General features: G+C 65.8%; 116 protein-coding genes, 2 tRNA genes and 1 pseudogene (2 of these 119 only partly in view). 64 read left to right on the forward strand and 55 right to left on the reverse strand.

What is annotated here, in order from left to right; translation table 11 throughout:
• Positions 1 to 1,334, reverse strand: partial view of a tRNA pseudouridine(54/55) synthase Pus10 gene (locus FGF80_RS13590; protein WP_138655539.1) — the 5' portion only. The gene continues 16 nt to the left of window position 1, outside the view; 1,334 of the gene's 1,350 nt are visible here — the first part of the coding sequence; the start codon lies at positions 1,332 to 1,334; its stop codon lies off the left edge, out of view.
• Between FGF80_RS13590 and FGF80_RS13595 the strand changes: the two are divergent.
• The 4 genes and pseudogenes from FGF80_RS13595 to FGF80_RS19270 form a co-directional block, all read left to right on the forward strand.
• Positions 1,272 to 2,147 (forward strand): annotated as a pseudogene (locus FGF80_RS13595) (S1C family serine protease); the annotation flags it as partial. The gene FGF80_RS13590 and the pseudogene FGF80_RS13595 sit on opposite strands and share 63 nt — an antisense overlap.
• 292 nt (positions 2,148 to 2,439) lie before the next feature.
• Complete coding sequence (locus FGF80_RS13605) at positions 2,440 to 2,631, forward strand: DUF7511 domain-containing protein (protein WP_006187139.1); 192 nt, start codon at positions 2,440 to 2,442, stop codon at positions 2,629 to 2,631.
• Between the two features lie 7 nt (positions 2,632 to 2,638).
• Positions 2,639 to 2,827: a hypothetical protein gene (locus tag FGF80_RS13610; RefSeq protein WP_006187138.1), complete on the forward strand. Its 189-nt coding sequence runs from the start codon at positions 2,639 to 2,641 to the stop codon at positions 2,825 to 2,827.
• A gap of 134 nt (positions 2,828 to 2,961) precedes the next feature.
• On the forward strand, positions 2,962 to 3,120 hold the full coding sequence (locus tag FGF80_RS19270; RefSeq protein WP_161605728.1) for a hypothetical protein: 159 nt from the start codon (positions 2,962 to 2,964) through the stop codon (positions 3,118 to 3,120).
• Positions 3,121 to 3,192: 72 nt separating this feature from the next.
• Here FGF80_RS19270 and FGF80_RS13615 read toward each other — a convergent pair whose 3' ends face one another.
• Positions 3,193 to 3,378, reverse strand: coding sequence for an HVO_A0556 family zinc finger protein (locus tag FGF80_RS13615; protein ID WP_138654611.1), 186 nt, complete (start codon positions 3,376 to 3,378; stop codon positions 3,193 to 3,195).
• Positions 3,379 to 3,487: 109 nt separating this feature from the next.
• Here FGF80_RS13615 and FGF80_RS13620 point away from each other — a divergent pair, with 109 nt between their 5' ends.
• A complete protein-coding gene (locus FGF80_RS13620; RefSeq protein WP_138654613.1) occupies positions 3,488 to 4,039 on the forward strand; it encodes a metal-dependent hydrolase in 552 nt (183 codons plus the stop codon).
• Positions 4,040 to 4,070: 31 nt separating this feature from the next.
• Here FGF80_RS13620 and FGF80_RS13625 read toward each other — a convergent pair whose 3' ends face one another.
• A complete protein-coding gene (locus FGF80_RS13625; protein WP_006187135.1) occupies positions 4,071 to 4,388 on the reverse strand; it encodes a HalOD1 output domain-containing protein in 318 nt (105 codons plus the stop codon).
• Between the two features lie 127 nt (positions 4,389 to 4,515).
• Between FGF80_RS13625 and trmY the strand changes: the two genes are divergently transcribed.
• The 4 genes from trmY (at position 4,516) to FGF80_RS13645 (ending at position 7,387) form a co-directional block, all read left to right on the forward strand.
• Positions 4,516 to 5,118 carry a tRNA (pseudouridine(54)-N(1))-methyltransferase TrmY gene (trmY, locus tag FGF80_RS13630; protein ID WP_006187134.1) on the forward strand — a complete coding sequence of 201 codons (603 nt, stop codon included), beginning with the start codon at positions 4,516 to 4,518 and terminating at the stop codon, positions 5,116 to 5,118.
• 103 nt (positions 5,119 to 5,221) lie between these two features.
• Positions 5,222 to 5,294: transfer RNA gene (locus FGF80_RS13635), tRNA-Pro, on the forward strand.
• 342 nt (positions 5,295 to 5,636) lie between these two features.
• Positions 5,637 to 6,884: a cysteine peptidase family C39 domain-containing protein gene (locus FGF80_RS13640; protein ID WP_138654615.1), complete on the forward strand. Its 1,248-nt coding sequence runs from the start codon at positions 5,637 to 5,639 to the stop codon at positions 6,882 to 6,884.
• 113 nt (positions 6,885 to 6,997) lie between these two features.
• Complete coding sequence (locus FGF80_RS13645) at positions 6,998 to 7,387, forward strand: hypothetical protein (RefSeq protein ID WP_238705296.1); 390 nt, start codon at positions 6,998 to 7,000, stop codon at positions 7,385 to 7,387.
• Between the two features lie 153 nt (positions 7,388 to 7,540).
• On the opposite strand, the gene FGF80_RS13650 is transcribed toward FGF80_RS13645, so the two are convergent.
• From FGF80_RS13650 to FGF80_RS13660, 3 genes are all read right to left on the reverse strand, one after another.
• On the reverse strand, positions 7,541 to 7,765 hold the full coding sequence (locus FGF80_RS13650) for a hypothetical protein (protein WP_006187131.1): 225 nt from the start codon (positions 7,763 to 7,765) through the stop codon (positions 7,541 to 7,543).
• Between the two features lie 142 nt (positions 7,766 to 7,907).
• Entirely contained in the window at positions 7,908 to 10,031 is a 2,124-nt protein-coding gene (locus FGF80_RS13655; protein WP_138654619.1) for a hypothetical protein, read from the reverse strand.
• A 474-nt stretch (positions 10,032 to 10,505) separates the two neighbouring features.
• Positions 10,506 to 10,895: a PPOX class F420-dependent oxidoreductase gene (locus tag FGF80_RS13660; RefSeq protein ID WP_138654621.1), complete on the reverse strand. Its 390-nt coding sequence runs from the start codon at positions 10,893 to 10,895 to the stop codon at positions 10,506 to 10,508.
• A gap of 178 nt (positions 10,896 to 11,073) precedes the next feature.
• On the opposite strand from FGF80_RS13660, the gene FGF80_RS13665 reads away from it, so the two are divergent.
• The 3 genes from FGF80_RS13665 to FGF80_RS13675 all read left to right on the forward strand — a co-directional run bounded on the left by FGF80_RS13665 (position 11,074) and on the right by FGF80_RS13675 (position 12,594).
• Complete coding sequence (locus FGF80_RS13665) at positions 11,074 to 11,379, forward strand: hypothetical protein (protein WP_138654623.1); 306 nt, start codon at positions 11,074 to 11,076, stop codon at positions 11,377 to 11,379.
• A gap of 71 nt (positions 11,380 to 11,450) precedes the next feature.
• A complete protein-coding gene (locus tag FGF80_RS13670; RefSeq protein WP_138654625.1) occupies positions 11,451 to 12,179 on the forward strand; it encodes a hypothetical protein in 729 nt (242 codons plus the stop codon).
• Between the two features lie 160 nt (positions 12,180 to 12,339).
• The gene (locus FGF80_RS13675; protein WP_007107924.1) at positions 12,340 to 12,594 is read left to right on the forward strand and encodes a DUF7511 domain-containing protein; all 255 of its coding nucleotides are present in this window, start codon (positions 12,340 to 12,342) and stop codon (positions 12,592 to 12,594) included.
• A gap of 75 nt (positions 12,595 to 12,669) precedes the next feature.
• On the opposite strand, the gene FGF80_RS13680 is transcribed toward FGF80_RS13675, so the two are convergent.
• Complete coding sequence (locus FGF80_RS13680) at positions 12,670 to 12,945, reverse strand: PadR family transcriptional regulator (RefSeq protein ID WP_006187123.1); 276 nt, start codon at positions 12,943 to 12,945, stop codon at positions 12,670 to 12,672.
• Positions 12,946 to 13,142: 197 nt separating this feature from the next.
• On the opposite strand from FGF80_RS13680, the gene FGF80_RS13685 reads away from it, so the two are divergent.
• Positions 13,143 to 13,706 (forward strand): NUDIX hydrolase, encoded by a 564-nt coding sequence (locus tag FGF80_RS13685; RefSeq protein ID WP_138654627.1) that lies wholly within the window; start codon positions 13,143 to 13,145, stop codon positions 13,704 to 13,706.
• 63 nt (positions 13,707 to 13,769) lie between these two features.
• Here the strand turns inward: FGF80_RS13685 and FGF80_RS13690 are convergent, their stop codons facing one another.
• Positions 13,770 to 15,002, reverse strand: a complete 1,233-nt coding sequence (locus tag FGF80_RS13690; protein WP_138654629.1) for a hypothetical protein — start codon at positions 15,000 to 15,002, stop codon at positions 13,770 to 13,772.
• Positions 15,003 to 15,370: 368 nt separating this feature from the next.
• Positions 15,371 to 15,562 (reverse strand): HVO_0649 family zinc finger protein, encoded by a 192-nt coding sequence (locus FGF80_RS13695; RefSeq protein WP_006187120.1) that lies wholly within the window; start codon positions 15,560 to 15,562, stop codon positions 15,371 to 15,373.
• A gap of 104 nt (positions 15,563 to 15,666) precedes the next feature.
• On the opposite strand from FGF80_RS13695, the gene FGF80_RS13700 reads away from it, so the two are divergent.
• The 4 genes from FGF80_RS13700 (at position 15,667) to FGF80_RS13715 (ending at position 20,783) form a co-directional block, all read left to right on the forward strand.
• Entirely contained in the window at positions 15,667 to 17,559 is a 1,893-nt protein-coding gene (locus tag FGF80_RS13700) for a bacterio-opsin activator domain-containing protein (RefSeq protein ID WP_138654631.1), read from the forward strand.
• Between the two features lie 111 nt (positions 17,560 to 17,670).
• Positions 17,671 to 17,859 (forward strand): DUF1328 family protein, encoded by a 189-nt coding sequence (locus FGF80_RS13705; RefSeq protein ID WP_006187118.1) that lies wholly within the window; start codon positions 17,671 to 17,673, stop codon positions 17,857 to 17,859.
• A gap of 154 nt (positions 17,860 to 18,013) precedes the next feature.
• Positions 18,014 to 19,939 (forward strand): aldehyde ferredoxin oxidoreductase family protein, encoded by a 1,926-nt coding sequence (locus FGF80_RS13710; RefSeq protein ID WP_138654633.1) that lies wholly within the window; start codon positions 18,014 to 18,016, stop codon positions 19,937 to 19,939.
• Positions 19,940 to 20,186: 247 nt separating this feature from the next.
• Positions 20,187 to 20,783 carry a YIP1 family protein gene (locus FGF80_RS13715; RefSeq protein WP_006187116.1) on the forward strand — a complete coding sequence of 199 codons (597 nt, stop codon included), beginning with the start codon at positions 20,187 to 20,189 and terminating at the stop codon, positions 20,781 to 20,783.
• 147 nt (positions 20,784 to 20,930) lie between these two features.
• Here FGF80_RS13715 and FGF80_RS13720 read toward each other — a convergent pair whose 3' ends face one another.
• On the reverse strand, positions 20,931 to 21,317 hold the full coding sequence (locus FGF80_RS13720; RefSeq protein ID WP_006187115.1) for a winged helix-turn-helix domain-containing protein: 387 nt from the start codon (positions 21,315 to 21,317) through the stop codon (positions 20,931 to 20,933).
• Positions 21,318 to 21,564: 247 nt separating this feature from the next.
• Between FGF80_RS13720 and FGF80_RS13725 the strand changes: the two genes are divergently transcribed.
• A complete protein-coding gene (locus FGF80_RS13725; RefSeq protein WP_006187114.1) occupies positions 21,565 to 22,224 on the forward strand; it encodes a helix-turn-helix domain-containing protein in 660 nt (219 codons plus the stop codon).
• Between the two features lie 174 nt (positions 22,225 to 22,398).
• The gene (locus tag FGF80_RS13730) at positions 22,399 to 22,548 is read left to right on the forward strand and encodes a DUF7560 family zinc ribbon protein (RefSeq protein WP_006187113.1); all 150 of its coding nucleotides are present in this window, start codon (positions 22,399 to 22,401) and stop codon (positions 22,546 to 22,548) included.
• Between the two features lie 48 nt (positions 22,549 to 22,596).
• Here FGF80_RS13730 and FGF80_RS13735 read toward each other — a convergent pair whose 3' ends face one another.
• From FGF80_RS13735 to FGF80_RS13780, 10 genes are all read right to left on the reverse strand, one after another.
• Entirely contained in the window at positions 22,597 to 23,049 is a 453-nt protein-coding gene (locus tag FGF80_RS13735) for a pyridoxamine 5'-phosphate oxidase family protein (RefSeq protein ID WP_006187112.1), read from the reverse strand.
• A 109-nt stretch (positions 23,050 to 23,158) separates the two neighbouring features.
• On the reverse strand, positions 23,159 to 23,557 hold the full coding sequence (locus FGF80_RS13740) for a hypothetical protein (RefSeq protein ID WP_006187111.1): 399 nt from the start codon (positions 23,555 to 23,557) through the stop codon (positions 23,159 to 23,161).
• Positions 23,558 to 23,818: a hypothetical protein gene (locus tag FGF80_RS13745; RefSeq protein ID WP_138654635.1), complete on the reverse strand. Its 261-nt coding sequence runs from the start codon at positions 23,816 to 23,818 to the stop codon at positions 23,558 to 23,560. It abuts the gene before it with no gap.
• Between the two features lie 61 nt (positions 23,819 to 23,879).
• Complete coding sequence (locus FGF80_RS13750) at positions 23,880 to 24,200, reverse strand: AzlD family protein (RefSeq protein ID WP_394348241.1); 321 nt, start codon at positions 24,198 to 24,200, stop codon at positions 23,880 to 23,882.
• Entirely contained in the window at positions 24,190 to 24,978 is a 789-nt protein-coding gene (locus FGF80_RS13755; protein WP_394348242.1) for an AzlC family ABC transporter permease, read from the reverse strand. Before FGF80_RS13755 ends, FGF80_RS13750 begins: the two co-directional genes overlap by 11 nt.
• A 73-nt stretch (positions 24,979 to 25,051) precedes the next feature.
• The gene (locus FGF80_RS13760; RefSeq protein WP_138654639.1) at positions 25,052 to 25,261 is read right to left on the reverse strand and encodes a hypothetical protein; all 210 of its coding nucleotides are present in this window, start codon (positions 25,259 to 25,261) and stop codon (positions 25,052 to 25,054) included.
• Positions 25,262 to 25,328: 67 nt separating this feature from the next.
• On the reverse strand, positions 25,329 to 25,607 hold the full coding sequence (locus tag FGF80_RS13765) for a ubiquitin-like small modifier protein 1 (protein ID WP_006187106.1): 279 nt from the start codon (positions 25,605 to 25,607) through the stop codon (positions 25,329 to 25,331).
• Positions 25,608 to 25,694: 87 nt separating this feature from the next.
• Positions 25,695 to 26,045 (reverse strand): hypothetical protein, encoded by a 351-nt coding sequence (locus FGF80_RS13770; protein ID WP_138654641.1) that lies wholly within the window; start codon positions 26,043 to 26,045, stop codon positions 25,695 to 25,697.
• A gap of 79 nt (positions 26,046 to 26,124) precedes the next feature.
• Entirely contained in the window at positions 26,125 to 26,511 is a 387-nt protein-coding gene (locus FGF80_RS13775; protein WP_006187104.1) for a hypothetical protein, read from the reverse strand.
• A 217-nt stretch (positions 26,512 to 26,728) separates the two neighbouring features.
• Positions 26,729 to 27,574, reverse strand: coding sequence for a GNAT family N-acetyltransferase (locus FGF80_RS13780; protein ID WP_006187102.1), 846 nt, complete (start codon positions 27,572 to 27,574; stop codon positions 26,729 to 26,731).
• Between the two features lie 1,031 nt (positions 27,575 to 28,605).
• Here FGF80_RS13780 and FGF80_RS13785 point away from each other — a divergent pair.
• From FGF80_RS13785 to FGF80_RS13800, 3 genes are all read left to right on the forward strand, one after another.
• Complete coding sequence (locus FGF80_RS13785; RefSeq protein ID WP_138654643.1) at positions 28,606 to 29,469, forward strand: VOC family protein; 864 nt, start codon at positions 28,606 to 28,608, stop codon at positions 29,467 to 29,469.
• A 541-nt stretch (positions 29,470 to 30,010) separates the two neighbouring features.
• Complete coding sequence (locus FGF80_RS13795; protein WP_006187099.1) at positions 30,011 to 30,472, forward strand: response regulator; 462 nt, start codon at positions 30,011 to 30,013, stop codon at positions 30,470 to 30,472.
• Positions 30,472 to 32,163, forward strand: a complete 1,692-nt coding sequence (locus FGF80_RS13800; protein WP_006187098.1) for a bacterio-opsin activator domain-containing protein — start codon at positions 30,472 to 30,474, stop codon at positions 32,161 to 32,163. Before FGF80_RS13795 ends, FGF80_RS13800 begins: the two co-directional genes overlap by 1 nt.
• A gap of 11 nt (positions 32,164 to 32,174) precedes the next feature.
• Here FGF80_RS13800 and FGF80_RS13805 read toward each other — a convergent pair whose 3' ends face one another.
• Positions 32,175 to 33,194 (reverse strand): LLM class flavin-dependent oxidoreductase, encoded by a 1,020-nt coding sequence (locus tag FGF80_RS13805; protein WP_138654647.1) that lies wholly within the window; start codon positions 33,192 to 33,194, stop codon positions 32,175 to 32,177.
• A 145-nt stretch (positions 33,195 to 33,339) separates the two neighbouring features.
• Between FGF80_RS13805 and dpsA the strand changes: the two genes are divergently transcribed.
• Positions 33,340 to 33,885 carry a DNA starvation/stationary phase protection protein DpsA gene (dpsA, locus tag FGF80_RS13810; protein WP_006187096.1) on the forward strand — a complete coding sequence of 182 codons (546 nt, stop codon included), beginning with the start codon at positions 33,340 to 33,342 and terminating at the stop codon, positions 33,883 to 33,885.
• Positions 33,886 to 33,924: 39 nt separating this feature from the next.
• On the opposite strand, the gene FGF80_RS13815 is transcribed toward dpsA, so the two are convergent.
• Together FGF80_RS13815 and FGF80_RS13820 are read right to left on the reverse strand one after the other, a co-directional pair.
• The gene (locus tag FGF80_RS13815; RefSeq protein ID WP_138654649.1) at positions 33,925 to 34,302 is read right to left on the reverse strand and encodes a metal-dependent transcriptional regulator; all 378 of its coding nucleotides are present in this window, start codon (positions 34,300 to 34,302) and stop codon (positions 33,925 to 33,927) included.
• Positions 34,303 to 34,690: 388 nt separating this feature from the next.
• Positions 34,691 to 35,641: a formyltetrahydrofolate deformylase gene (locus tag FGF80_RS13820; protein WP_138654651.1), complete on the reverse strand. Its 951-nt coding sequence runs from the start codon at positions 35,639 to 35,641 to the stop codon at positions 34,691 to 34,693.
• Between the two features lie 304 nt (positions 35,642 to 35,945).
• Here FGF80_RS13820 and purS point away from each other — a divergent pair, with 304 nt between their 5' ends.
• The 3 genes from purS to FGF80_RS13835 all read left to right on the forward strand — a co-directional run bounded on the left by purS (position 35,946) and on the right by FGF80_RS13835 (position 40,198).
• The gene (gene purS / locus FGF80_RS13825; protein WP_130171622.1) at positions 35,946 to 36,197 is read left to right on the forward strand and encodes a phosphoribosylformylglycinamidine synthase subunit PurS; all 252 of its coding nucleotides are present in this window, start codon (positions 35,946 to 35,948) and stop codon (positions 36,195 to 36,197) included.
• Positions 36,198 to 36,875: a phosphoribosylformylglycinamidine synthase I gene (gene purQ, locus FGF80_RS13830; protein ID WP_138654653.1), complete on the forward strand. Its 678-nt coding sequence runs from the start codon at positions 36,198 to 36,200 to the stop codon at positions 36,873 to 36,875.
• Between the two features lie 131 nt (positions 36,876 to 37,006).
• Positions 37,007 to 40,198 carry a PAS domain S-box protein gene (locus tag FGF80_RS13835; RefSeq protein ID WP_138654655.1) on the forward strand — a complete coding sequence of 1,064 codons (3,192 nt, stop codon included), beginning with the start codon at positions 37,007 to 37,009 and terminating at the stop codon, positions 40,196 to 40,198.
• A 230-nt stretch (positions 40,199 to 40,428) separates the two neighbouring features.
• Here the strand turns inward: FGF80_RS13835 and FGF80_RS13840 are convergent, their stop codons facing one another.
• Positions 40,429 to 41,529 (reverse strand): archaeosine biosynthesis radical SAM protein RaSEA, encoded by a 1,101-nt coding sequence (locus FGF80_RS13840; protein WP_138654657.1) that lies wholly within the window; start codon positions 41,527 to 41,529, stop codon positions 40,429 to 40,431.
• A 192-nt stretch (positions 41,530 to 41,721) separates the two neighbouring features.
• Between FGF80_RS13840 and tgtA the strand changes: the two genes are divergently transcribed.
• Positions 41,722 to 43,197: a tRNA guanosine(15) transglycosylase TgtA gene (gene tgtA / locus FGF80_RS13845; protein WP_006185496.1), complete on the forward strand. Its 1,476-nt coding sequence runs from the start codon at positions 41,722 to 41,724 to the stop codon at positions 43,195 to 43,197.
• Positions 43,198 to 43,367: 170 nt separating this feature from the next.
• Positions 43,368 to 43,724, forward strand: a complete 357-nt coding sequence (locus FGF80_RS13850) for a TRAM domain-containing protein (RefSeq protein ID WP_049908060.1) — start codon at positions 43,368 to 43,370, stop codon at positions 43,722 to 43,724.
• Positions 43,725 to 43,921: 197 nt separating this feature from the next.
• Here the strand turns inward: FGF80_RS13850 and FGF80_RS13855 are convergent, their stop codons facing one another.
• Complete coding sequence (locus FGF80_RS13855; protein ID WP_006185494.1) at positions 43,922 to 45,892, reverse strand: hypothetical protein; 1,971 nt, start codon at positions 45,890 to 45,892, stop codon at positions 43,922 to 43,924.
• A 213-nt stretch (positions 45,893 to 46,105) separates the two neighbouring features.
• Here FGF80_RS13855 and arcS point away from each other — a divergent pair, with 213 nt between their 5' ends.
• Both arcS and FGF80_RS13865 read left to right on the forward strand, forming a co-directional pair.
• Positions 46,106 to 47,857, forward strand: a complete 1,752-nt coding sequence (gene arcS / locus FGF80_RS13860; RefSeq protein WP_138654659.1) for an archaeosine synthase subunit alpha — start codon at positions 46,106 to 46,108, stop codon at positions 47,855 to 47,857.
• A 261-nt stretch (positions 47,858 to 48,118) separates the two neighbouring features.
• On the forward strand, positions 48,119 to 48,715 hold the full coding sequence (locus tag FGF80_RS13865) for an HdeD family acid-resistance protein (RefSeq protein ID WP_049908059.1): 597 nt from the start codon (positions 48,119 to 48,121) through the stop codon (positions 48,713 to 48,715).
• A 214-nt stretch (positions 48,716 to 48,929) separates the two neighbouring features.
• On the opposite strand, the gene FGF80_RS19275 is transcribed toward FGF80_RS13865, so the two are convergent.
• From FGF80_RS19275 to FGF80_RS13880, 4 genes are all read right to left on the reverse strand, one after another.
• On the reverse strand, positions 48,930 to 49,100 hold the full coding sequence (locus tag FGF80_RS19275; protein WP_006185491.1) for a DUF7576 family protein: 171 nt from the start codon (positions 49,098 to 49,100) through the stop codon (positions 48,930 to 48,932).
• 451 nt (positions 49,101 to 49,551) lie between these two features.
• A complete protein-coding gene (locus FGF80_RS13870; RefSeq protein WP_006185490.1) occupies positions 49,552 to 49,758 on the reverse strand; it encodes a hypothetical protein in 207 nt (68 codons plus the stop codon).
• 130 nt (positions 49,759 to 49,888) lie between these two features.
• Complete coding sequence (locus tag FGF80_RS13875) at positions 49,889 to 50,908, reverse strand: phosphoribosylaminoimidazolesuccinocarboxamide synthase (protein ID WP_138654661.1); 1,020 nt, start codon at positions 50,906 to 50,908, stop codon at positions 49,889 to 49,891.
• A gap of 55 nt (positions 50,909 to 50,963) precedes the next feature.
• On the reverse strand, positions 50,964 to 51,227 hold the full coding sequence (locus FGF80_RS13880; protein ID WP_138654663.1) for a hypothetical protein: 264 nt from the start codon (positions 51,225 to 51,227) through the stop codon (positions 50,964 to 50,966).
• A 35-nt stretch (positions 51,228 to 51,262) separates the two neighbouring features.
• Between FGF80_RS13880 and cofH the strand changes: the two genes are divergently transcribed.
• Positions 51,263 to 52,642, forward strand: coding sequence for a 7,8-didemethyl-8-hydroxy-5-deazariboflavin synthase subunit CofH (cofH, locus tag FGF80_RS13885; RefSeq protein WP_138654665.1), 1,380 nt, complete (start codon positions 51,263 to 51,265; stop codon positions 52,640 to 52,642).
• A gap of 89 nt (positions 52,643 to 52,731) precedes the next feature.
• Here cofH and FGF80_RS13890 read toward each other — a convergent pair whose 3' ends face one another.
• Positions 52,732 to 53,640: a cupredoxin domain-containing protein gene (locus FGF80_RS13890; RefSeq protein WP_138654667.1), complete on the reverse strand. Its 909-nt coding sequence runs from the start codon at positions 53,638 to 53,640 to the stop codon at positions 52,732 to 52,734.
• 159 nt (positions 53,641 to 53,799) lie between these two features.
• On the reverse strand, positions 53,800 to 54,483 hold the full coding sequence (locus FGF80_RS13895) for a cyclase family protein (protein WP_138654668.1): 684 nt from the start codon (positions 54,481 to 54,483) through the stop codon (positions 53,800 to 53,802).
• A gap of 245 nt (positions 54,484 to 54,728) precedes the next feature.
• Here FGF80_RS13895 and FGF80_RS13900 point away from each other — a divergent pair, with 245 nt between their 5' ends.
• From FGF80_RS13900 to FGF80_RS13910, 3 genes are all read left to right on the forward strand, one after another.
• Complete coding sequence (locus FGF80_RS13900; RefSeq protein ID WP_138654670.1) at positions 54,729 to 55,064, forward strand: hypothetical protein; 336 nt, start codon at positions 54,729 to 54,731, stop codon at positions 55,062 to 55,064.
• Between the two features lie 170 nt (positions 55,065 to 55,234).
• The gene (locus FGF80_RS13905; protein ID WP_049908053.1) at positions 55,235 to 55,693 is read left to right on the forward strand and encodes a nucleoside deaminase; all 459 of its coding nucleotides are present in this window, start codon (positions 55,235 to 55,237) and stop codon (positions 55,691 to 55,693) included.
• Positions 55,694 to 56,156: 463 nt separating this feature from the next.
• Positions 56,157 to 56,423: a hypothetical protein gene (locus FGF80_RS13910; RefSeq protein WP_238705297.1), complete on the forward strand. Its 267-nt coding sequence runs from the start codon at positions 56,157 to 56,159 to the stop codon at positions 56,421 to 56,423.
• A gap of 792 nt (positions 56,424 to 57,215) precedes the next feature.
• Here FGF80_RS13910 and cofG read toward each other — a convergent pair.
• The 4 genes from cofG to FGF80_RS13930 all read right to left on the reverse strand — a co-directional run bounded on the left by cofG (position 57,216) and on the right by FGF80_RS13930 (position 61,661).
• Complete coding sequence (gene cofG, locus FGF80_RS13915; protein ID WP_049908057.1) at positions 57,216 to 58,394, reverse strand: 7,8-didemethyl-8-hydroxy-5-deazariboflavin synthase subunit CofG; 1,179 nt, start codon at positions 58,392 to 58,394, stop codon at positions 57,216 to 57,218.
• A gap of 68 nt (positions 58,395 to 58,462) precedes the next feature.
• Complete coding sequence (gene cofC / locus FGF80_RS13920; RefSeq protein ID WP_138654672.1) at positions 58,463 to 59,173, reverse strand: 2-phospho-L-lactate guanylyltransferase; 711 nt, start codon at positions 59,171 to 59,173, stop codon at positions 58,463 to 58,465.
• A 154-nt stretch (positions 59,174 to 59,327) separates the two neighbouring features.
• Positions 59,328 to 60,509: a tubulin/FtsZ family protein gene (locus tag FGF80_RS13925; protein ID WP_006185479.1), complete on the reverse strand. Its 1,182-nt coding sequence runs from the start codon at positions 60,507 to 60,509 to the stop codon at positions 59,328 to 59,330.
• A gap of 231 nt (positions 60,510 to 60,740) precedes the next feature.
• Positions 60,741 to 61,661: a complex I NDUFA9 subunit family protein gene (locus tag FGF80_RS13930; protein WP_138654674.1), complete on the reverse strand. Its 921-nt coding sequence runs from the start codon at positions 61,659 to 61,661 to the stop codon at positions 60,741 to 60,743.
• 111 nt (positions 61,662 to 61,772) lie between these two features.
• Here FGF80_RS13930 and tmk point away from each other — a divergent pair, with 111 nt between their 5' ends.
• From tmk to FGF80_RS13950, 4 genes are all read left to right on the forward strand, one after another.
• Positions 61,773 to 62,378 (forward strand): dTMP kinase, encoded by a 606-nt coding sequence (gene tmk, locus FGF80_RS13935; protein WP_138654676.1) that lies wholly within the window; start codon positions 61,773 to 61,775, stop codon positions 62,376 to 62,378.
• Between the two features lie 107 nt (positions 62,379 to 62,485).
• Complete coding sequence (locus FGF80_RS13940; protein ID WP_138654678.1) at positions 62,486 to 62,716, forward strand: Lrp/AsnC family transcriptional regulator; 231 nt, start codon at positions 62,486 to 62,488, stop codon at positions 62,714 to 62,716.
• Positions 62,717 to 62,880: 164 nt separating this feature from the next.
• Entirely contained in the window at positions 62,881 to 63,654 is a 774-nt protein-coding gene (locus FGF80_RS13945; RefSeq protein ID WP_138654680.1) for a potassium channel family protein, read from the forward strand.
• On the forward strand, positions 63,654 to 63,884 hold the full coding sequence (locus FGF80_RS13950; RefSeq protein ID WP_138654682.1) for an Lrp/AsnC family transcriptional regulator: 231 nt from the start codon (positions 63,654 to 63,656) through the stop codon (positions 63,882 to 63,884). The genes FGF80_RS13945 and FGF80_RS13950 overlap by 1 nt, the downstream gene beginning before the upstream one ends.
• Before the next feature lie 295 nt (positions 63,885 to 64,179).
• Here the strand turns inward: FGF80_RS13950 and FGF80_RS13955 are convergent, their stop codons facing one another.
• Positions 64,180 to 64,710, reverse strand: a complete 531-nt coding sequence (locus tag FGF80_RS13955; RefSeq protein ID WP_138654684.1) for a DUF5813 family protein — start codon at positions 64,708 to 64,710, stop codon at positions 64,180 to 64,182.
• 188 nt (positions 64,711 to 64,898) lie between these two features.
• On the opposite strand from FGF80_RS13955, the gene FGF80_RS13960 reads away from it, so the two are divergent.
• A complete protein-coding gene (locus FGF80_RS13960; protein ID WP_138654687.1) occupies positions 64,899 to 65,078 on the forward strand; it encodes a hypothetical protein in 180 nt (59 codons plus the stop codon).
• Here the strand turns inward: FGF80_RS13960 and FGF80_RS13965 are convergent.
• The 10 genes from FGF80_RS13965 to FGF80_RS14010 all read right to left on the reverse strand — a co-directional run bounded on the left by FGF80_RS13965 (position 65,056) and on the right by FGF80_RS14010 (position 77,637).
• Positions 65,056 to 65,445 (reverse strand): DUF7522 family protein, encoded by a 390-nt coding sequence (locus FGF80_RS13965; RefSeq protein WP_130171645.1) that lies wholly within the window; start codon positions 65,443 to 65,445, stop codon positions 65,056 to 65,058. The genes FGF80_RS13960 and FGF80_RS13965 overlap by 23 nt on opposite strands.
• 82 nt (positions 65,446 to 65,527) lie before the next feature.
• A complete protein-coding gene (locus tag FGF80_RS13970) occupies positions 65,528 to 66,820 on the reverse strand; it encodes an O-acetylhomoserine aminocarboxypropyltransferase/cysteine synthase family protein (RefSeq protein WP_138654689.1) in 1,293 nt (430 codons plus the stop codon).
• Between the two features lie 114 nt (positions 66,821 to 66,934).
• On the reverse strand, positions 66,935 to 67,942 hold the full coding sequence (locus FGF80_RS13975; protein ID WP_138654691.1) for a sodium:calcium antiporter: 1,008 nt from the start codon (positions 67,940 to 67,942) through the stop codon (positions 66,935 to 66,937).
• Between the two features lie 88 nt (positions 67,943 to 68,030).
• Complete coding sequence (locus tag FGF80_RS13980; protein WP_138654693.1) at positions 68,031 to 69,659, reverse strand: fibronectin type III domain-containing protein; 1,629 nt, start codon at positions 69,657 to 69,659, stop codon at positions 68,031 to 68,033.
• 102 nt (positions 69,660 to 69,761) lie between these two features.
• Positions 69,762 to 70,526, reverse strand: a complete 765-nt coding sequence (locus FGF80_RS13985; RefSeq protein WP_138654695.1) for a hypothetical protein — start codon at positions 70,524 to 70,526, stop codon at positions 69,762 to 69,764.
• A 3-nt stretch (positions 70,527 to 70,529) separates the two neighbouring features.
• Positions 70,530 to 73,148, reverse strand: a complete 2,619-nt coding sequence (locus FGF80_RS13990; RefSeq protein WP_138654697.1) for an alkaline phosphatase PhoX — start codon at positions 73,146 to 73,148, stop codon at positions 70,530 to 70,532.
• Between the two features lie 255 nt (positions 73,149 to 73,403).
• Positions 73,404 to 73,826: a hypothetical protein gene (locus FGF80_RS13995; protein ID WP_138655542.1), complete on the reverse strand. Its 423-nt coding sequence runs from the start codon at positions 73,824 to 73,826 to the stop codon at positions 73,404 to 73,406.
• Positions 73,827 to 73,956: 130 nt separating this feature from the next.
• The gene (gpmI, locus tag FGF80_RS14000) at positions 73,957 to 75,477 is read right to left on the reverse strand and encodes a 2,3-bisphosphoglycerate-independent phosphoglycerate mutase (RefSeq protein WP_138654699.1); all 1,521 of its coding nucleotides are present in this window, start codon (positions 75,475 to 75,477) and stop codon (positions 73,957 to 73,959) included.
• A gap of 116 nt (positions 75,478 to 75,593) precedes the next feature.
• Positions 75,594 to 77,147 carry an HTTM domain-containing protein gene (locus FGF80_RS14005; protein ID WP_138654701.1) on the reverse strand — a complete coding sequence of 518 codons (1,554 nt, stop codon included), beginning with the start codon at positions 77,145 to 77,147 and terminating at the stop codon, positions 75,594 to 75,596.
• A 211-nt stretch (positions 77,148 to 77,358) separates the two neighbouring features.
• On the reverse strand, positions 77,359 to 77,637 hold the full coding sequence (locus FGF80_RS14010; protein ID WP_049908145.1) for a hypothetical protein: 279 nt from the start codon (positions 77,635 to 77,637) through the stop codon (positions 77,359 to 77,361).
• A gap of 125 nt (positions 77,638 to 77,762) precedes the next feature.
• Between FGF80_RS14010 and FGF80_RS14015 the strand changes: the two genes are divergently transcribed.
• The gene (locus FGF80_RS14015; protein ID WP_138654703.1) at positions 77,763 to 79,040 is read left to right on the forward strand and encodes a DNA double-strand break repair nuclease NurA; all 1,278 of its coding nucleotides are present in this window, start codon (positions 77,763 to 77,765) and stop codon (positions 79,038 to 79,040) included.
• A gap of 76 nt (positions 79,041 to 79,116) precedes the next feature.
• Here FGF80_RS14015 and FGF80_RS14020 read toward each other — a convergent pair whose 3' ends face one another.
• A complete protein-coding gene (locus tag FGF80_RS14020) occupies positions 79,117 to 79,461 on the reverse strand; it encodes a DUF7113 family protein (protein WP_049908141.1) in 345 nt (114 codons plus the stop codon).
• 421 nt (positions 79,462 to 79,882) lie between these two features.
• On the opposite strand from FGF80_RS14020, the gene FGF80_RS14025 reads away from it, so the two are divergent.
• The 3 genes from FGF80_RS14025 to FGF80_RS14040 all read left to right on the forward strand — a co-directional run bounded on the left by FGF80_RS14025 (position 79,883) and on the right by FGF80_RS14040 (position 83,414).
• Entirely contained in the window at positions 79,883 to 80,503 is a 621-nt protein-coding gene (locus FGF80_RS14025) for a DUF7344 domain-containing protein (protein WP_049908142.1), read from the forward strand.
• A gap of 167 nt (positions 80,504 to 80,670) precedes the next feature.
• On the forward strand, positions 80,671 to 81,465 hold the full coding sequence (locus FGF80_RS14035; RefSeq protein ID WP_138654705.1) for a cohesin domain-containing protein: 795 nt from the start codon (positions 80,671 to 80,673) through the stop codon (positions 81,463 to 81,465).
• 56 nt (positions 81,466 to 81,521) lie between these two features.
• A complete protein-coding gene (locus FGF80_RS14040) occupies positions 81,522 to 83,414 on the forward strand; it encodes an ATP-binding protein (RefSeq protein ID WP_138654707.1) in 1,893 nt (630 codons plus the stop codon).
• Between the two features lie 112 nt (positions 83,415 to 83,526).
• Here the strand turns inward: FGF80_RS14040 and FGF80_RS14045 are convergent, their stop codons facing one another.
• Together FGF80_RS14045 and FGF80_RS14050 are read right to left on the reverse strand one after the other, a co-directional pair.
• Positions 83,527 to 84,141 carry an alpha/beta hydrolase gene (locus FGF80_RS14045; RefSeq protein WP_138654709.1) on the reverse strand — a complete coding sequence of 205 codons (615 nt, stop codon included), beginning with the start codon at positions 84,139 to 84,141 and terminating at the stop codon, positions 83,527 to 83,529.
• Positions 84,142 to 84,293: 152 nt separating this feature from the next.
• The gene (locus FGF80_RS14050; RefSeq protein ID WP_138654711.1) at positions 84,294 to 85,814 is read right to left on the reverse strand and encodes a hypothetical protein; all 1,521 of its coding nucleotides are present in this window, start codon (positions 85,812 to 85,814) and stop codon (positions 84,294 to 84,296) included.
• A 237-nt stretch (positions 85,815 to 86,051) separates the two neighbouring features.
• On the opposite strand from FGF80_RS14050, the gene FGF80_RS14055 reads away from it, so the two are divergent.
• From FGF80_RS14055 to FGF80_RS14070, 4 genes are all read left to right on the forward strand, one after another.
• Positions 86,052 to 86,717 carry a hypothetical protein gene (locus FGF80_RS14055; protein WP_138654713.1) on the forward strand — a complete coding sequence of 222 codons (666 nt, stop codon included), beginning with the start codon at positions 86,052 to 86,054 and terminating at the stop codon, positions 86,715 to 86,717.
• A 101-nt stretch (positions 86,718 to 86,818) separates the two neighbouring features.
• Complete coding sequence (locus tag FGF80_RS14060) at positions 86,819 to 87,364, forward strand: helix-turn-helix transcriptional regulator (RefSeq protein ID WP_006186245.1); 546 nt, start codon at positions 86,819 to 86,821, stop codon at positions 87,362 to 87,364.
• A 67-nt stretch (positions 87,365 to 87,431) separates the two neighbouring features.
• Entirely contained in the window at positions 87,432 to 88,268 is an 837-nt protein-coding gene (locus FGF80_RS14065) for a PspA/IM30 family protein (RefSeq protein ID WP_006186246.1), read from the forward strand.
• A 147-nt stretch (positions 88,269 to 88,415) separates the two neighbouring features.
• Positions 88,416 to 88,763, forward strand: a complete 348-nt coding sequence (locus FGF80_RS14070; RefSeq protein WP_006186247.1) for a CBS domain-containing protein — start codon at positions 88,416 to 88,418, stop codon at positions 88,761 to 88,763.
• Between the two features lie 60 nt (positions 88,764 to 88,823).
• On the opposite strand, the gene FGF80_RS14075 is transcribed toward FGF80_RS14070, so the two are convergent.
• A complete protein-coding gene (locus FGF80_RS14075) occupies positions 88,824 to 89,324 on the reverse strand; it encodes an FxLYD domain-containing protein (RefSeq protein ID WP_138654715.1) in 501 nt (166 codons plus the stop codon).
• Between the two features lie 216 nt (positions 89,325 to 89,540).
• Here FGF80_RS14075 and FGF80_RS14080 point away from each other — a divergent pair, with 216 nt between their 5' ends.
• The 4 genes from FGF80_RS14080 to FGF80_RS19280 all read left to right on the forward strand — a co-directional run bounded on the left by FGF80_RS14080 (position 89,541) and on the right by FGF80_RS19280 (position 92,809).
• A complete protein-coding gene (locus FGF80_RS14080) occupies positions 89,541 to 90,590 on the forward strand; it encodes a hypothetical protein (protein WP_138654717.1) in 1,050 nt (349 codons plus the stop codon).
• An 89-nt stretch (positions 90,591 to 90,679) separates the two neighbouring features.
• Positions 90,680 to 91,708, forward strand: coding sequence for a hypothetical protein (locus FGF80_RS14085; RefSeq protein WP_006186250.1), 1,029 nt, complete (start codon positions 90,680 to 90,682; stop codon positions 91,706 to 91,708).
• Between the two features lie 302 nt (positions 91,709 to 92,010).
• Positions 92,011 to 92,325 (forward strand): DUF7344 domain-containing protein, encoded by a 315-nt coding sequence (locus FGF80_RS20005; protein WP_449406435.1) that lies wholly within the window; start codon positions 92,011 to 92,013, stop codon positions 92,323 to 92,325.
• Positions 92,326 to 92,641: 316 nt separating this feature from the next.
• A complete protein-coding gene (locus FGF80_RS19280; RefSeq protein ID WP_006186252.1) occupies positions 92,642 to 92,809 on the forward strand; it encodes a hypothetical protein in 168 nt (55 codons plus the stop codon).
• A gap of 303 nt (positions 92,810 to 93,112) precedes the next feature.
• On the opposite strand, the gene FGF80_RS14095 is transcribed toward FGF80_RS19280, so the two are convergent.
• The 3 genes from FGF80_RS14095 to FGF80_RS14105 form a co-directional block, all read right to left on the reverse strand.
• The gene (locus FGF80_RS14095; RefSeq protein ID WP_138654719.1) at positions 93,113 to 93,991 is read right to left on the reverse strand and encodes a hypothetical protein; all 879 of its coding nucleotides are present in this window, start codon (positions 93,989 to 93,991) and stop codon (positions 93,113 to 93,115) included.
• A gap of 107 nt (positions 93,992 to 94,098) precedes the next feature.
• Positions 94,099 to 95,151 (reverse strand): dipeptide epimerase, encoded by a 1,053-nt coding sequence (locus FGF80_RS14100; RefSeq protein WP_006186254.1) that lies wholly within the window; start codon positions 95,149 to 95,151, stop codon positions 94,099 to 94,101.
• A gap of 1 nt (position 95,152) precedes the next feature.
• Complete coding sequence (locus FGF80_RS14105; protein ID WP_006186255.1) at positions 95,153 to 96,172, reverse strand: DUF1611 domain-containing protein; 1,020 nt, start codon at positions 96,170 to 96,172, stop codon at positions 95,153 to 95,155.
• Positions 96,173 to 96,654: 482 nt separating this feature from the next.
• Between FGF80_RS14105 and FGF80_RS14110 the strand changes: the two genes are divergently transcribed.
• The 13 genes from FGF80_RS14110 to FGF80_RS14170 all read left to right on the forward strand — a co-directional run bounded on the left by FGF80_RS14110 (position 96,655) and on the right by FGF80_RS14170 (position 110,298).
• Complete coding sequence (locus FGF80_RS14110; RefSeq protein WP_138654721.1) at positions 96,655 to 98,091, forward strand: sulfatase; 1,437 nt, start codon at positions 96,655 to 96,657, stop codon at positions 98,089 to 98,091.
• Between the two features lies 1 nt (position 98,092).
• The gene (locus FGF80_RS14115) at positions 98,093 to 98,518 is read left to right on the forward strand and encodes a GtrA family protein (RefSeq protein WP_006186258.1); all 426 of its coding nucleotides are present in this window, start codon (positions 98,093 to 98,095) and stop codon (positions 98,516 to 98,518) included.
• Between the two features lie 93 nt (positions 98,519 to 98,611).
• The gene (locus tag FGF80_RS14120; RefSeq protein WP_006186259.1) at positions 98,612 to 99,181 is read left to right on the forward strand and encodes a YqaA family protein; all 570 of its coding nucleotides are present in this window, start codon (positions 98,612 to 98,614) and stop codon (positions 99,179 to 99,181) included.
• 114 nt (positions 99,182 to 99,295) lie between these two features.
• Complete coding sequence (locus FGF80_RS14125) at positions 99,296 to 100,675, forward strand: MFS transporter (protein ID WP_394348254.1); 1,380 nt, start codon at positions 99,296 to 99,298, stop codon at positions 100,673 to 100,675.
• A 56-nt stretch (positions 100,676 to 100,731) separates the two neighbouring features.
• Positions 100,732 to 101,904 carry a bifunctional phosphopantothenoylcysteine decarboxylase/phosphopantothenate--cysteine ligase CoaBC gene (coaBC, locus tag FGF80_RS14130; RefSeq protein ID WP_138654725.1) on the forward strand — a complete coding sequence of 391 codons (1,173 nt, stop codon included), beginning with the start codon at positions 100,732 to 100,734 and terminating at the stop codon, positions 101,902 to 101,904.
• 115 nt (positions 101,905 to 102,019) lie between these two features.
• A complete protein-coding gene (locus FGF80_RS14135) occupies positions 102,020 to 102,658 on the forward strand; it encodes a DUF7344 domain-containing protein (protein ID WP_138654727.1) in 639 nt (212 codons plus the stop codon).
• A 167-nt stretch (positions 102,659 to 102,825) separates the two neighbouring features.
• Positions 102,826 to 103,395 (forward strand): hypoxanthine/guanine phosphoribosyltransferase, encoded by a 570-nt coding sequence (hpt, locus tag FGF80_RS14140; protein WP_006186263.1) that lies wholly within the window; start codon positions 102,826 to 102,828, stop codon positions 103,393 to 103,395.
• A 106-nt stretch (positions 103,396 to 103,501) separates the two neighbouring features.
• Entirely contained in the window at positions 103,502 to 105,148 is a 1,647-nt protein-coding gene (locus FGF80_RS14145) for an ABC transporter substrate-binding protein (protein WP_238705299.1), read from the forward strand.
• A gap of 11 nt (positions 105,149 to 105,159) precedes the next feature.
• Positions 105,160 to 106,107 carry an ABC transporter permease gene (locus FGF80_RS14150; protein WP_138654729.1) on the forward strand — a complete coding sequence of 316 codons (948 nt, stop codon included), beginning with the start codon at positions 105,160 to 105,162 and terminating at the stop codon, positions 106,105 to 106,107.
• Positions 106,108 to 106,109: 2 nt separating this feature from the next.
• Positions 106,110 to 107,258 carry an ABC transporter permease gene (locus FGF80_RS14155; protein ID WP_138654731.1) on the forward strand — a complete coding sequence of 383 codons (1,149 nt, stop codon included), beginning with the start codon at positions 106,110 to 106,112 and terminating at the stop codon, positions 107,256 to 107,258.
• Positions 107,258 to 108,361 carry an ABC transporter ATP-binding protein gene (locus FGF80_RS14160; protein ID WP_138654733.1) on the forward strand — a complete coding sequence of 368 codons (1,104 nt, stop codon included), beginning with the start codon at positions 107,258 to 107,260 and terminating at the stop codon, positions 108,359 to 108,361. Before FGF80_RS14155 ends, FGF80_RS14160 begins: the two co-directional genes overlap by 1 nt.
• Positions 108,358 to 109,698: an ABC transporter ATP-binding protein gene (locus FGF80_RS14165; RefSeq protein ID WP_138654735.1), complete on the forward strand. Its 1,341-nt coding sequence runs from the start codon at positions 108,358 to 108,360 to the stop codon at positions 109,696 to 109,698. Before FGF80_RS14160 ends, FGF80_RS14165 begins: the two co-directional genes overlap by 4 nt.
• A gap of 72 nt (positions 109,699 to 109,770) precedes the next feature.
• Positions 109,771 to 110,298, forward strand: coding sequence for a hypothetical protein (locus FGF80_RS14170; protein WP_138654737.1), 528 nt, complete (start codon positions 109,771 to 109,773; stop codon positions 110,296 to 110,298).
• 190 nt (positions 110,299 to 110,488) lie between these two features.
• Here the strand turns inward: FGF80_RS14170 and FGF80_RS14175 are convergent.
• A tRNA-Met gene (locus FGF80_RS14175) sits at positions 110,489 to 110,563 on the reverse strand.
• Positions 110,564 to 110,629: 66 nt separating this feature from the next.
• Positions 110,630 to 110,785 carry the 3' portion of a GtrA family protein gene (locus FGF80_RS14180; RefSeq protein WP_006186270.1) on the reverse strand. It continues 291 nt past the right edge of the window, so 156 of the gene's 447 nt are visible here — the last part of the coding sequence; its start codon lies beyond the right edge, outside the window; the stop codon is at positions 110,630 to 110,632.

Raw genomic sequence — 110,785 nt, forward strand, 5'->3', positions numbered from 1 at the left:
TCGTCTCGGAAGTACGCATCCAGTTCGAACGGCTCGTCCTCTCCCTCGACGCCGGTCACGTCGAGCGCGGTCACTTCGGCCTCGGTCTCGAGGAGCCCCGCCAGACTGGGCTCGGTCCGGCCGTTGTCGCTGCTGATGAGTTCCTTCACGTAGAGGCCCCCTTCGCCGTGGAGTCGCACCTCGGCCTCGGTCGGCGATCGCAGGTCGCCGTCGATCCCGTAGACGGTACGTTCGCGTGTCAGGCCCGCGCGCCGGTGATCGACCCGTTCGGGCGTGTACTGCTCGACAGTGATCCCCTCGAGTTCGTCGAGCGCGGTCTCGAAAGCAGCCTCGTCGACGGCGTCCCCGAACTCGACGGCGGCCCGGTAGTGCTTGCTCGCATCGTGTTCCTTGACGCGCTCGACCATCTCGTAGGTCGCCAGTCGAAGCCCGTCGACCTCGACCGCGCCCTCGGCGGCGTCGTTGATCTCGCGCTCGAGCGCCTCGGGATCGGGATCGCGAAACCGGGGGCGTTTCACTTCGAGGACGAACGGCCGCCCGCCCTCGAGCATGCGGGCGTCGACGTCCTCCCGGCCCGCCCCGTGGAACGTGCCCTCGTCGCCGTCCATGGCGTCGACGACATGGGGACGGACGACCTGCTCGACACTGGTATCGTACATGTAGCCCGAGCCGCCGCAGTAGTCACAGGGCTCTTCGCCGTCGTCGCCGAGCTGGCTTCCACTGCCGCCACACTCCCGGCAGGGCCACTCCGTCTGGGGAATGTCCCGCTCGAGTTTGCGGTAGCGGCCGTAGACGAACGCGGGATTGATCTGGACGTCGACCGCGTGACCCGTGACGGATTCCGATCCGAGAGCCTCGAGCGGGTCGAACCCCGCGAGATCGACGACGGCGAGGACGTCGGGCCGGTCGAAGTCGACCTCGGTATCGGTCGTCGCGCCGACGCGCCGGCCGACTTCGCGGTTGAGTTCGCGTTTCATCGACTCGCCGACGTCGGGCTCGAGGCCGGCATCCTCCCGAAGCAGGCGTTCGTTCTCCTCGACCAGCGGCGGGACGCGGGTACCGACCTGGTAGGTGGCGAACGCGGTCCCCTCGAGCGCGTCGACGATCGTCTCGGCGACGGCGTCGAACGTGCCGCAGTACCCCTCACAGACCCAGCAGTCCGCGGGCTCGGTGGATTCGAAGTCATCGTCGTCGGCGAGTGCGACTGTCGTCCGTAGCGCCCGGCCCCGCTCGGCGTTGGTCAGCCCGAAACTCCGCTCGGCGAAGGGCCGCCCCAGACAGGAGTCACAGACGGCTCCGGTCGCCAGCAACGCGCGGGCGTCTTCCGTGATCATGTCTCGAGCATCGGGGGGCCGCGGGTAACACGTTTTCCCTTCACCGGGAGCGCGAGGGACCGGCGCGTCGGCCGCGACTACCACAGCGATCTGGCCGTCCTCGAGGTCGATCACGTTCCGAGCGAAGTACCACCGCTGTCCCTGAGCGAGCACCACCCCGTCGTCGGCCAACAGGTCGCTGCGGTCGGCAACCCCTACGGGCTCGAGGGATCGCTGTCCGCAGGCGTCGTCAGTGGCGTCGACCGAACGCTCCAGTTCCCCGACCGGTCGTTCTCGTTCCCGAGTGTCGTTCAGACCGATGCCGCGGTCAATCCCGGCAACAGCGGCGGGCCGCTCGTCGATCTCGAGGGGGACGTTATCGGCGTGATTAACGCCGGTGGCGGAGAGAATATCGGCTTCGCCGTCTCGGCACGGCTCGCGGAGCGCGTCGTCCCCGCGCTCATCGAGTCCGGGTCGTACGATCATTCGTATCTGGGGACCGAGCTCAGGACCGTCGACCGACTCGTCGCCGAGGCGAACGACCTCCCCGAGGCGACCGGCGCTCTCGTCACCGCCATCGTCGACGGCTCGGCCGCCGAGGGTATCCTCGAGCCGTCACGGCGCACCGTCGAGCGACGCGGCGAATCGATCCCCGTCGGTGGCGACGTCATCCTTGCGATGGACGGCGAACCGATCCCCGATCGCCACGCGCTCTCGACGCACCTCGCGCTCGAGACCAGCCCCGGCGACACGCTCTCGGTTCGGTTCCGGCGGGACGACGAGACGATCACCAGAACCCTCACGCTCGGCGCTCGTCCGTCGGTCTCGCGGTAGCGGGTGCGCGGGTTTCGGCCGGCGCTCGAGCCGGCTGCGATCGTTCGAAACGTGTCGTTACGTCGTCCGAAAGAGTGTAGTACGTCGGCTGGGATCCGTCGAGCGACCCGGTTCGCGCCGTAGCGAACCCGTACACGTCAGCGCCCGTCGAGTTCTTCTTCGAGCGATCGAACCGGTTGAATCGAATGGATCGCGAATGCTCTCGTCCGAATGCACGCCGTTAGCATCTCGATAACAATAGGACCGACTCCGGTAGCACCCGTCGGCGCGAGTATCAGTCGCCCGAGACACCATGACCGATGCCGACTTCCACACGCTAGACGGCGAAGAACCGACTGCCGAGTTCGATCACGTTATCGTCGAGAACGACGACGCTCCCGACGAGTGTGCACTCTTCCCCCATGAGGCCAGCGAGGAGGAACTGACGACCGCCTGGATCGCGGCGTACGACGACTCGTTCGTCGCCCTCGAGTCGATGCAGTAGGCGGACGATGCACCTGAGCCATACCGTCACGGCCGCGGCCTTCTGGCTCGGTACCCTGTTGCCCCTCGTCTATCTCCCCGTCATCGTCGCCGGGATCGACTCGGTGATTCACCTCTCCCTGTTCGTTGGCCTCGTATCGATCCACGCGCTCGCCCTCGTCGTCGGCCACGACTATTCGGGGTCGCGATCCCGGTGAGCCCCCGGGCGCGTGTCCCTCGATTCTCGACCCGTCATACGCCGAGACCACTCGAGTCGGCAGTCCCTCCCGATTCGGGACGGGTCACTGACGCATAACAAAGGGCTAAATAGTGTGTAGTGGTACCATTGCACATGAAAACCCGGTGTCCGCTCTGCCGCCGATCGGTTCCCGGCGACACACAGCACTGGTGTCGCTGCGGCAAAGCAATGGACCCGCGGTGTTACGACGCACACCGTGACTGGTGTGCGGTCCGCGGCGACGATCGCTGGATCGGCGCGCTCGAGCGGTAGCGTCGGTTCCGTCCCGACGAGCGGCGGGAGCCGTACGACGGGTCTCGGCGTCGGCCGACTGACCGCGGGCACTCAGTCGAGCGAGGGAGACCAGACCTGTACCCGCGGCGCTCCGCAGCTATCACAGACTATCGCCCTGTTGTCCTTGTACCGACCTCGCTCGAGTTCGCCGTCGGAACAGTGGTGACAGGCTCGTCCCTCGAGGAGCGCGAGCAGCCGCTGCCGGCCGCCGGCGTCCGCGGACTCTGATTTCGCCATACAGCGACTACACACCGGATATCGGGGAAACGGTTGGCCATGCCTATGCAGCGTCGCGAGACGAGACGAGTCGAAGCGTCTATGTCGATCACCGGTGTACGGCCGCGGGATGTGGCCTTGGGGACACCTCGCCGTCGCCTACCTGTTGTACACCGTCGGTAGCCACCGTCGATTCGGGCGGCCGCCGCGTGCCGTCCCAGCGATCGCTCTCGCCGTCGGCTCGCAGACGCCGGACCTGATCGACAAACCGCTCGCGTGGAACTTCGGCATCCTGCCCGGCGGCCGGACCCTCGCACACTCGCTGTTCGTCGTCGCCCTCCTCGTTCCGGCCGTCCTCCTCGTCACGGATCGACTCGAGGGTCGCGCGGTCGGCGTCGCGTTCCTCGTCGGCTACGGCTCGCACCTCCTGGCGGACGTTCCGCCGGCGGCCCTCTCGGGGGAGTTCGCCCACGCCGCCTACCTCCTGTGGCCGGTCCTCGAACAGCCCCCCGAAGCGCCGGTCGCCGGTATCCTCGACGCCATTCTCCACTACTACGCGCTGGGACCCTACGAGTGGGTCCAGTTCGGCCTCTTCGCTATCGCCGTCCTCGTCTGGTATCACGACGGGTTGCCCGGTCTCCGACTGCTCGGCGGGCGACCCGGGCGACGGTCGAGCGCGTAATGCTTCTCGTCCCGCCGTCGGCTGGCACGTCCTACTCGAGCGACCGCTCGAGACCTGGCGAGCCTCGATAGACCGAAATGGTCCCCTCGCTCGTGATAACGACCGTATGCTCGTCGATCGCGAACTCGAGAACGATGTCGCGCTCGGTCGCCGCGGCGTGTTCGAACAGGGCAACCATCGCCTCGGGCTCGACCCGGTCGAAGAGTGTCGGCCGGTCGTCCATCGACCGGTCGTCGACGGCGGCGATCGCGTCCACCACCGTCGGAATGATCGCCGCCGGCTCGTCGTACGTCACGCTGACTCGGGGGCCGCCGTCCGCGAGCACCGTCTCGCCGTTCGAGCAGGTCATAAAATGCAACTTATTCTCACACGAGGATAGATATTGCCGATATTTTCACAACCCCATATCTCCGAATCTATCGGGGGCGATCGAGGCGAACCGTGGCAGCTATTCCCCCCGTGGGCCTTGGGCCCCTATGCGACAGTTCGTACTCATCGGTCACGACATCCCCACGGAGCCCGACTTCTCGCTGGACGACCTCGCGGGCGGAGCCGGTCGTCTCGACGCGCTCTGCCGGTCGATCACCGCCGCGTTCGTCACCTCTCACGGCATCCGTGAGGCCGTCCGCGTTCACCTGGTCGCACAGGACGAACTCACCGTTACCTTCGACGGGAGCGATCTCCGGCGGCTCAACCCCGACGAGCGCAGCACCGCCGCGCTGGTCCGGACGGCCCTCGAGCACCGCGACGAGGCCATCGGCGCACTCCCCGCGGAGCCCAGTCCGGGGATCGAGGTCTACCGCCGCGGCTTCGAGGGCACGCTCGAGGAAATCGCCGCCGACGGCCCGGTCGTCCACCTTCACGAGGACGGCGAGGCGGTCGTGGACGTAGGTGCGGACGCGCTCGAGGACGGGATTTTCGTGCTGTCGGATCATCACGACTTTACCGCCGAGGAAGCGGGGCTGCTCGAGACCGTTGCCGATCGCCGGCTTCGACTGGGCCCCGAACTCCTGCACGCCGATCAGGCGATCACCGTCGCACACCACTTCCTGGATACGGACGGGTACGAGCGGTTTTGAGGTCGATTTCGGCGAGGACCCGCTCGAGGGACCGGAGCCCCGTCGGGCGGTTCGAGGACCGATCCGGAAGCGTTAAACGATCGGACGCGTACTCTCAGAATGCGGGCCGGTGGGGTAGCTTGGTATCCTTCGGCCTTCGGGTGGCCGTAACCGCGATTCGAATTCGCGCCGGCCCACTTTTCCCCACGTTCGTTCCACCAGCCCACGGCTTCGGGATGTCGGGTCGGACCCGCGTTCCCGTGGGCGACCCGAACGAGAACACGCGAGAGTCGCTTCGCTCGTCTCGCGTATTCGTAATTCACGCCGGCACGCGTTCGCTCCGCTGGCGGCGACGATGTCGAGCAGGACCCGGTCCGACCGTTCAGCCGTGATCCGTGCGGGTCGTCCGGATACCCGCGATACGGACGACGGGTGCTGCTCGCCGTCGCTGTCAGCGCGACGGTGTCCCATTGGATTCCGGTGACTTGTTATTTTAGTGTAAAGACTTAAATTCCAATTCGTGGGGCGTTGTTGATGCAATGTCGAACAAAGAAACGACACTCTCGAGCAGGGACCGACGGTCAGTTCTGAAAGGACTCGGTGCGGTAGGCGCGACTTCGGTCGCGGCAGTCACGCTGTCGGGCACCACTACGGCGGAGTCGACCCAACGGGGCGAGTCCGAAGCGATCCCCGAGCGCCTCGCACGAGCGGTCGCGAAGGCGAGAGTCGAATACAAGAGCCGACAGGAACACTTCGAGGAGTTCGATCCGAACGGCCTTGCACAACCGGAACTGTTCTCCGCCGCCGTCACTCGTAACGGAGCCCGAGAGTATGTTCCGGCCGCGTGGGTGTTCCCGATCGAGACCGACGGGACGGCGGTCGGCCACATCGCGATCGGTGCGCAACCGTGGCTTCCACCGGTGATTCGCTGTGGGACCGGAACGGCTCCACAGCATCGCGCGGCCGAGATGACCATCGCCGGGGATGGTGCCAGGCGCTCGGACGCCGACGCGTCCCGATTCGTCTACAGGCACCCCATGATGTTCGGCCTCGAACTGCAGTCGGACCGTCAACGCCAACCGGTATTCGTCGATCTGTACAGCGGCGTTGCCACTACTGTCGATGACGTTCCAACCTACGAGCCCTCGAAGATGGAGACGACGCAGGCCGAGGCACAGTGGCAGGGTATTCGCCAGTCCCGGCAACGCAACGAGACGCTCTCGTACAGCGCCTCCTCGAGCGGACGTATCAGCGGCGTCCCGAACTGGGACGGAGACGTGTGTAGTACCGACTGGATCGGCTGCTCGCCCGTCGCCGGGTCGATGGTCATCGGGTATCACGAAAACGCCACCGGAATCGAGTGTGATCTCATGGATGAGTTGGCCGATGAGATGGACACCGATGACGAAGGACGGACCAAGCCGTGGAACATTCCTGACGGCATCGAGAACTACGATTCGTCGTACACTGCGCACAACACGTACCACGGCCGACGATCGGAGATCATGGACGAGATCGACTCGGAACGACCGTGTATCGTGAGTTACTGGGGCAACAAAGCGTCGACGGCGTCGGCGGAATCGGGGAACGTCGATGTGCCGGACTGGATCCCGGAGCTCGTCGGTCACTCGGAGACCGCCGTCGGGTACGAGCAAGACGAAAATTCGTGGTGGGACCCGACCGAGCCGTCGTTGCATGTGACAACGTACGACACCTACGGTGAGGTCAACGAACTCACGTTCTCGTCGTCTTCGTTGTCGTTTTTCATCACATCCATCGAGGCGTAACTGCTAGTCTAACTTCCCAAACGATAAAATCGGTCCGTAAAGAGATTCCGGTCAACATGGGCTCGTCAATCGTCACTACTACCACCGTTCGCCGTGCGGAATTAGCACTGGCAGTGTTCGTACTCGGGTCCGCAGGTATCATTCTGGTTTCCAACGGGGCTCCCGGCGTTCTGACCCGGAACGAAACGATACGGGACGCGCTGATCTGGTCCCTGTTCTTCCTCGTTCCGCTCGCTCTCGCGGGTACGACGCTGCTGGCGGTTGTGGCCGACACGGTCGGCATCGGTTCCGTGGTAGCCGGCGGCGTCGCAGTCGTGACTCTCGGGACCGTTCTGTTGGCCATCTATACACTCCTCGTCCCATCCGAAGGCGGGGTCTATGTTGGCCATTTCTTCTCGTACGGCGCGGCCCTGGTGCTCTCCGTCGTGGTGTTGGTTCGCCCCATCATAGATCGACTGTCCGCGAATGTGTGGTTCCGTCCGGGGCTGATTGACCTCTCATAAGCCCGCCGATCACGGCCGTCCATGGACGGCCGTCTTCACCGGTCGCCTCCCTCGCGACTTCCGCAGTAGCATTCCCCTTGCCACGGCCCCGAACAGGTCGCCGCCCCGGTCTTCTCTCGTGGGTCCTGATGAGCGATCCGCTCGTCGACCCGATCACACGTCCGAGTACTTCTCCTCGTTCGCTCCGGCGGCCTCGTCATCGTCGTCGAAGACCTCGTTTCCCTTGACGACCCGATACGACGGGTCGTCGCACGAACAGGCGTTGTGGGGACTAACCGGCCGTACCGTTCCGTCCTGACACGCCCACACTGTAAAGAGTTCGCTGCAGGAGTCACAGATACCGGCCGTCTTCGTCTTGTCTCCGTCCGATCGTGTCACAGCGATGGCCCCACTCGCACTACTATGTTAACAGTACCCAGGCTAAAAGCCTCTCGGGTCGGACGTACCGACGGCCGGCCTCACTCCCGAAGCGGTCCGTTCCTCGCGTCTCGAGCGCGACCGTACTCGAGGGCCATTCGCGTCACTGACCGCCGGAGAGTTTCTCGGCCCGCCGCGCCTGCTCGGTGCGTCGACTGGCCTGCTCGAGTCGCTTCCCCGCCGCGTTCGAGAGCGAGGCCGGAACGTCCGTCCGTGCCTCGGCGAGTCGTTCCTCCGCCCGTTGGAGGCGTTCGAGGACGGTCTCGAGTTGCCTATCGGTGGTTCCGCGTTCGTTGGCGCGCGCCCGCTCGGCGGCTCGCCGAGCGGCGTCGCCGACGGCCGCGAGGGAGCGCTCGAGCCCGGTGATGGCGTTCGATGCGCCGCTTCCCTCGTGTTCCGTCCCATCATCGTCGGCATCGCCATCGCTGTCGTCATCGTCGCCGACGGCCGCGATTTCGGCTCTCGTCTCCTCGGCGACTTCGGCGACGAACGCCGCGAGGGACGCTTTGCCGGTCTCCGGACGCTCGATGCGGACCGCCGATTCGGCGTCGGGGTCCGGGTTGACCCGGTAGGCACCGACTGCGTCGTCCGCGTCCCGCACCTCGGTCGTATAGGCCCCACCGCGGTCGACGTAAACGGCGTCGCGTCCGTCGACGGACGACTCGTAGAGCCGCCCGGCGAAGTCGTCCTCGACGGCCACCCGCGAGAGATCGCTCGTTCCGCTCTCGTCGCCGACTACCAACTTCGTCGCCCGATCGCGGGTCACCATCGGAATCTCGCCGTCGACGCCCGCCGCCGTCGGAGCCCCGTCGTCCGAAACGGTGACGCGCTCGCTGTGTGGTGCCCGTCCCGCACCGTTGACGGTCAACCGGTGGTCGCCAGCGGGGACATCCCGCGCGACGGCGATGCCATCGAACGTCGGGACCGCTTCGGGCTCGCTCTCGAGCAGGACGACCGCCTCGAGATCGATCTCGGTCGTGGTCAGCCCCTCGTTCGCCGGCGCGTCGTCGCTCGCGATCACGTCGGTGACGCGGCTGACGACGGTGTTGATCGGCGCTGCTTCGCCGATCGCGTCGTAGCGCTCGGCCAGCGCCGTTCGATGGTTCGGGACGGAGATGTCCGCCGCTGGGTTGTCGTACCGGGGCTGGCTCCACGGCGTTCCCGTCGCCGTGAGGTGGCCGGCGACGGCGTCCTCGACCGCTGCCGGGACGCGAAACTCGAAACTCAGCTGTGGGCCGGTGAAGTCCGCGATGTGCTCGAGATCGCCACTCGGGACGAGGTCGTACTCGATGTCGGCATCGGCCGCATCCGTCCGCTCGCGGTGGCCGAAGACGAGCCCCGTTTCCCGCGACGGGAGCTCCGTCGGCGGCGATGTCAACGCATCGAACGACCGTACTGTCAGTTCGTCGTCGATCAGCGACTCGCGCGTGACCGACGGCAGTCGTTCGTGGTCGTATATCGGCTCGCCCTCGTACTCCGGGACGAGATAGGGGAGTCGCGAGCCCTCGTCGCGGGGCAGACCGTACGCCAGTGGCACGTCGGCGAGGTCTTCGATGCCTTCGATGGCCGCGTTCGTGATGTCCGCGAGCAGGTCGCCGACGGCGACCCGCTGGAAGCGATCGGCCGCCTCGTTGACCGAGAGTGCGCTCGAGTGCGAGCCGAGTTCCGAGAGAATGCGCGGGACCATGTCGGGGTCCGGGTCCAGGTACTCGTTGTTCGGCACCGTCCGCGAGTGGGAGCTGGCCACGTACAGCTGGGGTTCGTCTGTCTCCGTGTCGACGAAGACGTGCAACACTTCCCAGTCGTGCCAGTGGAAGTTGGTCGTGAACTGGTCGAACGCCGAGTAACACCAGAACTGGACGACGGCCAGCGGCGACGACTCGTACTCGACGGCGTGATAGAAGACGGTCGGGTTCGGCGGGCTCCCGTCGCCGTCGCGTTCGTGATAGCCGTCGACGGCGTCGAAGCCGCTGACGACCGTCTCGCCGTCCCGTTCGCTGGTGTACGGCCGCGGATCAGTCGGAAACCACGGTTCGCGGCTGTCGAAGTATAGCGTCGGCGCGAACCGCGTCGCCAGCGCCCGCGCCGTCTCGTCATCGACCGGACGCGTCCGGCCGTCGGCCTCCCGTTCGAACGCCGAACAGCCGGCGAGTGCAGCCCCGCCGGCACTGGCGAGCGCGCCTAGGATGGTTCGTCGATCGACGTCGGACCCCGTTCCGTCGGTCACTCTCCATCACGATCCGTCGCCGAATCGACGCCTGCGACCCGCGCGACCGCACCTGCCTCGGACATACCACCCCATGAGTAGCTCCGCTCAAGAATCCTTCCGTCCGTCCCCGAACCAAGCCGTGGTCTGGCGCGCGAGCGGAACTCGATCAGCGCGCGCATTCGTCGGAGACGTTCGCAAACGCCAACGCAGTCTCGATCCACGTGTCAGGGCGAGAAGCGACGCTCTCGGCGACCGTTACGAGACCCGGTATCGTCGGTTCGGTTCCGGGGTGTGCGCCGCGGTGTGCCTCCTGTTTCTCCGAGAGCAACTCGTACTCCTCGAGTCGGTTTCGTATCGCGTATTTTGATTTATGGACGTGGGACTGACTGCTACTGCGGTTCGAGATGACGACCCCGGATCGTTCGGTCGTCGGTCGCTCCCGGACGGGGACTCTCAGGAACTGTCGGCTGACACTGATTCCCTCGGGACGCGTTATAGAACCCGATCCGGCCGGATTCGAAGAATCACGCGCTCGGTTTGGATCGTGGGCTGATACTCGTCGACGCCCTGATAACGACGGGCGAGTTCGTCGATATGGTCGCGAGCGCCGTCGGTGGTGACGGCTTCAACTTCGCCGATCACCGAGAGGAAGCGATAGGGATCGTCCGGGTCGGTCATGCTGACGCCGACACCGGGGTTGTTCCGGACGTTGCGCTCCTTCTGCCGGCCCCGCTCGGTGTTGATCAGCAGTCGGTCGTCGGCCTCGTCGTAGTCGATCCATACCGGCGTGACGTGCGGGAGTCCCTCCGCCGTCAACGTCGCGACGTGTGCGAACGTCTTCTTCTCGAACAAATCGTGGCAATCATCGGGTATCGAGGCCATATCCACCGTGTCACTTTGCCACCCCTGGTCTTGTGTTTGCTGCCGACACCCACCGACCCTGATCGGTCTCGAGGTCACTGGGTCGATCGCGCGGACGAGGGTGGGTGCGGCTGCGGCCGACAGAGACCACGCAAGTGTCGGCTGACGGCTTATGCACCTCGATGCTGACTCCCTCCGTATGACTGATCGTCAGCCGTCGACCCGTCGACGAGTGCTGAAACTAACGGGCGCAGCCGCCTCGACCGCGCTCATCGCCGGCTGTGGCGGACCAGGAGACGGCGGAGACGAAAACGAGACGAACGAAACCAATGAGACGGGGATGAACGAGTCTAACGAGACCGGCATGAACGAAACCAATGAGACGGAGATGAACGAGTCTAACGAGACCGGCATGAACGAAACCAATGAAACGGGGATGAACGAGACGAACGAGTCCAACGAGACGGCGATGAACGAGTCTAACGAAAGCAACGAAAGCGAATAACGTCCGCGCTCGGGTTCGGTTCGTCGAGACGGGACGTAACCGTTACCGGTCCTCGCTGCCTTCCTCGAGTAATGACCGAGGGACTCGAGGCGGATGTCGAGGAGACGGACGCGATCGCCGAACGGCGGGACGAACTAGCGGCCCGTGTTCGGACACACGCCGGCGAGATCGCGCGGGAGCTCGCCGTCTTACAGGGCGGGGACTACGGCCAGGAAACGTTCACCACCGACGCCGGCAGTTGGACGCTCAAGTACGAGGCCGGCGATGTCCAGTACCTCCGCTTCGACCCGCAATCCGGCGCGGATATCTACGTCGTCTCGAGCAAGCACCCGCCCGAACCCGAGCCCCTCGAGCGGGCGATGGCCGACTACAGCGCGTTCGTCGAAGCTTACAACGAGTACGTTCGCTCGTTTGACGGGCTACTGACGGATGTCGCCGACGAGTTCCCCGCCGTCGAATCGACGGCGGAGCTGGTGGCCGAGCGGGACCGGATCGTCGACCGGGTTCGCGACGTTTGCGACGCGATGGCGAGCCAACTGCACCGATACGACGGTACGTACGGGACCTATGCGACGACGATATCGGGCACCCGCTGGGAACTGAAGTGGGAGGAAGACCGCGCGTCCTATCTTCGTGTCGGCGGCTCCGACGGCGTCTACCTGCTCTCGCAGTACGGCCCGCCGGCGGCTCCGGAAGTGCGCCGACTGGCCGACGACGTTTCCGCCTTCGTCGCCGACTTCAACGATCACGTCGCCGCTCTCGAGGCGGATCTCGAGGGCGTCAGCTTCGCGGATGTCTAACCGCCACGGCGTGATGAACCGTTTAGACTCCCGTGTCGATATCACTCCGATCGGCATCGGTCCCGACGATCGCGGCCGCGTTTCGCAGGGATACCGAGCGGACCCGAGCGCTCTATACCGAAACTAGTAGCCGTTTTGTACCGTCTGGACCTATTGGACGGTGGCGACGACGGTCGCCTGGATTATCATGGATGGCCCGACCCACGCCGATGAGGGAACTGCCCACGAGTACGCGGCCGAGACCGACGAAACCGATCCCGCGGGGCCGATGCTGTTCGACGCGATCGTCGTCCGCTATCAGTCCGGAAACGATCGCTGTACGCTCGTTCCCCGTAACGGCTCCACCGACGAGAAATTGAATGCCTGGCTCACTGCGGATCTGGAGACGGTCGTCGATCTCGACGACGCTCGCTGATGGCGACTGAGTCCGCCACCCTGTCGCGAAGCGAGGCGCTGTGAGGTCTCGCCATCGAAAGAACACGGTCAGGAGCTACACGTCGACGTATTGGTCGACCCACTCCTGACGGCGCTGCAACGCGCGTCTGCCTTTCGGCGTCAGCGCGTAGTAGTTCGTCCGCCGGTCGAGTTCGCCTTTTTCGACGAGATCCGTTTCGACGAGCGTATCGAGGTTCGGATACAGCCGGCCGTGCGTGACCGGCTGCTCGATGTAGCTATTGATGTCGTCGAGAATCTCCTGCCCCGACGGTCGGTCTTTCCCTGCGATCACGTACAACAAATCACGCTGGAAGCCAGTTAGCTGGTCCATGGATCACCCTCTGAATGACGACGGTCACGGCTCCGTGGCTTTGTTATAGAGCTGGTACGTGCCGCTCGCCACTCGGAACGCACCGCGTAGGATCCCGCTGGGCCAGCGACTCGAGGGGGGAGTCGGATCGTCGTCGCTCCCGTCGAGTCCGCCCGCGTGACGCGGCGTTTTTGACGGGCACCGCCGTACTGGCGGATATGCCAACCGATCCACTCGCCTGGGAGACGCGCGAGCGACGGGTAGCCTACTCCTGTCCGGGGTTCGATGTCGTTAACGAGTCCGTTCGGTATCCCGACGGTGCCGACGGCGAGTTCGACTACCTCTCGGAGCCGGCTAGCGTCTGCATCTTGCCGTTTACCCCCGACGGCGACGTCGTCTGCATCGACGAGTGGCGACAGGCCGTCTCACGGATCAGCCACGGACTCCCCGTCGGCGGCACCGAACCGGATGACGACGATCTCGAGGCGGCAGCGCGCCGGGAACTCGCCGAGGAAACCGGCCACGAGGCCGAGACGCTGGAACCGCTCGTCACCGTCGAACCGGCCAACGGGATCGCGGACGCCGTCTTGCACGTCTTCGTGGCTCACGGCTGCCGACCGACCGCCGACCAGCGACTCGACCACAACGAGAGCATTCGCGTGCGGACGCGGTCGTTCGCTGCCCTGACCGATGCGGTGGCCAACGGCGAGATCCGTGACGGCCGGACGGTGCTTGCCCTCTCGTACTATCGGCTGTTCGACGACGGAGACGGGACGGCATAGCGAACGGAGTCCGGCGTTCGACACCGCCGACCGCCACTGGGTCGCGCGATCGACCCGGTTCGATCAGCCGAGCATGCTGTCGTCGCTTTCGTTGCCCGTTTCGTTCATGCTTTCATTGCCCGTTTCGTTTACCGACGCGTTGTCGTCGCCTTGCTGCTCGAGTGCCGCTTGGAGGCCCTCGGTTTCACCGACCGAAACCGTACTCGCGCTGCTGTTTTCGACCGTCATCGAACTCGCGGAGAGCGACGAAATCGTCTCGCCCTCGGTCATGTCGGTATCGTCTACAGCAGTCTCGGTCGTCTCGTTGTCGGCCGTCTCGTTGTCGGTCGTCTCGTTGTCGGCCGTCTCGTTGAATATTCCGTCCGTTTGGTTACCGTCCTCTGACTCGTTGTCGTCCGTCTGGTTGAATATTCCGCCCAGCTGGTTACTCGCGTCTGACTCGTTGTCGGCCGTCTCGTTCGCTTCTTGGGCCGTCCCCCCGTCGTCGACCTGCTCGAGCGTGCCGATGGTCATCGATTCGAACGTGATCTCACCGACGTCGAACTCCTCGACGGTCAGCGACTCGACCATCTCGGTGCTTGCGTTCTCGTCGGCGGTGCTTTCGTTCTCGCTGGCAGTGCTTTCGTTCTCGCTGGCGGTGCTTTCGTTCTCGCCACCGTCATCGCCGTCACCGCCGAACAGGCCGCCGATGAAATCGGAGATGCCCGAGAGAAGTCCCCCGTTGCCGTCCTCGACGGTGAGGTCCTCGATCGTCAACTGATCGGCGTTCATCGACTCGATCGTCATGTTCTGGATCGCCACGGTATCGGCGTCTTCGCTGAGCATCTGTTCGATGCCGTCCGCGGATTCGTTGCCGGCCGCGGCAGCGCTTTCGTTGTCGCCCTCGCTCTCGTTGGCACCGCCGATGTCACCGTCCGTCTCGAGGTCGTCGATCGAGACGTTCTCGAGCGCGAGCGAATCGAGGGAGACGTTCGAGATCGTGACGCCGGTGGGTGCGGACTCGTTGGCCGCGGACTGATTGCCGGCCGACTCGTTTAATTCCTCGAGTTGCTCGCTGTCCTGGATGTCCAGCTGTTGGACGCTGAGTTCTTCGATCGTTGCGTTTTCGACGGTTATGTTTTCGAGTTCGAGCGTGCTGACCTGTACGTTCTCGAGCGTTGCGCTCGTGTCGCTCATGTCTCCGGCGTCGGTCGCGGCTGTGTCCGTGGTCGCTCCACCGACGAGGGCGGGACCCCCCGAGAGCAGAACCAGCAGCGCGACGAACGCGACGCCGATGTGCTGCGATCGTGAAACCATGCGCGCCGGGGTAGGATCGTCGCGGGGCTAAAACGGGCAGACTGTTACGGAATTACCGACGGGAAAACCGATGTTTCGCGCACGGGACCGAGCGGTGACGGCCGACCCCGTCGACCCCCGTTCGCCTGTCACGCCCGCCGGGAACCGCACGGGACCGTCCGTCGGTATCGCGCCGTCTCCTGTCGTACGGCCGACCGGACACGGGATGGGCATCGGTCGATTCCGCATCGATCCGTTACCGTCCCCTCGAGATGCAAAGTGTCGATTTTCGTGATGAAACGGCATCGACCGTCGCGCCCTGCGCTCGTCGGGGCGGGTCCGGACGAGACTGGACGCTCGTCGCCGTCGACCGGTCCCCGGCACGTCCGTTACCCGAGTCGGAGCTCTCGCGTCTCGACGGCGTCGCAGGTGGGACAGACGAACTGATAGCGGACCCGTCCGCCCGAGGTGGTGACGCGCCACCCACCCTCCGTGTCGACGTAGCCGCAGGCCGGACAGCGGAGTTCCGACTCGTCGAACTTCTCGCGGAGCCGCTCGAACGGTGACCGGTGCACTGACATGTGTTATTGTATGGCGTGGTGCCATATAACACTGTTCCGTCGGGTTCCCGGCTCGACCGCCGACCGATCACAACGGTTCTTAGGCAGCCATCCGTAGGGAGCATATGGACGATGTCGACACGGAGCGCGGTAGCCCCGTCGACGACGCCGCGGCGGCGGCCCGCGCCCTCGAGCACGTGGTCGATCCGGTCATCGCAGTTACCGAGGGAACGATCACGTACGCGAACGAGGCCGCTCGCGACGCGTTCGAACTCGGCGACGCCGACCGCGAAGCGGCGACCGCGCTCGGCACGCGTTGGACCCACCTCGCAACGGTGATCGACGAGACGACCGTCGGTACCGCTCGGCAAGTCGACCTGGCGGACCATCGAGAGCGCGTCCGTATCCACCGCGGGACGAGCGGCGCGACGCTTACGTTCGAGCGCGACGGGACGGGTGCCGACGCCACTGCCGAGAGCGTGGGTGACTCCCGCTCGGGCGCGAGCGATCGACTGGTGAAAGACCGCGCGCTCGAGGAGGCCCCCGTCGGGATCACGATCTCCGACCCGGACCGCGAGGACAACCCGCTGGTGTACGTCAACGAGGCCTACGAGGAGATGACCGGCTACGAATTCGACGAGGTCGTCGGCCGGAACTGTCGGTTCCTCCAGGGCGAGGACTCAGACGAGGCGGCGATCGCCGACATGGCGGCGGCCATCGACGAGGATCGGCCCGTCACCGTCGAACTCAAGAACTACCGCAAGGACGGTACCGAGTTCTGGAACGAGGTCACGATCGCCCCCGTTCGGGACGAGGACGGCCGCGTGACCAACTACGTCGGCTTCCAGAACGATATTACCGCGCGCAAGGAGGCCGAACTCGCGCTCGAGCGACAGACCGAGGAACTCCAGTACATCCTCGATCGCGTCGAGGGGCTCATTCAGGACGTCACCGCCGTCGTCGCGGGCTCGACCGACCGCTCGGAACTCGAGCGCGAGGTCTGTGCGCGGATCGCCGCGGAGGACGCCTACGATGGGGTCTGGATCGGCGAGCGCAACCCCGCGACCGGGACGATCGAAGTCCGCTCGAGCGTCGGCGACGGACCCGACGGCGGGACCGTCGCAACCGATACCGGCCACCCCGCCGCCGAGGCGCTCGCGACGACCGACCCGGCCGTCGAGACCGTCGACGGACTGACGCGCGCCGCGTTTCCGCTGTCGTACAACGGGATCGAGTACGGCGTAGTGACGATACGGACGCCGCGAGCGATCGACGACCGCGAAACGGTGATCCTCTCCGCGCTCGCCCGCGCAGTCGCCAGCGGCGTCAACGCCCGCGAGACGAGCCGCGTGCTCGCGACCGATGCCGTCGTCGCCGTCGAACTCGAGGTGACCGATCGCACCCTCGCGCCGGTCGCCCTCTCAGCGGCGGCGGACTGCCGGCTCGAGTACAGCCGGTCGGTGCACCGAACGGACGACGAGACGGCATCGTTGTTTACCGTTACCGGTGCGAGTGCCGACGAGATCACCGCCGCTGCCGACGAACTGGCCGACGCCGACTGTCGCATCGTCGTCGAGCGCGACGAGGAGTGTCTCGTGGAGGTGACCGGCGGAGAAGACCTCGTCGGCTGGCTCTCCGAGCGCGGCGTCCGCACGAAGGCCATCGAAGCCGAGGCCGGTCGCGCACGCGTCACGCTCGAGATTCCGCGCTCGTCGAACGTGCGTTCGGTCGTCGAGGCCGTCGAGGACCGCTACGACGGCACCGACGTTCGCTCGTTCCAGCAGCGCGAACCCGACGGCGAGACCCGCCAGGAGTTCGCCGCCCGTCTCGAGGAGGCGCTGACCGATCGTCAGTTCGGTGCGCTCCAGCGGGCGTATCTCGGCGGCTACTTCGAGTGGCCTCGGCCGACGACCGGCGAGGAACTGGCCCAGTCGATGGGCGTCTCTCGGCCGACCTTCCACGAACACCTGCGGACGGCCGAGGCGAAACTGTGTCGAGCCTTCTTCGGGGACGCGTAGCCGTCCCCCACAGTGACTGTCACGGCTCGAGACCTGTAACCGCGCCGTAGCATCGAAAACGCTCGGGGACGGTCGCCGAGGTTTATATGGCTCGTCGTGGGAGGCGGTGGTATGTTCGCGTTCGCAACTCCGCTGCAGATGGGGGGCGGTGGGTTCCTGTACTGGGCGATCATCTTCTTCGTCCTCGCAATCGTCGCCGCCGCCGTCGGTGCCCGCGGCGTTGCCGGGATCTCGATGGAGATCGCGCGCATCTTCGTGCTGATCTTCATCATCCTTGCGGTGGTCGCACTGTTGTTGTAATCGTTTCAGCGCCGAGCGAAACCGAGACCCGGCCGTCGGTTCCGTCGAGCGATGAGCACCGCGACACCGCCATCGATCACGTAACCGGTTCCGGTTACAGATGGCTGGGAACGACTAACACGATGGCGACCGTATACAAGAACGAACGGTTACTATGACAGAACTCGGCGGATTTCAGGACAGGGTCGCCCGCATCGATCTCTCGGACGAGGAGATCGCGTGCGAGTCGATCGACGACGAGGACGCAGCGAAGTATATCGGTGCGCGGGGGCTCGGGGTAAAGTACGTCTTCGACCAGGGACCGGCGGTCGATCCGCTCGGCCCCGACAACCTGTTGGCCTTTATGAACGGACCGCTGTCGGGCACGCAGGTGACGATGAGCGGTCGGATCGCCGTCTGCACGAAGTCACCGCTGACCGGGACCGTCACCGACAGTCACCACGGCGGCTGGTCGGGGGCCCGGCTCAAGTGGGCCGGCTTCGACGGGCTGTGCTTCGAGGGCGAGGCCGACGAACCGGTCTACGCCTACGTCGAGGACGGGACGGTCGAACTGCGGGACGCTTCCCATCTCTGGGGTGCGGGTGTCCACGAGACGCGGGACCGACTCGAGGAGGAACTCGAAGGGTCGTACGGCAAGAACCTCTCGCTGATGGCGATCGGACCCGCCGGCGAGAACGGCGTCAAGTACGCCTGTATCATGAACGAGGACGACCGGGCCTCTGGACGGGGCGGCACCGGCTGCGTGATGGGGTCGAAGAACCTCAAGGCGGTCGTCGTCAAATCGACCACGAAGATGCCCAAGCCGGCCGATCCGGAGACGTTCAAAGAGGGTCACCAGCAGGCGATGCAGGCGATCCAGGAGTCGGAGGTGACCGCGCCCAACGAGGGCGGCCTCTCGATGTACGGGACGAACGTCCTGATGAACATCGGCGAGGAGATGGACGGCCTCCCGACGAAGAACGGCCAGTATACCTCGACCGAAAGCATGCGCGATGCGGAGGGCGTCGACATCGACGCCGAACGCGTCTCCGGCGAGAACGTCCGCGAGAACATCCTCGTCGACGAGCCGACCTGTCACTCCTGTCCGGTCGCTTGCAAGAAGGAAGTCGAGGTGACCGCGATGCACAAAGGCGAGGAGATGAACGTCCGGACCGAGTCCTACGAGTACGAGTCGGCGTACGCGCTCGGCCCGAACTCCGGTCACACCGACCGCGACAAGATCGCGCTCATGCTCGAGCGCTGTAACGACATGGGCGTCGACACCATCGATGCGGGGAACATGATGGCGATGGCCATGGAAATGACCGACGAGGGGAAACTCGAGGGCGTCGGCGAGTTAGAGTGGGGCGACACCGAGACCATGATCGACATGATCGAGCGGATCGCCCGCCGCGAGGACGAGTTCGCGGACCTGCTGGCCGAGGGCCCCCGCCGGGTTGCCGACCGCAAGGACGCCCACGAGAATTCGCTGGCAGTCAAGGGCCAGACCATCGCCGCCTACGACCCGCGCTGTATGAAGGGGATGGGAATCGGCTACGCCACCTCGAACCGCGGGGCCTGCCACCTGCGGGGCTACACGCCCGCCGCCGAAATCCTCGGCGTTCCCGAGAAGGTCGACCCCTACGAGTACGAGGGGAAAGGGGAGCTCACCGCCCAGTTCCAGGACCTCCACGCCATCAGCGACTCGTTCGACATCTGCAAGTTCAACGCCTTCGCCGAAGGCATCGAGGAGTACGTCCTGCAGTACAACGGCATGACCGGCCGCGATGTCACCGAGGACGAACTGCTCGAGGCCGGCGAACGGATCTACAACTTAGAGCGGTACTACAACAACCTGAACGGCTTCGACGGGAGCGACGACTCGCTGCCAGCGCGCTTCCTCGAGGACGGTATCCGTGGCCAGGGTGCCAGCGAGGGCGAGTACTGCGAACTCGACGAGATGAAAGACGAGTATTACGACCACCGTGGCTGGGTCGACGGCGTCGTTCCCGATGAGAAACTCGATGAGCTCGGGATCGAGCTCGGGCCGGGGACGGGCGTCAGCAGCGAAGGCGGTGCGGCCGCGCCGAGCGACGACTGACTCGAGCCCGGCGGCGTTCGGATTTCGGCGTCCGTCTCGATTGACGGATCTCGGACTGGAGACTGCCGATCGAACCACTCGAAGCGACCGCCCGGGACGGACCTATCGCCCTCGTAGCGAACACAGTTCTCGTATTAGTTATTTCTATCAGAAATACATTCTCTTCACAATATGTCGGTTAGAGGGCTGATAATCTCCGAATAGCTGGTTTCGATACTCTATTATAATCCGACTCATACCTGCTTGTATGAGTCTCCTGAAAGAATGGACGGGAGTGAACGGCTACATGATCAAGGACCCGGGAACGTTCTTCTCGGCGTACAACGAAAACCACGGGATCGCCTACCCGATCGCGTTCATGCTGCTCTCGTATCTCGCCGTCATGCTGCCGATCGGAGTGCTCGCTGCGGCGGTGAACATCACGTCACCGACCGATGCGGCGATCGGTCTGGTGCTCTTTCTCGGACTCGGCGTCGTGTACTGGATTCAGGGGCTCATCGAGGCGTTGCTCGCCCACGGGTGTGCGTACCTCTTCGGTGCACGCGGCGTCTCGAAAACGCTCGAAGCGTACGCGTTCCCGACCGTCGTTCGGTACTGTTTGTGGTGGGTTCCCCTGGTGAACCTCGCGCTCGGACTGTACGGCCTCTACCTGCAGATCAAAGCCCTGTCGGCGTTTCACGACATTTCGACCGGCAAGGCCGCGATCGCCGCGCTTTTCCTACCAGTGCTGTTCATGCTTCTGGTTACCGTCGTTATCGCAGCTATCATTGCCACGTTCGTCCTCGAGTTAGGCTCACAGCCCGGTCCACGGCCGGCCATGTCCCTGCTCGAGATCGCCGCGTAGGGCCGCCGGCTGCCGCTCGAGCCTCACCGAACGCGGCTGCTGACGCGGGGACGGGGCTCGAATAGGTCGAGCAGTCTGTCCGTCTCCAGTCCGTGCCGCTCCGAACGGCCCAGTGCTGACGACGAGAGTGGACGGCGAGACGGAGAATCAGTCGTCGGCAACGGCGTAGGTCGAGCCGATGTCGGCTTCGGCGTCGGGCTTGGTCAGTTCGATTGCGACGCTACCGTCGTCGATCGAGACGAGCACGTCGTCGAAGCTCTTGGAATACTCGGTCGCGTGCTTGCCGGAGGTGTTGATCCGAACCTTCTCGTCGACCAGGTCGGCCTCGGTCAGCATCTCGACCTTTCGGTAGGCCGTCGACATCGGGATGTCACACTCCTCGGAAACCTCCGTGGCCGTCAGGGGCTTCTCGGTCGTCGCCTCGAGGATGGCTCGACAGGCGTCGTCGTCCAGTGCGGCGAGGACTGCCTTCGGATCGGTTGATTCGTCGGTTTGCCATCCGTGTTTCCGGGCGTCGGGGTTCGTAGCGGACATCTGTTGTATCTTCTAGTATCGACCCGACCCCCTCGTAATGACTCCCAATAAATACAGGGTCCTTTATATGAGGTCGCGTGTGTTGGATCAGGGCGGCCCTGCGTGTTTCCTCGACGGAAGAGCGGGCCCGACGGCCGGCCGCGGGACTCGCGGTGTGGCACCCCGCTCGCGTACCGGTCGTCGTGATCGATCCACTCACGGGTCGCGGGCACAGGGTTTAGGGGGCCGGCCTTCCCAGCAGTGAGTAATGGTTTCGGGGATTCGTGCGGAAGTGAAAATCGACGACCCGTTCGACTGCGTCGTCGCGCAGGCCTCCGCCGAGACGAACGGCCGAGTCAACTCGGTCTCGCGCAGTACCAATCCGTCCGCGCCCGACCGCATGACCGAGGAGTTCATGCTCGAGGCCGACAGCTATCCCGACGAGTTCGATGTCGACGCGGCGCTATCACCGATCTTCTCCTATGGCTCGAGCGCGGTCTACCGATACGAGCGCGATCTCGGCCAGGGTTGCCCCTGCGAGTGTATCGAGGCACACGACTGCCCGGTGGTCGACATCCGCACGCAGGGGGCGGCGCTGTACCTGACCTTTCACGCGCCGGATATGCACGCGCTCCAGGCCATCATCGGCGACCTGCGCGAGCGCTACGCGACCCTCGACGTCCAGCGACTGCTACAGTCCCAGCAGGACCACGACGACCGCAACCTCGTCTTCGTCGACCGGAGCACGCTGACCGACCGCCAAACCGAAGTCCTCGAGACGGCCCACCGAATGGGCTACTTCGATCACCCCAAGCGGGCCAACGCCGGCGAAGTCGCCGACGAACTCGGCATTACCGGGACGACGTTCACCGAACATCTCGCGGCGGCCCAGACGAAACTGCTCGACGCGATTCTCGATCACGAGTAGCGGTGAGCCCCCTCCTTCGACTCGCGTCGCCGATCCCGAACCCGGGGCGAGATGGCTCGAGCCCTATGAACGTACCGGGACCTATAGGGAACCGGAATCGAACCGCAACCCTATATATACTGGACACACAGCTATACGGTATACAGGCGAAGTTTCACGCGGCTCACCCCTGACATGAGTAGATACGAGTTCACGTGCCCGGAGTGCGGGCAGGAAATCGAGGTCAACGAATCGATGCGTGAGGCCACGCTGTCACACGGCTGCCCGGTCTGTGGGGCGTCGGTCACGCCGGCGGCGTTCGTCGCGGAGCAGCAGACGAACTGATCCCGCTCCCATCGCGATCGATCCCGTTTGCGTCTCGGTCTCCGCGTCTCACTCCTCGCGGTTGATTTCCGTCCGCCGTCCGTTGAGCGTCGCCGGGGTGAGGCGGTAGAGTTCGATGTCCAGCGCGTCCTTTCCGTCGGCCCAGATTTCGAACAGCGGCCGTTTTGCATCACCGTACTGGGCAATCTCGTCGGGCGTCAGCGCCGACGGCTCGATGCTCTGGAGGGCTCCGGTCGCGATGATGCTCCGGTATGCCGAGTCGGCCTCGTCGTAGACGACGAGTCGCGCGTCGGGTTCGGACTCGAGGAACTGGCGCTTCTCGCTCTCCGGCGTCGATACCATCCGCATGTAGAACGCTCGATCGTCGTCGTCGTAGCCGTACGAGATCGGAATCGCATAGGGTTCGTCCGTGCGTGCGAGCGACAACACCCCCGTCTCGTGACGACTGAGGAAGTCGTCGATCTCCGCGTCGGTCATCTCGGTTTCCTGGTCGATAGCCATCGTCTGGGTGGTTCCCCAAAGGTGAAACACGATCTTTATAGTTGTCATCGACCGCGAGGACCGTCGTTGCGGTTCCATCACGCGCCGCGTCGAGCCGCCGTCGTCTCGGTCACTCGAGGTCGGGTCCGTGGTCGCCGCGTGCCTCGGTTCCGCTCGTCCCGATTACGACCGCGTCCCGTATCTCGAGGGCCGTCTCGAACTCGCCTTCCCGGTCCGTTCGTCGGCCGATCCGCAGCAGCTGCTCTTCGTGTGCGCGCCGAATCGCTGAGAGTTCGCGGTCGCGTTCCCCAATCGCCGCGCCGATCTCCGCCCAGTGACCCCGGTCGACGAGGAACACGTCCCGGTCGGCGGTCGCGTGGAGGCGTTCGTACTCCCGGCGGTACCGGTCGAGCTTCGGCGCGAGAACCGTCTGTGCGCGCTCGAGCAGGTCGGGCAACCGGGCCGGCGGGACGCTCGCTTTCGCGGCCGTGAGCGCGAGCACCTGCCCCTCGATCGGCTGGCCCGCCATCTATCCACCTGCACGCATCGCTTTCTGTGCGAACTGCTCGACGAGCGGCTCGAGGGTATCCTCGTCGCCCTCGAAGACGATCGTCACCTCGGTCAGCGTCAGCGAGGGACCGATGGCGACCGACTCGGAGGAGAACGTCGCCGTCCAGCCGTCGCCCGCGACGGTGTCCTCGGCGGCACGTTCACCGCCCAGATTCGTGAGATAGCGAACGACGAGCCGTTCGGAGATGCCCCGAAAGGAGCGCTCGATACGGGTTCCCATACCGGTCGTTGGGAACCCGAACGGATAAATTCGCGTTCGCCGGTACCGGCACGCGGTGGTACTACAGGATCGCCCGGAACAGGACCACGGTCCCGACGCCGCTACATAGCGACAGCGGGATGCTCTCCGTCCGCCACATGACCAGCAAGACGACGCCCGCAGCGCCCCACTCCGCGGGGCCGCCGGCCGCCAGCTCCGGTCCGAGGATCGCGATCACGATCGCACCCGGCAGCACGGATAATGCCGCCTCGAGACGCTCGCTCACCTCGAGTCGGCGCAGGAGCCAGAGTCCGCCGACTTTCGTCAGTGCCGTCACGAGCGCCATCGCGAGGACGACACCGACGACCAGCGGATCGAGCGCAAGGGCACCCTCACCCATCATGGCGAACCACCTCGACGGCGGCGGCCGCGAAGCCGCCGAGCAGGATGTACCACTGGCCGGGGACCAGTGCTGCGGCGACAACGGCGGTTGCGAGCGCGACGAGCCACGGGACGAGCGTCGACCGGCCCTCCCAGAGTTCGGTGGCGAGCGCGACGAAGACCGCAGCGAGGACGAAGTCGATGCCGTAGCTGGCCGGATCGCCGATCATGCCGCCGGCGGCCGCCCCGATAATCGTCGACGTGACCCAGAAGACCCACATCGCGATGCCGGTTCCCAGCAGGAACGCGCCCCGGCCGCTGCCGGACTGGAATTCGCGCATCGTCAACGCCCAGTTCTCGTCGGCCATCACCAGGAGGCTGCCGTAACTCCGCAGCGGCGAGAGGCGGCCGAGCCAGGGACCCAGCGCCGCGCCCATCAGCGAGTAGCGCAGATTGATCGCGAGCGTCGCGATGATGATCGCCGCGACCGGGATCGGCTCCGCCCAGAGCTCCACGGCGATGATCTGAGCGGCACCGGCGAGTACCGTGGCGCTCATCAGCGCCGCCTCGGCGACGCTCAGCCCCGCCCGACGTGCGAGCATTCCGAATGCGATCCCGTAACCGCCGACGCCGAGCGCGATCGGGAGACAGGTCAGAAAGCCGGCCCGAATCCCCGATCGGTCGAAGGTGATCGCCTCGGTCCCGTCGCTCGTCGAGGCCTCGCCGACCGACGCGTTCTCTGGGTGAGCGGTAGCGCCGCCGGAATCGTACTCCGCATCGTCCCCGTCGGTTTTCGTCACGTTCGTGTCGAGTTGAACGAGGCCTAAAGCGTTCTCGAAATCGACGCCGCCCCCTATCCCGATCGGCCGCCGGTCACAGGCCGATGTAGAACAGTCCGAGCGCGACGAGTCCAACCGCGATGCCGTACGCCGGCCCGTTGACGACGGCGACGGCGACCGCCATCAACCCGACGACGAGCCCCAGGAACAGACAGAACTGCTGGGTCAGCGTCCGGCGGTCGTTGCGCCCGAGGAGCCAGTCGAATCCCAACTCGGCTATCAGTTCGACGACCGCATCGAGCATATCTGATATCCGTCTTACGTTGCTAAAAATAGCTGGGACGTGAGCGGCGCGCGCCGCGTCCCCGGCGTTACCCGCCGGCGACCGGTGGAAACACCGACACGACGTCGCCCGCCTCGAGCGGCGTGTCGACACCCGTCATGTGGACCACGTTGCGACCGTTTTTCAACACGCTCAACTGCGGTCTGATCGCCCCGTCCTCGAGCAACTGCCCCTCGAGGCCGTCGTACTCGCGTTCGAGGGCAGCGAGGACGTCGCCGACGGTCGCGTCGTCGGCGACCGTGCGCGGTCGCTCCTTCTCCCCGACGGCGTCCCGAAACGTAGCGAAGAACCGGAGATCGATTTCCATACTCGATACTCGTGTCCGGACGACATAAGTTCGAGCGATGGAGCGGTCGAGTTCCGTGAGTCGAGCCGACGACCGGGCCGACTCGGTTCAGACCGCCGACGCCGTCGGCGACGACGCGTACGAGACGACGTCAACGTCGGCGTCGGTGAGCGCTGCGTCGATCGCGCTCGCACCGCTCTCGACCGCGTCGTCGGCGTCGGCGGCCACCACGGTTACCGTCACCGAAAACTCGAGTGCGATCGTGTACGGATCGAACGGACCCGTCGGGTGCTCGTAAACCTCCGTGTCCCCGAGTTCCCAGTCGGCGATCGCCCCCTCGGCGGCGAGGGTCTCGAACGTGTCCGCGAGCGTCGCCATCGCCTCGTCACTGGCGGTCGTCTCCGAGCCGCCGTGGAGCGTGACCAGCGTCGTTCCCGTCCGGGACACAGCGAAGTCCATACCTCCGCTAGTCCGGCCCGGTAGTTCAACGCTTGGCTCGAGGACCGGTCGGCCGGGGCCGGGGCGGGGTCGGGGACGCTTACAGGTCCTGCAATCGAATCCCGTCCTCGACCAGCCGCGCGTTCCGCTCCCGATCGAGGTGCTCGCCCAGATCGTCGTGATCGTAGAGTTGTGCGATCACGTCGGCGTACAGCGTCCGCCACGCGATGGCGTAGATCGGCGACTGTCCCCACGCCCGCAGTTCCGGGACGAACGCGTCGTAGGTCTCGTACCGCTCCTCGAACCGATCGATCGCCTCGAGCAGGTTCCCGGCGGCCTCGCGTTCGTCGTCGGCCTCCTCGAGGAGTCGATTGCACTGCGTCTCCCAGCCCGCGACCGCTTTTTGCATGTCCGCTGCGACGGTCTCGTCGTCGGCCGGCAGTCGGTCGAGTATCGGTTCCGGAACGCCGAGGGAAATCTCCTCCATACGCTTCGGTATGGGCCAGGCCGGCAAAAAATGATCCCGGTCCGGATTCGATCGATCCGCTGCCGAGACACCACTCGGAGTCGTATCAGCCGCTTCGGGACTATCGTGATGGCAACCCGAACCGTTTCGCGTCCCGCTCGGGCCAAGACGGTATGCGGCGGCACACGCCGTGGCGGGACGGGTTGACGGGGGACCAGTTTTTCCTCGGGCTCCGGAGTCAGGGCCACGTCGCCAGCATGATCTCGTCGACGAACTCGCCGTCGAGACAGTACTGCCCCTCGTGTTCGCCCTCGCGGTCCCAGCCGTTCTCCTCGAGGAACTCGATCGCCGCCTCGTTGGTCGCGGGGACGTTCTGGTAGAGCTTCCGGTAGCCGGCCTCCGCGGCCCACTCGAGGCCGTACTCGAGCAGTTCGGAGCCGATTCCCTGTCGCCGGGCGGCGGGATCGACGCCGACGGTCACCTCCGCGGTGTGGCGAAGCGACGGGTGTTCGGGCGCGTCGACGTGCAACCACCCGACCACGTCGCCGTCGTCCGGGGCCGCCGGCTCGCTCGCTGTCGACTCCTCGTCTGCCGGCCGCTCCCCACGGACCGCGACGAAGAAGACCCGCGACCGCTCCTCGTTGGCCCGAACGAGTGCGGACTCGCGCTCGAGTTCCGTCGCGACGTTCTCGGCGACGACGTACGCCCCGTCGTCGGCGACCGTCCGCATCGTCTCGACGACGCCCTCCCGGTCCTCCTCGCGGGCCGACCGGATGGTGACGACGCCGTCCTCGCAGTCCACGTCGGTCGTCGTCGCGTCGAGCGCGAGCCGGTATTTCCCGTCGACTTCGGCCAGATAGCCGTCGGCTTGCAGCGCCTCGAGACACGATCGGAGTTCGTTCGGTTCCGGCGCGATCGTATCGGTGTAGGTCCCCGATCGGGCGGGCTTCGAGTGTGCGCGGCCGCCGTCGATCTCGATCGAGCGGGCCAGCTCGGCCGGCGTGACGGCTCCGTTACGCTCGACGTACTCGTAGACGCGCCGCTGGATGTCGTCCTCGAACGAGTCCGTCGGATACATGCTCATACGACTCCGCCACCGACTGCCGATATTAGTATGCGATTCGTATCGAGCGCCGCTCGCGACCCGCCACACCGAAGCGACCGATTGCTCGTCGCTCGCGAACCGTTTCGAACTCCATTCGTGCCCGTCGCGCCCGGGCAATCTCCGATTAGGTCGCTTCGTCGATCCGTCGTGTGCTCGAGTCCGAACACGGACCGTATTGCTCCAGACGTTTAGTAACGGCGAGAAATGGGAGTGCTCCCGTCTCGAACAGAGGGGCTCGGATACCGGGACAACACGCGGTCAATCGCCCCAGTTCAGTTTCGGGAAAACGCTCGCTCTCGTCCTGTCACACGCACCGCCGATCCATTCGACCGGATCGAGGCGAAGTCCGATTTCGACGATCTCCGTGGTTGCTCGTCGTCTATGGCCTTCTCCGTCCACAGTCGTGTGTGACTGACGCCAGTTCCGGACCCTGGCAGTACGCCGCTTCCCGCCACAAACCCCGGCAGTGAGCCGTCGGACTGCAGCCGTTCGGTTCTCGGTCCGATCCGGTAGGCAGTTCCACGGAGCGCCGATTAGCGGACAGGTCTCGATCGCTTTCCCGACGGGCGACTCGACACGGGTTCGACTCACCGACGCCGGCGGCAACTCGAGTCGAGTCCGACGACTCCCCGGAGCCGTTCCTCCGTCTCACGGCCCGTCAGGAGTCCGGCCCGGTTTCGATAGCGTTCGGCCGTTGGCCCGCTTCGCGATCCGGTTTCTGGCGACCGCACCACCGTACCTGGGGACGGAGGCTCTGGCGAGTGGATAAACGATATACTGCGATACCAAATCGAGAACATTCTTTCGGAACTATCGGAACTGGCCCGGCGTCGTTTATTAACACCGAGGCCGAACCGGTCCGGTATGATCGAGGCCGTCGGCAAGCGTCGAGGCGGACCGCTCGCCTCGTCGGCGGGTTCGGCGAGGAGGGTGACGAGCGATAACGACACCATCATCCAGGGATCGTCCGGGGCCGAAAGGGCCACTTACGGGGCTCCCGTGGGGAACGTATGAGCCGATCCCCGTCGCTGCCGGACGACACCCACCTCGGGCGGACTGCACTCTCCGTCGCCGATCTGGCGGCGATGATCGAATTCTACCGCGATGTCGTCGGGCTTCGCGTCCAGCACCGAGACGGGACGGGAACAACGCTCGGCGTCGCCGAGACGCCGCTGCTCGTCCTGTACGAGGACCCCGACGCCGAGCCACGCGGCGAGCGAGAAACCGGGCTCTATCACAACGCGTTCAGGGTCCCCTCGCGCGAGGCGCTGGGGAGCGCCGTAGCGCGGCTTCGCGACCGCTGGACGCTCGCGGGAGCCACCGACCACGGCGTTAGCGAAGCGCTGTACTGTACCGATCCCGAGGGCAACGGCGTCGAGATCTACCGCGACCGGCTGCAGGACGCGTGGCCGCGGACCGAGGACGGTTCGATCCGGGCGACCAGCGATCCACTCGATATCGCCGCCCTCGCTGCTGCGGCCGACGACGCGACGGAGTCGGTCGGATCACAACTGGTCCCCGACGGGACGACCCTCGGCCACGTCCATCTCGAGGTGTCGTCGCTCGAGGACGCGCGAGCGTTCTACGCGGCGACGCTGGGGTTCGACGTCTCGATGGCGTTCGGACAGGGGGCGTGCTTTCTCGCGGCGGGCGGCTATCACCATCACGTCGGGCTGAACACGTGGAACCGCCGGTCGACGCCGAACGGCGGACTGGGTCTCGAGTGGGTCGAACTCCTCGTGCCGGACGCGGGTGCCGTCGACACGGTTCGGGCGCGACTGGTCGGCAACGGCGTGTCGGTCACTGCAGTCGACGACGGTATCGAGTTCACCGACCCCGACGGGATCGCGATTCGACTGCGAGCGGTCGACTGACCCCGGCGTTTTCGTTCGGCTCGAGCGAGCGATGGGTCGTCGGTCACGACTGTTATCGCGACGTGAGTGTTCGTTTCGACCGGATTCGGCGCTAGGTTTACACCGCCTGATCGCCTTTCGAGTCGTACTATGGCCGCCACCGATCCTTCGTCAGACCACTCCCGTTCTCGGAGCCGGTGCCAGGAGGCCGTCGACCGCGAGACCGACCTCGATTGGCCCCACAGGCGACCGACCCCCAACATCCGCGGTCGCGGAGAACGGTGGGGAAACATGGCTGCGTTCAGTGCGCGATCGAGGGACCGAGATCGAGCCGGGTGGGCACGATCGCGCCTGCCGGATGATCGAGCGGCCCCACGGCCACGTGGCGTCTGCCGGTACCGGAATCACGCTCCGTCAGACAGCATCGAGCGCGACGACGGCACGAGTTTCCACGACGCCGCTCCCAGCGAAGGGGCGACGGTCGCGGTCGAACTGCCCGCCGTCCCGGAGGTGACGACGCCTTTCGGAGCGACCGACGCGATCGACGCGGATTTCCAGAATCATGAGTGACGCGGACCGCTTTCGGGCCGAGCCGGCACAGATCCTGCTGGTCGAGGACAATCCCGGCGACGTTCGCCTGACCAAGGAAGCGTTCAAGCAGGGCCGGATCGAGAACGACCTGCACGTCGTCTCCGACGGGACCGAGGCGTTGGACTTTCTCGGACGGCAGGGGCCGTACACCGACGTACCGCACCCGGATCTCGTCCTCCTGGACCTCAATCTGCCCGGGAAAGACGGCGAAGAGGTCCTGGAGGAACTCAAAGCGGACCCGGCACTGCGATCGATTCCGGTGATCGTCTTGACGAGTTCGCGGGCGGAAGAAGACGTCGTCAAATCCTACGAACTCCACGCGAACGCCTACCTCACGAAGCCCGTCGATCCCGACGAGTTCATCGAGACGGTCCGAGCCTTCGAGAAGTTCTGGTTTTCGGTCGTTCGGCTTCCGCCGGAGGGTGATTCGTGATGAGCGAGACGAACGCCCGGACCGAGACCGAACGGGACGGGGAGACCGCCGACACGCTCCGCGTCCTCCTCATCGAGGACAATCCCGGCGACGCCCGGCTGATCGAGGAGATGCTCCGGGATACCGAAGAGCTCGCCCAGCGAGTCAGTCCCATCGAATCGACCGGGCAGACGCCGGAAATGTCGCGGGAAACGCACCTCGAGGACGGCCTCGAGATGGTCGACGCCGAGCCGACGGACATCGTGTTGCTCGATCTGAACCTGCCCGACAGCGAGGGGCTGGCGACCCTCGAACGGGTTCACGAGGAGACGGACGAGACGCCGATCGTCGTCCTGACGGGCGTCCGCGACCAGCAGGTCGGCGTCGAGGCGATCCAACGCGGCGCGCAGGACTTCCTCGTCAAAGACGAGGTGACGAGCGAACTGCTGGTACGGACGATCCACCACGCGATCGAACGCGCCCGTCAGGAGCGGGAACGCCGCCAGCAGCGCGAACATCTCGAGGCACTCAACCGGTTCAACCGGATCGGGCACGACATCACCCACGCGGTGATCACGACCGAGACGCGGGCGGAACTCGAACAGGAGGTTTGCGATCGGCTCGCCGAGTCCGACGCCTATCGGTTCGCCTGGATCGGGGGCGTCAATCCCGGAAGCGACCGCGTCGTCCCGAAGGCGGCGGCCGGCGTCGAAGACGGATACCTCGACGAAATAGACGTCTCCGTCGCCGAGGACGACGAGAGCGGACGCGGGCCGGCCGGAACGGCCATTCGGACCGGACAGGTGCAGGTCATGAACGACGCCCGGACGGACCCCGAGTTCGGACCGTGGCGAGAGCAGGCGCGTGCCCGTGATTATCGGTCATCGGCAGCGATTCCGCTCATCCACGAAGACCTCGTCTACGGCGTGTTGAGCGTGTACTCGTCGTCGCCGCGGGCGTTCGAGGGGCTGGAGACCGGGGTGTTCGCTCGGATCGGCGACATCATCGCCCACGCGATCACCGCGATCGAACGCAGGGACGCACTGGTCAGCGATGCCGTGGTCGAACTCGAGTTCCGCGTCGAGGCGATGGCCGAACCGCTGGTCGAACTCTCGGCGACCGAGTCGTGTACGATCGCGTTCGAACAGTTGGTTGGCGGCGACGAGGCGCTGCTGGCCTACGGCTCAGCACACGGCATCTCTCAGGAGGCGTTCAGCGACGCCGTCGACGACACCGATGGGATCGGCGACGTTCGGTTCCTCTCCGTCAGGCGCGACGACTTCGAGTTCGAACTGGTCGCGCCCGCGGCCGTCTCGCTGTTCGAGACGATCGCGACCCACGGCGGTCGCGTCGCCTCGGCGACGATCGCCGACGGGGAGTTTCGCTTCGTCGTCGAACTCCCGCGAGGTCGGGACACCCGTCGGATGATCGAACTCATCAGAAACCAGCGCGACGACATCACCTATCTCGCCCAGCGGACCACCGAACGCAGCGAGCGCACCGACTCCGGCTCGGCGTCGGTCCTCGAGGAGGACCTGACCGAGAAACAGCGGGCGGCGCTCGAGACGGCCTACTTCGCGGGCTATTTCGACTGGCCGCGGGGCAGCACCGGCGAGGAGATCGCCGACCGGCTCGGGATCGCGCCGGCGACGTTCAACCAGCACCTCCGGACGGCAGAACGGAAGTTCTTCAATTCCGTCTTCGGCGAGTAGCGGGGCCCGTTTCAGAGCCCGATGCCGTCCGCCAGGAGTTCGTGCGAGCGCAACACGTCGTCGTGGTCGGCGATGATATTCTGCACGATCACGTCCTCGACCCCGACACGGTCGGTCAGTTGCTCGAGCAGGTCGCGCACGGTTTCCGGACTCCCCGAGATCGAACGCGGCCAGTCGCCGTCGGGAAGCGGGTTCGGCGTCGGCTCCGGGACGCCGCCGAGTTCGTCGATCGCGGCCTCGACTGACGGGGGCGAGCCGACGACGCCGCGTCGCAGCCGCTTGTACGACGCTTCGGCGGTCGCGCGCAGTCTAGCCGCTTCGTCGTCGGTGTCCGCACAGGCGACGTTCATCGCCAGCATCCCTTCGGGTTCGTCGGGTCCCGCGCCGAGCGGTGAGGGGTCGAAATGCTCCCGGTAGGTTTCGAACGCGCGCTCGGCGAGGGTCGGCCGGATGAACCCCGCGAAACAGTAGCGGAGGCCGAGCTTCCCGGCGATTTCGGCGCTCGAGGGGCTCGACCCGAGGACCCACGGTTCGGGGACGCTATCGGCCGAGCGAGGGAGGGTCAAGTCGCCGTACGCGTGCTCGTCCGGAAACCCGTCGTGGAGGTGGGTAACGGTCGATTCGATTTTTTCGGCGTGGTCCGCGTCGGGGTCCCCGCTCTGGCGGTCGGTTCCCAGCGCCCGGTCGGCGGCGGGGATGCCGGTCGCCCGGCCGAGTCCGAGGTCGATGCGGCCCGGAGCCAGCGCATCGAGGGACGCGAACGTTTCGGCTACCTTGAACGGCTGGTAGTGGTTGAGCAGAACCGTGCCGGAACCGACACGGATCTCGTCGGTGTCGGCTGCGAGACGCGCGATCAGGACTTCCGGGGTTGTACTCGCGATCGAGTCGGCCATGCCGTGGTGCTCGGCCATCCAGAACCGCGAGTAGCCGAGGTTCTCGGCCAGTTGCGCGAGTTCGATGGTGTTCTCGTAGGCATCAGTCGCGGTGCCGTCCTCCGGGACCGGCGCGAGATCCACGATCGAGAGATCCATACCGATCGCTCCGAATCGAACGCGGAATAGCCGTTCGATCTCCCACGCGAGGCGGGTGCCGGCGGCGAACCGATTTTAGGTCGCACGAAAAAATATTATTGAATTGAAAAGTTATATGTGTACGAGACTCCAAGGACTAGCTGTGATGAATACGCAGAAGACCGTCCAACAGGAAGCCGGTACCGTCGAGGAGAACGCGCTCAGGCTCGAGCCCGAGAAGGCAGAGCAGATCGTCGAGGCGCTGAACCGTGACCTCGCGGACGCGTACGTCCTCTACCACCAGCTCCACAAGCACCACTGGAACGTCGAAGGCGCGGAGTTCCTCGACGTTCACGTCTTCCTACAGGAGGTCTACGAGGACGTCGAAGTGGCGGCCGACGACCTCGCCGAACGCCTCCAGGCGCTCGGCGGCGTTCCGCACGCGAGCATGACGACCCTCGCGGAGAACGCCACCGTCGAGCCCGAGGACGAGGACGTTTACGACATCCGGACGTCGCTCGCGAACGACCTCGAGATGATGGGCGATATCATCGAGAGCTACCGCGAACACATCGAGCTCACGGCGGGGCTGGGCGACCACGCCACCGCACAGATGCTCCGCGAGCAACTCGAGACCATCGAGGAACACACCCACCACATCGAACACTACCTCGAAGACGACACGCTCGTCCTCGAGTCGGCGACGAACTAACGGCCGCGGTCTCTCTCCTGCAGTTTTCGACGACGGTGATCAGGCGGAGACGTCGATGTCGTCGTCCTCGAGCAGCGTTTCGGCGACCCGTTCGGTGACGAGTGAGCTAACGCTTCCCGTGAGCGCCATCGCCTCCCGGTCGGGCTCCGCGAGGTCGAGCACGTCGCGGAAGAACGCCGAGAGGACGACGTAGGTTTCGTACAGGTCGGCGGCCGTCTCCCGTCCCTGGGCGGTGAGCGTCGCCCCCTCGTACGGCTCGTAGGTGAGATACCCCTGCGTCTCGAGTCGCTGGAGCGTTTCCGTTGCGACCGCCGGCGACCGATCGAGTTCGTCCGCGACGTGTCCCGGTGCGACCGGTTCCCCGCCGTCTCGAGCGGCGAGATAACAGACGAGCAAGTACTGAGACGCGTCCGTCATGCGCGCCGAGTGGGGTGATCGCGGCCGGGTCGCTGGCGGTCCTCGTGAGACGCGTCGAGACGGGAGACGAGCGACGAAGCGACGGGTGACCACGTTGGCCTGCGATCCCCTGGCAGATCGTCGTCCATGGTTTTAGGCTTGCCTAAAACAATAAAATAGTTGCGGCTAGTCGGTTCCCCGACGGTCTCACGGTCGTCGGAACCGCTGCCCGTTGCTGTACACATGATCGTCCGAGGACCGTCCGATCGGTGTAAAAAACGGGGCAGTGGTTACTGCGGCGTCGTGAGTCGGCGGCGAGGCGGCGTCGGCCGACGGTCACACCGAGCGGGCTCCGAGGCAGTCACCGACCGTGCCGCCGACCGATTCACGATGGCCCCCTCCAGGAGTATTACGAATCGTCGGCGACCGCGCTGCCGATCCCGTCGACCGGCCGATCCGGCGTGAACTCGTCGATCTCGTCGGGGAGCCCGAGCTGGTACTGGGTGCCGTTCTCCCGGACCGATGTCCGACCGCGATGGACCGAAACGTCGCCGTTCAGGTGCAACTGGACGGCCTCGAGCAGCGCGCTGGCCTCGAGCGGCTGGCCGCGGCGTTTCATCTCCGCAACGTCGGCGTCGTCGGGGACGTCGAACGCGCGTTGCGTGATAATCGGCCCTTGATCGAGGTCGGTCGTGACGTAGTGAGCCGTGACGCCCGCGACCCGAACGCCCTCCTCGACGGCCTGCCGATAGGCCTCCGCGCCGGGGAACGCCGGGAGCAGGGAAGGATGGACGTTGATGATGCGGTCTTCGTAGCGGAAGACGACGTTAGGGCTGAGGATGCGCATGTACCGCGCGAGGACGATCAGATCGACATCGTACTCCCCGAGGAGTTCGAGCAGTTCGTCCTCGTTTTGCTGTCCGCCCTCGTCGCCGATGTCGTGGAAGGGAACGTCGTAGTGTTCGGCCAGCGGTTGCAGGTCGTCGTGGTTGCCGATGACGACGCCGATGTCCGCGCCGAGTTCGTCGTTGGCCCAGGCCTCGAACAGGGCCTCGAGGCAGTGGCTCTCCTTCGTGACGAGGACGGCGATCTGCTGGGTCTCGCGGTCGGCGGGGAAGCGGACCTGCACGTCGAGTCCGAGGTCGTCGCCGACATCGTGGAGGTCCTCCCGAAGCGTTGCCTCGGTACAGACCATTTCGGAGGTGTCGACGGCGAGATACATCCGGAACACGCCGTCGCGGACCGCCTGATCGAGGTCCTCGATGTTGACTCCGCGCTCGAACAGGAGGCTGGTCACGTTCGCGACTAATCCGGTGTCGTCGTCCCCGATAACCGTAATTTCGGTTACGTCGGTCGTCAACGCTGCCACCTCCGCTCGAGCGAATTGCGATTCATCACGACGGACTGCAGTCTACGGGCGGCTAAAAGTCCTGCTTTCCGGAGAGGCGCGTGCGAATCCCCCGCATTCTGTTCGTCCGCCGCCATGGCTGTCGGAGGGGTTACACGTCGCCCGCAATGAAGGTAGTGGTCAGTTCAGGTCGGCGGACTGTCCGTTCGGACCGACCGAGCCGTACTCGACGCCGCGTGGCCCACCAGTATCCACGAACGTGCATTACGGAGTCAAGGCGAAAGCGTTTTTGAGCACGGTTACGGGGTAACAGGTAATGACCGCCTATACCGCGACGGTGACCGTTCGACTCAAACAGGGCGTGCTGGATCCCGAGGCCGAGACCACGAAGCAAGCCCTCGAGCGATTGGGCTTCGAACTCGAGGCCCTGCGGTCGGCCGACCGGTTCGAGGTCGACCTCGAGGCCGACGGCGCGGCCGCTGCGCGCGAGCGCGCCGACGAGATGGCGGAACGGCTGCTGGCGAACCCGACCATCCACGACTACGACGTGGAGGTCACCGAGCGGTAGATGACCGTTGCAATCATTCGGTTCGGCGGTTCGAACTGCGATCGCGACGCCGAGCGCGCGCTGGCACACCTCGGGATCGACACCGAGATCGTCTGGCACGAGGACGGCCTCCCCGCGGACGTGACCGGCGTCGTCCTCCCCGGCGGCTTCTCCTACGGCGATTACCTCCGTGCGGGCGCGATGGCGGCTCGCTCGCCGATCATGACCGAGGTTCGAGCGGCCGCGGCCGACGGCGTTCCCGTCCTCGGCGTCTGTAACGGGGCTCAGGTCGGCTGTGAGTCCGGGCTCACCGAGGGCGCGTTCACGACCAACGAGAGCGCGCGCTTTCAGTGTGAACACGTTTCCCTGCGCGTCGAGCGCGCGGACACGCCCTGGACCGCCGCCTACGACGCGGGCGAAGTCATCGAGATTCCGATCGCGCACGGCGAGGGTCGCTACGAGATCGACGACGACCGATTGACCGAACTGGAAGACGAGGGACGCATCCTCTTCCGATACTGCGACGAGAACGGCGACCCGACCCCTGAAGCGAACCCGAACGGGTCCAAGCACGCCGTCGCCGGCATCCTCGGTGACCGCGATTCCGTCGCGGTGTTGATGCCCCACCCCGAGCGCGCGACGCTGCCCGATGTCGGCCCGACCGACGGGCAGGGCATCCTGCGCGGCTTTGAACGGTAATTCAACCGTGTGAGGCCTCAGGGAAGATTTTTCTCCGAATTCGTGAACGATAACAACGGCGACTCAGTTCGTGAACTGAGTGGAACAGTCATATGGGACGGGTTCGTTGAAGCCGACCGGAATACAGGGGCATGGGCACCACCACTGGACCAACCACTCGAGTCGTCGTCGTCGGCGACGATGCCGCGGACGTGGCGCGCGCTCTCGAAGAGCACGGCGTGTCGACCGAGTCGGTTCGGACGGTCGATGCGTGCCTCGAGCGGCTCCCGAACGTCGACGGCGTCGTGATCGCGGCGAGCGCACGTTCGGACGCCGACCCCGTCGATTGCTGTCGGATGATTCGAGACCGCCGGTCCGCGGTCCCGATCGCCGTCTTTCCCCGCGACGGAAGCGAACGGCTCGCGGGTGCAGTCGTCGCGGCGGGAGCGGACGGCTACGTCCCCCGCTCGCAGGGGGTCGAGACGCTCGTCGATCGGCTGGACGCGTTACTCGAGGAACCGGTGCCCGACGCCTGCCCCGCGCCCGCGAACACCCTTGCCATCGACGCCGCATCGTCGGGGGACGCCGACTCGGACCGACTCGAGTCGCTCATCGAACAGTCGCCGCTCGCGGTCATCGAGTGGACGCTCGAGTACGAAGTCCGCACCTGGAATCCGGCCGCGGCCGATCTGTTCGGGTACACGGCCGAGGAGGCGATCGGCGAATCCGCCGTCGACCTGCTCGTTCCGGACGCCGACCGCGACACAGTCCTGAAGTTGCGCGAGCGGATCGCCGACAACGAACCCGATAACGGGTCGTTCTGTCGGATCGACTCGAACGTCCGCAAGGACGGGACGGCGATCACCTGCGAGTGGTTGAACACGCCGCTGGTCGACGACGATGGAGAGATCGGCAGCGTGCTGTCGTTCGTCCGGGACGTGACCGCCGAGCGCAAGCGTACGAACGCGCTCGAGGCACTCCAGGACACGACCCGAGAGCTACTGCGGGCCGAGTCGACCGACGAAATCGCCGACATCGTGATGACGGCGGCGGAAGACGTGATCGACCGACCGCTCGGTGCGATCAGGTTCTACGACGATGACAGCGAGACCCTCGAACTCGCCGGGACGACGTCGTTACTCGACATCAACACTGCCGAGATTCCGCCGATCGGGCCGGACAGCGCCACCCTCTGGGACGCCTACACCGACAGCGAACCGACCGTCGTCGAGAACGTCTCGAGCGACCGACTGCCGTACGAGATCGAGATCGAGGTAGGGAACTCGCTCCTCCAGCCGCTCGGCGATCACGGCATGTTATCGGTCGCCTCGGTCGGATCGAACGAACTCAGCGATGCCGAATTCCACCTGATCCACGTTCTCGCGACGACCGCCGAGGCCGCGCTCGATCGAGCGGCACACGACCGCGAACTCGAGCGGACGAAGACGGTCGTCGAGACGGTCGGGGACTGTGTCTACCAACTCGATCGCGACGGCCGGTTCGTCGAGGTCAACGACGGGATGAAAGACAAGACCGGATACGAACGGGACGAACTCCTCGGCGAGCACGTCTCGCGGATACTCACCGACGAGAGCGCCGAACGCGGACGGCAACGCGTCCGGGAGCTCATGGCCGACGGCGAGCAGCGTACCGCGACGTGCGAAGTCACGCTGACCGGGGCCGACGGCGAACGGATTCCCGCCGAAGTCAGTATGGCGCTGTTGCGGTCCGACGGCGATATGGAAGGCACCGTCGGTATCGCCCGCGACATCAGCGATCGCAAGCGAATGGAGCGGGAACTGGTCGATCGAAAGGCGAAAATCGAGGGCCTCCACACCGTCGCCTCTCGGCTCGAAGACTGCGAGAGCCGGGAGGCGATCTACGACGTGGCCGTCGAGGCGGCCGAAGACGTCCTCGGCTTCGATCGCTGTTTCGTCGACAGGATTTGTGGCAGGTCTATCGTGACGGAAGCCGCGTCATCCGGTCTCGAGATCGAGCACGGGGAGCAACGCCCGTTCGACGAGGGAATCGCCGGCCGGACGTATCGATCGCGACGAGCCTCCCGTGTCGACGAGACCGAGTCGGACGACGGGATCACGGCCCGCATCGACGACTGCCGGTCGGTGCTGAGCGTTTCGATCGGCGATCACGGCGTGTTTCAGGCCGTTTCCTCCGAGCCCGACGCGTTTACGGCGGCCGACGAGGAACTGACGGAGCTGTTACTATCACACGTCACCGATGCGCTCGACCGGATCGCGTTCGAGGAACGACTCCGAGCCGAACGCGACCGGTTCGCGGCGCTGTTCGAAAACGTCCCCGACGCCGTCGTCAGCGTCAGCCGACTCGAGGACGGCCCGATCGTCGAGGACGTCAACCCGGCGTTCGAACGGGTTTTCGGCTACGACGAGGCGGATCTCGTCGGAACGTCGCTCGACGAGGTCATCGTGCCGCCCGATCGGCGGGCCGAGTCCGATACCCTCAATCGCCGGGGTAACCGCGGTGAGATCGGCGAGGCGGAGGTCAAACGCCAAACCGCGGACGGCCTGCGCGATTTCCGGCTGCGGGTCGTTCCGATGGAGATGGACGGATCGTCGGACCGCGGCTTCGGGCTCTATACCGATATCACCGCTCAGAAACAGCGCCAGAAGCGCCTCCAGATACTCAATCGCGTCCTCCGCCACGACCTGCGCAACGGCATGAACATCATCAACGGCTGTGCGGAGATGCTCGTGGACGCGGTCGACGACGCCGACAGCGAGTACGTCGAGACCATTCAGAACCGAACGAGCGAACTCATCGGACTCGCGGAGAAGACCCGGACCGTCGAACGCGTCCTCGACCGTGAGACGGTCGCGGCCGGCCCCGTCGACCTCACCGAGGCCGTCGAAGGGGCGGTCGCCCGCCTCGAGAACACCCATCCCGATGTCGAGGTCACCTGTTCGCTGCCGGACGGAGCCTTCGCTCGCGCCGACGAGTACCTCCGAGCGGCGGTCTTTCAGGTGCTCGAGAACGCCGTCGAACACAACGACCGAGCGCGGCCGTCCGTCGACGTGACGGTGTGTGACCGGCCGGACAAGGATGAACTAACGTTGACAGTCGCCGACGACGGTCCCGGTATCCCACCCGAGGAGCGAGAACTCCTCGAGGGCGACCGCGAGATCACGCAACTCCGCCACGCGAGCGGGCTCGGTCTCTGGCTCGTCAACTGGGTCGTTACCCAGGCCGGCGGCCGACTCACCTTCCATGACAACGAGCCGCGAGGGACCGTCGTGACGCTCGCGATTCCGCGCGCCGACGCGGAATCGGTCCGGTCGGCGTCGGACGAACCGGCGACCGGCGATTAACCCGTTTTACTCCCCGCTCGTAGAAGCCCGAGCTACCGCCAAGGGGTACGAGCCCGCACCCAGCGCGGCGATCGCGGGTTCCGGAACGGCGACCACCGGGAAGCCGACGCGATCGAGACGGCTGGCTCGAGGTCGTTCCAACACCACGCTCTCGACGGGCGTGCCGTGAGGATCAGCGTCGGCTCGTAGTCACGTCCGTCGCCCCGCGTGATCGTCGGCGAGGGGCCGGATTACCGGGTCAGCGGCTGGTTGAAGCTTCGCTCGCGCTCGATGACCGTCTCCCAGGTCAGTTCGCAGTCACAGGAGACCTGCTCGAAGACCGTCGGGTCCTGGCGCAGGTCGAAGTCCTTGATCGCCTTCTGGACGAGGTCATCACACTCCTGACAGTTGTGCGGACCGCGGTCGGAGCCGTGCCCGACGGGGTCCGAGACGACGATGGCGTCGGCGTCGGCCGTTTCCGCCAAGACGTGGGCGACCGACCAGAGCCACGGCGGCCGGTAGCCGTCCTCGAAGTAGAGATCGTCGACCATCGTGTACCGCTGGACGTTACACGGGTTCATCGAGACGGTATGACAACCCTCGACATCGGCACAGCGCTCGACCGAGGAGATCATGTCGTCGACGGCCTCCGCTTCCGTGAGGAAGGGCGGCTTCATGAGGAGATAGGCCTTGATACCGGCCTTCGTGTCGCTGCCCGCGTCCGTGTCTGCAGCGGCGGCTTCCGCGCAGGCGTCCTCGAAGTCGGCGAAGTCGAAGTACTTGTTCACGCAGTCGTGGCGCACGCGGTCGGTCGCCGTCTCGAGGCCGATCGCGACGTCGGTGTCGAGTCCGTGCTGGGTGAAGTCGGCGATCTTCTCGCGGTCGACGAAGTCGGGGAGCGACTCGACGACCATGCGGTCGCGGTCGGCGAAGGTGTCGGCGATCGCTCGGCGACTCTCGGCGCTGACCTCGCGCTCGTCGAGGAACGATCCGGAGGTGTAGATCTTGATGAGTGCGGCGGGCTCGTCGGCGTTCTCGTCCTCGTGGGCGAGACAGACGTCGATCTGGTCCATCAGTGCCTCGTGGGAGACGGAGCCGCCGTCGACGCTTTCGGCGACGTAGCCACACATCGTACAGCCGCCGGCGCGGGCCCACCGACAGCCGCCGGTGTTGAGGATGATCGTCAGACTCGTCTTGACCCCGTCGGGAGTGTTGTCCTCGTCGAGCCAGACGCGGGTCGGTTCGTGAGGGTCGTAGCTGGCCTCCTTGCGGGAGCGGATCTCCCGCATCGCCTGATTGTGGGCGTCCATGCCCTTGCCCTGCTCGTAGACGTCGGGCGTGGGTTTACTCATTAGGGGACGAAAGCGGCCCGGAGCGTAAAGCGCCTTCGTCTCCCCCCGTGTGGACGGTTCGGGAACTGCGGCCCCACTTTCACCTCGCCGTCTCGAGGAGGGCTCCGGCCGGTCCAGCGCCGTGACGGGGCGTCGGCGATCGGGCGGACGAAAACCGTCACGTCTTACGTCCGACGGTCCAACGGAGGGGCAATGCGCGAGTCCTTCGAAGTCCGGGACACCGACGCCGGCGGCCGCATCGGGGAACTCACCGTTCCGCGTGCCGGTACGACCGTCGAAACCCCGGCCTTGCTACCAGTTATCAATCCGAATCTGGATACGATCAGCCCTCGCCGACTCGCCGACGAGTTCGGCGCGGAAATCCTCATCACGAACTCCTACATCATCCACGGCGACGATACGCTCCGCGAACGCGCTCTCGAGGAGGGGCTCCATGACCTGCTCGATTTCCCGGGCGCGATCATGACTGACTCCGGCTCGTTCCAGCTTTCGGAGTACGGCGAGATCGACGTAACGACGGCAGAGATCCTCGCCTTCCAGCGCGAGATCGGCTCCGATATCGCTACGCCGGTCGACATCCCGACCCCGCCGGACGTCTCCCGCGAGCGCGCCGCGGCGGATCTCGAGACCACGCAGGACCGACTCGAGGTCGCCGAGGCCGCCGACACGGGCGAGATGCTCGTCAGCGCGCCCGTGCAGGGGTCGACCTATCCGGATCTCCGCGAGCGGGCCGGTCGCCACGCCGACGGCACCGATCTCGATGTCTTCCCGGTCGGCGCGGTCGTGCCGCTGATGAACGACTACCGGTACGACGATATGATCGATGTCGTCGCCGCTGCCAAGCGCGGCCTGGGAGCCGACGCACCCGTCCACCTCTTCGGTGCCGGCCACCCCATGATGTTCGCCCTCGCCGTCGCGATGGGCTGTGACCTGTTCGACTCGGCTGCCTACGCGTTGTACGCCCGCGACGACCGCTATCTCACGGTTCGCGGCACCCGTGCGCTCGACGACCTCGAGTACCTCCCCTGTTCCTGTGCCGTCTGTACCGCCCACTCGCCGGACGAACTTCGCGCCCTGCCCGACGCCGAGCGCGAATCCGAACTCGCCGCCCACAACCTCCACGTCACCTTCGCCGAGATCCGCCGGATCAAGCAGGCCATCCGGACGGGCGATCTGCTCGAACTCGTCGAACAGCGCGCCCGCGCCCACCCGACGATGCTCGACGGCTACCGCACACTGCTCGATCACGCCGCCCAACTCGAGCGGAGCGATCCCGTCTCGAAGGGCTCGTTCTTCTACACCTCCCACGAGAGCGCTCGTCGCCCCGAAGTCGTCCGACACCATCAGCGCCTCGAGCGGCTGTCCGTCCCGGACAGCCTGCTTCTCACGGAGGGGACCGCGCCACGGAGCGACGAGTTCGACGACTCCTGGCGCGTCGAACCGCCGTTCGGACCCTTCCCGCGTGCGCTGTCGAAGAGCTACCCGCTCACCGCGGAGGTCCCCGCCCGAACCGATCGGGCCGCCCTCGAAGCCGCGGCTGACGGCGTCGCCAGCCTCGTCGCGACGAACCCGGAGACGACGGTCACCCTCGCCCACGAGGGATGGCCGGCCGCCGTCCTCGAGCGCGTTCCCGACGCCGTCGCGCTGGTGGACCTCACCGCGAACTGATCGGGGCCGTCGTCGGTACACTCGAGTCGACCGCTGCGGGGACCGTTCCGCCTCGAGCCCTCCTGCAGACGGTCTCCTCCCTCTCGTCGGCCGTCTCACGCTCGCGGGGCGTCGCCGGCGACCTCGCCCGGATCGGAACATCGAAGACCCAGGCGCTGTCCGGTTGCGATATGCTCGGCCCAGCAGTAGTCGGCGGTGGCGTCCTCGTTGTGCTCGTACTCGTCTCGTGGCTGTTCAAACGCGTTCGCGGCGGCTCCGCGGACGAACGGCAGTCTCGGTCCCGCCACAGAGATGCCCAGGAACGCGATCCGCCGGTCGACATCGGCGACGTCGAGGAAGTCGCAATCCGCGAATTCAGTGATCATCACTCCGGTGAGCGGCGGGCAGTCGGCAAGGTCGAAGGGTTCGTCGTCTTCGTCGAAGACGTCCCCGACGCCTGCGAGGTGACCGACGTGATCCGGATCAAGATCCTCTCGTTCAATCGCGGCCACACGTCGGCGACGGCGACCCACCTCGAGACCGTGTAGCTGACCCGTTGCGGTCGGTCTCCCTCGGCCGCCGTCAGCAACGCACCGCGTTTCGTTCGGCGGTCAGCACTCACGATTGCTGCGGACACTCGGAACACGGGCAGGGTGGCTTAGCGATTCGCTGCCGACTGTCGTCTCGATAGCGTCAAAAAACGAGCCGGAACGGGGTCGACTGCGCTCAGCCGGATTTCGGTGCGTTACTCGCGTCGTCGAAGGACGAGCGTCGTGAGCAGTCCGGCGACTGCAGCGAGACCGACGCCGAGCCCGAAGCCGGGCACGCTATCGGAGTCGTCCTCGCCTTCCGCTTGTTCGCTGTTCTCCGCGTTGAGACCGAGATAGCTGCGCATGCCGTCAGTGTCGACGTCGGGGAACTCCTTGTCCCAGTCGCCTGCCTGATGGACGGTCGTCTCGGAATCGACCACGCCGAGGTGTTCGATGTCGGACTTGGTCGCCGAGGCGGTATCGACGTCACCCATGTCGTCGACGTAGACGTACATGGACGTGGTGTTCCCATCGGATTCGGTTGCAACGCCGCTAATCGAGACGGTGTCGCTGAACGTCTCGGTGACTTTGCTCATGTTGTCGAACTTGGCGCCCGCTTCGACTCGCACCGAGTCACCGGTGATACTGCCGTCGATACGGGCGACCTGGAGTTCGGATTCGGAGAGCGCGGTCATGAACTGGTCGCTCTGCGCGTTCGACGAGCCGGTGGGGCCGCTCTGGGCGGACTCGGCCATCGCGTTGATCGCATTCCCGGCGAGGTCCTTGCTCTCGACCTCGAACTGTCCGTCGACCGAGAGCTTGTCGCCGTCGGTTTCGGCCGTCAGATCGAACTTGACGTCGTTCGGCGTCTCGATATCGTTCGCCTTGAGCTCGGCGATGTAGTCCTTCCAGTTTTCGGTTTCGCTCGTGAGTTCGGCGTCGAGCGTGAGTTCATTACCGGAGGTTTGCTCGACCGACGCGTCCCACTGCATCTCCCACGTCAGATCGGCCTTCTGCTGTGCGTCGATCGCAGCGCGGGCATTATCGATGTCTTCCTGCGGCATCGTACCGTTCATGTCCGTCGATTCGGCCAGATCGAGCATCGCGATCGTGAGCTTGTCGTAGTTCGCGAGCGCGATCTCCCATTCGACATCGAACGTCCCGTCGCTCTGGTTCATCGTGAACTCGAAGGTCTCGATCTCGAGTTCGGTGATGTTGGCCGCGATCGTCTCGGCTTCCGATTGGCTCAGGTCGGACGAGTCATCGTTCGCCAGAGCGGTCGCAAGCTGTTCCTCGATACCCGCGTCGATGCCGGTGTACTCGACCGTAAAGTCGAGCGTGAGCCGGTTGTCATCGGTGGTTCGCTCCTCGTACTCGTACTCGTTGATCTGGATGTCGCTCGTACCACCCATCTGCGTCGCGATCGCACCGTACTGCTCTTGGAGGGTCTGCTTGGCCGCCTCTCGAGTTTCCCACTGTTCGGCGCTGAAGTCGTAAATACTCCGCTCCTGAGCCACGTCGATGGTATATCCGTCGCTCGTGTCCTCGAGGGACACGCTCATCGACGTGTCGTCACCGGCGGCCATCGTCCCGGATTCGGCGGAGATGGTGCCTGCCGTCTCGAATCTGTCGGCGGTGGCAGTCATGTGTCCGCTGGTGGTGGCCTCGCCAGTGGTCGTGGAGTTGCTTTCGAACGTTCCGGCCGCGGTCGCGTCGAACTGATTCCGCTCGTCGGAGATCTCACCGGAAACGTCGACGGAGAGGTCCGTGACCTCGTCCGGCTGCTGCATGACGAGGGAGCCGTTCCCGGCGAATCCTTGCTGGTCGAGGATCGCCGAGAAGTCCGCCGACTCGAACTCCTCGTTTTGCATCTCGTCGTCGAGGTCGTCCGCGACCAGCATGTGGACCAGCCCTTCACTGGCGTCCATGCCCAGATCGACCTGGTTGACGTCCGATTCGTTGTCGTCGTAGCGGAGGACGGCGCTGCCGTCGTCGCGGAGGTACACCTCGTCGGCCGGATCGAGGTCCGATTCGGCCTGCGAGACCGTTTCGTACGATTCGACGGGTGATTCCGTCGCTTCGGCAGTCGTCGTCGAACCGCCGTAGATTGCCGGCAATCCGATCGTCGCGATACCGACGGCTGCAACGAGAAGAACGACGAGGAACGCTCGCCCGCCGCTCTTCAATCGCCGTCTCGAGTCTGGTCTTCGGTCCGATGACATAGTCGTACTTCCAACTACTCCCGTATAAAGATTAATTTTCCAAAATATCCGCCAATGGATGCTCTCGCGGGACGAGAGGAATACAGCCGCCGACAGTCACGATTCTGGAACGGTGTTGAGTCGATTGCGATCACTCGCTATCGACAACCTCTTTCGCTCGCCCCGGTCATATCGAGTATGACCGACTATTTCGAAGTACACGAGCGCGACGGGGCCGCGCGCGTGGGCGACCTTCGCCTCTCCTCGCCACTGACGACGCCCGCACTCGTCGACGACGTCCTCGAGGACGCGGGTTCGCTCTGGAGCGGGGACCGGGACCGTCCCGCGGGCGACGACTCGCAACTCACCGTCCTCCCCCATCGGGCGTTCCCCGGCGGTACGCCCGCGGAGGTACAGGAATCGTTCGCCGTCGACGCTCCCGATGTCGACTACCCAAGTGTCGCGGTCGTCTCGAGTGAGACCGTCGCCCCCCAAGAGACGGACGCGTACGCCCTCTCGAACGTCCAGTCCGTGATGGGACACGGTGCGGCGCTCGTCGAGGCCGTCGTCGATGTCCGCGAGGCGATTCCGACCGACACCGCCCTGCTGTTCTCCGGAGTCGCGACGCCGCGGAACGTCGCCCTGTTGGCCTACGCCGGCGTCGACCTCTTCGACGGGACCGCGGCCGCGATAAAAGGGACCGAAGGTCGCTATCTCACGACCGACGAGGCGTACTTCCTCGAGGATCTCGACGAACTCCCCTGCTCGTGTCCGGCCTGCCAGCAACCTCGCGAGGAGTTTACGCGCGCCGATTGTGCCGAGCACAACGTCGCCGCCCTCGAGTCCGAACTGGCGATCGTCCGCCGCCGGATTCGGGACGGGCGGCTCCGGGATTACGTCGAAGGGCAGGCCCGCTACGACCAGTGGCTCACCGCCGCGATGCGCGAACTCGACGACCAGTGGGGATATCTCGAGGAACGGACGCCGATTCTGCGGGACGCCCGGATCGACGCCGCGACCGCGGACACCATCCGTCGGGTGGAGATCCAGCGCTTCGCCGATCGGGTGACCACGCGGTACCGGAATCGGTTCCGAAACCCGCTCGTACTCGTCCCCTGTTCGGCCGCCAAGCCGTACAGCGAGTCCCAGAGCCACCGCCAGTTCCACGACGCCATTCAGTGGCGTGCCCACCTCGTTTCGATGACCAGCCCGATCGGCGTCGTCCCGCAGGAACTCGAGACGACCTATCCCGCCCAACACTACGACACCGTGGTCACGGGTCGGTGGTCCGAGGACGAAAAGCAGTTCGTGAGCGATGTCCTGCAGCGGTACCTCGAGCGCAACGAGTATCCGGAAATCATCGCCCACGTCCCCGACGAGGGCTACCGCGACATCGTCGAGCGCGTCGAGGAACGACTCGCCCTCGACGTTACCTACACGGTCGCCGACCACCCGACCGACGACGAATCGCTCGCGAACCTCTCGAGCGCCCTGTCCGGCGAACTGAAATATTCCAAGCGCGAGCGCGAGCACAACACCGTCCGCGCGATCGCGGACTACCTGCTCGGCGATGGGGCCGGTGACGACCTCTTCGCGGACATTCAGACGACCAGTCGCTATCCCAAGATCCAGGTCCGCGACCCCGACGATACGCAACTCGCGACGATGGTTCCGCAGTACGGGACGCTCTCGTTCACGCTCGCGGGCGCACGCCGCTGGCTCGAGAGCGACGCACCGACGAAGCGCGTCGAGATCGACGGCTTCGTTCCCCACGGCAGCGTGCTCGCCCCGGGCGTCGTCGACGCCGACGAGGACATCCGCGTCGGCGACGAAGTCGTCGTCGAGGGACCGAAGGCCTTCGCCGTCGGCCGCGCCGAGATGTTCGGCCGCGAAATGGCCGAGAGCACGCGCGGCATCGCTTGCGAGATCCGCCACGTCGAGGAGACGTAGCACCGACTCCCTCGGACACTCCGTGAGCAGATGCTTGCGGTACGTCGCTGCGGGAACGCGTTGGCCACAGCGTTCACACTCGCGCCGATCGCGGTTTCGACCGTCGGTGCTAGCGGTCGGTTGTGCTTCCCCCGAGTGAGCCGCGTGCCGCGCTCGAGACGCAGTCTGACCGATCGCTGACCCGTCTGGCATCGATACAGACTGTCAAATCGTATAGTAGTTATATATACTCACATGTCGTACAGTGAATCGGAGATTCCAATGACCACAACCAACCACAGCACCGAATCGGACGGCTACTCCCTCGAGAACGACTGGCGAACGCTCGCGATCGCGGGCGGGATCATCGGCCTGATCGGGTTGTTCGCGATGGCTGTACCGGCGGTTACCGGCCTCTCGATCTCGCTCGCGCTCGGCGTTCTCCTCGTCGCGGGCGGCGTCGTCCACGGCGTCCACGCGTTCGCCGCGCGGGGCTGGCATCGGTCGAGTTGGCAGGTCGTGCTCGCGCTCGTCTCGGTGCTCGCCGGACTGGCCGTGCTCGCGGCACCCGTCGTCGCGCTCGTCACCCTGACCCTGGCACTCGTGGCGTATCTGGCCGTCCACGGCTTCGCCGAACTTGCGACGGCGATGCGGATGCCCCAGTCCACCGGGCGGACCTCCGTTGCCATCAGCGGCGGCATCGCGATCGTCCTGGCCGGATTCCTCTGGGTCGGCTTTCCGGCGACCGCGGCCTGGGCGATCGGCCTCCTGGTAGGCGCGAACCTCCTCGTGTCCGGTCTCTCGATGATGACCGTCGCCGTGGCTGCCCGACCGACCGACGACGTGTCCCCCTCCGCGACTAACCCTCGCGGTGCGTGAGTCCTTTTTTGCGACGCCGTTCGAACCCGTCTCCCGTCGGTAGCCGTCACCGTCCCCGATACTGCTCGGCCCCGTCGACCACGCCGATCGACAGGTGACCCGGCTGGCACCACGGACGGCCACGTCGATCGTCGTTTTTCGGATCGGGAGCACGGTCGTTCCGAACGGTCGACTCGAGAACCGAGTTACCGACGGCACAGTGTGTGAGTGCCGATCAGGCGGCGTTCGACGACTCCCACTGTTCGCGGCAGTCGTCGCTACAAAAGTGGCGGTGGACGGCTGTTCCCTCTTCGACCGTCGTCACGACGCGCTGTTCGGAAGACGACCCCACGGGGCTCCCGCACTGTCGACACTCGGGCGAATCCTCGTCCGGCGAATCAGTCATCGGATGACAGGTCGTCCGAGACCCACTTGAACGAATTCATTGCGGCGGATTCGGCCACGGCCACCCGAACCGGTTCGGCCACCCGTGCATGTCAGCGTCATCGTGGTGGCGCGCGCCGTAGCGCGGTTCACCGCTGCGGCGAACCGCGCCACGAACTGCGCGAGGGATGAGTGAGCGCCGCGAGGCGCGAGCGAATCGGCTGGGGAGGGCGTGGTACCTCCGTGTTGCCACGGCCGTGGCGACGCCGTTTCCCGGTCCGTTCGCGACGACAGTCGTTCCCGTCTTGGAACGATCCACGTTCCTCGAGACGGCGGGCATCCTCCCGGTCGCGTTCCGGAGCGAGACGAACGCCGTGACTCCCGCTTCGACGGTCGCTCGGCGGTGCGAGTGGAAACGGGTCCGTATCGTCTCCGATCGCGATGAACGGGGGGCGCGGGCGGAGGCGGTAGGGTCAGTCGTCGCTCGACGTACTGCGGGACGCGCCGGCTGCCGTCACGTCCTGTTGGCCGATCCACGTCGACGAGAACAGCGGCGCGACGGCAAACAGGACGACTACGAGCACGAACAGCGACAGCATGACGCTCGCGACGGCTGCGATTCCGGAGGTGAGGTTGAACAGGACGATTCCCGCTGTAACTCCGCTGGTGGCGAGGCTCATTTGCGGTCGGCCGAACGTAACGAGGCCCCCAATATGAGGGTTACTTTGTCCGATTGGGGTTGCGAAACGATACCAGACAACAGATCACCGTCCGGATTCGAGCCCATCCGTGCCCGGTTCGATCCGGCCGCTACAGCCGCTGCACCGCACCGATCGCGCTCGAGAGCGGCGGCGCGTCGAACAGTTCCCGGCCGGTGTAGGCGTTGGCCCCGGCACAGTACAGTTCGCTGGCGGTCTCGAGGACCGACTCCGACAGCGGCTCCGGCTCCTCGTCGCAAAGGGACTTCCAGTCGGCGACGTTCGCCTGTTTCGCTTCGGCCTTGGCAGCGTTGACGGCCCGGACCCAGTCGGGCTGCGTGCGCTTGTGGTACTGGCGCAGCACCTCCTTCGAGAGTTGCGTCCCCTCGTAGCTGAAGCGGTTTTCGTCGAAGGTACCGACGACATCGGCGACGCGGAGTTCGCCACGATAGTAACAACACTCGATCTTGCCGTCCTGGTGGACCAGTCCGGCAGAATCCGCCTGCTCGGTTACGATCCGGTTGACCTCGCGGGCCAGCGACTCGAGGTCCTCGATCGCCGCCGTCCCGGCGATCGAATCGGCTTCCTCGCGGGTGAGATAGCGGTCGCCCTCTTCGTACTTCGTAGAGAACTCGACGATCGGCTCGTCGAGGTCGACGGCCTCTTCGGGCCAACTCCCGAACGCGAGGCCGTGATCGGCCGGCTCGGTCCGCCGACGCAGACTCGAGCCGACGGGAACCCGGTTACGGAAGACGATCTCGAGGGGGATCAGGTAGTTCTCGCCGGCCGCCTCGTGATAGCTGTCGTAATCGTATTCGCGGCCCTCGTGTGGGAGGTCGGGCACCTGCGTGAGGTCGATGGCCATCTCCCAGGGGGGGTGGGATGTGTCCGCGAGGGCGACGACGTCGCCGTTTTCCACGACGCCGCGGTAGTGGGTCGGGACGCCCTCGCTCTCGAGCAGTTCGAAGTTGAACGCGCCCATCGTACAGAGGCTCGCCCCCTTTTGCGGAATCTGGTCGGGCATCTTCCCCCAGTCGAACACCGAGTAGTCGTCCGTGAAGACGAACGCGCCGCGGCCCAGTTCCTCGGCGGTCGCTTCCGCCTCGATGCGGAACTCCTTGACGCTGGTCATCGTCCCCACCTCGCGTGGAGTCCGTGGCGTTCGAACGGCTTCGCTGTGCGTAGCGTCACGCGAGACACCTCAGGACGTGTTCGCCCCCGTCGCTCATACTGCAGTTGCCGTGGCCGGAGCGTAAGAAGGTTTCAATATCCGGTCGGCGGTCGGCGGCCCCGACCGTCCCCGCGGGCCGAAGCGAGGCGACGATCGACGCCGTCGGGCCGGATCGGTTCGGGTCGAGCCGATGGTGGCTGGCGACCCCGCCCTGCATCGCGTCATCGGTAGCGGCAAGTCTCGACGCGGCCGATTCGGACGGGGTTGGGTCCGGATCCATCACCCTTTTCTCGCTGTACGGGCATCGTTACGTCGATGGAGCGACCGGTGACCGAGGCCGACCTCACGTTCGATCACGTTCCCGAGACCGACCAGTCCTTCGAGAACGCACTGGCAAAGGCGCGCGACGGCGATCGACTCACCGTCGACGACGCCATCGAGTTATTCACGACGGGGACGGACGGTGAGGGCATCGACCGGAAACGTAAGGACCGCGTGCTCGAGGCGGCCGATCACCGCCGCGCCGAGCAGGTCGGCGAGGAGGTCACTTTCGTCGCAAACCTGAACAACAACGTCACGACGGCGTGTAACGTCGGCTGTCTCTTCTGTAACTTCAAGGACGCCGCCCATACCTTCGAGAGCGAAGCGGAGATCGAAACGGCCGGGTTCACGAAGACGCCCGCCGAATCCCGCGAGATCGTCGCCGACGCCGTCGATCGGGGCATCTACGAGGTTACCTCAGTGTCGGGCCTGCACCCCGCGTTCGCGCTCGACGACGAGCACCGGGACATCCTCGACGACCACCCGAACCCGAAGGCGGTCAACTACAAGCCGCCCGAACGCTACGATACCAGCCCCGGCACCTACACGGAGCAGGTGTCGGCGATGAGCGTCGACGGGGTCCACGTCCACTCGATGACGCCGGAAGAAGCCTACCACGCCCGGCGAGGGACCGACTGGTCCTACGAGGAGGTCTACCGGCGGCTGCAAGATGCGGGACTCGACACCGTTCCCGGCACCGCAGCCGAAATCCTCGTCGAGGAGGTCCGCGAGGTGATCTGTCCCGGCAAGATCAGCACGGACGGCTGGCTCGAGGCCATGGAGGCCGCCGCGAACGTCGGCCTCGGGATGACGGCGACGATCATGTACGGCCACGTCGAGAACGAGGCTCACCGCGCGATGCATCTGCAGCGAATTCGGGACTTGCAGGACCGGACCGGCAATATCACCGAGTTCGTACCGCTTTCCTTCATCCACCAGAACACGCCGTTGTTCGAGCACGACGTCGTCTCGGGCGGTGCGAGCAGGCACGAGGACGAACTGATGATCGCCGTCTCGAGGCTGTTCCTCGATAATATCGATCACATTCAGGCCTCGTGGGTCAAGTACGGTGACGAGCAGGGGTTGAAGATGCTCTCGTGTGGGGCCGACGATTATATGGGGACGATCCTCTCCGAGGAGATCACCAAGCGCGCTGGCGGCGGCTACGGCGAGTTCCGCTCGTTCGCGGACTACGTCGAGATGATTTCGTCGATCGGCCGTGTGCCCGTCGAGCGCTCGACCGACTACGAGACACGCCGGGTCATCGATCCCGACGAGCCGCCGTTCGGTCCCCGGCTCGGGCCGAAGGCCGACGGGACGCCGCTTTTGACCACCGAGGAGCGCGACGCGCGCGTCACCCCGGCTGACGATTGACCGGTCGGCCTTCGCACGGTGGAGCGGTCACCTTCGCTCTTGGGTGTCCGATTCGCCCGACCGCTGTGCGATCGGGCGTGCGGTAACGGTCAGCGGCTACTATCGACGGCTGATCCCTCGTCATCGGAGTCGTCGTGGAGTGGCCCCGCCTCAGCGAAGCGATCGATATCGGCGAGTACGTCCACGAACGACACTGATCCCCGCTGCTGAATCCGCGTCGGGTCGAGGGCTGGGGTGTCGAGAACCTCCTGTGGTGTCAGCCAGTGCCAGTCACAGCCCTCGTTGGCATCGCTGAGCGTGTTGAGTTCGCGCTCGAGGAACGCCGGACTGAACGGGGGGAGGAGGGGCGGGTCGTCGCTGCCCTCGAACGTCGCCTCGTAGTCCGGAACGTGCTCGGCCGCGAGATCGTCGACGACGAGGCGCATACTCATCCCGAACACGTGATGCGAGCCACAGTAGACGTCGTAGACGCCCCGGTTGGAGAACTCGTAGAGCCAGGCCCCGCCGACGTTGAGTACCGGCGACGAAAACGGCGGTACCCCGTCGGGAACCCGGCGCTGGAATCCTTGAGCAGGGTGATAGGCCGTGATCGTATGGTCTGGTGCCGTGGCCGTGAACTGGACGACATCGCCAGGATCGACGTGCATGCCACTGGGTTCGAAATGGAAGAACGGCGGGCGGTCAGGATTCGCCGGATCTGCGGGCATGTCGGTGTGGAGTTCGACGATATGATCGGGGGTGAGGTCCTCGGGAACGGTGCCGGCGTCCGGCGTCGCGAAGCCGTACTGCGGATCGAGCGCTGCCGCGTCCGACCCGGTATCGCCGACCCCGCTCGAGTCGGCTGCAGCATCGCTCCGAGCGGCTGCAACACCACTGCCAACGGCGACAGTCACTCCCGCACCTAGCGCTTTCAGCAGCGGTCGCCGCTCGGCGTCGAGCAGGCCGTCCCTCGGTTCGTCGAGCGATTCCTCCGGTCTCTCCTCATCGGGTGGCGTCATCGTAGTACACCTCGAGTGTGTCGACTGCATCGCCCCCCTCACTCGAGGACGGCATATAACGCCGCGATCGTTTCGTTCCACTCCGAGGACAGATCCGGCACATCGTGGCGTGAACGGCATCGAATTGAGGTCTGCCGTTCAGCGTACGGTACTGACAGCCTATTTCGGCGGAGCCGTGAAACCCGCGCCGGAGCGACGGCGCGACTCCGATTCGTCGACCGCGACGGCCCGAACCGGTGCGCCGTCGGTTCCGAGGGCCAGCGGATAGGCCCGGAGTTCGAACCGGTCTCCCGCCGCGCCGAGGCCTGTCAGGTTCTCGAGAATCAACTGCTCGTTGCCGAGCAGCGCGTGGTGTGCCTGGAACCCCGCGGGCTCGTCCGCCGTGGCGCTGTCCGTCGGCGTCGGATCGGGATTGAGCGTGTCGACGGCCACGTCGAACTCGCGGTCGACGCAGGTCACGGCTGCCGCCGGCGAGAGGAAGGGGTGCTCGAGGTACCGCTCGGTCCCCCAATGGGCATCCCACCCGGTCCAGAACACCGCGAGGTCAGCGTCGACGGCCGGTACTCGAGCAGCGGGAATCGGTTCGCGGGCCGCGAGATCGCGGCAATCGACCCGGACGGCGTCGAAGACGAACCGCTCGACCGGGTACGCGTCGAGGGGTGTCCCGTCCGGGTCGACGTGGATGGGTGCGTCGACGTGGGTGCCGGTGTGACTGCCGCACTCGAGGGCGTCGACGCGGACGCCGTGGTCGTCGTGGGTCGCGTGTCGCCGGACGGTGACCGCGGGATCGTCGGGATACGTCTGCATCCCGGTCTCGATCGGATGGCTCAGATCGACGTGCATACGCGGTATCCGTCGCTTGAGGCGGATAACGGTGTGTGCTCTCGAAGCGCTGCCCGCGCTCGATTGCTGTACCGGTCGTTGCGGCCGACGGCTGACTGCGGCCACGAACCGGTTGTGGACTTCCATCGCCGTGCCAACGAGCGAGCGATTCCACGCCACAAGTGTGAGAGTCGTCCCATCGATGCCTAGTTCACTATACAATTAGTGTACAATTTTATTACTCGAGTTATTGGATTATTGAACGCATGGCAGACGACCAACAATCCATATCCCGTCGCAAAGCGCTGAAAGCAACTGCCGGTGCTGCTGCAGCGACCGTCGCGATGACCGGGACTGTGGCGGCCGATCGGGCCTCGCCCGCGGACGTGTCGGTCGGTGACTGTCTGCGACTGCCGAGTCGAGTCGCCGTTTATGAGTCCTGTACCAGTGACTCGGGGTTCATCGTCCCCGCGAGTACGGCCGGGACGATCGAGGCGCTCTGTCTCGACGAGGGTCGCGTCCTGGTCGATTGGAGGGACCCCTCTCTCAAGGACGGCTACGTCGACGTTCGCGATGTTATTTCGGGCATCGAGCCCTGCTGAGGAACCGGAACTCGCGGAGCGGACCCCACCTGGCCCACCTGTTGATTTATTTTCGCCGGCGTATCGATACGGGAGACGCCGCGCCGTTCGCCGGAGAGCCGGAGAGGACGGAGCGGGATCGCGCTCGAGCGAGGGGAAGCGTTTCGGTGCCGGCGACGGAAGCGGTCGGTATGGCGACCGACGACGCCTATGTTCGACGCGCGATCGACCTCGCCGAATCGGCGGTCGACGGCGGCAACACGCCCTTCGGCTCCCTGCTCGTCGTCGACGACGAGATCGTCCGGACGGCCGAGAACACTACGCTCACCGACGACGACATCTCGGCGCATCCGGAGTTCAAACTGGCTCGGTGGGCCGCGAGCGACCTCGAGCCAAGCGAGCGCGCGGCGTGTACGATGTACACCAGCACTGAGCCGTGTCCCATGTGCGCGAGCGCGATCGTCTACGCGGGGCTCGGTCGGGTCGTCTACAGCGTGTCCGTGGATTCGCTCGCGGCCCACCGGGACGACGACGTGATCGACATTCCCTGCGAGGCGGTCGTCGACCGGGCCGGCGGCGAGACGACGGTCGAGGGTCCGGTGCTCGAGGACGAAGGGCTCGCGGTTCACGAGGCGTATTTTTCGCCGTAACGGGGAGACGGATCGGGTCGGCAACACTGTCCCGCCCTCATCGACTACCTGTGGCATCGCGCGCGCAACACCGCGGTGATCGTGGCCGAATCGGGACACGGTTCGAGGTCCTCGGGCGGGTGGTTGCGTGTTATCGGAAGAGCGGCGGTCCCGCGAGTGACGACGGCTCGGTTGGCGACAAGTCCCCGTTGCCGGCACGGACAGGGCGCTCGTCGCCGTCAGGAGCGGGGTAGAACCCGCTCATACGTGAGGGGGTACGAATAGTTCACGGCACACTCCAATAGGTATAAGTCATATCGGTCAAATTTTCAAGTAGAAGCTAGTCTCCGAACACAGAAGCGATAGGGGGCGTGGATCGAAATGCCCCGGGTGTCACAGCACCCGAGACTCGCTTCCAATCCCGAGAGGGAGTTGAAAGCATGACTGCGTACATTCTATCGGGATATAAACGTCCCGCACGACGATGGAATCAACGCCACCAACCAGCGACAGCGCCCGATGCTCGGGACCGGCCACGGGGGTCGCGATGACGGGTCACGACGAGCGGGTCGATCCGGCCAGTACGAGGACGGAGCCGGCCGACGAGGCGGCTGACGCGACCGACTGGTCGCTTCCCGACTGTCCCGTCTGCGGCCGTCCCGTCTGGGTCGTGACCGTCAACGGCCCCAGCGACGCCATCGCATCCCCCTGTGGCTGTTCCGTCCCACCCGGCAGCCTCGAGCGCAGGTAGCTGACTCGAGGCGAGTCGATCGTTTGCGGTCGCACGCGACTCGGCTGCCCGAGCGGTGACGGGGATGCGACCCGACTGCGGGTCGGTCCTCACCGACTCGAGTCCGGCCATCGACGCCTGTTGTTGCGACTCGGCCGCGATAGTCAGTCTACTGTGCAGAACCGTACGCAGACCGAACGTGCCCGGGAAAGACCGAGCGACCGCCGCGTAGTAGGCACTCTCTCCACTGGTGGCTGCCGGTACAGTGATCGATTCGAGCGCCATCCGACCGCTTTTATACTGTTAGTGTGATTACTAATATAATGACGGACGCTAGGGTACTACGCCGTCTCAACGTCATCATCGGACTACTGATCTGTATTCTCGCACTACTGTTACTAGCCGCTTTCCCGCCGCAGTTGCTTTCGCTCGGTATCATTGCGGTTATCCTCATCCCACCGGTAGTCATTCCGATCCTCCTTCTACTCTACAACTGAGTTCCGCAGCGATATGCGGGCTCGGCCGGCCCAGACTCGCAGCACAGTAGCGAACTAGAATACTTGTAGCACAGGTGGCGCTCGACCGCACTGACGGAGATACCGACACGTGAAACCGGGACCAGGTCAGTGAAGCACGCCTTGACAGCGATCAGTGACGTCGAGTTCTGCTTCGGTACTACGTGACCGATCCGTCTCGTGCGTTCCGTGCCCACCGCCGAATCACGAAACCGTAGTACCGGAGACCGATGCTGTCGCCCCCTCGAGAACGGTCCGATCGGTACTCAACCGGGAGCGTACTGCTGCTGCTGCTCGCTCAGTGTGTAGCCGTCGTCGTCTCGTCCCGAAGCACTGCCCGATAGCGCTCGCCCGCCGAATCGTCGGCCGCGAGCGCGTCCCGGATCGTCGGCGAAATCCAGTCGCGACTCCCGTCCGATCCGCCGCTCCCCGCACCGTCGGCGACCCGCCCGTCGAAGCCGCCCGTGCGCAACGCGGGCGGCAGGAACCGTTCGTAGACCGGGAGCCGTTCCTCGAGCGGGAGCGCCGCCGACGCGGCGATCTCCTCGAGTTCCCTGAGCGCGGGCCACGTGTAGTCGGGGTTGATGTGGTCGTCGGTGACCGGCGAGACGCCGCCCAGGTCGTCGACACCGCAGTCGATCAACTCCTTCGCGGGGGTGAGGTTCGGCGGCACCTGTACTGAAACCTCCGCCGGCAGGGCGGCGCGGGCCATCGCCGTCACCTGTCGCATCGTCGCGAGATCGGGCGAGCCGTCGGCCCAGCGTTCGTTCTCCACGACGGGCTGGATGATCACCTCCTGGATATGGTCGTGGCGCTCGTGGAGTTCGCGAATCGCCAGCAGGCTCTCGGCGCGGTCGCGCCAGTTCTCGCCGATCCCTACCAGAATTCCGGTCGTGAAAGCCACGTCCAGTTCGCCCGCGTTTTGCAGCGTCCGTAGCCGCTGCCCGGGAATCTTCTGCCGCGGCCCGGCGTGGGCACCGACCTCGGCGGTCGTCTCGAGCATCACGCCCATGCTGGCGTTGATGTCCGCGACGGCGGCCATCTGCTCGCGGGTCTGGTCACCCGGATTCGCGTGGGGGAGCAGCCCCTCTTCCAACGCGACCTCGCAGGCCTCGCGCAGATAGCCATGGATCGAGTCGTGGCCCCACTCGGCGAGTTGGGCGTGGATCTCGGTGTAGCGCTCGTCAGGGTCGTCACCGAAGGTGAACAGCGCCTCCGTACAGCCCGCGTCGGCCCCGCGCCGACAGATCTCGCGGACCTCCTCGAGCGAGAGCAGGGAGGCCTCTCCCGGCGGGTCGAAGTAGGTACAGTAGGTGCAGGTGTAACGACAGGCCGTGGTGAGCGGAATGAACACGTTACGCGAAAACGTCAGCGCCGACGGTGCGTCGACGTCGTTCGGGCTGACCTCCAGGAGATCCTCGACGGCCGCGTCGTCGACTGCGATATCGACGCCGTACTCGCTCGCCCCGGGAAACATTACCTCCCAGTGTCGTCGCTCGGCACATAAGGCCTTCACTTCGCGGCGGCCGTCGACCCGAACGGTCGTCACTCCGACGCGAGATCGCCCTCACGAGCGACGCCGACCCGCCCGCCCCGATCGTCGAGGACGAATCCGAACTCGTGGAGGCGGGCGAGCGCGCGGTCGCCAGCGCGCCCGTGAACGAGCACTTCGACCAGATCCGCCGGCTCGTCGATGTCGGTTCCCAGCCGGAACGAGTCGACCGTCTCGAGGTCGGCTCCGACCGACTGGGCGATCTCGCAGTGGTCGAGGTAGGAGGTGCCGTGGTAGTCCGCGCGGAACGCGGGGTGGCGAACGACGAGCGCGTTCGTCCCGCCGCCACGTCCCGGTGCGATCGCGACGTCGGCCGCCGTCGTCAGGACCCCCTCGAGTGCGCCGGGGGTCGCCAGCGCGAGGTCGGCCATCACGACGGCGACGGGGTTGCGGTCGGAATCGCCGGCCGCGCCGATCCCGTCGGCCGCTCCGTCGCCGCCCGGCAACCGCGCGTTGACCGCGTCGGTCAGCGGCCGCTCGTCGACCGCGACCGACGTGACCGCGGCGACCGCCTCCGGCAACTCGAGGTCGGCGACCGCAAGCGGCGCGGTCGAGACGACCGTCGGCTCGTGGCCGGTTTCGGCGATCGCACGCAGCACGTCGGCGAGCATCGCGCGGGCAAATCGCGAGCGCTCGTCCGGGGAGAAGACGGACTCGAGGCGAGTCTTCGGCGTCTCGGCGGCGAACGGGACGACGACGCGCATCTGAATCTGGTTGCGGTAATTCGGGCGCGCTCAAAAGTACGTCGGAGTGGGCCGGGTGTCCGCGAGCGCTCCGCTCGCCGACCCGCGGCCGGTGTCGTGTCCCCCCTGACACGAGTGCGTCGCTCGCGCCGTCGGAGATCGAAAGAACGGCGGCCTAGAACAGCGGCTCGAGTTCGTCCTCGTCGTCCTCGACGAGTTCCTCGAGGTTCTCCTCGCTCTCCTGCTGGATGTCGTCGATGTTGTCCTGTGCCTCGATAGCGACCTGCTGGAGGCGCTTGATCCGCGGGACGTTCGTCACGCCCGAGAGCAGGATCGCCGCGGCCACTTCGGGTTCCTCACGGGGGAAGTCGCCGCCCCGGACTTCCATGCTGCCCGTTTCCTCCTCGAGCCACTTGCGGCCGCGTTCGATGCCTTTCCGGTTCAGGTATTCCGGCGGCCCGGAGAGTACGAGCAGGGCGCGCTCGGTGCCTTCGATCTCACAGGGGAGGGTGAGCCGGCCGAGGGCGGCCTTGCGGACGAGGCTGGTGATGCGGTTGGTCGTGTTCGCGGCGTCTAAGTCGTCGTCCGACCCGCCGTCGTCGCCGGTGAACCGCGAGAGCAATCCGCCGCCCGAACTCAGTTCGACTTCCTCGGAGGCGTAGCCGACGGTGGAGACGCCGCCGCCCGAGAGCGTGTTGATGATCTCCGAGGAGTCGACGACGCTCTCGGCGACTTCCTGGCCGTCGCCGACCTCGCCGGCACCGAAGAGGATACCGAAGCGGCGGACGATTTCCTCGTTGATCTGTTCGTAGCCGCCCTCGACGGACTCGCCGGTCTGTCGCCAGGAGTCGTTGTCGAAGACGAGCAGGTTGTCGACTTCGCGGACGAACGTCTGGAAGGACCGCGCCGCGTTGAGCGTGTAGATTCCGCCTTCGTCGGTCCCCGGCAGGACGCCGAGGCCGTAGACGGGGATCGTGTAGATCCGCTTGAGGTGTTTCGCGAGGACCGGCGCGCCGCCCGATCCGGTACCGCCGCCCATTCCGGATACGATCAGGAAGGCGTCGACCTCGTGGGTCGGGATCTGATCGATCGCGTTCTGGACCTCGTCGATGTCCTCCTCGGCGACTTCCGCGCCGAGTTCGTTGTCAGCACCCACGCCGTGGCCCTTGACCCGGGCCTGGCCGATGAGTACGCGATTCTCCTGTGGAATATTGTCCAGACCCATGAGGTCCGCTTTCGCGGAGTTGACAGCGATCGCTGCCCGGACGATTCCGCTACCCGTCCGATCGTCGTAATCGAGGAACCGATCGACGATTTTGCCACCGGCCTGTCCGAATCCGATCATCGCCAGCTTCATTGTTTGTCAGGGGGCTCCGTTGGATTGGAAACAGTGCAATGGAGGATATAAATCTTGTGCAAATCTGACTGTCTCGATTACGTCACTATTGGGGCGAACTGGCCGAATTGAAGCGGTTACGCGCCGGTTTTATCCCCCAGTAAACAAATCTTACTCGGTCGGTACCGATTAGTCACAATTATATTCCGTTCGAACATTCGCCTCGGCCGACCGTAAGAGCGAGCGGCGAACTCACGCCGTTTCCGACCGTGCCTGCCGGTGATCGGTTCCATCGAGGCCGAGATACGAACCGAGCGTTCGCAGGTCCGCCGGATCGCGGCCGAACGCGGTCACGTCGTTGTCCCGAACCGTGTTGTCGAACTCGAGCGAGCGGGCCTGATCGGGGCCGAACGGCACGAACGGCAGCGAGCCGACCGCCGAGAGGCCGACCTTCGCCAGCCCCATCGGGATCGGGACGATCGTGACGTCTTTCCCCTCGGCCGCGTAGACCAGTTTCGTCACGTCCGCGAGCGTGGTGATCTGCGGCCCGGCGAGGTCGTAGGTTTCGCCGACGTGAGCGTCGTCCTCGAGCGCGTCGGCCAGCATGGGGACGAGATCGCCGACCCAGATCGGCTGGAAGCGCGTTTTCCCGCCACCAGGTAACCCCGTTACGTACGGCGTCGTCAGGGTTTTCGTGAAGTCGACGAACTCGCCGCCGTCGCCGAAGACGACCGACGGGCGGACGATCGTCCACTCGAGTCCGGACTCCCTGACCATCGCCTCGGCCCGTCCCTTGGCACGGATATACGCCGTGTCACCGTTCGGGTCGGCACCGAGCGCGCTCATCTGGAGGAACCGAGAGACGCCGCCGGCGTCGGCGGCACGAACGAGGTTCTCGGTGCCCCCAACGTGGACCGCCTCGTGGCCCGGCCCGCCGCGGGGTTCGTAGAGCGGCGAAAGTGAGACGAGGTTGACGACGGCGTCGTGGTCCGCCACCGTATCGACGATCGACTCGTAGGCGCTGACATCGCCAATCGCCGACTCGACGCCGTCGGGCAGCCGACCGTCGGCAGGAGAGCGAGACAACGCCGTCACCTGGTGGCCGCGGTCGACGAGTTCCGCACACAGATTCGTACCGATGAAGCCGGTGCCGCCAGCGACGAGGACGTTCATATTCGGAATGTGATCTTGCAGCGATAAATAGATGGACGGCTACGTTGTAAGGCAGCGCGGGGCCGGGTCGATTGTGCTACATCTAAATAGCACTCTCCACGAGGTGGGACCATGCTGGTCACGCTCGAGGGACTGGACGGCAGCGGCAAGACGACGGTCTGGGAGTCCCTACAGAACCGGTTCCCCGACGCCGTGTTCACGCGCGAGCCCACGGCCGATTCCTGGTACGGCGACGCCGTCTACCGCTCGATCGAGGACGACGACGCCGACCCGCTGGCGGAACTATTCCTCTACACCGCCGACCACGCCGCGCATCTCTCGCGGGTGATCGAACCCGCCCTCGAGCGCGGTGATCTCGTGATCTCCGACCGCTACTCGGACTCCCGGTTCGCCTATCAGGGCGCGACGCTCGCGGCGGCCGACGGTCACGACCTCGACGATCCGCTCGAGTACGTCGTCGACATCCACCGGCCGTTCTCGATCGACCCGGAGCTGACGATCTACCTCGACCTCGATTCCGAAATCGCCGCCGAGCGAGCGGGGACGACGAACAAGTTCGAACGAGCGGCGTACCTCGAGTCGGTCCGCGAGAACTACGAGCGACTGATCGAGCGCGACCCCGACCGCTTCGTTCGCGTCGACGCGACACAGTCGCCGGACGCAGTGCTCGAGGACGTGACGGACGCGCTCGCGGCGGCAGTGGCAGCGTTCGAATAATCGTCTCGCTCGGCCGCTCACCGTCTCGAGTAGCCGCGTTGTCGACCGAATGTCGTTGCTCGGTTTGGGCAAAGGCTTTAGTCGTGATAGAGTGTACCACACCGCCGATGGTCCACGCGTTCATCATGATAAAGACGGCCGCCGGAAAGTCCGAGGGGCTGCTCGCGGAGATTGCGGCTCTCGAGTCGGTCGCCGACGCCCACATCGTCGCGGGCAACTACGACATCATCGCGGAGGCCGACGCGCCGGAAGTCTACGACGTGCTGCAGACCGTCTCCTCGAGCGTTCAGGGTCTTGGCGGCGTCACTGACACGAAAACGTACATCGCGATGGGGTAGACATCGGCGACCGATCCTTGCGGGTCGGGTCGTCGCGGCTGTCGACACGGCGCTCGAATCCGCCTCGCCGTCACACGCCCCCGCTCGAGTCGTTCGGTTCGACCGAACGCGCCCCATGGTAGCTGGGGGCAAGCTTATTTACCGGGGCCGGTGTACCCCTGTGCATGCGGTTCGTGATTATCGGGGCCGGACGGGTCGGTCTGCGCACAGCACGCGTCTTGCGTGACGAGGGCCACGAGGTGACGATGGTCGAACGCGACGAGCCGACGCGCAGGCGCGCCCGCAATCAGGGGTTTACCGTCGTCGACGGTGACGGGTCCCGGGAAGCCGTCCTCGAGGAGGCCGGCATCACGGCGGCCGACGCTCTCGGGGCGCTGACCGGCGACCTCAACGTCAACTTCACCGCCTGCATGATCGGGAACCACTACGAGTGTCGGACCGTCATGCGGATCGACGAGGCCTACCGCGAGGGAATCTATCGCAAGTACGCCGACCAGGTCGACGAGATCATCTATCCCGAACGGCTCGGGGCGATCGGCGCGAAAAACGCCCTGCTCGGCGGGACGATCCGCGCGATTGCCGATATCGCACCGCATCTGCAGGTCGTCGAACTCACGATCACCGACGCGGCTCCCGTCAACGGTTACACGATCAGTGAGTTGCACTTGCCCGCCGACGCGACCGTCCTCGCCTTCGGTAAGGGCGAGGCCCCCCTCGAGATCCCCACCGAGGACCTCTCGCTCGAGGACGGCGACCGGCTCGTCGTCCTCGCGGACTTCGACGTCCTGAGTGATGTCCGCCAGCTGTTGGTCGGCGAGACGGCAGCGCGCGCGGCCGCGAACGCGGGCACGGGATCGAGTTCGGCGACCACGGAACTGCTCGAGACGGAGCCGGAGCACGATTCGGAGAACGACTCCGACACCGGAGGTGTCAACTGATGGTCACAGCGTTCGTCATGATCAAGGCGAACACGGGCGAGGCGGATCGACTCAAAGACAGCATCGAATCCATCGACGGCGTGCAGTCGGCTCATATCGTGGCCGGCGATGTGGACCTCATCGCGAAAGCGATCGTCGAGACGCCGGCCGAAGTCAAGGAGATCGCGGCCACCCACGTCCAGTCGATCGAGGGCGTCGAGGACACGCAGACGTACATCGCGATGGACTAGGACCCACCTTTTACGCTGCGGGACGCTTCGCTGGCGGTCGCCAGCGAAGCGTCCCTCGGTAAAAGCTGGACCAAAAGCACTCCTCCTTCCCCTGGCTCGCGGCCTTCGGCCGCTCGCCTCGACGCGGCGCTTCGCGCCGCGCTCTCCGGGTCAGTCGTCGGCCCGCTCGCTCGTGTCACTCGCTCCCGGTCAGTATCGGGTAGCGGCCTGCCCTCCCCCGGGTCGCGGGGCTCTCACCGTTGCTCGAGCCCCGCTCCCGGCCATATCAGTCGGCCCGTGAGTTGAAACCGACGGCTTAGAGCGGCATCCCGCCGCTATTTTTGTCTCCCTCTGCGGCCTGCTGGCCCCTGTTCTGGGCGTTCTCGAGCAGGGTCGCCGCTTCGCCCTGATACTCGTAGCCGGGGATGATTCCCTGGGCGAAGGTGCCTTCGACGAACTCGATCACCGCTTTGGCGTCGGCGACGCCCTCGCCGGCGTCCCAGGCGGTGTACGCGAGGCGAACCCGGACTTCCTCACCGTCGCGTTCGACGACCGGCTCGTCGTGAGTACTCGTGTGCGCGACGGTAAAGACGTCCTGCAGGCGTCGCTCCAGGGTCTCGAACCAGCCGTCTTCGACGGGGCTCGCGACCACCTCGTCGGCCACGGCGGCGTCGAGGGTGGGAAGGGTGACGGTTATGCGAACGCGGCCGTCGCGTTTCCCCTCGGCGTCGTTGGCCGTGATCATCGTCTCGAAGACGGTCGTCGAGAGGTCGTAGCCGTCGTCAGTCCGGTCGAACGCGTCGTGGGACTCGAGTTCGCTGGCGATGGGGGTCTGACGGTCGGTCATTGGAGACACTCACGGGCGTGGCGGAAAAGGGTGTTACGCTGTGCCGACGCCGCGTCGCTCGACGCGTCTGCCGCCGTTACCCGGCCGGGCTCGCAGGACCGCGTCGGGATCGTTTCGCGAGGGAAGTGTCGCGTTTCGACCGGACACGGTCCACATTACTACAAGGGGTCCCGTCCTCTATCGGTGGCATGAGACTCGACAGACACGTCGCGGAACGTCGTCGCTTCGCTCGCCTCCTCGGGACGGACGGCGGTCACGGCTCCGGATTGCCGATCGGTGAGGCGGCCGCCGACGAGGAGGCCGACCGAAACGCGGCCGACGATGACGGCTCGAGCGACGACCCCGTTACGACAGTTCCCGATCGCTGAGGAACGCATCGAGCGCCGTCGCGACTTCTTCGAAGTCCTTGACGGTCAACCCGTCGGTAGTGACGAACACGCCCTCGCTGTCGTTGGTTACGCGGATCAAAAACCCGTTCTCGAAGACCCGGATCGTGTAGTCGTACGCCCCGAGTTCCGATCCCTCGTAGGCGGCTTGCGTGGTTTTGAAGCCGCGCCACTCGTGCCCGATGAACGTCGAGAGGTCGGCGTCCCGTTCCAAGTCCTCGCGGAGGTAGACCTGTTCGTAGTCGTCTCGCGTAAAGTACGTGACCGAACGGAGGCTGTCGCCGATAGCGGTCCGACAGGTGGTGACGATCCGGTCCGCCGTCTCGTCCGTGAGTATCCCGGTTGCCATATCGGATCGGTCGAACGCCGCTCCCTTAACCGCGGGGGCTAGTCACGGCGCAGTGAAAACGCCGGCCGCGGGCGGCGATCGCTCAGGCCTGTTCGATCGCGCGATCGAGGTCCGCGATCACGTCGTCGACGTCCTCGATCCCCACCGAAAGGCGCACGAGGTCGTCGGTGACGCCGCTGGCCAGTTTCTCCTCCTCGGAGAGTTGTTGGTGGGTCGTGCTTGCGGGGTGGATGATCAGCGTCTTCGCGTCGCCGACGTTTGCCAGCAGGCTCGCGAGATTTACTTCGTTACAGACCGTTTCGGCGGCGTCGTAGCCGCCCTCGAGTCCGAAGGTGATCATGCCGCCGTAGCCGCCGTCGAGGTACTCGCTGGCCTCGTCGTGGGTCTCGTGGCTCTCGAGGCCGGGGTAGTTGACCCACGCCACCGTCGGGTGGTCGTCGAGGTACTCGGCGACGGCCATGGCGTTCTCGCAGTGTTTGTCCATGCGCAGCGGCAGCGACTCGAGTTTCTGGAGGGTGACCCAGGCGTCGAAGGGAGCCTGCTGGTTGCCCAGGTCCCGCAGGCCGCGGGTGCGCGCGACGACGGAGAACGCCATGTCGCCGAACGTCTCGCGGAAGTTGATGCCGTGGTAGGCCGGGTTCGGTTCGGTGATCTCGGGGTAGTCGCCGTCCTCCCAGGGGAAGGACCCGCCGTCGACGAGAATCCCGCCGACGGTCGAGCCCGCGCCGTGAAGCCACTTGGTCGTGGAGTTCCAGACCAGGTCCGCGCCGTGTTCGAGGGGGCGGCAGAGATACGGCGTCGCGAAGGTGTTATCGACGAACAGCGGCACGTCGTGGTCGTGGGCGATCTCGGCGACGCGCTCGATATCCGGAGTGACGAGTGCTGGGTTGCCGATCGTCTCGAGGTGGACGAAGGCGGTGTCGTCGTCGATGGCCTCGGCGTAGGCCTCGTAGTCCAGCGTGTCGACGAACGTGGTCTCGATGCCGCGCTTCTCGACGGTGTGTGTGAGGTAGGTGTAGGTGCCGCCGTACAGCGACGACGAGGAGACGATGTTGTCGCCGGCCTCCGCGAGGATGAACGTCGCGAGATCGAACGCGGCCATCCCCGACGAGGTGGCGAGCGCTCCGACGCCCCCCTCGAGCGTCGCGATACGCTCCTCTAACATCGCGTTCGTCGGGTTCATGATCCGCGAGTAGATGTTCCCCGCTTCCTCGAGGCCGAACATGGCGGCCGCGTGGTCGGTGTCCTCGAACTCGTAGGAGGTGGTTTGATACAGGGGCGGCGCGCGAGCCCCCGTTGCCGAATCGGGGTCCTGCCCGGCGTGGATGCTGTTCGTGGCGAACTGCTTCTCGTGTGACTCCGGATCGTCGCTCATACAGGGGGTATGAAACGGTGTCCCGTAAAACTACTAGACGAACATATACGAAGCAGCCGTTAGTTCAACCTGCGACGACTTGCGTCGGAAGTGGCTGGCGGCCCGTCCCTACCCCTAAAGGACGCTGACGAGGCCGAGACTCTCGAGCAACAGCCAGCAGACGAACGCCGCGTACAGTCCCAATAAGACCCACGCTTCCCGTCTGGAAAGCGCCATTCCGGTTCGGGAAATCGCGAAGAACGAGACGGTCGCCAGGACGAGAAAGCCCATCATCGGGACGATGTGGGCGAAGTTGATCGGCAGCGAGCCGGCCACGAGGACGCCGACCGGGACGGCGACGAGCAGGTCGAAGGTGTTGCTTCCGAGGACGTTCGCCAGCGTCACCGTCGGCCGATCGGCCCGCGCAGCCGTCAGACTGACGAACGTATCGGGCAGGCTCGAGCCGGCGGCGACGACGGTCATCCCCCAGAGGAACGACGGCGTTCCGAAGGCGTCGCCGAGACCGATCGCCGACCGGACGAGCGCTTCGACGCCGACGACGATGAGCACCAGTCCGGCGATGAACCGAACCCACGTCCGGGCGAGCGCGACCGACGTATCGGCCGTCTCGTCGGCGTCGGCGGCGTCGAGATACTGCGTGAACAGGTAGAGACCGTACAGCGCGACGGGGAACAAAGCGAGCGGTCGCGAGACGCTCCCCCCGATGCGGACGCCGGCCGGGTCGACGGGGTTGTAGATCACCGCGAGCGAGAACGTCAGCAGCAACGATGCGACCGCGAGCATGTAAAACAGCGACTCCTTGTAGACCAGTTCGCGCGTCGTATCGATCCCGCCGCCGACGAGTACCGCGAGCCCGGGAATCACGAGGAGGTTGAACGTCGCCGAGCCGACGATGGACCCGACGCCGAGTTCGAACTCCTCGTGTAGCAGCGTCGCGAGCAACACGCTCGCCAGTTCCGGGGCACTCGAGCCCACGGCGGCGATCACGGCACCCTGTACGACCGCCGGCAATCCGTACGCAATCGCGAGCCCGTTCGCCGACTCCTCGAGCCAGGAACTCCCGTGCCAGACGACTCCCGTTCCGATGGCTGCCATGAGAAGCAGCGTGAGGATCTCGAGCACGACCGCCCGTTCTCACGGCGATCGAATAAAACGCCCGACAGAAGTCCGGGTCGCGTCCCGGGCGACGGTCCGTGTTCCCGCGGGGCCGTTACGCCGCGATCGTCGTTCGGTCCGTGGCGGTGGCTCCGGTTTCGTCGGTGACCGTGAGGGTCACGCCGTACTCGGTGCCGGCACCGTGTTTTACCGTCTCAGCGAGCGACCCGTCGGCGGTCCCCCCGGCGACGGACGCCGTCTCGCTGGCGACGACTCGCCCGTTCCCGTCACGGATCGTGACGGCGACCGACGAGAGATCCCCGTCCGCGTCGCTGACCTGCCAGTCGACGGCGAGATCGGCGTGTGGGTTCGGCGAACTGTCATCACTCCCCGAGAGCGCGTCGACGGTCGGCTCGTGGGTTGCGGCGTCGGTGCTCAGCGTCGCCGTCGCTCCCGTCTCGGTGACGCCGTCGGCGCGGACGACGGCGCGGTACTCGTAGTCGGTCCCGGACGCGAGGCCGGTGAGCGTGGCATCGACCGTCCCGGAGTCGGACAGCGTCTCGCCGTCGGTCTCGTGCCACGTGTTCGCGCCCGCGTTGCGATACTGGATTGCGACGGTCGCCGCGTCGGCACCGCCGAGAGCGACCAGATCGCCAGCGACCGTCGCCGACTCCTCGTCAACCCCGACGACGCCGCCGGTCTCGACGACGGGATCGGCGATCGTCTCGACCGTTTCGATCGCACCGACGGCCGAATCGCCGTCGGCCGCCTCGCCGACGATGCGGAACTCGTAGTTCGTTCCTGGCTCGAGGCCGTCGACGGTCGTCCTGACTCGGCCCGCGGACCCGCTGTCGACCGCCTCGGTCGTCATCCAGTCGGCGGCACCGAGCCGTCGGTACTCGAACCGGGCGGTCGCCGAGGCCGCGTCGCCGAGGGCAACGATATCGCCGGTCAGCGTCGCGTTCGTTTCCGTCACGTCCGTCGCCGTGCCGGTCTCGACGGCGAACCGGGGCTCCGTGGTGAACCGCTCGTACCCGGTTGACAGCCCGTGTTCTTGCTCGGTGCGAACGTGCGAGGTGAACTCGTACTCGGTTCCGGGCTCGAGACCGGTCACCTGCCGGGTCGCCGGGCCGGTCGCGGTGACCGTCCGCGTCGGCGTCTCGGTCCACTCCGAGAGCGGTTCGGAGTCGGCGGTCGGACTGTACGAGAACCACACCTCGGCTGACGGCTCGCCGCCGAGATCGGTCACGTTCGTGCCGAGCGTCGCCTCGGTTTCCCCGACGGCCGTCGCCCCCGTCGTCGTCGCCTCCGGTCGATCGGCCGGGGTTTCGATCGTTCGGACGTCACCGCGGTCGACGCCCACCGCCGTCTCCGCGACGGCGCGGTACGCGTACACCGTGCCGGGCTCGAGACCGGTCAGATTGGCCCTGAACGCGCCCGTCGAGCCTGTCGGTTCGGCCGCTGTGGTCGACCACGCGTCGCTCGAGTCGTTTTGGCGGTATTCGAATCGGACGGTCGCGTTCGCCGCGTCGCCGAGAGCGGTAAGATTCCCGGCGATGATGACGGCGGAATCGGTGAGCACGTCGGCCCAGGTGGTGTCGACCGACGGTGCTCCTTCAGTCGCCGAGTCGGTCGCCGCCACAGCACCCGTGGCGGGCACGACTGCAGCGGACAGTACGAGGACGGCGACGAGACACGTCCACGATCGCGTTCGAACGTCGGCTGAATCAATAGCAGTTCGCATGCGGAATTTCGTTCACAACCACATAGTAATAACGTTACCATGATTCGAAACCGAACCGACCGGCACGCCGAACGCCGCGGCGGGCCGACCGCGCCGGACGGGTCAGCGGGACCGTGCGAGCAGGGCCACACCGGCGGCGATCGCGACGAGTGCGGCTCCGCCCGCGAAGCCGGGCACCGAGTCCGAACTCGAATCGGTGTTCGAGTCGCCGGAGTTGGTGCCGTCGCCTCCCGCGGTCGCCGATGGGGGGCCTCCCGTCCCGTCGTCGACGGTGAGCGTCCCCGCCTCGAGCGCCGGTTCGATGCGGGACCCGCCGTCGGCGTCGACCTGCAGGTCCGTTATCTCGAGGGTCGTCGAGCCGGTATCCGGTCCGGTCACTGTGACCGTCGCGAGCGTGACGTCGGTCGCACCGGGCGTCACCTCGTCGGTGAGATCGGCGGCCTCGACGGTCACCGACTGCCCGTCGTCACTCACGATCGGGTCGGACGTCTTCCCGTACACGTCGGGGTAGCTGGCGTTCGAGATCGTCGCGTCGTCGGTCGATAGCTCGAGGGTGAGCTCGAAGCCGGCGAGCCCGTTCGGGGCATCGGTGAGCGCGAGGCGATGGGTCGCCGTCTCCCCGGGTTCGACGGTCGCATCGGCGACGACGAGGCTACTGTCGGCCCCCGCGGTGGTCGTGACCCCGGTCACGAGGGGCGATCCACTGCCCGCAGTTGCCACCGCGATCCCCGGGCCGACCGCCACACCGACCGCGAGGGCGACGACGGCGACCGCGACGATCGTCCGCCGCCACGGTCGCCCCCGGCGATCCACTTCTTTCGTCCGCGTTCGCGCCACGGGTTCCGAATCGGCGTCGTATCGATCCATCGGTCACTGCTCGTCGTACAGTTCGTCGATGTCGTCGTAGTCGATGCGACCGTTATCGTTGAAGTCGTAGGCGTCGGCGTTGAGCGTGACCGAGTCGTCCTCGATGTGTTCGAAGAGGAGAGTCACGTCGTCGTAGTCCAGCCGACCGTTCCCGTTGAGGTCCTCGAAGTGCCCGTCGTTGTCGGGGTCGGTCGGCGCTCCGCCGCCGGAGCCGCCGCCGATCGGTGGCGGGCCAGTGACGACCACGCCGGGCCGCGGGTGGGCTTCGATCGCGATGCCCTCGTCATCATCCAAGGCTTGCACGTCGGTCACGATGTCGGTCGTCCCGCTACCCACGCCCTCGATTTCGACGGTCGCCAGCGTGACATCCATCGCGCCGGGTTCGATCTCGTTTTCGATATCGGCGAACTGGAACTCGACCGTCGACCCGTCGTCGCTGATCGTCGGGTCCGCGGTGAGTTCGAGCGCGTCGTGATAGCTCGCGCCCGTGATCTCGGCGACAGCGGTGTGCTCGAGGGTGACGGAGATGCGCCCGCCTGCGAGGCCGTCCGGAACCGACGAGAGCGTCAGTTCGGCTTCGCCGGTCGCCTCCTGGCTGACCGCGACGGAGTCCACGTGCAGCGATGTCGGCGGTTCGTAGACCCACAGCGCGTCGTTGGTGTACGACCGGCCGAAGTTGCCCTTGTCCTCACAGAGGAGGACCCGACCGTCCTTGAGGACCAGCACGTTGTCCACGTTGATCGGGGCCGCGTCGACGATCGATTCGCGGTCGGTGGCGTCGGGGCCGACAACCACCGGCTCGAGCGTCGAGACGTCGTAGTCGGACTCGAGTTCGGCGCGGTAGACGACGCCGCCGTCGACCCGCTCCATTCGGACAGCGCCCTCGTTGTCGGCCATCCCGTCGTTGAGTTCCGAAATACCGACGTAGAGGAAATCGCCCGGCTTGGCGTCGTCGAGCGAGTCGATCCCCTCCGCCTTGCGGAACTCGATGCTGGCACCGATCTCCTTCGCCGCGGCGCGCGTCTCGAGGAACGGGACCCGGCGCAGGTCCTCGTCGACCCCGTCGGGACCGTGGGTCTCGTACTGCCGGGCCCACTCGAGGATCTCCGCGTCGGTGATGTAGTCCTGATTGCCGTTGATCGCGACTTTCTCGTCGGCCTCCGCCAGTGCGGTCTCGAGGTCAGCCTGCCAGTCGGTTTCGGCGTGGGTCTCGAGGTAATCGACTTGCGTCACGTCGTCGTACTCGGCGATCCAGGACGCGACCTCGGCGTTGCTCGCGCTGCCGAGTTCCAGCCACTCGATCTCGAGGTCGACCTCGGCCGGCGGCTCGTTCGTTGCGGCGTCGTCGTTCGTGACGCGGGCGGCGTGCAGGGTTCCGCGGACGTCCATCCGGTCGTCGTAGCTCGGGATCGGCTCCTCGGCGACGAACTTGTAGAGCCCCTTGCTCGAGCCGTCCGAAGCGAGGTAGACGGTCCGTTCGTCGGGCATGAACTCGGGACACTCGAAGGCGGCCCGGCCCATGACGTAGTGTTTGACCGGGATCGGCTCCTCGCTGGTCGGCTCGGTGATCTCGACGATATGGCCGTACCGGTAGCGGTTGGGATACACATCGCCGAGCGGCTCCGTCGTGTTGGTGGTGCCGTCCTGGTCGACCGGCTCCGCGCCGAGGTAGTAGGCCTGCATCTCGACGCCGCCCAGGGCCCACGTCCCCTGCGGGTACCAGCTATCCTCGAACAGGTCGCCGAGTGCGCCCTCGATCGCGGTCGGATTCGGCCGGTTCCAGAACGCCGACCCGCCGCGGAGCCCGACGCCGCTTTCCGCGTCGGCCATGTCGCTTACCGTCGCCGATCCCGACACGCGCGGGTGGCTGTAGTCCTCCTCCGATGACATCGGCGTGTCCCAGGGGCTCAGATCGCCGTAACAGTTGATCCGCGTGCCGCCGAGTTCGCGGAAAGCCGGTTGGTTCTCGAGGTTCATCGCGGCCTCGTGGTCGGCGGTCCAGCCGTCCGTACCGCGGCTGAGCGGCGTGCGCGTGATGCTGCCGGGGCTCGTCTCGTTGTTCGTGAACAGGTACCCCTCGAGTCCCTCGTCGTCGGTCGGGACAAAGAAGTTCATGTCCGGGTTGGTGCCGACGTCGCCGTACCGGCTGCCGGCGAACTCGGCGATATCGGTCCCGTCGGGCGTCTCGGGGTGGCCCCACTTCGCGTCGCCGCCGTCGATCGGATCGCCTTCCTGGACGAGAATGTCGTACTCGCCGCCGGCGACCTGGACGCGTCCCTGTGCCGCCTTCGACCGCGGGGCCTCGAGTTCGTCGAACTCGTCGTTTTGGCCGTTGAAGTCGAACCGATGGCCGGCGAGAACGCCGACCGCGGCCGTGTCGTAGGGCGCTGGATTGTCCCGGCTCGGGTGCTGGAGGCTGAACAGCACTTCGCCGTTCTCGAACACGAACGGGCCAGTGACCTCGGCCCCGCGGGCCGTGGTCGCGAGCCGTTTGAGGTCCCCACGTACCGTCGGTGCCCCCGGCGTGTCGGTGTCCGCCGCACTCGCCGTCCCGAGCGCTCCCATCCCGATCGCGGCCGCCGCCGACGATGCCATCAGCTTCCGCCTGGTGAATTCATCCATGCGAGCGATTCAAGCTACCGCCACGAAGTTATATTTTATAATATCTATACCGAGAAGAATATGGTGGTTAGAGGGGTATCGAGGGCTCCTAGAAAAACGAACGATATGTGCGATACATACTCAGACGTTATCCCCTCGAACGGACCGCGACGACGGCGACACGACGGTTCCCGGGCCTGATTCGAAACGCGTCCCCGGCCGATCGGTCGTCGAGAAAAGCGCGGGCGGTTCGAGAGCGAGTCGACGCGTCGCGGTCTACTCGAGGTCTCGTTCTGCGACTCGAGACCGGACCTCCGCGGCGCGGTCGCGAACCCACGTACAGTATCGCTCGATGTCTTCCGGCGTCGTCCCGTAGAACGAGGCGACCCAGTTGACATCCGCCCACGGACAGGTCACGAGGTATGCGGCGAGGGTGTCTTTGCCGGCCTGCACGACCTCCGGCGGGACGCCGCGGCTGCCCGTGTTCTCCTCGACGAAGCCGTTGACATCGAAATAGACGGCCGCGTAGAGACGAGCGTCCTCGAGATCGTCGAACGCGATTTCGGTGTGGTTCGGTGCCTCGAATCGGTAGCGGGACTCGTCGCCGTCGCCCGCATCACTCTCGACGATCCGGACGCCGAGGACGTATCCGTCGACGACCGAGTCGTCCGTCTCGGGGGTGGGAGTGGACTGGGACATGACGAAGGTGTCGTGTCCCACCTCTCGTGTCGACTCCTTGAATGTTCGTATGTGGTGTATATAGCGCTCCGAAATCACCCGGGCCGGTACCGAGGCACACCGGCTCATCCGGACCTGATCGCTCTCAGCCTTACTCGAGCAGCGATTTCCCGGTCATTTCGGGGGGCTGCTCGAGGCCGATCACCTCAAGGATCGTCGGCGCGATGTCCGCGAGCGTTCCGCCCTCGCGGGCCGTCCGGCCGCCGCTGGTTCCGGCCGGGTCCAGATAGACCAGCGGGACCTCGTTGTACGTGTGCGCCGTGTGGGGGTTCTCCTCGGTCCCCATGTCGTCGGCGTTGCCGTGGTCCGCCGTAATGAGGACGTGCGCGCCGGCGGCCTCGAGCGCGTCGACGAGCCGACCGAGTTGGGCGTCGACGGCTTCGACGGCCTCGATCGCGGCCTCGTAGTCGCCGGTGTGACCGACCATGTCCGGGTTGGCGTAGTTGAGCACGAGCACGTCGGGGTCGTCCGACTCAATCGTCTCGATCGCCGTGTCCGTGACCTCGGGGGCGCTCATCTCGGGTTGCAGATCGTAGGTCGGCACGTCGGGGCTGTCGACGATCTTTCGGATCTCGCCGTCGAACTCGACTTCGCGGCCGCCGTTCAAGAAGTAGGTGACGTGGGCGTACTTCTCGGATTCGGCGATCCGGAGCTGCGTTCGGCCGGCGTCGGCGAGCACCTCGCCGAGCACCTGTTCGGGCTGGTTCGGCGGGTAGGCGACGGGGAGGTCGAACGTCTTGTCGTACTGGGTCAGCATCACGACCTCGGCGTCGGGCGGGCTGGTCGCGAACTCGTCGGCCCAGTCTTCGGGCCGGATGTCGGCGAGCAGCCGGGTTAGCTGGCGGGCCCGGTCGGAGCGGAAGTTGAACCAGACGACCGCATCGCCGTCCTCGAGCGCGGGCCGGTCCCGCACCAGCGTCGGTTCGACGAACTCGTCGGTCACGTCCCGATCGTACGAATTCTCGACGGCCTCGACCGCCGACGCGGCGCTCCACTCGGCCTCGCGGTTCACGATGGCGTCGTAGGCTCGCTTCGTCCGCTCCCAGTTCTGATCGCGATCCATGGCGTAGTACCGGCCCGAGACCGTCGCCACGTCGCCGGTGCCGTGCTCGTCGACGACATCCTCGAGCGTCGAGAGGTAGTCCCGGCCGCCGGTGGGCGACGTGTCCCGCCCGTCCGTAATCGCGTGGGTGACCGCTTCGACATCACGGTCGCCGGCCAGTTCGATCAGCGCGTGTAGGTGTTCCTGATCCGAGTGGACCCCGCCGTCGCTGACGAGGCCGACGAAGTGGACCCGCCCGTCGTTCTCGTTGGCCCGGTCGAAGGCGGCGTTGATCGCGTCGTTTTCCCGGAAGGAGCCGTCCGCGATCGAGTCCGAGATGCGGGTGTACTCCTGATAGACGACCCGCCCGGCACCGATGTTGAGGTGGCCGACCTCGCTGTTGCCCATCTGGCCGTCCGGGAGGCCGACGCGCCGACCCGCGACCTCGAGCCGACCGTACGCTCCCGCGTCCGCGAGCCGGTCGAAGACCGGCGTGTCGGCTGCCTGAACCGCATCTCTGCCGCCATTACCGAGCCCCCAGCCGTCGAGGACGATCAGCGCAGCTTCCATACGTACTCGGTTTCCAGCGCGGCCTAACTAGCTGTCGTTGTTCGTAGGCCGGATCCCCAATTCGGCCCACATCACCCCGGATCGAGGGCGGAGAAAGGCGGGGCTCCCGAGCGTCGTTACTCGCGTTGGATGAACTCACCCGAGCAGTCGTACTCGTGCAGTTCGTACACGCCGATTCTGGCCTTCTCGTACGGGGCCGCCCGGTCGGTCAGTCCGTAGAGCCTGACCTGCTCGACGCCGGTCTCGTGAGTGGTGTTCCAGCGATTACACAGGTAGTTGGCGAAGTAGGAGAGGTGGTTCTCGTTGTCGGCGTACCGCGTGTTCAAGGCGTACTTTCGCCACCGCGCGGTCTCGTATGCGTCCTCGACCGACGGTGGCCTGTCCCAGCTGACTGCCGACCCGTGGAAGACATCGGTTCGCGTTCCGTCCTCGAGTTTGCCCGGCACCACGAGCCAGCGTGCGTCGGACGCCGGGTCCGGCGCGAACATCCGCCAGCTCTGGTCGGCATCGGCCGTATCGAGGACGTTTTCGCCGGGATCGGGAACCTCGGTATAATCGACCGCACTGGCGTTCGAGAGCACGATGAGGACGAGGAGGAGCCACGGGACGACGGTCGAGAACAGGACGCGGCTGCGTGTCCTAACGGTGGGGAGGACGGGACGGTCTACCTGGGTCGCAAAGAAGTCCCGGATCGAACGCCGTGGCACGCTTCGTTGCAGTCGGTCCAGCCCCCGGCGGAGCGGGGTCGTGATCCCGATTCGAGTCGCCAGCGTCGTCATTCTGTCCCAGACGACTGGGGGGTAGAACAACACCAGTCCGGCGACGGAGATCAGCGGGAAGAGCCCAATCTTGAGCGTGACCAACATGCCGAGGTGCATGCCGACGAACAGGGTCGTGATGATCGCCCGTCGGTAGCCGGTCAGAACGATGAGAAGAGGCGAGAGCAGGATGAGCGTCATCCAGACGTACGAAAAGGCACGCAACAGGAAAAACTGCTCCGCCAGCACGTTGCCGAGCAAGTACGTGAGGTGATCGGCCTGAAAGATTTCGACGAGTGCATCGCCGCTCATCCACACGTCGCTTCTGGTCTTGTGGATGGAGTTAGTCACGTACATGAGCAATATCTGCAAGAGGACGGCCATTGTTCCGACCGAAGCCACCGTCGTACGGTCTCGGTCAGTCCGGCGGGCATCGATCGCCCAGCGCTCTCCCAGGGGGAGGAAGATCGCCCACAGGAACAGCATTCGAAAGAGGGCGTCGCCCCCGTTGAGGACCATCGGATTCCGGGCATGCAACGAGAACAACAGCAGCCACGAAACTACCGTCGCCAGCCGGGTCCGATAGCCGACGATCATCGCGACGGCGAAACAGCCGGCGACGAAAAACAGGAGCGCCTGTACCCACGCCTCGCCGGAGATTGCGTGGAGAGAGTAGACCGACGAGTAGTCCGAGAACAGCGCCTCGAGCGGGAGGACCCCGTCGTCAGTGTAGAACGCCGTGAGGTTTCGCGACCGGAGCAGGAGATCGACGATCACCAGCGTTCCGAGCGCGATACGGAACGCGGCGAGCGCTCGCAGGTCGATTTCGAACCGGCGGACGAACCACTCCGAGGCGGTATCGAGTGCGGTCAGTAACCGATTCCGTCCGTTCGTGAGGAGGGCTCGAGTCATCGTACACTCTATATTGATTCGCTTCTCCCGGTTTCGTATCAAACGTCATAAGCTTGTTGTAAGCTGAAGTGTTTATTTTACCGACTTCGACAGTCAGGACCGAAAACGAAAAACGAGCGATCGTCGACCACAGCGGTAGTCGCAGTGTGTACGGACGACCATTACTCAAAAATCCGTTTCTTCCCCCGTCTCCCACCGCTCCCTCGGCGGCTCAGTGCGACGGCTCGGTCGCGTCCTCGTCGTATTCGAAGGTCGCTCCGCAGTCGCCACAGACGGTTTCCTTCCCGGGCTTGACTCGCTGTGCAAACACCGCACCGCAGTCCTCACAGATCATAAAGAGACGGTGTTCCGGCGCGATGCCGGCCTCGAACTCGGCGTGGATCCAGGCGTCAGCAGTGCCCTCCTCGTAGAGGGTCACCCCGGAACTGGTCCGTCGCCAATTGATCGCACGGTCGTCGCGGGCGGTTACGGACGATTCTCGCTCGGACATCGAGATACTCCGACTCTCGGCGCGACCATACATACGCTTTCTGATAGTAATTTACCCGCCCTCGAGTTAATCGCGTCGTTCCGGCGATCACTGGCTTTTTGCGGGTCGGGTCGGTGCCCCCAGGTATGACCCTCGATCCGGTCCACTTCGACGGGATTGCGCGGCTCGCGAGGCGGATCGACCACGGGACCGACGAGCGGGACCGGCGCGCGTTGGCCGAAACCGTTTGGGAGGCGTTTCTCGATCCCCTGCGCCACGACGGACGATCGGTCCTCGAGCCGGTCGACGAGCAGGCGCGACGGCTCGTCGACTGCGAGGGGGTCGCCCTGCGGGACCGCGAGTTCCCGAGCGAACACGGCCTGGACGCGGGGACGATCAACCCGACGACGTTCAAAAACGGGCTGGTCGTCGACATCGCACAGGCGGCGATGAGCGCGACCCCGAGCGACCTCGATCTCCATCGGTCGCGGACGACCGTGATGACGGTCCACTCGAACGACGAGACGATGATGGTCGACGAGACCTGGGACACGTTCGACGCGGGCTACAGTCAGAGCCGCGCGGTCAAAATCCCGCCGTTGCCCCGATTCGCCGAGGGGGTCGTCCACGCGCTAGCACTGTATCTCGCCGAGAGCAAACACGCCCGCGATCACGCCGACACGGTTTCGGACCTGCTCGTCCTCGACGGCCCGCTCTACCCGCGGGGGCTGCTACGCTGGGCCGACCAACATCCCGACCTCGCGGATTTCCTCCTCGAGGACCCCCGTCCCACGACGGTGCTGGAGAACTACGTGCGGTTAGTCGAGGACTTCGTCGAACGCGACGTTCCGCTCGTCGGCTTCGTCAAAAACCCCGCGACGCGCGTCCTCACGCGGACGCTGCAGTCGAAACGGGATGTCGACATCAGCGTCCCCTGGAGCGACGACTCGGCGCTGTTCACCCGCCTGCTCGAGCGCGGCGAGTACGTCGATGACGTCGACGGCGAGCGCTGGGAACGGGACACGTCGTCGCTCTCCTATACGAACTGGTTCCGCTCGCGAGGCGGCGTCGATCGACCGCTGTCGGCCGAGGGCGACGCGCTCGGCGTCGAGCGCCGCCTCGATCGCGAGGCCTACGAGGTCACCTTCTTCGTGATCTACGATCCACGCGACGATCTGCTGTACCGGATCGAGGCCCCGTACGCGTTCACCAGGGACCCCGAACGCCGCGAGCGACTGACGATGCAACTGTTACAGGACGTCGCTATCGCCCACGGTCCGCCGACGATCGTCGCGAAAGCCGACGAACTCGCCCGGATCAGCAACTCGGAGAAGGCGTCGCTCCGCGAGACGCTCGAGGAGCGATTCGACGCGGCCCAGGACCGGACCTACGACGACCATCGGTGGGACGATCAGCCCTATTAGCTGCCCCCATCGTAGCAACTGACAGTCAATGCAGACCTGATCGCACGACGGCGTTGCGATCAGTGTGTCAATCGTTTCAGGTGCTACTATAGCCGTCGCTTTTTTCGACCTCGAGCGAAACGTCGTCGGGATCGATGCCGATCCGCGCGAACTGCGTTCGCACGTGCTCTTTGGCCCCCTCGAGCGCCTGTTCGCGGGTGTCGAAACCGCGTGGCATGGGTGACTCGAACGCGAGGTTGACCTCGCGACCGTCGACGAGTTGCGTCGTCCCGCCGCTGTCGACTTCGTAAAATTCGTCGCAGACCCAGACGTACGCGGCGTCTTCGTCGGGTGCACCGCTGAACGTCGGGGCTCGCTCACCCCGTTCGTACAGCGTCCCAGTGAGCTCCGTCCCGCCTGCCCGACCGCGTACCATAAGCATACGCTATCGTACGTCTCGCGGACGCAAAAATACCGTGGCATCGGCCAGCGAACGGCAATACCGTACTCGATCAGTGCCGACGGGTGTGTCCTCCGCCCACCCCACCTCTCTCAGCCGCGGAGCTATCGATCGGTCACGCGAACTAGTTGAAATATTGAACTATGTCGCTATCGAACGGGACATTCAACCGACCGGAACCGCGGAAGACGACGACACACATGATCTCGCTGGTTCTGTTCGATCATTCTCAACTGCCATCGGAAGCCGGCCGCCAACCACCATTTCCAAAACCAATTGCCGTATTCTATCGATTGCGAGCGCTTCAGCGTGTTACGGAGGCATTATCGAAGTAACGATCTCGTTTCCGGCCCAAATCGTTTTGGAAACGATCTTATCCCCATTGCAGGGGTTGGTCTGTGTAATGAGTTCGGACGCTCACCTCGGCGGCAGCATGCCCGATCCACTCGAACCCGTTCCGACGGAGTGTTACGAGATTCTTCGCCATCCTCGCCGACTTCGCGTTCTCGAGGTACTCGGTTGTCGACAGACGCGACTCTCCCTGTCTGCACTGACGACGGCACTGATCGACGAATCGACGGGCTCGAACGGCCACACGCGCCACGACGTCCGGACCACCCTCGTTCACAACCACCTCCCGAGACTCGAGGACTACGACATCGTCGACTGGGACGACGACGGCGTCACACTGGTCGACGAACCACCGGTCCACCCCGCCGACCTCTCCGTGCTGCTCGATCTCTGTGAGAGCGAGAACGCCCGAACCCTGCTCGAGACACTCGTCGACCCCGTTCGGATGCGACTGCTCACCGTTCTCGAGGCGGGCGATCGACCGCTCTCGCTCGAGCACCTCGCCGAGCGACTCAGCGCTCACGAGAGCGATCCGTTTGCCGACGCCGAGCGCGCGACGGTGGCGCTCCACCACTCCCACCTGCCCGCGATGGCCGACATCGGCGTCATCAGCTACGAGCAGGAGTCCCGCCTCGTCACGCGCTACGATCAGGTCGTCTCGATCGACGAGTAGCCGTCGACCGCTCCAGCCGCCGTCCGCCGACCCGATCCGCTCGCGATGCACCGATGTCCGGTTCGGCCGTCCCCATCGCTGGCTGCTCTGCAATTGGCGGCCGGTGAGCGTCCGCCAGATCGACAAACGGGAAGACCGTGCCGTCCGTCAGTGGAAGACAGCGCGACATGGATACCACAAGACGCGATGCCGGCGCTCGCCCGCGCGACGGGTCGGTATTCGACAGTTACCGCACCGTCGTTCGCATCGGTTTCGTCGTCTGTCTCGCTTTTGCCCTTTCGGTCGCGCCCATCGCGGGGACGGCCGCCGCGATCGATCAGGTCGCGATCGTCTCGCCGGACCGGACGCAGATCGAGGCCGCTCCCGGCGAGACGGTCGCGATCGACGTGACTCTCCGGAGTCAGGGCGGTCACGGCGGGGGCGGCATCGACGCGGTGACGCTCGTCGCCCAGTACCACCCCGACTACCTCGAGATCGAGGATGTCGACCGCGGGTCGTGGCTCGAAGGCCCCGATACGACGATCCGAACCGCTGAGACCCTCGCGGACGAGCGGGGCACCGCGCTCCTCGAGCAGCGCCGCGAGCCGGCTGGCGACGGTGCGACCGGCGCGGGGACGATCGTGACGCTGACCGTTCGGGTCGCCGAGGACGCGCCGGCCGGGACGACGACGCTCTCGTTCGACGAGACCGAGGTCGAGACCACCGGGGACTGGCCGATCGCCGTCGTCGACGACCCCGCGACGATCGCGATCGACGGCGGTACCGAACCGCTCGAGTCGTTCGACCATCCCGATCCCGACGACCTGGCGCGGGACTCGACCCCCTCGAGCGAGGACGGGACCGAATCGGCGGCGACCGACGGTAGCGAGTCGGTGCCGGGATTCACGGCCGGGCTCGCGATCGCAGCCATCACGTTGGGAATCGCGCTTGTAGCAGCCGCCGCTGACCGTCGCGGGGGATAAACAGTCCGCCCGACTGGAGGGAAACGCGTTTGTGGGATGGGCCGGATGGGGTTTGTATGAGCGATCTGGGAGACTTCGGCGATTTCGATGCCGATGCCGGTACCGACGACGGCTCGGCGGCCGACGCGGCGGGTTCGTCGCCGTCGTCTTCGGGTTCCGAGGGCACGACGGCTGCGACGACCGACGAGGTAACGGATGATTTCGACGCGACGACTGTCGAACCCAGCGGCGAGGACGCCGGTATCGGAACGATCTGCGTCTCCCAGGGGCTGCGGGTCGCCGAGGACGGGGACGAGACCACCCTCCGGGCCTACGTCACCCGCGGCAACCGGTCGTCGGTCCGCATCGGGAGCTACCTGCTCGCGCCCTATCCCGACGGCGAGACGCTGTTCTGTCGCATCACCGGCCTCGAGTACGCCCAGCAGTATCACGCCGACGACGCGACGGAGATACACGCCCGACGGGCGATGCGGACCGACGAGATCGACGAGGCCGATTACAAGTTCGTCGCCGAACTCGAGCCGATCGCCGTCCTCTACGACGACAGCGCGGAGCGAAGCTCCGCGAGCGGCCGGACGCAGTCCGACGACGACGGCGAACTGAAACGGCGGATGACCGACCGCGTGCCGAAACCGCAGACGGTGATCCGGCAGGCCGACGACACCGAAGAGATCAAGACCGGACTGAAGATTCCGGACGACGGGGTCTTTCTGGGCCATCTCTCGGTCGGCGGCGAAAAGGTCCGGACCGCCGCGTCGCCGCCAACGATCGATTACCGGCTGAAGGACGACTACAACGCGGGCGATCCGCTCGTCTTCCGCCACTCGCTGATCGCCGGCGGGACGGGATCGGGGAAGACCCACGGCGCGAAGAACATCCTCCGTCAGTACCTCGCCGCGGAGCGAACCTATCCGATGGCCGACGGCCGCGAGGTCAGCCCCGCCGTCGTCCAGTTCGACCCGCAGGACGAGTACGCCCAGATGCACGACGACAACCCCGACCTGGACGACGAGTTCGCACGCCGCCTCGAGCGCGAGGGGATCGCCTACGGCGGCCACGACGATACGACCGCTTTCATCCCGAAAGTGGGGTCGGCGTCGTACGCGGCGGGCCACCACCGCGCGGAACAGGTCGAGTTTACGATCCCCTTTTCGATGGTCCACGACAACCCGTGGCTGGTCGCGGGCAGCGGGTTGAACGACAACCAGTACGGCGCGCTCACGACCGTCCTCCTGCCGCGGTTCCGGAAGCAGTACGGCAACGGTGGAACGTACGAGGAGTTCACGACGTTTCTCGACGATCCGGCCCTGCGCGAGGAACTCGACGAGTCGGGGCGGGTCCACGAGGCGACCTTCGACGCCGTTCGGCGGCGCGTGCTCGGCTTCGGCCACGTCTTCGACCAGGACGCGCGCCCGATCACCGATCTCGTCCACGACTTCGTCCGCCCCGGCGGGCTGACCGTGGTACCGACCTATCACATCACCGACAGCCGGGCGACCGAGGCGATCGTCCTCGCGGTCTCCTCGCTGCTCATCGATCAGAAACTCTCGAACGACCCGGACTACGACCGAATCAAGGAGACCCCGCTCGTGCTGGGGATGGACGAGGCTCACAACTTCCTGACCGACGCCGATTCGGTTCAGGCCGGGAAGGTCATCACGAAATTCACCGAGGCCGCGAAGCAGGGCCGAAAGGAACGGCTCGGCCTCTTTCTCATCACGCAGGACCCACAGGACATCCACGATGCCGTGTTCAAGCAGATCAACACCACCGTCGTGCTCAACCTCGGTGACGAGGACGCGATCAAGAGCGTGAACATTCCCAGCAACCTCGAGTCGAAGGTGCCCTACATGGAGAAAGGTCAGATGGTCGTCTACTCGCCGGACAACTCGGAGCCCGTCGAACTCATCGGGCTTCCGCACTGTCTGACTCGGCACGGACGGGACTGACGCTTCTAGTGAACCGCCTCGGGGACACGTCCCGAGGCACTCGGCCTGCTCCACCTGTCGATGTCTGGTCGGTCGGCGTGCAGTGCTCGAGAGTGTCTTCGCGGCCGACGGCTCACGTCGACGCGAGCAGCGTCCGCTTGAAGAACGAGCGCACCGTCGCCGCGATCTCGTCGTGTTTCCCGAGGAAGAAGTGATCGCCCGCCAGCGCGGTGACCTCGTCGCCACGCTCTCGCGCGCGCTCGACCACCGGTTCCCAGTCGGCGGTCGTATCGCGCTCGCCGTAGAGGACGTACACCGGGACCTCGAGATCGGCGAGCGCCGCGGCGGCGTCGAGATCGGCCTCGAGTCGCGCCGTCGGAGCGAGGGCGGCGACGGCGTCGGGCGGCGTCGCTGCCGACGCGAGCAGGCTCTCGGACGCGCCGAAACTGTAGCCGAAAACGCCGACGGGGAGCCCGTCGGCTCCGTCGTACTCGTCGCGAACCCATCGGATGGCGTTGCGAACGTCCGCCCGTTCGCCGCGGCCCTCGTCCCACGACCCGTAATCGAAGCGCAGGCAGGCGATATCCGCCGCGACCAAGGCGTCGCTGACGGCGACGAGCCGCGGATCGCTTCTCGAGCCGCGGTGTTGGGGATGCGGCGGGCAGGCGACGACGACGGCCGCCGGATCACCGTCCGGTTCCGAGAGCGTCCCGCGGACGTCGCGTCCGCCGGGGAGTAGCACTGTCATAGCGGACGTTGCCGACGGCCGATAATGAAAGTCCGCTTGTGGCGGGCCGATCGAACCGGCAGCGATCCGATCTCGGAAGCGAAACGGAGGGCGGGTGCGTCAGCGGAGACGCGACGGCAGTGGGATGGGGCGGTAAAGCAGTGAGCGCGGGTCTACTCGGCGACGCTGATCTCGAAGCCGTCGTCAGCGTCGTTGATCGTGACGTTCCGGCTCACGACGAACGAGCGCGTGATCGTTTCGGTCTCGAGATCGACGGTCAGACTCACCGAGGTCGTCTCGGCCGCCGGCGGGGCCACCTCGACGGTCACCGTCGCCGGACCGTCACCGGTCGCGTCCGTGACGGTGGCGGTCAGTTCGTCGGGATCGTCGAACTGGTTTTGGACGGTGTAACTCGCCGCGTCGTCGCTGACGACGAGGTCCGCGATCAGATCGCGATCGGCGGCGGACAACGAGTCGGTCCCGTCGGTCACGGTGACACCGACGCCGTCCAACTCCGGGAGGCGACGGGTGACCGTAACCGTCTCCGCGTCGAGATCGACCACTGCGACCGCGTGGGGCAGTCGGCCGTCGGTCGGCGTAACGCGAACGGTCGCGGTATCAGCGGGTGTGAACGTGTCGGTGTCCGCGTCGAACTCCCGGTCCCGTCTGACGCTCATCTCGACCGCGTCGAACCCGTCGAAGTGTGTCCGGACCTCGTCGGTCGCCCAGACGCGTCGGGCGACCGTCTCGAGGTCGCGTTCCGAGAGCGAATCGCGGTACCCGCGGAGGGAGGCGGTCACACCGTCGAGTTCGACGGTCGTTTCGGTCCCGTTTATCGGCTGGGCCTCGACCGCGACTGTCCCCGTCGAATCGTCGGCCATTGTCACGTTGTCGACCGAGATTGATTCGCTTTGGTTTTGATGGAGGACGTACGTGCCGTTCCGGTCGGGGCTCGCATCGACGGTGCCGGAGATGGAGTCGCTCTCGTGTACCGTGATTGCGCCGGAAACGCGCCGGTCGTCGACGGTTTCGGTCGCGAGATCGACGGTCGCGCGGACCGCGGGCGAGTCGCCGTCGGACCCGGTGAGGGCGACCGTAACGCGGTCGCCCTCGCGATCGACGACGGACGCGTCGAGGGCGTCCGGTTCGTCGAGCAGCGTCTTGATATCCCACTCGATATCGGGATCGTCGAGGAGAACCGTCTCGAGCCGGGTGCGTTCGTCGTCGGTCAGTCGATGGGACTCGTCGGCGAACGCGATGTCGATGTCGTCGATCGAGTGAAACCCCGTCTCGAGCGTGACCGTTTCCGCGTCCAGGTCGACCATCACGAACGCGTACGGGAGCCGCTCGTCGGCGGGCGAGACCTGGACCCGAACCGCGTCGTCGGCGGGGACGAACTCGCCGGCGTCCTCGTCGTAGATCGTGCGTTCGGAGACCTCGAACGTGAGAGCGTCGGGCTCGTCGAAGTAGCTGCGCACGTTCTCGTTCTCCCAGACGAGGTGTGGGAGTCGCTCGCGTTCGGCGGCGGTCAGCGCGTCCTGGTCGCCGAGTAGTTCGACATCAGTATCGTCGAGCTGTGCGTGTCGGGTGTCGTCCGTGCTCGGCTCACCCGTGACGACGAGGACCCCCGCTGCGAGGGCCACGGTCGTCGCGAGTGCGAGCACGTACATCGCGTACTTGTAATCTCGTTTCATAGGGACCACGTTCTGGGCGACGATCCGAGCGCCCCGATCGAGGCCGCACGTCCGTCTCGGCCCGGGGCACCGGATCGCTCCGGTCGTCCGTTGGGAGAAAGCCCATTTCAAACCCCGTTGGAAACGGCCGCGAAACGCGTTCCGAACGCGTTTCACGCGTGTTTCAGCTCCGTTTCAGTCGTTCCAAACGGTCTCGAACCGGAGTGTTCATAGTTCGGTACACGTGTCTCCGGGACGATGGTCGCCGTCGATCCGGCTCGAGTCGTCCTGGTCTCGTCCCTGCTCGTCCTCGGACTCAGCGTCGCCGCGTTCGCGAACGTCGCCGGCGTCACGTCGGCGATGACGACCGATACCGCCGGGACGTTCGCGGTCGACGACGGAGCGCTGACGTTTGCGCGGGGCGACGGGACGGAGACGACGATCGTGACCGATGTCCGTGACCTCGAGCGCATCGAGATCACCGACGGGAACGGCGGGGTTTCCGTGACGACGGAGCCCCGTGACACCCCGACGTTGAGCGAGCACCACCGGCGACTCGCGAAGCGAACCGTCCTCTCGAACGAGACGATCGCCGACCGCTTGGAAACGACCGGCGGAGCGACTCTCACCGTACTGCCGATTCGGGTGGGCGAACGCCCCCGTGATCGGACGACGGTGGCCGCGATCGCTCCCGAACGGGATCGACGAGCGCGAGCGGACGGCGTCGGTGACCCCGTGTTCGAGACGCGGTCGAACGGCTCGAACGGAGCGATCATGGTCGCTCGGAACGCGTCGGCGATCCGTGACGATCTCGCGCTCGTGATCGTCGAGCCCGTCGGCACGAACGCGGCGTATCGGACCGTGATCGATCTCGAATCGGAGTCCGTCGACCGCATGCTCCGGTTGGAGGTCGTCGCGGAATGAGACGCCTCGAGACGCGTCCGAAGCGAACGCGCACCGTCCCCGGGCGGGCCGCGCGACGACAAACCGATGATACTTAGATGCAGACACCTCGTCGTTGATCCATGTTCCCCCGAGCCCTCCGCGATACGCGACTCATCACGGCGACCGTCCTCGTCGCGTCGACGGTCGCCCTCGTCGGACAGCTACTGAACCCGCCACAGCTCGTGGTCGCTGCGAGCGGCCCCGGTGCCGACGTGACCACGGTCGGCAGCTACTTCACGTATCGGGAAGTTGGCATCGTCGCCGTGGCCGCGTGTCTCCTCGGCGCGAGCGGGACGGCCCTGCTACTGGACGGCCGATCCGACTCGAGGACCGATCCGGATCGGCCGCGGGTCGCGACCGACGGGAGTTCGGACGGCCGGGGAAGCGACGAACTCCTCGAGACACGGCGACGGGAGTGGGAGGAGCACGCCGACGAGTTGGGGGCCACGGAACGCGTCGTCTACGAGGCGGTCCTCGACGCCGACGGCGTCCGACCGCAACGGGAGATCGTCGACGAGACCGACCTCTCGAAGGCGACCGTAAGTAGGACCCTCGATAGCCTCGAGAGCAAGGCCCTCGTCGAACGGAAGCGACGCGGAACCGGGAACGTCGTCATGCTCCTGTGAGCGACGCGAAGCGACCGACTGTTGCCGAAGTGATGTTTTTAAGGCCGGGGAACGATACGTAGCGAGTATGGGCATCCTCTCTCGGGCCTCCTACGTTATCCGATCGAAGCTCAACTCGGTGCTCAACCGGGCCGAGGATCCGACCGAAACGCTGGACTACTCCTACGAGCAGATGCGCGACCAACTCCAGCAGGTCAAGCGGGGTATCGCCGATCTCACGACGCAGAAAAAACGCCTCGAGATGCAGAAACGCCGGCTCGAGGAGAACGTCGAGAAACACAACGATCAGGCACGAACTGCCGTCCAACAGGACCGCGAGGATCTGGCGCGACGCGCCTTGGAGAAGAAGAAGACGAAGATGAACCAGATCGAGGACCTCGAGCGCCAGATTTCGGACCTCCAGAACCAGCAAGACCGGCTGATCGAACAGAAGAACGAACTCCAGAGCCGGATCGAGGAGTTCCGGACGAAAAAGGAGACGATGAAAGCCCGCCACGAGGCGGCGAAGGCCAGTTCAACCGTCTCGGAGGCGATGACGGCGACCGGCGAGGAGTTCGAGGATGTCGGCCGCGCCATTGAGCGCGCCGAGGAACAGACCGAGGACATGGAGGCTCGCGCCGCCGCCATGGACGAACTCCACGAGTCCGGCGCGTTCGACGACGTGCTCTCGGACAAGGACAACATCGATCGCGAACTCGAGCAGCTATCGACCGACAGCGGCGTCGAGGCCGAACTCGAGACGCTCAAGTCCGACGTCGGGGCCGACACGGAGGCGGCGTCCGGCGGGGATGCCGAGGCCGACGCGGCGGCCGAGGTCGACGAGGACGAACTCACCGACCTCGAGAACGGGGAGCAGGACGAAGTCGAAGCCGAACTGGCGGAGCTCCAGGACGAAGAGAACTAACTCGGGGCGGCCGAATTACTATCACACGAAAGTCACTTCGATCGCGGTCTGAGGCCCGTGTACTGATGCGGTGGACGCGAACCGATCGGCGGTGAGCGATCGAATGGAGGAGAAACGGTTACCACCATTCATGATGAAGTATCCGGTATGAGTGACGAGTCACCGGTCGAATCCATCCCGCTGACCGCCCAGGTCGTCCTGCTCGGTGTCGCCGAACTCACCCACGAGGACGAGACGCCGGTCCAGACCCACGACCTCCGCCGGCACTGCCAGCAGCAACTGCCCGCGGTCGACACGGAGGTCGTCGGAACGATCACCGAAGCCGATGTCATTCGCTCGCTCTACCGACTCGAGGACGAGGACTTCGTCGAGGAGGTCGATCCGGCCGAGACGTCACCGACCGGCAAGGGACGGCCAGCGTACACGCTCGCCGTGAGCGTCGAGACCGTCTACGACGGGGTCGCGGACGAACTCCGCGACGAGGCGGCCGGTTGACCGGATCGGTCCGGTCGCCGCTCACGCCGGCCGCAGTCCCACGGTCGACGCTCGCACCGATCACGATGGGGTTCCCAGAACGGTGATATCGTAGCTGGCGACGTTCGACGGCGACTCGAGGACGATGACCTGAAACGCCCACGCCGAGTCCCCGTCGAGGTCGCCGGTGCTGGCGAAGTAGCGCCCGAGGAGGGTGCCGCCGTCGTCGTAGACGCGCGTTCGTACTTCGACGACTTGGATTCGATCGGCTCCCGTATTTGCGACCGTCCCCTGGATCGTCGAGCCCAAATAGCCGTCCTCCACGGCGAACTCGTGGGTCCGTAGCTCGAGGGGATCGAGCGGCGTCACCGAGTTGGTCGGCTGTTGCTGTGCGAGCGCTGCCGCCGTGGACATCTGGGTCGCGTTCCTGCTGGTGGCGTTGCCGACGGTGACGCGTCCCTCTTCGTAGGTCGGCTGGCCGCCGAGTCCGTCGCCGCCGAGACAGCCGGCGGCCGTGGCCACGAGTCCGGTCCCGAGCGATGCGAGTAGCCGCCGTCGGCCCGTCGGGTCCGATCGGGTCATCGCCGGCGAACGGGTGGCCGGACATCGGTTCCCTCACTACTCATGTCCCGAATGACACCGCCGATACATTTCAGTGTGGGCCTTGAAACGGCCGTTCGCCGCCGACGGGTCGCTCGAGCCGGTTGGTCGGTGAGGGCGGCGTCGATCCGGTGCGTCCCGCTGGGAACGGTGTATGCAACGCAGGCCCTTATTGCTGGGTCGGTGGACGGTACCGCCATGGGTTCCGCCGAGACCGACGAGACGCTCGAGTCCTACGGGGCCGACGTTGGGAGGCAGACAGGGCCGTTGACGCGGTTCCACGAGTGGTTCCTGATCCGGGGCAACCGGTTGGCCGTCACGGCGTTGCTTTTGGTTGTCATCCTCGCGCTGCTCGTCGGCCTCTACGAACTCGGCGTCGTCAACTTCGTCAATCCGAGCCCCGTCACGCGCGTCGCGAGCGGCATGATCGCGGGCACGTTCTCGCTCGTGACGCTGGTCGTCTCGGTCAACCAACTCATCCTCTCCCAGGAGTTCAGTGCGGCGGGGAAAGCACGCGACCGATTCGAAAGCGTCGTGGCGTTTCGTGAAGCCGTGGCGGACGAGGCCGCCGTTCCCGCGACACCGACCGCGCCCACGAGGGTGCTCGAACTGATCGTCGAATCGATCCGGCACGACGCCGTCGAACTCGCGGCTATCGTCGCCGATCACGACGACGACGTTCGCGAGACGGTCGTCAGGTACACCAACGTCGTCCAGGAGCGGGCCGACCGGGTCGACGAGACGCTCGAGCGGTCGGCGTTCGGGACGTTTGCGGCCGTGTCGGCGGCGATCAACTACGACGAGGCCTGGCAGCTGTACGTCGCGACCCATCTGCGTAACACCCACGACGAGTCGCTGTCGCCGGCTGCAACGGACCAGCTCGACGAACTGATCGACTCCCTGAAACTGTTCGCCGTGGCCCGGGAGCAGTTCAAGACGACGTACCTACAGCGGGAACTCACCCGGTTCTCGCAGCTCACGATCTACTGTGGGGTGCCGTCGATCCTGTCGGCGATCCTCGTCGGACTCCTCTACGCCGACATCACCGGCCCGAACGTCAGTACGGCCGCGCTCCCCTACGTCGTGAGCGCGTTGATCGTCGTTGCCCTCTTGCCGCTAGCGCTGCTCGTCTCCTACATCCTCCGGACCGCGACCGTCACGCGCCGCACCGCGTCGGTCGGCCCGATGATCCCACAAAAAGACCCCGACAAAGGGCCGTTCGACGTGACCTACGGCGAGGATCGGTAGCCGCTCCCGGTCGGCGACCCTGCCGTTCGGTCGGCCCGCACTCCCGCGTGGGTATTTTATCCGTCGTTGTCATCCGTATTGCACACGCAATGAGCGATTCGGACTCGAGCGGCGTGTTGAGTCAACGGACCGGCGTCGGCGGTCTGCGGCTGTGGGTGTTGCTCCGGATGGGGCGGTGGCTGTTTACGGCGGTCGTGTTGGTGGCCGTCTTCGCCGCGCTGGTCATTGCCAGTCGATTCGGGTTGACGCCCCTGCGCGTCATCGTCGCCCGGCACAACGGTACGTTCTGGATTTTCTCGGCGTTCATCGGTGCGATCATCACGGGGACATCGATCGTCGTCACGATCAATCAACTGGTGCTGTCCCAGGAACTCGGGGCGGTCGGCGACCAGCGAGAGCGCATGCAGGCCGCCATGGAGTTTCGCGGCGATACCGAGACCGTCCTCGACGACGAGGCGGTCATCCCGCCCGAACCCGCGGCCTTCCTCTACGAACTCGTCGACGGTATCGAACGGGAAGCGAACGCGTTCGAGTCGACGGTGGCGGCCGATCACGGCGACGCGGTTCAGGCGACCGTCGCCGACTACGTGGACGATGTCACCGAAAACGCACGGGTAGTCAAGGCCGACCTCGAGAACGCACAGTTCGGCTCGTTCGACGTGATCTGGAACGCGCTCAACTTCAACTACTCGCGGAAGATTCACGACGCACGGAAGATTCGCGCCGACTACGGCGACGAACTGTCGGCCGAGGCCAACGACGAGATCGACGACGTGATCGAGGTGTTGACGTTCTTCGGTCCGGCTCGCGAACACTTCAAGACGCTGTATTTCCAGTGGGAGCTGATCAATCTCTCGCGGGCGCTGCTCTATATTTCCGTGCCCGCGCTGGCGGTGATGGGGGGCTTGATGATGTACATCGACGGCACCGCGCTCCCCGGGACGTTGCTGGGTATCGACAATCTCGTCTGGCTGACCAGCGTGGGGTTCGTCGTCGGCCTCGCGCCGTTCGTCGTCTTCATCGCCTTCATCCTTCGGATCGCGACCGTCGCCAAACGGACCCTCGCGATGGGGCCGTTTATCCTCCGGGAGTCAGAACGCGACCAGGACCTGGGCTGAGTCGGCTCCGCCGCCGGCCGCCGGTCGCTCCCGCGGTCGCTGGTTCGGCGGCAGTACGCTCCCGTCGGGCCGACAGACGAATCGCGACGGTCCCGGCTCGCTCGAGTGCGCGATCCGGGGCGGACTCGGGAAACTACATCCTGCTTTTCGGTGGCGCGGGTGTGACGGTGTCCCCGGTCGAAATGTATTCAGGGACGATGCGGCCGCCCGGCTACGTATGGCTGCTGTCACCCAGTTAATCAAAAGAACCAGCCCAAGTGAATATGTTTGATATTTAAGTGGGTGAGGGGACATAAGGGTGTATGTCCAGTGTAGATAGATTTTTCCAATCAATTGTGAACGTCCATCGGCGTCGATTGTTGATTCACATGTTATCTCACAACCCGGAGGATGAATCAAAACTCTACACTGGCGATATTGAGACGACCGATATGGAGGAGGCAAGGTTGCTCACCGAGATGAAACATACGCATCTGCCGCTGTTAGAGGACTACGGGTTCATCGACTGGGATCGGGACACCCACGAGGTAACGAAGGGGCCGAACTTCGACGACATCAGACCGTTCTTGGAGATGATCGTGGCTCATCAGGACGAACTCCCGGATGACTGGTTGTAGTACTGGAGTCGGCCCGTGTAGTGAGGGCTGAAGTGGGGTGCTGATCTCGGCGGAGACGACTCGCTTTCACGGAAGTAACAGTAGATATAAGTTAGTATAGGACAACGATTCGGACGGAAGCGGGTCTCCAGAAGCAGGGGACGTATCGAAACGTCCCGGGTGCTGGAACCACCCGAGACTTCGCTTCCAAACCCCGGCGAGGGGATTGCAAGCATGATTGCGTACATTCTACCGGGATATAAACATCCCGCACGACAGCCGAATCGCCCGACGCGAGTAGCCTCGCTGCTGTCATGGCGTGCGAGTGGTGGGTGCGATGGGTAGCGACGGGGCGGCGAGTGACGACGCCGCGTCGTCGGCACCGCCCGACTGTCCGCGCTGTGGTCGGCGGATCGCGTTCCTCACCGTCTCCGGCCCGATGACGGCGTCGGTCAGTCCCTGTGGCTGTTCGGTGCCGCCCGCGCTCGTCCACCGCGAGGATTAGCCCGGGGCTCGCCGCGAGTCCCGTCGGGTAGCCGACCGGTCGGTCCCGCCGTTCGAAATCACCACCACCACCCAACCGACATCGGTCGCCGGGCGGTCGGTCCGGAAGCGGGCCTCGTGTCGGGTCCGAGGCGTCGACTCAGTCGAACCGTCGGCGCGTAGTTTTCCGTGGCGAGGTTCTGCGGCGGATCGACAGCGCCTGCTCGGTGCGATCGGCCGCTTTCGTGTGGTGTCGGCCGCCGCCCACACCGTCCCATCGCGCGGCTGTCAGCGCGCCGCGCGAACCGCGGTCGTGGCGCGGCCGTTAGCGGCCGAACTCGAGCCCGAGCGGGGCGGTCGGGGAGCGATCGCCGGGCAGCCGATCGGGGACGACCGCCTCCGGCAGCGCGTTCCAGTCGAGGTCGTCTTCGCCGGGGACCGCGTCGGTATCGAACTCGGGGTCGTCCGCGGGCGGCAGGTCGCGGTAGTCGTCGGGCGGCGCGTCGTACGCGTAGACGCTTTCAGGGTGGTCGACCCGCCAGACGTGAAGCATACAGGGCGTTCGGCAGGGGAACTCGAGGAGGCCGTCCGTGGACGCCTGCTCGTAGGTCTGCCGATAGAACCACCACGCGAACCGGCCGGGAAGGCCGGTGTGGGCGTGCCACGGCGAACACCGTTGCTCGTCGTCGTCCGCGCCGTACACCGCCGGCGGTTCGACCGGCTCCCCCTCGTTCGTCGCGATGAACATGACGCCGAGGGACCGCCATGACTGGTTGTCGACGAGGACCGACTCCGGCCGGGTGGGGTCCAGAAGTTCGTCGTCACCGATGAATGTCGGGTTGAGCCAGTGTGACCAGCTATCGTCGCCCATCTCGAGCGTGTCGAAGTACGGTTTGTACCCCGCGTCGAGCAGCGCGTCCACGTCGGGATACCGCGTCTCGAGGGCGTCGGTCACCGCCGACCGGAGGGCCGTCGTCGCCGGGTGATCGTCCGCACAGCCCTCCATAGTCGCCCCCTCGCAGTCGGTCATGCTGGGCTCGAGGGTGGCCTCCGGACAGTCGTCGTCGAACTGTGACGCGCCTGTGGCGTCCCCCGTCCCCCCGGTGGCGTGCGCGCTGCCGATACCCGAAAGCGCGACCGTCCCGGCCGATGCCCGGAGCAGCGCCCGTCGGGACACGTTTCGCTCGCCGTTACTGTCGTCCATCCCAGCACGAACCACATCGACCGTCGGTAAGAAACCCCGTTGCCGCTCGGACTGAGAGTCGCCGAAGCCGACATTCGTCGCGGGGTCGTGCGTGGCGGAACGGCGCGTCAGTCGCCTGCCGACTCGAGGACGGCACCCGTGCCCGGGCGCTCGAGGCCGCCGAGGTCGATCCGGCCGTCGGGCATCGGAACGCCGTCGGCGGGGTCGTCGGCCAGCAGCAGCGAGCCGTCGAGGTCGGCGTAGTCGAGCAGCGGCGCGAGGTGACAGGCCGCCGCGATCGAGGCGTTGGATTCGGTCATACAGCCGCACATTACGTCGAGGCCGTGGGCGCGAGCGGCGCTGATCATCCGTCTGGCCTCCCGCAGGCCGCCGCATTTCATCAGTTTCAGGTTCGCGATGTCACAGCGGTCGGCGATCCGGGGAATGTCCGCGAGCGTGATACACGACTCGTCGGCGGCGATCGGTAGTGCCGACCGCTCGAAGACGAACCGCAGTCCCTCGGGGTCCTCGGCCGGGACCGGCTGTTCGACGAACATGAGGTCGAACTCGGCGAGCCGGTCGATCTTCGCGACCGCTTCGCGTGGCGTCCAGGCCTCGTTCGCGTCGACGAACAGTCGCACGTCGGGCGCGACCGACCGGATCGTCCGGACGATCTCGAGGTCGCGGTCGGTGCCGAGTTTGACTTTCAGCGTGTCGTACCCTCGGTCGACGGCCGTTTCTGTCTTCTCGCGCATCGTCTCGAGATCGTCCAGCCCGATGGTGTAGGACGTTGCGGGGGCGTCGTCGGGATCGAGTCCCCAGTATCGGTACAGCGGAACCTCGAGCCGTTTCGCGACGAGGTCGTGGAGGGCGATGCTCACTGCGGTCCGCGCGGCCGGATTCCGCCGGACCGTGTCGCGCATGCGACGTTCGATCCGCTCGAGTTGGTGGGGGTCGCCGACGTCCTCGACGACCGCGAGGAGGTCGGGCAGGACGGCCGCGACGGTGTCTGCGGTCTCGCCGTAGTGAGTCGCCGGGGCGGCAGCGCCGAGGCCCGTTGGTCCGTCGTCGGCGTCGATCCGGACGAAGAGCACCTCGGTCTCGGTCGTCGTTCCCCGGGCGATCCCGAACGGGAACTCCAGGGGGAGCGAGCGGCGTTCGACGGCGGTCTCGAGGCTCATCTCAGCACAGCACCTCGAGCAACTCCTCGGTCCCGAAACGGATCACGTCGGTCGCGGGGCGACCGAGCGCATCGGCGTACTCGTCGACGGCCTCGCGGGCTTGCTCGTCGCTCTCGAGGCCGGCGGTGTTGAGCGCGCCGGCGACGACCCGACTGTCCGCGACCGGCGCGGCGATGCTCTCGTAGAGATCGATGTAGGTCTGCATCGACGGCAGCGGGACTGATTCGTAGCCGTGGATCGCGTCCTGTCCGGCGTTGTGACAGAGGACGAGCGTGTCGGCCATCGACCCGTGGAGGATGCCGAGCGTGACCGCCGAGTACGCTGGATGAATGATGCTGCCCTGGCCCTCGACGAACAGGTAGTCGTGATCGTCGCCCTTCTCGAGGATCAACTCCTCGACCGCGCCCGCGGCGAAGTCGCTGATGACGCGATCGATCGGCGTGCCCCAGCCTTCGATCATGATCCCGGTCTGGCCGGTCGGGATGACGGCGGCGTCGTGTCCGGCCGCGCGGGCGTCGCGGGCGAGTTCCATCGTCGTCGTCATCTTGCCGACCGAACAGTCGGTGCCGACGGTGAGGATCACCTCGGCGTCGACCTGGTCGGCGACGCCGTCGGCAACCGTGAGATCCGCCGGCGGGTTCCGAACGTCGCGAATCTCGCAGTCGTTGTCGGCCGCCAGCCGAGCGAACTCCGCGTCGTCCGCGAGGAAGTAGTGCAATCCGGAAATCACGTCACAGCCGTTCTCGAGGGCCGTCCGCACGTCCTCGCGCCAGCTCTCGTCGAAGCCGCCGCCGATCGGCGCGATCCCGATCAGCAGGGCATCGACAGCGTCGGGCTCGAGGTCGGCCATTCCGGAGACGATCGGCGCGTCCTGAACGTCGGGAACGAGGTCCGCGACGCGTCGGTCGTCGTTCGCTCGATCGAGGACGGCGACGACGTCGTGATCGGCGTACCGGAGGACGCCGAGTGCTGTCTTGGCTCGGTCAGGGAATTTCTCGTGTGCGAGAATTGCGACACGCATACCCGGAGAGAGATGAAGCGGCCACTTATACTATTGGCGGCCAGTCCGGGAACGCGCTGAGAGACCTGTAGTCGAAACTGACCGTCAGCGCACACCTGATCGCACGACAGCGTTGCGATCAGTGTGTCAATCGTTTCGGTTGCGACTATCGGTTCGGTAACCAATGAGTGTCGTCCGGCGAAGGGCACTGATCGGACCGGGCGGCGATCGGCGGCGAACGACGAGTGGTTAAAAATCGATTACGATATATAATTGAATTAAATATATCAGGGCTCGAGAGCGAATGCTATCAAGAAGTTTTTACTATTTCGTGGATACCGAAACTCTCATTCCGGTTACCACCCGATTCGACCACAACTTCGTGTTCCACCAGTTCGGACGAGTCGGTACGGGGCCGATTCGCGACGGTTCTGTCGATCTCGTTCAGTGGGGCCGAATCAGTACGTCGAACTGACATTGCTCGGCGGGAGTGCTGGAGAGAAATGACATCCGATACATCGGTTTCGAACGTCGTGCTCGTCACGGTCGACTCGCTGCGGGCGGACGCGATCGGTCCGTACGAAAGCGACCGCCACACGCCCGTCATGGATTCCCTCGCCGACCGCGGGACCGTCTTCGACCGGGCCTTCGCGACCGGTAACTGGACGCCCTTTTCGTTCCCGTCGATTCTCTCCTCGCGGCCCGTGTTCGCCGACAACGGACGAATCGGCGTCGAGGAGTCCCCGACGCTCGCCGAGACCGTTTCGGACGCCGGCGTCGCGACCGGCGGGTTCAACGCCGCAAACGGGTTTCTCACGACCCACTGGGGGTACGACGACGGGTTCGACGAGTTCGACTCGTTCGTCGCGAACGTCGGCTCGAGCGTCTACAGCCGCTATCTCGCGACGCATCCGACCGTCGAGGCCTGGCTTCAGTTGGCCGCCTCGCCGATCCGCCGCGCGGGCTCGTGGCTCCGGGGCGAGACCGACGATCGGCCGTTCCTCGATACGTCCCGGCTGTTCGACATCGAGCACGCCGCAAGCGAGTTCGTCGCGGAGACGTCGTCGCCGTTCTTCCTGTGGGTCCACTACATGGACGCCCACACGCCATACGTCCCCGCTCCACGCTACATCCGCGAGGTCTCGGACGACCGGGTCGGGACCCACAGAATGCTGCTCGCACACACCCGGACCGGACTGGGGTTGGGCGTCAACGATCGCACCCTCTCGGACCTTCGAACGCTCTATCAGGCGGCGGTCCGACAGATCGACGCGAGCATCGGGCGGCTCCTCGAGACGCTCTCGGCGAACGACCTCGCCGACGACACCGCGGTCGTTCTGGCGGGGGATCACGGCGAGGAGTTCCAGGAACACGGCCATCTCGCCCACTATCCGAAACTGTACGACGAACTGATTCGGGTCCCGCTCATCGTCGACGTTCCCGGTGCCGAGGGGGGCCGAGTCGAGGGGCAGGTCGGACTCGATTCGATCTCCCCGACGGTGACCGATCTGCTGGACATCGAGGCCCCGGCGTCGTGGACCGGCGACACGCTCGTCCCCAGCGTCGTCGGGGACGAGTCGCCCGCCGACGACCCGGTCGTCTCGGTCACGGTTCGGGACGACTCGGTGACGGCCCAACCGATTCCGCGCTCGCTTGCGGACGGTGACCTCCTCGTCAGCGCCCGCAATCGAGACTGGACCTACATCGAAAACGTCGCCACCGGGGAGCCCGAACTGTACTATCGGCCCGACGATCCGCGACAGCAAACGAACCTCGCGACGGAGCCGACGCCGGAACAGCGGGACGTGATCGAATCGCTCGCGCCGGTCGCGACGGCGCATGCGAACACGCTCCGGGACCCCGACGACGAGGCGACGGCCGACGACGAGGACGTCGACGAGGACCTCGAGGCACGGTTGTCGGCACTCGGCTACCGCTAGCATGATCCGATCATTCCTTCGCAGTCTCGTCGACGGCCCGTTCGCGCGCCAGTTGCGGCGGTTCGTGATCGTCGGCATCGTGGCTGCGGGGGTACAGATGGGGTTGCTCTGGGCGTTCGTCGACAACGTCGGCCTCCATTATCTGCTCGGGGCGGTGATCGCCATCGAGATCACGATCGTCCTGTCGTACGTGCTCAACAACGCATGGACCTTCGAGGCGTCACAGAACACCGGAACAACCGAGTATCTCGTCGGCTTGCTCAAGACGAACGTCGTCCGCGGGACGGCGATTCCGATCCAGCTCGGCGTCCTCTTCGGCTTCGTCGAATGGGTCCACCTGCCGTACCTGCTGGCCAACGGGATGGCCATCGCGCTCAGTGGCGTGTATCGGTATGTCCTCGACGCGCGATGGACGTGGGGGTCGTGATGGTCGCACAGTCCCTCTCGGCCATGTCCCGCCGCACCCAACGGCCGATCGGTCGACCGACCGGGCGTTGACCGCCCGAGCAACTGATCAGCCATGAACGGCATACTTCCGCTCCCATCGCTTCTCGTGTTCGACGTGCTGTACGGACTCCTCGTCGGGAGCGGCGAGGCCATCGTCGAATCCGCGACCGGTTGGGGCGGCATGGGAATCGTCTTCGTCTACTCGTTTCTGATCGCGTTCGTCCTGCCGGGCCCCAGCGAGGTCGTCCTCCTCGCGCCGCTCGAGATCGGCCTGCCCCCGTGGCTGCGACTCTCGAGTATCATGCTCGTCAGCGCGACCGGAAAGATGGCCGGCAGCGTGTTCGCGTTCCACCTCGGACAGGAGGTCAAACACTCGGGACCGATAACGCGGTGGCTCCGCCGGTCCCGGTGGGACGTGCTGGCGTGGTCGGAGAACCGCACCGTCCAACTGGCCCAACGGTACGGCTACGGGGGCCTCGCGATCGCCCTCTCGGTTCCGTTCTTCCCCGATACGATCTCGATCTACGCCTTCGCCGTCCTCGAGACGGATTACCTAAAATTCGCGCTGGCGACGTTCGTCGGAAGCCTCGGCCGGTTCCTCGTGACGCTCGGTCTCTTCGGCAGCCTCGTAACGGTGTTCTGATGCCGGCGGTGATCCCGTCGCCGGTTCGGGTCGGCCGGCCGTTTCGGCCACGGGGTCCGATGGCTCGGTCCGAATATCACCACGGTTTATCAGTTCGCGTCCGAGGTGACGGTAATCACTGATCGCTGGCTCACCGCCTGGGGACTCGGCTCGATCGCCTTCGGTGGTGCATCGCTGTTAGTCCCGCTCTACCTCGTCTTGCTCGGTGCAACGCCGGTACAGCTCGGAGTCCTGGCGGCGACGGCGGCCGTCGTCGGCGCACCCGGTGCGATCGTATTCGGGCGAGTCGCGAATCGAGTTGACAGTCGTCGACCGCTGGTGCTCGGAACCCTGATCGGCGTCGCCGCGTCGCTCACCGCGATTCCCTTCCTGACGTCGATTACGGCCGTCATCGTCGCGAACGCGGTTCTCTGGCTGTTCGTCTCGTCCGTCGGGCCCGTCCTGACGATGCTCGTCGTCGACGACGCGCCGGAGTCCGCGTGGAGCGAGCGGATCGGCCTAGTGAACAAGTACCAGGGGTACGGCTGGGCGGGCGGGCTCGTCCTCGGGACGGTCTGGCCGTTCGTCGGCGGCCGGCTGCTCGCGGCCGGCACGGTGACGCGGACGCTGTTCTGGGTGCTCGCGGCCTGTGCCGGCGCGGCCGCTGTCCTCGCGGCGCGAACGCTTCCCCGGCCCGCGCCGTCGGCACACGTCACCGACGAGCGCGCCGCCCGGCGGATCGGACGGCTCCTCGCGGACTCGGGCCGCGGTATCAGAGGCGCGACTTTCGCCCTCTCGCCGAACCGGCTCTACTGGATGACGCGTGGCATCGACCCGCGACGGCTCGCCGACCGATTCGATCCGGCGCTGGCGACGTACTTCGTCGCCGGCCTCTTCTTCTTTACCGGCTCCGCGGCCTTCTGGGCACCCCTTCCGCTGTTCCTGACCGACGCTGGCTTCGACTCGAGTCGGGTCTTCGCGCTCTATCTGACCTCGAGCCTCGGCTCCGCGGTCTGTTACGAAACCGCCGGGCAGCTCGCGGCCCGGTACGACGTTCGCCGTCTCCAGTCGGGCGCGCTCGCTGCCAGAGGAGCGCTGTTCCCGTCGCTCGTCGCCGTCACGGGACTGGGTGCCTCGCTCGCGTTTGGCGCTGCCGGCCTCGTGCTGGCGCTGCTCGGGGTCACGTGGGCGGGGATCGCCGTCGTCGGGACGGCGATCGTCACTCGACTCGCGCCGGCCGGCGCCCGTGGCGAGATACTCGGCGCCTACGTCGCACTGGGCGCGGTCGGCGGCGGACTCGGCGGGGTCCTGGGCGGGTGGGCCGCTACCGCCGGTTACTTCGTCGCCTTCGCTGTGTCCGGTGCACCCGTCCTCGTCGGTGCCGGTCTCGTCGTCTCGCTCGAGGCACTCTCTCGCGACGACCGCGTCGCGACCCCGTCGGAGCCCGCGGCGGCATCCGGGTCCGACGACACGGAGACGGGATCGACGGCAGCGGCGCGCCCGCGACGCGACTGACGCTCGGTCGCCGATGGCGGTACTGATAAACCGGCCACGCGTGAACTGCGAGGTGAATGCTCGAGGGAGTCAACGTCGCGCTCGGGGTGACCGGTTCGATCGCCGCCGTCAAGACAGTCGAACTGGCCCACGAACTGCGACGGCAGGGTGCCGCGGTCCGCGGGGTGATGACCGACAGCGCACAGGGGATCGTCCACCCCTGGGCCGTCGAGTTCGCGACCGAGAACGCGGTCGTCACGGAGATCACGGGCGGCGTCGAACACGTCGACCTCTGCGGATACGACGGCTGGGCGGACGTGCTCCTGATCGCGCCCGCGACGGCCAACACCGTCGGAAAGATCGCCGGTGCCGTCGACGACACACCCGTCACCACGTGCGCGACGACCGCGCTGGGTGCCGACACGCCGATCGTGATCGCGCCCGCCATGCACGAACCGATGTACGACCACCCCGGCGTGCTCGAGGCCATCGACACCGTCTCCGAGTGGGGCATCGGCTTCGTCGATCCCCGCATCGAGGAGGGGAAGGCCAAGATCGCCAGCGAAGAAGCGATCGTCCGCGATACGGCCCGCGCGGCGGGCGATCGGCCGCTCGAGGGCGCACACGTCGTGGTCACGAGCGGGGCGACCAGCGAGTCGATCGACCCCGTTCGGGTTATCACGAACCGCTCGTCGGGGAAGATGGGCCGGGCCGTCGCGACGGCCTGCTACGTCCGCGGGGCGGACGTGACGCTCGTCCACGACGGTCCCGAGGTTCCCTACGCCGATGTCCGCACGGTCGAGAGCGCTCGGGACATGCTCGCAGCCACGCGCGAGGCCTGCGACGACGCCGACGCGCTCGTCTCCGCCGCGGCGATCGGCGACTACACCGTCGACACGAGCGCGGAGAAGATCCGTTCGGGCCAGGACCTTACGCTCGACCTCGAGCCGACGCCGAAGCTGATCGACGAACTCCGCTCGGCCCATCCCGACCTCCCGATCGTCGGTTTCAAGACCGAGACCACCGGCGACGAGGACGCGATGATCGAACAGGCCAGGACCACGCTCGAGCGGGTCGACCTCGCGTTCGTCGTCGCGAACGACGCGAGCGTGATGGGTGCCGAGCGGACCAATGCCCTGCTGGTCCACGCGAGCGATGCGGCTCGGTACGAGGGGACGAAAGCCGGACTGGGTGGCGAAATCGCCGACTCGATCGCGGCGATACTGTCGCCGAACGTGACAGATAGTTAATTGTAACTCGAGTCCGTCAGGACAATTATATGGGTGGGGTTCATCCGACCGGCATAATGGATAGACGATCGGAGTTGGAAGGGAAGGGATCACCGGCGTCAGCCGGCGCTTCGAGGTGATCGAGGTGGTACAGCGACAGCGAACTGACGAGACCGATACCGGTGATGGGGGGGCCGACGACGCTGCCGAGGACGCCGTGACCGACGACCCGCTCTCGAAAGGTGAAATATTCGAAGTCCTGCGGAACCAGCGGCGGCGCTACGTCCTGCAGTATCTCAAGCAGGACGACCGACCGGTCGAACTCGGCGATCTGGCCCAGCAGGTCGCCGCCTGGGAGTACGAGACGACGTTAGAGGCGGTTACGCCCGAACAGCGAAAACGGGTCTACACCACGCTTCAGCAGACGCACCTCCCGAAGATGGACGGGTCCGGCATCCTCCGGTTCGACTCCGACCAGGGCGTCATCGAGGCGACCCAGCGCACGCGCGATATCAGCGTCTACCTCGAGATCGTTCCCGGTCGGGAGTTCGCGTGGCGGGAACTGTACCTCTCCTTGGGTGCGATCAGTTGCGCGCTCGTCGCCGCGCTCTGGCTCGAGATTTATCCGCTGGTCCGACTGTCGAACCTGGCGTGGACGGCCATGATCGCGGGGACGTTCACGCTGACCGCGGTCGCACACATTTACCACGAGCGGAACATGCGCCTTGGTCACGGTGACCAGCCACCGGAACTCAGCTACAGTACCGACGAGTAGCGATCGGTGTGCCGGAAGGGCCGGCTAACGCGCTCGAGGCGACGATATGGGTGTTCCGACCGACCGAACGGTCGGCTGGACCGGCGCGCTGGATGTGAGACGTTCGCATCTGTCGGGCCGCTCGCTCGTATCGTCAACTTTTACTCCGCTACCGTCCCACCCACGACATGGATCAGTTGAAGCAGTCGCTCCTGGAGGCGCCGATCATCGAGAAGAACGGCTATCACTACTTCGTCCATCCGATCAGCGACGGCGTTCCGAAACTCGATCCCACCCTCCTGCGGGAGATCGTCATTCGGATCATCCGGAAGGCGGAACTCGACGAGGTCGACCGGATCGTCACCCCTGCAGCGATGGGGATTCACATTTCGACCGCCGTCTCGCTGATGACCGACATTCCGCTGACGGTCATCCGGAAGCGCCAGTACGGACTCGACGACGAGGTCGCGATCTCCCAGAAAACGGGCTACTCGGAGAACGAGATGTACATCAACGACGTTCGCGAGGGCGAGCGCGTGCTCGTCCTCGACGATGTCCTCTCGACGGGCGGCACGCTCGCCTCGGTGCTCACCGCACTCGACGAGATCGGTGCGGAAGTCGTCGACACCGTCGCGGTCATCAAAAAGGTCGGCGGGGAGAACGAAGTCGCCGACACCGACTACAACGTCAAGACGCTGATCAACGTCGATGTCGTCGACGGCGAAGTCGTCATCATCGACGAAGAAGGCGATCAGTAAATAGCGTCGGTTACTCGCCGGTTTTCGAGCAATATTCCCGGTCGCTGCACTTGTCCGTGTACACATATCACAAGGAATATGTCGCTACGATTTGAATTACATACCGATGCCAGGAAATAGCGTCGGGTCGCGCGAGCGGCGACCGATCCGGCGGCGTTCGCTCTTGACGAGCGTGGGTCTGGTGGGGGTCTCCGGGTTCGCCGGCTGTATCCGTAGTAACAGCGTCGAAGCTGACGGGCCGGCCGAGGAGTTGATTCAACAGGGGTTCGCGGCGACCGATACCGACCCGCCGTTCGAAACGACGATCGTCGTCACAGAGGGTACCGAGCGAAGCCGCTTTGCGACGCTCCTCAAGTCCGAACTCGAGGACACCGGCTTCTTCGAGATATCGATCGAGGAATACAAGTGGACGACGCATCTCGATCTGTTGACCACGGCGGCCGACGAGAACAAAAACGCCCTCTTCATCGTCAGTTGGACCGGCGGCTGGGACCCCGACGACTACGTCAACATGCTGTTTCACTCGGACAGCCACCCGCCCAACGGACTCAACGTCAATCAGTACGCCGACGAGACCGTCGACGAGTACATTGAGACCGGACTCGAGGAAACGGTCTTCGACGAACGGGTCGAGATCTACCGGCAGTTACAGGAGCGGCTGGTCGCCGACGCTCCGGTATCGTTCGTTCGATTCGGCGAGGTGACACACGTCTGGGATGCCGACGCCGTCAGCGGTTGGCAGGCGTATCCGCTCGAGACGGGAGCGTACAACGCGGTGTACGCCCCCTGGGCCGACACCTTCACCAAACTCGAGGGGAGCGCGGAACTCGTCGGCGACCTCGGAAGCGATATCTCGACGACCGATCCCGCGTCGATGAACGACACCGCCTCGAGCCAGGCGACGCAACTCGTGTACGAGGGGCTTACCGGTATCGACTTCGACGGGACGGTGCAGCCTGTTTTGGCCGACGAATGGAAGCGACTCGACACCACGCGGTATCGGTTTTCCCTCCGGGAGGGCGTCCAGTTTCACAACGGCGAGGAACTCACCGCCGCCCACGTCAAGTGCTCGTTCGAACGCTACGAGGGCGAACCGCGTGAGGCCGACGTCTTCGATTGGTACGGTGACAGCGAGATCGTCGACGACTACACGATCGACATCGACTGCCGACGGGAGTACGGCCCGTTCGAGCGGCGACTGTTCGACGTTCCGATCGTCCCGATGGCGGCGATCGACGGTGATCTCGACCTCGAGTCGACCCCGATCGGAACCGGCCCGTATCGGTTCGTCGACTACCAGGCGGGCAACGACTGTCGACTGGAACGGTTCGACGAGTACTGGTTCGAGGGCTCGGAGACGGTTCCGGCGACGGCACCGGTCGAAACCGTTCGTCTCGAGGTGATCACCGAACCGGCGTCACGCCAGGGCGCACTCGAGGCCGGGAATATCGACGTCAGCTACGGCGTCCCGTCGGCGAGTCTTGCGGACCTGACCGCCGACGACGCCTACGGCGTCGATCGCCACGTCGGCGGCGGGTTCGATATGCTGATCTACCCGCTCTACCGCGAGCCGTTTTCCAGCGCTGCCGTCCGCCGGGGCTGTAACATGTTGCTTCCGCGCGAACGGATCGTCGAGGAGGTGTATAACGGGGTCGGCCAACCGGCGTACACTCCGATCTCGCCGCTACTCGAGGCGTACGCAGACGAGGAGTTTCAGGAGCGGATCGCCGACGAATACGTGCGGTCGCCCTGACCACCCCATCAATGTCGCTCGGACGTTACGTCCTCACGCGGATTTCGGTCGCGGTTCCAGTCCTGCTCGGCGTCACCGCGCTGACGTTCTCGTTCATCCACGCGCTCCCGGGCGACCCGATGGATGCGCTCGTCGGGTTCCGGAGCGTCAGCCCCGCCACTGAGGCCTCGATTCGGGCCGAATACCACCTCGACCGGCCGATATGGGAACAGTACCTGCTGTGGCTGCGGAACGTGCTGGTCCTCGAGTTCGGCGAGTCGCCGATCACCGGTCGGAACGTCGCGGCGACGGTCGGCCGCCGGCTGCCCGCGACGCTCGCCCTCGGCGGGGCGGCGTGGCTGCTCGCGCTCGCGATCGGCGTTCCCACCGGTATCGTCGCCGCAGTCCGGCGCGGCGGGCCGGCGGACGAGCTCAGTCGGCTCGCCGCGCTTGCCGGGATCGCGACGCCGAACTTCTGGCTCGGACTCGTCCTCCTGTTGATCTTCGGCGTGCGACTCGGCTGGGTTCGCGTGATCCCGCCGGACGCGCCGCTGGCGAGCCTCGCGATGGCGAAGTTCATGCTCCTGCCGACGATCACGCTCGGAACGGCCTCGGCCGCCTTCGTCACGCGGCTGCTGCGGTCGTCGATGCTAGCGGAACTCGACGCGGCCTACGTTCGGATGGCGCGCGCAAAGGGGCTTCGCGAACGGACGGTGATCCTGAAACACGTCCTGCGAAACGCTCTCCTCCCGGTCGTAACGATCACTGGGCTCCAACTCGCGTTTCTGATCGACGGTGCCGTCGTGGTCGAACGGATCTTCTCCTGGCCGGGCATGGGACGACTCCTCGTCCGGTCGATCCTCCAGCGGGACTATCCGGTCATTCAGGCCGGCGTCCTGTTCATCGGCGTCTCGATCGTCCTCGCGAACCTGCTCGTCGACATCGTCTACGCGCTACTCGATCCACGCATCCGATACTAACCATGAGCGACCGACAACCCACCACCGACCGCGGCCGGATTCGCATCGTCGGCTTCGACGACGCGGACTCGGATCGGCCCGGCGACGCGACCTCGAGCGATGACGGCGACGAGTCACTGGCTGCGACTGCCGAGCCACCGGCCGGGCGCACCGATCGTCCGACCGCCGACACGCAGTCGCGGACGGACCCGACAGCGGCGGCGAGTAGCCCGTCCGGGACCGCACTCGAGGGACCCGGATCCCGGTCCGCCGGGGCGTGGCAGCGGTTCCGCCGGGATCGGACGGCGATGGCCGGGCTGACGATCATCGTCGTCATGGCGGTGCTCGCGGTCTTTGCCCGCCCGATCGAGGTCTCGACGGCGGAGTACACGATTACGCTCCAGCCCGTGTCGCTGGCCCCGTACGATCCCGCGCAGCCGTTCGTCGGCCCGGCGAACGCGCCGCCGTCGTGGGACCACCCCTTCGGCACCGACTGGGCGGGCCGCGATCAGTTCTCTCGAGTGCTCGTCGGCGGCCGCTACACCCTGACCGTCGGCCTCGTCGCCGTCTCGCTGGCGTTGGGCGTCGGGATTCCCCTCGGCGCGATCGCCGGCTATTTCGGTGGCTGGGTCGACGAAATCATCATGCGTCTCGTCGACGTCCTGTACGCCTTTCCGTTCCTGATTCTCGCGATCGGGACCGTCGCGATCCTCGGCCGGGGCTTCTGGAAACTGGTGGTTGCGCTGGTCGTCACCGGCTGGATCGGCTACGCCAGGCTGTTGCGCGGCGAAGTCCTCTCCGTCCGCGAACGGGAGTACGTCACGGCGGCCAGAGCGCTCGGCATCCCCGACCGAACGATTATCCGTCGCCACGTCGTCCCGAACGCGATCACGCCCGTCGTCGTCCAGGCGACGCTCAACGTCGGCACGGTCGTTCTCACGGCGGCGGCGCTTGGCTTTCTCGGGCTTGGCCTGGAAGCCGACACCGCCGAGTGGGGCGCGATGCTCTCTCGAGGACGGGACTCGCTGCTCCAGGGCCACTGGCACGTCACCGTCTTCCCCGGGATCGCGATCTTCCTGTTCGTGCTGGCGATCAACCTCGTCGGCGACGGCGTCAACGACGCGCTCGATCCCCACCGGGACGCGAGCGACGACCGGAGGCGGATGCGCTGATGGCGCTGCTCGAGGTCGACGATCTCGTCGTGCAGTTCTACACCGACGATGGCGTGGTCCGTGCCGTCGACGGCATCAGCTACGAGATCCGCGCGGGCGAGACGGTGGGACTGGTCGGCGAGAGCGGGGCCGGCAAGAGCGTCGCCAGCCTGGCGCTCCTCCGTCTGCTCCGCGACCCCGGCGAGATCGTCCGCGGGGAGATCCGGTTCGACGGCCGCGACCTCCGCGAGTGCTCGGCCGCCGACCTCCGGGAGATCCGCGGCAACGACATCGCCATGGTGTTCCAGGACGCCGACGCCGCGCTCAATCCGGTCTACACCGTCGGCGAACAGATCGCCGAAGCGATTCGCGCCCACGAACCCGTCACCGATCGCGAGGCCCGCGAGCGGGCGATCGACCTCCTCGAGCGGGTTGGGATCGCGGACGCGACAACGAGATACTCCGACTATCCCCACGAGTTCTCCGGCGGCATGCAACAGCGGGCCGTCATCGCGATGGCGCTGTCCTGTGATCCCGCCCTCCTGATCTGTGACGAACCGACGACGGGACTCGATGTCACCGTACAGGCCGGCATCCTCGAACTGCTCGCGGACCTCGCCCGGGAATCGGAGACGGCGATTCAGCTCGTGACGCACGATCTCGGCGTCGTCGCGGAACTCTGTGATCGGGTACTGGTCCAGTACGCCGGCGAGATCGTCGAGCGCGCGCCGGTCGAGGACCTGTTCTACGACCCGAAACATCCCTACACCGCCGGGCTACTGGCGTCGATACCCCGACTCGGCGACGATCGGAATCGCCTCGCGACGATCCCCGGGACGATGCCGAGCCTGGTCGACCCGCCGACGGGCTGTCGGTTCCATCCGCGCTGTCCCTTCGCCGAGGACGCGTGTGCCCGTCGGAATCCGTCGCTCGTCGGAGCCGCGTCGGGGACTTCGGCCGTCGACGCCGGCCCCGACGCACACCTCGCTGCCTGCCTCGAGTACACCGGCGATCTCGAGGCCGGGCTGGACTACGAGGTTCGGGTCCGAGACGGGAGCGAGACAGGGGCGGACGATCCATGTCGCGAACGGAATCCGGGGACTCGGCGGGGTGAGACGCAGTGACGACGGCCGAGGACGCCCCGCTCCTCCGGGCCACGGGGCTCGAGACGTACTACTCCACCGCGGACGGGTTCCTCGATCGATTGCTCGGCCGCGGCGAGACGGTCCGAGCAGTCGACGGCGTCGATCTCGAACTCTACGCGGGTGAAACGCTCGGACTGGTCGGCGAGAGCGGCTGTGGGAAGACGACTCTCGGCCGAACGCTCCTCGGACTGCGGGAGCCGACCGGCGGCTCGGTTACGTACCGCGGCACCGAACTGACGGACCGCTCGCGATCGGCCCTGCGGGAGCTCCGGACGGAGATCCAGTACGTCTTCCAGAACCCCACGGCCAGCCTCGACCCGCGACTGACGATCGGCGAGAGCATCGCTGAAGCCCTCACGGCCCACGATATCGTTCCCCCCGACCGCCGCGATGAGCGCGTTCGAGAACTGCTCGAGACGGTCGGGCTGCGGGCCGGCCACGCGAGTCGGTATCCCGACGAATTCTCGGGCGGGCAGCGCCAGCGGATCGGGATCGCCCGCGCGCTCGCGGTCGAACCCGAACTCGTCGTCTGCGACGAGCCGGTCTCCGCGCTCGACGTCTCGGTCCAGGCCCGCATCCTCAACCTGCTGTCCGACCTCCAGGACGAGTTCGGCCTCTCGTATCTGTGTATCGCCCACGATCTCTCGGTCGTCGAGCACATGGCCGACCGCGTGGCCGTCATGTACCTCGGCGAGATCGTCGAAACCGGACCGACGGCGGCCGTCTTCGACGATCCGTCCCATCCGTACACGGCGGCGCTGTTGTCGGCGATTCCCGAACCCGATCCCTGCTGGGAAAGCGATCGGACCGTTCTCGAGGGGTCGGTCCCGTCGCCGACGGAGCCGCCCGCCGGCTGTCGGTTCCATCCCCGCTGTCCGAGAGTCGTCCCGCCCGCGGCCTACGAGTTCGCGGACGACGCGTTCCGCGCCGTGATGTCGTTACGGACCCGTCTTGCACAAGCGGACGCCGACGCCGGACTCGAGGCATTGCTCTCCCGTCCCGATGCTCACGCGGACGTCGCGGCGGCGCTCCGGGACGCCTACGGGATTCCCGATCGGCTCTCCGATCCGGATGCGGACGCCGTTCTGACGGCCGCGCTCGAGACCGCCGCGGCCGGCGACCTCGACGAAGCGCGACGGCGTCTCGCGTCGGCGTTCGAGACGCCCTGCGAGACGGCCGCGCCGGTGTTGGAACCGGGGACGGCCGACCACCCGATCGCCTGCCATCGGTTCGACGACCGAATCGCGGGCGACGCCGAGTCGGACGGGAGCGACACGAATGCCGGCGATGTTCAACGGGGACCCGACGATGACTAACCGGACCACCGACGCACCAACCGAATGCAGAAAGCGGCCCGCGCGGACGGCCGACCGACGAGAGGTTACGCGATGAGACGGATTTACGAGTCTCGCGCGCTCGAGCGAACGAACGACGACCCGTTCGCCCCCGACGAAGACGAGTCGCGAGACGGGCCGCGGACGATCGACTGGGCGGCGTTCAGCCACGCGTTCACGCCGACGGCGCTGCGCCACCGGGCGATCGAGATCGGCGTGTCGACGGACGCGCGGCGGTACGAGCCCGGCGACCCGGTCGACATCACGGTCACCTTCCGCAACCGACTCCCGTTCCCGATTCGGCTTCGTACGGAGTCGCCGAACCGCTGGCTCTGGACCGTCGACGGGCTGCAAGCGGCGTCGAAACTGCCGCGTGCGGTTCCGGACCGGCCCGCCGCGTTCTCCTTTACCCGCGGCGAACGCAAGACGTTCCGACGGCAGTGGCCCCAGCGCATCCAGGTCGCCGACGACGAGTGGGAACCCGTCGATCCCGGCACCTACACGATCGCGGTCCGGGTCGCGCGGGCCGACGCGGCCGATCGCGGACTCGTCGACAGCACGGCTATCGAAATAACGGAGTGACGGCCCCGGTTTTCTCGCTCGAGCATCGGTGCCGGGACACCTCACTCATGGCCGTGCTCGTCGGTGACTCCCCGAAAAGTACGTGAAAAGTACGCGAGCGGTTTGAACCACGGTCACAGCGAAGCCGCTTCCCGGTTCAAACGACTGCCGTGCTATGGATGACGGTCACGGATTCGTTCGCGCCAAAACATAGCGGGAGGTAGATTTGAACTACCGGTCTGCGGGTTATGAGCCCGCCGGAATCTCCTGGCTATCCCATCCCGCTATCACATCATACCCGAGTGCACTAGTTAAGGGTTGTGATTCGGGTGCCGTATGCGGGTTTTTATCGCTACTCCTGGTGAACCTGCCAGGTGTAGAGGCTCTCACAGGTATAGTTGACGAAGAAGCCGACGCCGATCCCGATCACGTTCGCGGCCACGTACCAGACATCGAACTGTTGGACCAGGACGCGCAGGACGGCCAGCGTCACCAGAAACCCGCCGAA

The sequence above is a fragment of the Natrinema pallidum genome (assembly GCF_005890195.1).
Taxonomy (GTDB): Archaea; Halobacteriota; Halobacteria; order Halobacteriales; family Natrialbaceae; genus Natrinema; species Natrinema pallidum.

Coding starts and splice junctions, on each gene's coding strand:
- tgtA (WP_006185496.1), top strand. CDS start 41,722: ATGCGCGAGTCCTTCGAAGTCCGGGACACCGACGCCGGCGGCCGCATC.
- FGF80_RS14045 (WP_138654709.1), bottom strand. CDS start 84,141: ATGACAGTGCTACTCCCCGGCGGACGCGACGTCCGCGGGACGCTCTCG.
- FGF80_RS14055 (WP_138654713.1), top strand. CDS start 86,052: ATGGTCGCCGTCGATCCGGCTCGAGTCGTCCTGGTCTCGTCCCTGCTC.
- FGF80_RS13895 (WP_138654668.1), bottom strand. CDS start 54,483: ATGCACGTCGATCTGAGCCATCCGATCGAGACCGGGATGCAGACGTAT.
- FGF80_RS13760 (WP_138654639.1), bottom strand. CDS start 25,261: ATGCTCGATGCGGTCGTCGAACTGATAGCCGAGTTGGGATTCGACTGG.
- FGF80_RS14150 (WP_138654729.1), top strand. CDS start 105,160: ATGTCGCTCGGACGTTACGTCCTCACGCGGATTTCGGTCGCGGTTCCA.
- FGF80_RS13625 (WP_006187135.1), bottom strand. CDS start 4,388: ATGACCTGCTCGAACGGCGAGACGGTGCTCGCGGACGGCGGCCCCCGA.
- FGF80_RS13840 (WP_138654657.1), bottom strand. CDS start 41,529: ATGAGTAAACCCACGCCCGACGTCTACGAGCAGGGCAAGGGCATGGAC.
- FGF80_RS13865 (WP_049908059.1), top strand. CDS start 48,119: ATGACCACAACCAACCACAGCACCGAATCGGACGGCTACTCCCTCGAG.
- FGF80_RS14065 (WP_006186246.1), top strand. CDS start 87,432: ATGGGCATCCTCTCTCGGGCCTCCTACGTTATCCGATCGAAGCTCAAC.
- FGF80_RS14010 (WP_049908145.1), bottom strand. CDS start 77,637: ATGTCCGAGCGAGAATCGTCCGTAACCGCCCGCGACGACCGTGCGATC.
- FGF80_RS14070 (WP_006186247.1), top strand. CDS start 88,416: ATGAGTGACGAGTCACCGGTCGAATCCATCCCGCTGACCGCCCAGGTC.
- FGF80_RS13990 (WP_138654697.1), bottom strand. CDS start 73,148: ATGGATGAATTCACCAGGCGGAAGCTGATGGCATCGTCGGCGGCGGCC.
- tmk (WP_138654676.1), top strand. CDS start 61,773: ATGCTGGTCACGCTCGAGGGACTGGACGGCAGCGGCAAGACGACGGTC.
- FGF80_RS14060 (WP_006186245.1), top strand. CDS start 86,819: ATGTTCCCCCGAGCCCTCCGCGATACGCGACTCATCACGGCGACCGTC.
- FGF80_RS14170 (WP_138654737.1), top strand. CDS start 109,771: ATGAGACGGATTTACGAGTCTCGCGCGCTCGAGCGAACGAACGACGAC.
- gpmI (WP_138654699.1), bottom strand. CDS start 75,477: ATGGAAGCTGCGCTGATCGTCCTCGACGGCTGGGGGCTCGGTAATGGC.
- FGF80_RS14050 (WP_138654711.1), bottom strand. CDS start 85,814: ATGAAACGAGATTACAAGTACGCGATGTACGTGCTCGCACTCGCGACG.
- FGF80_RS13685 (WP_138654627.1), top strand. CDS start 13,143: ATGCCAACCGATCCACTCGCCTGGGAGACGCGCGAGCGACGGGTAGCC.
- FGF80_RS13700 (WP_138654631.1), top strand. CDS start 15,667: ATGGACGATGTCGACACGGAGCGCGGTAGCCCCGTCGACGACGCCGCG.
- FGF80_RS13985 (WP_138654695.1), bottom strand. CDS start 70,526: ATGGATCGATACGACGCCGATTCGGAACCCGTGGCGCGAACGCGGACG.
- FGF80_RS14085 (WP_006186250.1), top strand. CDS start 90,680: ATGAGCGATTCGGACTCGAGCGGCGTGTTGAGTCAACGGACCGGCGTC.
- FGF80_RS13765 (WP_006187106.1), bottom strand. CDS start 25,607: ATGGAAATCGATCTCCGGTTCTTCGCTACGTTTCGGGACGCCGTCGGG.
- FGF80_RS13870 (WP_006185490.1), bottom strand. CDS start 49,758: ATGAGCCTCGCCACCAGCGGAGTTACAGCGGGAATCGTCCTGTTCAAC.
- FGF80_RS13615 (WP_138654611.1), bottom strand. CDS start 3,378: ATGGCGAAATCAGAGTCCGCGGACGCCGGCGGCCGGCAGCGGCTGCTC.
- FGF80_RS13970 (WP_138654689.1), bottom strand. CDS start 66,820: ATGAGCGACGATCCGGAGTCACACGAGAAGCAGTTCGCCACGAACAGC.
- cofH (WP_138654665.1), top strand. CDS start 51,263: ATGGAGCGACCGGTGACCGAGGCCGACCTCACGTTCGATCACGTTCCC.
- FGF80_RS13730 (WP_006187113.1), top strand. CDS start 22,399: ATGAGTAGATACGAGTTCACGTGCCCGGAGTGCGGGCAGGAAATCGAG.
- FGF80_RS14120 (WP_006186259.1), top strand. CDS start 98,612: ATGAACGGCATACTTCCGCTCCCATCGCTTCTCGTGTTCGACGTGCTG.
- FGF80_RS19275 (WP_006185491.1), bottom strand. CDS start 49,100: ATGACTGATTCGCCGGACGAGGATTCGCCCGAGTGTCGACAGTGCGGG.
- FGF80_RS13620 (WP_138654613.1), top strand. CDS start 3,488: ATGTGGCCTTGGGGACACCTCGCCGTCGCCTACCTGTTGTACACCGTC.
- FGF80_RS13715 (WP_006187116.1), top strand. CDS start 20,187: ATGAGTCTCCTGAAAGAATGGACGGGAGTGAACGGCTACATGATCAAG.
- FGF80_RS14115 (WP_006186258.1), top strand. CDS start 98,093: ATGATCCGATCATTCCTTCGCAGTCTCGTCGACGGCCCGTTCGCGCGC.
- FGF80_RS13680 (WP_006187123.1), bottom strand. CDS start 12,945: ATGGACCAGCTAACTGGCTTCCAGCGTGATTTGTTGTACGTGATCGCA.
- FGF80_RS13890 (WP_138654667.1), bottom strand. CDS start 53,640: ATGACGCCACCCGATGAGGAGAGACCGGAGGAATCGCTCGACGAACCG.
- FGF80_RS14075 (WP_138654715.1), bottom strand. CDS start 89,324: ATGACCCGATCGGACCCGACGGGCCGACGGCGGCTACTCGCATCGCTC.
- hpt (WP_006186263.1), top strand. CDS start 102,826: ATGGATCAGTTGAAGCAGTCGCTCCTGGAGGCGCCGATCATCGAGAAG.
- FGF80_RS19280 (WP_006186252.1), top strand. CDS start 92,642: ATGGGTAGCGACGGGGCGGCGAGTGACGACGCCGCGTCGTCGGCACCG.
- FGF80_RS13995 (WP_138655542.1), bottom strand. CDS start 73,826: ATGTCCCAGTCCACTCCCACCCCCGAGACGGACGACTCGGTCGTCGAC.
- FGF80_RS20005 (WP_449406435.1), top strand. CDS start 92,011: ATGTCCAGTGTAGATAGATTTTTCCAATCAATTGTGAACGTCCATCGG.
- FGF80_RS13835 (WP_138654655.1), top strand. CDS start 37,007: ATGGGCACCACCACTGGACCAACCACTCGAGTCGTCGTCGTCGGCGAC.
- FGF80_RS19270 (WP_161605728.1), top strand. CDS start 2,962: ATGAAAACCCGGTGTCCGCTCTGCCGCCGATCGGTTCCCGGCGACACA.
- FGF80_RS14160 (WP_138654733.1), top strand. CDS start 107,258: ATGGCGCTGCTCGAGGTCGACGATCTCGTCGTGCAGTTCTACACCGAC.
- FGF80_RS13945 (WP_138654680.1), top strand. CDS start 62,881: ATGCGGTTCGTGATTATCGGGGCCGGACGGGTCGGTCTGCGCACAGCA.
- FGF80_RS13940 (WP_138654678.1), top strand. CDS start 62,486: ATGGTCCACGCGTTCATCATGATAAAGACGGCCGCCGGAAAGTCCGAG.
- FGF80_RS14110 (WP_138654721.1), top strand. CDS start 96,655: ATGACATCCGATACATCGGTTTCGAACGTCGTGCTCGTCACGGTCGAC.
- dpsA (WP_006187096.1), top strand. CDS start 33,340: ATGAATACGCAGAAGACCGTCCAACAGGAAGCCGGTACCGTCGAGGAG.
- FGF80_RS13770 (WP_138654641.1), bottom strand. CDS start 26,045: ATGGACTTCGCTGTGTCCCGGACGGGAACGACGCTGGTCACGCTCCAC.
- FGF80_RS14080 (WP_138654717.1), top strand. CDS start 89,541: ATGGGTTCCGCCGAGACCGACGAGACGCTCGAGTCCTACGGGGCCGAC.
- FGF80_RS13665 (WP_138654623.1), top strand. CDS start 11,074: ATGACTGATCGTCAGCCGTCGACCCGTCGACGAGTGCTGAAACTAACG.
- FGF80_RS14020 (WP_049908141.1), bottom strand. CDS start 79,461: ATGCTTATGGTACGCGGTCGGGCAGGCGGGACGGAGCTCACTGGGACG.
- FGF80_RS13695 (WP_006187120.1), bottom strand. CDS start 15,562: ATGTCAGTGCACCGGTCACCGTTCGAGCGGCTCCGCGAGAAGTTCGAC.
- FGF80_RS13780 (WP_006187102.1), bottom strand. CDS start 27,574: ATGAGCATGTATCCGACGGACTCGTTCGAGGACGACATCCAGCGGCGC.
- FGF80_RS14155 (WP_138654731.1), top strand. CDS start 106,110: ATGAGCGACCGACAACCCACCACCGACCGCGGCCGGATTCGCATCGTC.
- trmY (WP_006187134.1), top strand. CDS start 4,516: ATGCGACAGTTCGTACTCATCGGTCACGACATCCCCACGGAGCCCGAC.
- FGF80_RS13605 (WP_006187139.1), top strand. CDS start 2,440: ATGACCGATGCCGACTTCCACACGCTAGACGGCGAAGAACCGACTGCC.
- FGF80_RS13640 (WP_138654615.1), top strand. CDS start 5,637: ATGTCGAACAAAGAAACGACACTCTCGAGCAGGGACCGACGGTCAGTT.
- arcS (WP_138654659.1), top strand. CDS start 46,106: ATGACCGACTATTTCGAAGTACACGAGCGCGACGGGGCCGCGCGCGTG.
- FGF80_RS14095 (WP_138654719.1), bottom strand. CDS start 93,991: ATGGACGACAGTAACGGCGAGCGAAACGTGTCCCGACGGGCGCTGCTC.
- FGF80_RS13660 (WP_138654621.1), bottom strand. CDS start 10,895: ATGGCCTCGATACCCGATGATTGCCACGATTTGTTCGAGAAGAAGACG.
- FGF80_RS14145 (WP_238705299.1), top strand. CDS start 103,502: ATGCCAGGAAATAGCGTCGGGTCGCGCGAGCGGCGACCGATCCGGCGG.
- FGF80_RS13880 (WP_138654663.1), bottom strand. CDS start 51,227: ATGGATCCGGACCCAACCCCGTCCGAATCGGCCGCGTCGAGACTTGCC.
- FGF80_RS13710 (WP_138654633.1), top strand. CDS start 18,014: ATGACAGAACTCGGCGGATTTCAGGACAGGGTCGCCCGCATCGATCTC.
- FGF80_RS14005 (WP_138654701.1), bottom strand. CDS start 77,147: ATGACTCGAGCCCTCCTCACGAACGGACGGAATCGGTTACTGACCGCA.
- FGF80_RS13900 (WP_138654670.1), top strand. CDS start 54,729: ATGGCAGACGACCAACAATCCATATCCCGTCGCAAAGCGCTGAAAGCA.
- FGF80_RS13815 (WP_138654649.1), bottom strand. CDS start 34,302: ATGACGGACGCGTCTCAGTACTTGCTCGTCTGTTATCTCGCCGCTCGA.
- purQ (WP_138654653.1), top strand. CDS start 36,198: ATGACCGTTGCAATCATTCGGTTCGGCGGTTCGAACTGCGATCGCGAC.
- FGF80_RS13610 (WP_006187138.1), top strand. CDS start 2,639: ATGCACCTGAGCCATACCGTCACGGCCGCGGCCTTCTGGCTCGGTACC.
- FGF80_RS13965 (WP_130171645.1), bottom strand. CDS start 65,445: ATGGCAACCGGGATACTCACGGACGAGACGGCGGACCGGATCGTCACC.
- FGF80_RS13725 (WP_006187114.1), top strand. CDS start 21,565: ATGGTTTCGGGGATTCGTGCGGAAGTGAAAATCGACGACCCGTTCGAC.
- FGF80_RS13735 (WP_006187112.1), bottom strand. CDS start 23,049: ATGGCTATCGACCAGGAAACCGAGATGACCGACGCGGAGATCGACGAC.
- FGF80_RS14035 (WP_138654705.1), top strand. CDS start 80,671: ATGGATACCACAAGACGCGATGCCGGCGCTCGCCCGCGCGACGGGTCG.
- FGF80_RS13805 (WP_138654647.1), bottom strand. CDS start 33,194: ATGGATCTCTCGATCGTGGATCTCGCGCCGGTCCCGGAGGACGGCACC.
- FGF80_RS13690 (WP_138654629.1), bottom strand. CDS start 15,002: ATGGTTTCACGATCGCAGCACATCGGCGTCGCGTTCGTCGCGCTGCTG.
- FGF80_RS13925 (WP_006185479.1), bottom strand. CDS start 60,509: ATGAAGCTGGCGATGATCGGATTCGGACAGGCCGGTGGCAAAATCGTC.
- FGF80_RS13960 (WP_138654687.1), top strand. CDS start 64,899: ATGAGACTCGACAGACACGTCGCGGAACGTCGTCGCTTCGCTCGCCTC.
- purS (WP_130171622.1), top strand. CDS start 35,946: ATGACCGCCTATACCGCGACGGTGACCGTTCGACTCAAACAGGGCGTG.
- FGF80_RS13775 (WP_006187104.1), bottom strand. CDS start 26,511: ATGGAGGAGATTTCCCTCGGCGTTCCGGAACCGATACTCGACCGACTG.
- FGF80_RS13740 (WP_006187111.1), bottom strand. CDS start 23,557: ATGGCGGGCCAGCCGATCGAGGGGCAGGTGCTCGCGCTCACGGCCGCG.
- cofG (WP_049908057.1), bottom strand. CDS start 58,394: ATGTTTCCCGGGGCGAGCGAGTACGGCGTCGATATCGCAGTCGACGAC.
- FGF80_RS13950 (WP_138654682.1), top strand. CDS start 63,654: ATGGTCACAGCGTTCGTCATGATCAAGGCGAACACGGGCGAGGCGGAT.
- FGF80_RS13930 (WP_138654674.1), bottom strand. CDS start 61,661: ATGAACGTCCTCGTCGCTGGCGGCACCGGCTTCATCGGTACGAATCTG.
- cofC (WP_138654672.1), bottom strand. CDS start 59,173: ATGCGCGTCGTCGTCCCGTTCGCCGCCGAGACGCCGAAGACTCGCCTC.
- FGF80_RS13670 (WP_138654625.1), top strand. CDS start 11,451: ATGACCGAGGGACTCGAGGCGGATGTCGAGGAGACGGACGCGATCGCC.
- FGF80_RS13785 (WP_138654643.1), top strand. CDS start 28,606: ATGAGCCGATCCCCGTCGCTGCCGGACGACACCCACCTCGGGCGGACT.
- FGF80_RS14040 (WP_138654707.1), top strand. CDS start 81,522: ATGAGCGATCTGGGAGACTTCGGCGATTTCGATGCCGATGCCGGTACC.
- FGF80_RS13905 (WP_049908053.1), top strand. CDS start 55,235: ATGGCGACCGACGACGCCTATGTTCGACGCGCGATCGACCTCGCCGAA.
- FGF80_RS13980 (WP_138654693.1), bottom strand. CDS start 69,659: ATGCGAACTGCTATTGATTCAGCCGACGTTCGAACGCGATCGTGGACG.
- FGF80_RS13720 (WP_006187115.1), bottom strand. CDS start 21,317: ATGTCCGCTACGAACCCCGACGCCCGGAAACACGGATGGCAAACCGAC.
- FGF80_RS13955 (WP_138654684.1), bottom strand. CDS start 64,710: ATGACCGACCGTCAGACCCCCATCGCCAGCGAACTCGAGTCCCACGAC.
- FGF80_RS13745 (WP_138654635.1), bottom strand. CDS start 23,818: ATGGGAACCCGTATCGAGCGCTCCTTTCGGGGCATCTCCGAACGGCTC.
- FGF80_RS13705 (WP_006187118.1), top strand. CDS start 17,671: ATGTTCGCGTTCGCAACTCCGCTGCAGATGGGGGGCGGTGGGTTCCTG.
- FGF80_RS13850 (WP_049908060.1), top strand. CDS start 43,368: ATGCTCGGCCCAGCAGTAGTCGGCGGTGGCGTCCTCGTTGTGCTCGTA.
- FGF80_RS13750 (WP_394348241.1), bottom strand. CDS start 24,200: ATGATGGGTGAGGGTGCCCTTGCGCTCGATCCGCTGGTCGTCGGTGTC.
- FGF80_RS13910 (WP_238705297.1), top strand. CDS start 56,157: ATGGAATCAACGCCACCAACCAGCGACAGCGCCCGATGCTCGGGACCG.
- FGF80_RS13800 (WP_006187098.1), top strand. CDS start 30,472: ATGAGCGAGACGAACGCCCGGACCGAGACCGAACGGGACGGGGAGACC.
- coaBC (WP_138654725.1), top strand. CDS start 100,732: ATGCTCGAGGGAGTCAACGTCGCGCTCGGGGTGACCGGTTCGATCGCC.
- FGF80_RS14105 (WP_006186255.1), bottom strand. CDS start 96,172: ATGCGTGTCGCAATTCTCGCACACGAGAAATTCCCTGACCGAGCCAAG.
- FGF80_RS14100 (WP_006186254.1), bottom strand. CDS start 95,151: ATGAGCCTCGAGACCGCCGTCGAACGCCGCTCGCTCCCCCTGGAGTTC.
- FGF80_RS14025 (WP_049908142.1), top strand. CDS start 79,883: ATGAGTTCGGACGCTCACCTCGGCGGCAGCATGCCCGATCCACTCGAA.
- FGF80_RS13795 (WP_006187099.1), top strand. CDS start 30,011: ATGAGTGACGCGGACCGCTTTCGGGCCGAGCCGGCACAGATCCTGCTG.
- FGF80_RS14015 (WP_138654703.1), top strand. CDS start 77,763: ATGACCCTCGATCCGGTCCACTTCGACGGGATTGCGCGGCTCGCGAGG.
- FGF80_RS13875 (WP_138654661.1), bottom strand. CDS start 50,908: ATGACCAGCGTCAAGGAGTTCCGCATCGAGGCGGAAGCGACCGCCGAG.